Genomic DNA, 88627 nt, shown 5'->3' with positions numbered 1-88627 from the left:
TTTGGCGTTCTCCGATCCGGCAAACCTTTCGACCCAACCGCTCACGGGGTTTGACTCGGATAACAGTATCTACAGGGGTGGTGCGCCCTATCCACGGCCCTGAGCGCGGGACGGGGTTCTGTGGGAGAGGTCTTCTGACCCCGACAGCGGCCTGGATCGGAGCCCGCTGTCTGTAGCGACCGCCTCGCGCGCGAAGTGAGCGCGACGCCGGTCAGCCGCCCGCCGGCCCCTTGCCTGCCAGCAGTGCTTTCATCGCCTCCAGCCGCGCGACGTTGGTGGCGCGGTCTTCGGCGGTCGGGGCGGCACCGTCCTTCTTCGGCCGCTGCACGTCCTCGCCCATTTCGGCGATGAAGCGCGATGGCTCGCAGTCGCGCGATTCGCGGCCGCTTTTGCGCCGTTCGCAGTGACTCAGCGTCAGCGTGCGCTGGGCGCGGGTGATGCCGACGTACATGAGCCGTCGCTCTTCCTCGATCTTGCCGCCGTCGATGGACTCGCGGTGCGGCAGGATGCCTTCCTCCAGGCCGATCAGGAACACGTGCTTGTACTCCAGGCCCTTCGACGCGTGCAGCGTCGATAGCTGCACCGCGTCGCGTTCCTCGCCGTCGTCGCGCTTGTCCAGCATGGTGATCAGCGCGACGGTCTGCGTCAGCTCCATCAGCGTCTTGCCGTCCTCCTCGCCCTTGCGGCCCATCCAGTCGACGAACTCGCGCACATTGTTCCAGCGCGTTTCCGCCTCCTTCGGCTCGAACTGTTCGAACAGCCAGGTTTCGTAGCCGATGCCGCGCAGCAGGTCTTCAAGCAGGAGGCGCGGCGCCTCGGTGCGGGCGCGCCACTCCAGCCGGTTGATGAAGTCGCCGAATTCGCGCAGCGGGGTCAGCGCCCGTGCCGGCAGCGCCTGCTCGGCACCGGTTTCGAACATCGCCGCGAACAGGCCGATGTGGCGCTCGCCGGCGTAACGGCCGAGCGCTTCGAGACTCATGCCGCCGATGCCGCGCTTGGGCGTCGTCACCGCGCGGATGAAGGCCGGGTCGTCGTCGCCGTTGGCGATCAACCGCAGATAGGCCATCACGTCCTTGATCTCGGCGCGATCGAAGAAGGACTGGCCGCCGCTGATGACGTAGGGAATCTTCTGCTCGCGCAGCGCCGTCTCGATCACCCGCGCCTGGTGGTTGCCGCGGTAGAGCACCGCGTAGTCGCTGAACTTGCCGCGGTGTTCGAACTTGTGCGAGGCGATGCGCATGGCCACGCACTCGCCCTCGTGCTCGGCGTCGCGCGCCACCATCAGCGTGATCGGGTCGCCGCGGCCCATGTCGGACCACAGCTTCTTGTCGAACAGCTTTTCGTTGCGCGCGATCAGCGTGTTGGCGGCCGACAGGATGCGCTGCATCGAACGGTAGTTCTGTTCGAGCTTGATCACTTTGAGCTTCGGGTAGTCGGTCTGCAGATTGCGCAGATTCTCGACATCGGCGCCGCGCCACGCATAGATGGCCTGGTCGTCGTCGCCGACCGCGGTGAAGGCGCCGCGATGGCCGGCCAGCAGCTTGACGATCTGGTACTGGCAGCTGTTGGTGTCCTGGTACTCATCGATCAGCAGATAGCGCAGCCGGCGCTGCCAGCGTTCGAGCAGTTCTTCGTCGCTGGCGAGCAGGCGCGCCGGGATGCCGATCAGGTCGTCGAAATCGACCGCCTGGTAGGCGCGCAGCGTGCGCTCGTATTCCTCGTAGACGCGGGCGGCCAGCGCCTCCATCTCGTCGGCGGCGTGCGAAGCGGCGGCCGACGGCGGCAGCATGGCGTTCTTCCAGCCGGATATGCGCGACACCAGCGCGCGCAGCCGCGACTTCTCGGTTTCCTTCGAAATGTCGGACACGATGGCGGTCGCATCCGACGAATCGAGTATCGAGAAGGCGGGCTTCAGCCCGGCCGCCTTCGCTTCGGTGCGCAGCATCTTCACGCCCAGTGCGTGAAAGGTGGAAATGTTGAGCTGCTTGCCGGCACGGCCTTCCAGCAGGTGCGAGGCGCGCTCCTGCATTTCCTTGGCCGCTTTGTTGGTGAAGGTGATGGCCGCGATGTTGCGCGGATCGAAGCCGCACTCCTGCACCAGATAGGCGATCTTGCGCGTGATGACGCGGGTCTTGCCCGAGCCGGCACCGGCCAGCACCAGAAGCGGGCCGTCGAGATACTTCACCGCCTCGCGCTGAGGCGCGTTCATGTCGGACAGCATGGGATGCAGTCACCGCCCGGACGGGCAGCGCACCAATCGATGGAGTGCCGGGATTGTACCGGCTTGCGGCATGCGCCCCGCGTGGGTATGGTTCGCGCCTTCGCCAGCCGTTCCTGCCTGTCTCACATGCTCCCACCGATCGAACAGCGGCTCGCCGCAGAACTGGGCGCACGCCCGCAACAGATCAACGCCGCCGTCGCCCTGCTGGACGAAGGCGCGACCGTGCCCTTCATTTCGCGCTACCGCAAGGAAGCCACCGGCGGTCTCGACGACACCCAGCTGCGCCTGCTCGAAGAGCGCCTCGGCTATCTGCGCGAGTTGGAAGAGCGCCGCGTCGCGGTGATCGCCAGCATCGACGAACAGGGCAAGCTCACGCCGGCGCTGCGCGCCGAGATCGAGAACGCCGACAGCAAGCAGCGGCTGGAGGATCTGTACCTGCCTTACAAGCAGAAGCGCCGCACCAAGGCGCAGATCGCGCGCGAAGCCGGCATCGAGCCGCTGGCCGACGCGCTGCTCGCCGATCCGACGCTGACCCCGGACGTCGAAGCCGCGAAGTTCCTGAACGCCGAAGCCGGCTTCGCGGACGCCAAGGCGGTGCTCGATGGCGCGCGGCAGATCCTGATGGAGCGCTTCGCCGAGAGCGCCGAGCTGGTCGGCGCGCTGCGCGACTACGTGACCGAACACGGCGTGGTCGTCGCCACCGTGGCCGACGGCAAGGACAACGACGCCGAGGCGGCCAAGTTCCGCGACTACTTCGCCTACCGCGAAAAGCTGGCCGACATTCCGTCGCACCGCGCGCTGGCGCTGTTCCGCGGTCGCAACGAAGAGGCGCTGCGGGTGAAGCTGGCGCTGGACACCGCCCCGGAAGACGGCAGCCGCTCGCCCGAACCCAATCCCTGCGAACGTCGCGTCATGACGCACGCCGGCATCCGCGACCAGGGCCGTGCCGCCGACCGCTGGCTGATCGATACCGCGCGCTGGACCTGGAGCGTCAAGCTGTCGGTGCATATCGAACTCGACCTGATGGGCGAGCTGCGCAGCCGTGCCGAACTGGAGGCGATCCGCGTGTTCGCCAAGAACCTGAAGGACTTGCTGCTGGCCGCACCGGCCGGCCCGCGCGTCACCATGGGCCTGGACCCCGGCATCCGCACCGGCGTGAAAGTGGCCGTGGTCGACGCCACCGGCAAGCTGGTCGACACCGCCACCATCTACCCGCACGAACCGCGTCGCGACTGGGACGGCTCGCTGCACACGCTGTCCGCACTGGCGCAGAAGCACGGCGTGCAGCTGATCGCCATCGGCAACGGCACGGCCAGCCGTGAAACCGACAAGCTGGCGGCTGACCTGATCAAGCTGAAGCCGGAACTGGCGATGACCAAGATCGTCGTGTCGGAAGCGGGTGCTTCGGTGTATTCGGCGTCGGAACTGGCGGCGAAGGAATTCCCGGGCCTCGACGTGAGCCTGCGCGGCGCGGTGTCGATCGCCCGCCGGCTGCAGGACCCGCTGGCCGAACTGGTAAAGATAGACCCCAAGGCCATCGGCGTCGGCCAGTACCAGCACGACGTGAGCCAGACCAAGCTGGCGCGCTCGCTTGACGCGGTGGTCGAGGACTGCGTGAACGCCGTCGGCGTGGACGTGAATACTGCGTCCGCCCCGCTGCTGGCGCGCATTTCCGGTCTGAACTCGACGCTGGCGCAGAACATCGTCGCCCATCGCGACGCGCACGGCGCCTTCCCGTCGCGCAAGGCCCTGCTGTCGGTGCCGCGCCTCGGCGACAAGACTTTCGAACAGTGCGCCGGCTTCCTGCGCATCATGAATGGCGACAATCCGCTGGATGCTTCGGCGGTACACCCGGAAGCCTATCCGGTGGTCGAGCGCATCCTGGCCGACGTGCAGAAGAAGGCGCGCGAACTGATCGGCGACGCCGCCACGGTGAAGAAGCTGTCCGCGCAGAAATACACCGACGAACGCTTCGGCCTGCCAACGGTGCAGGACATCCTGCGCGAGCTCGAAAAGCCGGGCCGCGACCCGCGGCCGGAGTTCAGGACGGCGAGTTTCCGCGACGGCGTCGAGGACATGAAGGACCTCGAACCCGGCATGCAGCTCGAAGGCGTGGTGACCAACGTGACCAACTTCGGCGCCTTCGTCGACATCGGCGTGCACCAGGACGGGCTGGTGCATGTGTCGGCCATCGCGAATCGCTTCGTCAAGGACCCCGCCGAGGTGGTGAAGGCGGGCGACATCGTCAAGGTGAAGGTGGTCGAGGTCGACCTGGCACGCAAACGCATCGCGCTGACCATGCGGCTGGGCGACGAAGTGGTGAGGAAGCCGGCTGGCGGAAGCCGTGACAGCCGCGGCGCCCGCCCCGACCCGCGGGCAATGGCGAAGGCCAAGGAAGCGCCGGCTGCCAACAACGCGCTGGCCGCGGCATTCGCGAAGGCCGCGAAGCGCTGAGGGTGGCGCAGGCGCGAGACATCCGCGAGCGCCGACTGGATCGAAGCCGGCGACTCGCAGCAGCCGCGTCGCGGCCAAAGCCGCTCCCACTGGGACGGCGCTCATCGCTCGCGGGGCGGGGGGCTTGTGGGAGGGGTCTTCTGACCCCGACAGCGGCCTGGATCGAAGCCGCCGGACTGCAACCGCCGCGTCGCGGCCAAAGCCGCTCCCACAGGGATAGTGCCGGACCTTTAGCTGGAGCCGGGGTTGTGTGGGAGCGAGCTTGCTCGCGATTGCGGCGCCGAACAGGGCCGCTATCGCAAGAGACTGCGCAGACCGCGCCTAGCGCAGCGCGCCGAACACCTTCTTCGCCAGGCTGCCGGCAGCGCCGACCGGGTTCTTGCGGATTGCCTTCTCCTCTTCGGCCACCATCGTGAACAGGCCGTCCAGCGTCTTCTGCGTGACGTAGTTGTCGAGGTCGGCGTCTTCTTTGCTGATCACGCCGTACTGCGCGCCCTTGGACGCGAACTTCTCGTAGGTCTTGGCCAGGCCCACCTTGTCCATCGCCTTCTGCACGATGGGCTTGAAGCGCTCCTTCAGCTGGGCCGAGGTCTTGCCCTTGAAGTATTCGGTGCCCGCCGTGTCGCCGCCGGTCAGAATCTTCTTCGCGTCCTCGACGCTCATCTCCTTGACCGCGCCGACCAGCAGGTCCTTCGCTTCCGGTACCGCCGCCTCGGCGGCACGGTTCATCGCGGTGATCAGTTCGTCGGCCTGCTTCTTCATGCCGAAGGTGCGCATCAGCTTTTCCGCCTGACGCAGGCCGTCCGGCATCGGAATCTTCACCTTGGCGTTCTTCAGGAAGCCGTCCTGCTTGCCCAGCAGGTCGACAGCCTTCGACGCCCCCTGGGTCAGCGCCTCCTTCAGGCCACCACCGGCGTCCTTGTCCGACAGGTCGGACAGTGACAGTGCCCACACCTGGGTGCACATGACAAGACACGCCACAAAACCGACAATCGCACGCATGGTCGAAGCCCTCTGTGTTTGAACGAATGAAGATTATGGATCGCAAATGGGTATCACCGTTAGTGTTGCTGGCGCTGATTGCAGTGGTGTGGCTGCTGCGCGGCGCCGGTCATCCGGAGCAGGTGCCGGCACTGCAGGTCGCGCTGCTCGACGGTGGCCAGATCGACCTCGGTCACGCCGATGGAAAAGTGCGTCTGGTGAACTTCTGGTCCACCTCCTGCGGCCCCTGCATCAAGGGCATGCCTGGTCTGGCGGACACCCATCGCCGGCATGCCGCGCGCGGTTTCGAAGTGGTGGCGGTCGCCATGTCCTACGACGCGCCGAGCCATGTGCAGGATTTCGCGCAGCGCGAAAAGCTGCCGTTTCGCGTAGGCTTCGACCCGGTCGGCGCCCTTGATCGCGGCTTCGGCGGCATCCGCGCGACGCCGACCAGCTTCCTCGTCGACCGCGATGGCCGCATCGTCAAACGCATCATCGGTAACCCGGATCACAGACAGCTCGACGCGCTGATCGACACACTGCTCCCGCCCGCTTCCTGACCCCTTCAATGAAAACCCGTCACCTGATCGCACTGCTGCTGGCCGCAGCGGTGCTCGTCGCATGGCTGTTCTGGCCGCGCGGCATCGCCGTCGATGTCGTCAAGGTCGAGCGTTCGCCACTGACCCAGAGCGTGGTCGCCACCGGCCGCATCGCCACACCGTCGCGCATCGAACTGGGCACGCAGATCACTGCCATCATCGACGAGGTGACCGTGCGCGAGGGCGCGGCGGTCAAGGCGGGTGATCTGCTTGTGCGGCTGCGGGCGACCGACGCCGACGCGGCGGTCGAACAGGCGCGCTCGCAGATCGCCGAAGCGCAGGCGCGTTTCACCCAGCTCGACGCGGTCGGCCTGCCGGTGGCCGAACAGGCGGTGAAGCAGGCGGAAGCGAATCTGCGCGTGGCCGAGGCCGAGTATCAGCGCGCGCAGGCGCTGGTGGCGCAGCAGTTCTTCTCGCCGTCGAAACTCGATGAGGCGGCGCGCCAGCTCGACACCGCGCGCGCCCAGCTGCGCACCGCGCAGGCGCAGCGCGACGCCAACACGCCGCGCGGTGCCGAGCGCGTCAGCGCCCAGGCGCGGCTGGCGCAGGCGCATGCGGCGCTCGAATCTGCACAGGCACGGCGCGACCTGCTGACGCTGCGCGCGCCGGTCGATGCGCTGGTGATCGCGCGCGACGCCGAGCCGGGCGACGTCGCCCAGGCCGGCCGCGCGCTGCTGACGCTGGCCGAGAATGGCGAAACGCGCATCTACGCGACGCTGGACGAAAAGAACCTGCGCTATCTGCGGCTCGACGCGCGCGCCCAGGCGGTGGCCGACGCCTTCCCCGGCCAGCCCTTCGATGCCGTCGTCTATTACCTGTCGCCGGCCATCGACGCCCAGCGCGGCACGGTCGAAGTGCGGCTGCGCGTGACTGAGCCGCCCGCCTTCCTGCGGCCGGACATGACGGTGTCGGTCGAGGTGGTGATCGGTCGCAAGGAGCAGGCGCTGTCGCTGCCGCTGGAGGCGGTGCGCGAGGTCGACAGCGCGGCGCCCTGGGTGCTGGTCGCGCGCGACGGCACGGCGGCGAAGCTGCCGGTGAAGATCGGCCTGCGCGGCGTCGGTCGCGTCGAAATCACCGACGGACTGGCCGAAGGCGACGTCGCCATCATGCCGGCCGGCGGTGCGCTCGATGGCGATCGCATCCGCATCAAGCCGGCGCGCGGCGCGCCGGGCCCGACGCCCAATCTCGGCCGCTGACGATGGCGCGGCCCAAGCTTCCGTTCGAGTTCCTGGTCGCGCTGCGCTTCCTGCGCGAGGGGCGCATGCAGACCGCGCTCATCCTGCTCGGCGTGACCGGCGGCGTCGCCGTCATCGTGTTCCTGTCGCAGCTGATATCGCAGCTGCAGGCCACCATCATCGACCGCGTGCTGGGCAGTCAGGCGCACGTCGTGATGCGGCCGCTGGAGGAAGTGAATCTGCGTGCTTCGACCGACCCGGCCAGCTCCGTGCTGATCGAGCCGCGCGCGCAGCGCCTGCGTTCGATCGACCAGTGGGAAGCGATGGTGAAGCTGGCCGAAGCACAGCCGCGGGTGGTCGCGGTGTCGCCAGTGGTGAGCGGGCCGGCCTTCGCGCTGCGCGGACGCGCCAGCAAGTCGGTCGCGCTGGTCGGCGTCGAGCCCGACCGCTATCGCCGCATCGTCAAGATGGACACGTATATGACGCGCGGGCAGTTTCAGGTCGACGGCACGAACGCCATCATCGGCATCGAACTGGCGAAGGATCTCGGCGTCACGGTGGGCGACAAGATGTTCCTGCGCGCTGCCGGCGGTCGCGACGAACTGCTGCAGATCACCGGCCTGTTCGACATCGGCAACAAGGACCTGAACCGGCGCTGGGTGTTCACGACGATGAAGCTGGCGCAGTCGCTGCTCGACCTGCCGGGTGGCGTGTCGAACATCGACATCACGGTGGCCGACATCTTCGACGCGCAGGAGGTGAGCGAACGGCTGCAGGCCGGCAGCGGCCTGACGGTCGAAAGCTGGATGACCACCAACTCGCAGCTGCTGGCCGCGCTGCGCAACCAGACCGTATCGAACAACCTGATCCGCGGCTTCGTCATCGTCATCGTGGCGCTCGGCATATCGAGCGTGCTGGTGGTGAGCGTGGTGCAGAAGCAGAAGGAGATCGGCATCCTGCGCGCGATGGGCACCAGTTCTAACCGCGTGATGGGCATCTTCCTGCTGCAGGGCGGGCTGGTCGGTTTCGTCGGCGCGTTGTCCGGCGTCGGCCTTGCCTGGGGGCTGCTGCAGTTCTTCTCCAGCGTCTATCGCACCGGCGATGGCGCGCCGCTGTTCCAGCCGCAGCTCGATACCGGCATCGCGCTGTCGGCGGCGCTGATCGCGCTGGTGGTCGGCGTGCTGGCGGCGCTGATTCCGGCGCGGCGCGCGGCCAAGATGGACCCGGTGCAGGCGATTCGTGCATGAGGCGCGGCGCATGAACGCCATCGTATCGCTGCGGGGTCTGCGCAAGTCCTATGGCATCGGCACGCCGGTGGAAACCGAAGTGCTGCACGGACTCGATTTCGAACTGGCCGAAGGCGAGTTCTGTGCGCTGATCGGCCCCAGCGGCTCCGGCAAGAGCACGCTGCTCAACCTGATCGGTCTGCTCGAACGCCCGACCTCGGGCGATCTCGCGATTGCCGGCACCGAGACGCGCGGCCTGAGCGAACAGGCGCTGACCGTGCTCCGCGGCCGTCATATCGGCTTCGTATTCCAGTTCCATCATCTGCTGCCGGCCTTCAGCGCGCTGGAAAATGTCATGATGCCGTCCATCATCGAGCACGGCATTGCCACCGCGCAGGCGGAGGCGGTGGCCTTCGACCTGCTGGATCGCGTCGGCCTGAAGGGGCACGAGCACAAGAAGGCCAATCAGATGTCGGGCGGGCAGCAGCAGCGGGTGGCGATCGCGCGCGCTTTGTCACTGTCGCCGCGGCTGATACTGGCCGATGAACCGACCGGAAATCTGGACACTCACACGGCGGATGATATTTTTGCGCTGCTGCGCGAATTCAATCGCGAACGCGGCAGCGCCTGCCTCATCGTGACGCACGACCCGCGGCTGGCGGCGCGCTGCGACCGCCGCATCGAACTGGTCGATGGCCGCATCGCCCGCGGCGACTGAACGCCGCGCGGGGCGACGCGCCGACCCCGATCCACATTCCGCTATTCCGCTTCGATCATGACGACACACAGCACTGCCTACGTCGCCGAACTGACTGCGCTGCTCGAAGAGGTGGCGCGCCACACCAACGACACCACCGGCGAGCGGCTTGCCCGGTTGATCACGCTGATGCGCCCCGGACGACGCGACGGCGTCGAGGTTGCCGAGTCGCGTTTCCGCGCGCTGCTGCGCCTGCTCGGTGCGCGAGCGGAACTGGCGAGCGCGCTGTCAGCCCATCTGAACGCGGTGCTTGCCGCGCGCATGCATCGCACGCTGTACGCCGAATCCGGCGTGCTCGCCAACCAGGGTTTCTTCAGCGGACTGAGCAGTCGCCTGCTCGGCCGCATGCTGCCGCCAGCGGTCGATGCCGACTTCCTGCGCGACCTGTTCAGCGAGGTGTTCGACGACGCCGGCGATGGCGAATGGATGAGCGCCATTCCGCGCGAGGACTGGCAGATGCTGTTCGATCTGTTGCAGGTGACCGGCGACGCCTTCGCGCCGGCGCGTCGCCAGATCCGGCACGAGCTGTTCGAAGCGATGCGCATGGCGTCGCACCGGCTGGCGGCGCTCGGCATGGAGCCGGCGTTGCTGCGCTATCTGCCGGCGCTGGCGCGGCACGAGTCGCCCTTCCTCGCGCAGAGCGACGAGGTGCGCGCTTTCATCGCCCGCCACACCGACAGCGACGAGGTGCTGCCGCACGACGGCCACCTCGAAGTGCTGCTTGACCAGTGCGTGAGCTATGTCGATACGATCCGGCGCCGTTCGCGCGAGGCGGGCGTCGGCGTGAACCTGGTGTTCGTGCTGGCGCGCATCGAACAGATCGTCGCCCGGCTGCGTCTGCTGCGCATGCTGGTGCTGCCCGATCCGGCCGTCGATGCGCCGACCCTGCGCGCCCGCGCGATCGATTTCTTCCTCTGCCTGGTGCGCCAGGAAACCCGCCGCAACAGCGTGCGCGACCTGTTCTCGGGTACCACCGAACTGCTGGCGCGGCGCGTGACCGAACAGGCGAGCAAGTCGGGCGAGCACTACGTGACCGAAAGTCGCAGCGAGTTCTTCGGCATGTTCCGCGCCGCCGCCGGCGCCGGCCTGATCATCGCCTGCATGGCGCTGATCAAGATACTGACCGGCAAGCTGGGTCTGCCGCCGGTGTGGCTGGCGGTTGTCCATAGCCTGGACTACGGCCTCGGCTTCGTGCTGATCCACATCCTGCACCTGACCGTTGCCACCAAGCAGCCGGCGATGACGGCCGCCACGCTGGCCGCCGCGCTCGACGGCAAGCAGAACCGCGACGCGCGCCTTGGCGTGCTGGCGGATCTGGCCGCCCAGGTCAGCCGCACGCAGTGGATATCGATCGCCGGCAATGTGTCGATCGGCTTCCTGACCGCGATGTCGATTGCGATGGTCGGCGGCACCTTCCTCGACTGGCACCCGGTCGATCCGGTCAAGGGCGCGCACCTGCTGCACGACCTGAATCCGCTGCTCAGCCTGGCTATTCCGCACGCGGCGATCGCCGGCGTCTTCCTCTTCCTCAGCGGTCTGATTTCCGGCTACTACGACAACCAGTCGCTGTATCACCGGGTGCCGGAGCGGCTGCGGCGCGTGAAATGGCTGCGCGCGCTGCTGGGTGAAGCGCGACTGAACCGGCTGGCCAACTATGTCGAACACAACCTCGGTGCGCTGATGGGGAATTTCCTGTTCGGCTGCATGCTGGGCAGCACACCCATCATCGGGCAGTTGCTGGGGCTGCCGCTGGACATCCGCCACGTCGCCTTCGCGTCGGCCAATCTCGCCTACGGTACGCATGCGCTCGGCTTCGATCTCGACTGGCACACCATCGCGGTCGGTGCGCTCGGCGTGATGCTGATCGGCCTGACCAACCTCATCGTCAGCTTCAGCCTGGCGATGAAGGTGGCGCTGCGCTCGCGCGGCATCGAGCCCGAAGATACGCGCGGCCTGTCGGTCAAGCTGGCCCGTCGCTTCCTGACGCGGCCGCGCGACTTCTTCTGGCCGCCGCGGCAGGACTCGACCGCCGCCGACGAAGTGCGCAGCTGAGGCCGGCGCTCAGGACTGCGGCGCTTCGCCTTCCGGCTTGCGGGTCCGGCTGCGGCGCGGCGCGCGCGGCTTCGCCGGTTTGGCTTCGGTCGACTCGACCGTCGCTTGCGCGGCTGCGGCGGGCGCTTCGGTCGGCGCGGGCGTCACCGTCTCGGCGGCCGGCTTGGCCTTGCGTTGCGGGCGGCTGCGGCGCGACTTCGCCGGCGCCTCGGTCGCGGCCTCCGGTGCGGCGTCCGGCGCCGGTTCCGGCAACAGTTCGAGCTGCTTGTCGGCCGCACGTTCGATCAGCTGCACCTGTGCCTGACCGTTGTCGCCCTTGCGCAGGCGGAACAGTTCCGGATGGCTTTCCAGCAGGCCGGACAGGCTGGCGTGGCCGTAATCCTTGTGACTGAAGCCGGGTTCGTACTGGCGCACGATCTGGCCGACGCGGCCGATGCCAGCCCAGCCGCTGTCCTCGTCGGTGGCCGACCGGATGCCCTGCGACAGCAGTTCGAGGATCTGCGCGTCCGGCTGCGCGTTGCGCGGCCTGCGCGGTGCCTGTTCGGGGCGCGCGGCGCTGCTGCCGGACGATGCCGCAGGTTTCTTCTTCTGCGCCGAAGCCGGCGGCGACGCGCGCATGTCGTCGGTGAACACGAACTCCTCGCAGGCGCGCTGGAAGGCGACCGGCGTCGTACGGCGGCCGACACCCATCACGAACAGGCCGCTTTCCTGGATGCGGCGGGCAAGCGAAGTGAAGTCCGAATCGCTGGACACGATGCAGAAGCCATCGACCAGGCCGGAGTGCAGCAGGTCCATCGCGTCGATGATCATCGCGCTGTCGGTCGCGTTCTTGCCGCCAACGATGCGGAACTGCTGGATAGGCCGGATCGAGTGGTCCAGCAGATGGGCTTTCCAGCTGGTCATGTTGGGCGAGGTCCAGTCGCCGTAGATGCGGCGCACGGTGACGCGGCCACGCGAGGCGGCGGCAAGCAGGACGGGCTGGATCAGCGAAGGCTGCGCGTTGTCGGCGTCGATGACGAGGGCGAGGCGGCGCGGCTGGGAGGAGGAGTCGTTCATGCGGAATGCGATGCGGGGCGGGAAAGCGGCATGCTACGCCAATCGGCGCCGACCGCGGATCGGTCGAGGGTTCTGTGGGAGGGGTCTTGACCCCGACGGCGCCCTTAATCGAAGTGCAGCTGCCGCGTCGCGGCCGAGGCCGCTTGTATGTTCTGCCCTGGCAAGCGTAGGAATAGCTTGTCGGGCGGAGGGACCGAGCTCGGATCTGACGGCAAGCACGTACAGACAGTGGGAGAGATGTCCCGCCCTCACCCCAAGCACCCATCAGGAATCCATCGGACCGCGTTACCGCGCGGTACCGTCCATACCCTGCAAGCCAGTGCTGTGGTGAATCCCGACAAGCCTTTTGAACCTTAGTCGGGAGGGCCCCATCGTGACAAGTCAGAACGAGGCAGTGTGCTTTGGCATCGATATCTCCAAGCATTGGCTGGACATCGCCGAGCACCCCAGCGCGCAGGTGACGCGCATCGACAACACCGCTGCGGCCGTCCGCGGCTGGTTGCGCACGCTGCCGAGTGGTGCCCAGCGCATCGCCTGCGAATCGACCGGCAGCTATCACTGCACGCTCGTCGAGTTGCTCATCAAGGCCGGACATCAGGTGTTTCTGATCGACGGCTTCAAGCTGTCCAGGTACCGCGACACCGTGGGTCAGCGCGCCAAGACCGATCGGCACGACGCACGCCTGATCGCCCGCTACCTCGCGCACGAGGGCACGGATCTGCGCCCCTTCTCGCTCCCGGCCCCCGCGGTCACCGAACTGCGCAGCCTGCTGCGTCGGCGCGCCACCGTGGTGCGCAGCCTGGGTCGCATCCGTCAGAGCATGGAAGATCTGCCCGGCTTTGGTCGCGAAGTGCGTGTGGCTCTCGCGCGGCTCACCGCCTTGATCAAACGGTTCGAACAGCGCATCGCCTCGCTGATCAACGAGAGCAGATGGACTGAACCGTACCGGCGCATCCTGAAGATCGAAGGCGTCGGCGCGCTCACCGCCGCTGGCCTGTGCGCGGCGTTCCATCGCGCTCCCTTCAGCGGTGCGGACGCCTTCATCGCCTTCCTTGGCATGGACGTCAGCGTGCGCGACTCGGGCAAGAAGACCGGACGCCGTGCGCTGAGCAAGAAGGGTGACTCGGAGATGCGCCGCCTGCTCTACAACGCCGCCATGGCGGCCAGCAGATCCACGACCTGGCAGCCGTTCTACCAGCGCATGCTCCAGCGCGGATTCAGCCGCACCCAGGCGCTGGTTGCGCTGGCAAGAAAACTCGCTCGCGTTGCCTTCTCTCTGATGAAGAACGCGGCCGACTATGTCCCGAAACAACACGAAAACGCTTGCGGCGGAACATAGAATCTCCCACAGGAGGTGCCTCCGGCCCGCAGCCCGCACGCGGACAACGGTTCTGTGGGAGGGGTCTCGACCCCGACGGCGGTCTCAATCGAAGCCCGCTTTCTGCGGCGGCCGCGCCGCTGCCAAGGCCGCTCCCACAAGAGCGCTCTCAGCCCTCGATGGTCAGGTAGACCAGCGTCTGGTTCAGCAGTTGGTAAGCCACTTCGCCGAAGGTCATCGGGCCGAGCATAGCCGGCACGCGCTTGCCTTCGAGCTCGCTGTACAGATAGTTCAGCACGCAGTTGCAGCTGAAGCCTATCGGGCCGGTCTGCCCGGGCAGCGCGGTGTGGAAGGCGCTCACGTAGTCCGGCACCGGCGCCGCGAAGCGGTATTCGATGTCGTCGAACACCGGCGCGTAGAAATCGACCGTGCCCTTGTTGGCATCGACCGACTTGATGCTCACGTTGATCATCGCGCCGCTGTAGTCGGCCACCAGCGGCAGCTTGGTGTCGATCGCGCGCGAACTCACGTACTGCGCGAAGTTACCCGGCTGGCCGTTGATCAGGCAGTCGGTTGCGCTGAATCCCTTGGCCGGGAAGCGGATGCGGTCGCCTTCGCCCTGTGTGAACAGGTTGATGATGTCGATCTGTGCGTACTTGTTCTCGGGCAGCGGGACGTGCATGACCAGTGCGCGCTCGCCATCGAATTCCAGTGTCTCGCCGTTGACCACCAGCGGGCTGGCGCGACCGAGATCCGACAGGTGAATGCCGGAGATCCAGCCGACCAGCGGCTTCAGGTACATGTCCTCGTAGCCCGGCGCGTTGCGTGCGAACAGCGAATGCACGGCCGAAAACGCCGGCATCACGATGATGGAAAAGCCGTTCTCCGGCGCGTCGGCGCAGACGCGTTCGAGGCTGATCTGGTCGTAGAAGCGGATCATCGGCAGGCCGTTGATCACCGGCACCTGCGCGACGTAGAGCTGGTCGCGCGTGGTGACGCCGCCGTCCTGGCCCATGAAGTAGGGAATGGTGCCGCCTATCCAGTGGCCGCGCGGCAGTTGGCGCAGCAGCGCCTCGTCGCCGGCGACGCTGAAATGACCGCCGCCGCGGATCAGGGCCGTCGCCTCGGACAGCCCCATCATGCGTCCGCTCACGGCGGACGTGTTCTGAGTGGTCATGTAGGTCCGTCCGGGAATCAGTGCGTGCGCAGTTGCGCCAGTTCGTGGCCGAGCATGCGGGCGTTCTTGACGAAATAGCGGTGCAGTTCGCGCAGCTTCAGCATGCGCACCTCGTCGTCGGTGATCACCTCCATCTGGCTGCGCAGTCGCGTCATCAGCAGCTTCAGGCTGAGGGCGCGGATGTCGATGTCGCGCTGGCCCTCGATCAGCTGCAGCCAGACCGGATCGGCAACGTCGGGAATATCGTCGTCGGACGCAGCGGCCGGCGGCGCACCGGGATCAGCCGCGGGCTGTATCGCTGCCGCGGCGGATGCCTTCGACGGCTCGGCGATCGCCGCCTTGCCCTGGTCGAGCGCGAACTTGAATTTCCACAGTTCCTGCAGCGGAATGCCGGTGATGGCACAGATGCCGTTCAGCGAAACACCCTCGTTGAACAGTGCGAACACCTGTTTGGACAGCGCCTGCGAGAAGGGCATGTCGGCCGGGCCGGCCCACGGCAGCGAGCTGAGATCGGCGTTGGGCGGGGCCAGCACGCGCAGATGACAGCGCCAGCCGGCGAGATCGATGTGACGCCAGACGCGCTCGGCCGCTTCCGGCTCCTGCTTGCGCGCCAGGCCGAACCAGCCGCGCTGAACTTCAAGGCCTATCCATGCGTCGATGCGGCGGGCACCCGGATCGAAACGGAAATCGCGTACCGTCCACGGTTCGTTCAACTGCAGCAAGCGTCCCAGCAGGACCTTGTCCAACGCCATCGCTGTCTCCTTCTCCGACCTCGTCCGCCTCCCGCTCGTAGTCAGGAAGTCTTGATTTGGGTTGATTGGCTCGGAATTGCGACGCGCATAGTAACAAAGCGCGCGAACAGGCAGCAGCGCACTGCAGCACGGTAAGCTGCGGCCACTTCGATGACATGGAGTTTTCCCGATCCTGACGGTTCGGGATGAGCACCGGAAGGTGCCCATTCCTCAGCACGCACCCAATCGCACCCGTGAGCATAAGCTGGGGATGAGAAACGCATAGTTGTGATTCTCGATCCAGGCGATGAATCTTGGCTAAACTCAATTTTGACTGAGGCCGCAAGGTGGATGAATCCTTACGCAGCGGAGCTACTTATTGCAGAACCTGCACCTCGGAACGGTGTGCCCAGCTGGGACATTTATGATTGGCCTGTAGGCCCAAGTGCACAACAACCATCGGGGGCGGCTCGCGTTTGTATTCGCTAAAAGAGTTTATTAATCGCAAGTGGGCATGGGCAAATCAAAAGAAGCTCCCGTGGGTTCATTTGGTGCTGCTTGCGGGTACGGTGCTCAGCATTGCTTACCCAGGCCCGTCGGATTTCCGCTTAAGGGCATGGGGCGGCGCCCTTCAGCTCATTGGTCTTGTCACTGTTTGGTATGACCTAAGCTCCGTAAGACGAGCGTACGGGCAGCCGGGGTGGGTGAAGGGAACCTTGGATTGGCTAAAGGCGGGACTTTTCGGTGCGTCGGTAACGCTCGTTGTCGGGAGCGCGAAGATCCGCTGGAGTACCTCAGCGCCAAGAGTAACCCAGCGTGTCAGGGCGCCGGATGGTGCAACGCTAGATCGGCGGATCGTTGCGCTTGAGGCCAATTTCCAAAAACTAGATCAAGAATTGGGCGATGCGCTTAGTTTGATCGGAAAGGCGCGCCGCGATGCTCAATCAAACCTTGAAAGAGAACGCGAAGATTGGAAGGCGGCTGACGCAGCCGTGGCTAAGCAGCTAAGTGATGCAGTTGTCGGGAATCACGCCGTGCTCTCGGCCGGTGTGGTCTGGCTGGCGTTCGGTGTTGTATTCGCAACATTCGCCCCGGAGATCGTGAAGGTACTGGCAGGTAATTGGCGCGCTGTATGGGCTGCGGTGTAGGGGCACCCTCGCGCGGTCGTGCGCAAGTCTTCCTCGGAGTATGTTTAAGCCTCTCCCCTTTCTCCCGCACAGTCGAAACCCTTGCCTCGTCGCTCAGGCGCGGCGCCGTTTCATGGGATGCGATACGCCCGATAGCTTTCGGACGTGCGGATCGAGTCCCGGAGCTTGTTAGCGGGGAACGCGGATTGAACGTCTTTGGGAACTGTGTGGTGACGCGATAGCTCGCGCCGTGCCGCTCAATGGTCGGCTTAGGCATGTCAGACTTCATCCTGAAATCATAGCTGGTCTTCCCAGCTAACTTCCCGGACGACTTCCGAAAACGTTTAAGGGATCAAAGCCTTAGGAGCATCAAAGGCTTAAGATGGTGCGCGGAGAGAGACTCGAACTCTCACGCCTTGCGGCACTGCCCCCTCAAGACAGCGCGTCTACCAATTTCGCCACCCGCGCACTTGGGTAGGGGCGCGAATATACAACAAAAAGGATGATTCTGCGTGAGTGATTTACGTCGTGCCCGGCAGGTGATGTGGGAACTGGTGAAGCCGCACCGCGGCCGTCTGGCGCTGGCGGCGCTCGGTCTGGTGCTGGCCGCCAGTTCGGCGCTGGCGCTCGGCCAGGGTCTGCGCAGCGTGATCGACCAGGGCTTCGCCGCCGGCGATCCGCAGTGGCTGGACCGCGCGCTGGCCGGCACGCTGGGGCTGGTCGTGCTGCTGGCCGGCGCGACCTGGCTGCGCTTCTACAATGTTTCGTGGCTGGGCGAACGGGTCGCGGCCGACCTGCGCACGCGGGTGTACGCCCACCTGCTTACGCTGCCGCCCTCCTTCTTCGAAGCCGGGCGTACCGGCGAGGTCATTTCCAGACTGACCAACGATACCGCGCAGATCGAGAACGTTGTCGGCTCGACCCTGTCGATCGCGCTGCGCAACACGCTGATGCTGGCCGGCGGCCTGGTCATGCTGGGGCTCACCAGCGGCCGGCTGACGCTGCTGGTGCTGGCCGGCGTGCCGGTGGTGGTGGCGCCCATCGTCATCTTCGGCCGTCGCGTGCGTGGGCTGTCGCGCGAGCGACAGGCACGGGTGGCTGACCTCGGTACCCATGTGGATGAGAGCGTGCACGCCATCCGCATCGTGCAGGCCTGCGGTCACGAGGCGGCCGACCGCACGCATTTTGCGGCGCTGGTCGAGCGCAGCTTCGACACTGGCGTGCGCCGCTACCGCCACACGGCGGTGATGATCGTCATGGTCATCCTGCTGGTGTTCGGCTCGGTTGCCCTCATCCTGTGGGTGGGCGGCCATGACGTGCTGGCCGGGCGCCTCAGCGCCGGCGAACTGTCGGCCTTCGTGTTCTACGCCGCGATCGTCGCCAGTTCGGTCGGTGCGCTGTCCGAGGTATGGGGCGAACTGCAGCGCGCCGCCGGCGCTACCGAGCGCCTGATCGAACTGCTGGACACGCAGCCGGACATCGCCGCGCCGGCCGACCCGCAGCCGCTGCCGCAGCCACCGCGAGGCGACATCGCCTTCCGCGGCGTGCGCTTCTGCTATCCGAGCCGACCGGACATTCCGGCGCTGGACCGCTTCGATCTGACGGTACGCGCCGGCGAGACGGTGGCGCTGGTCGGGCCGTCGGGCGCCGGCAAGTCCACGCTGTTCCAGCTGCTGCTGCGCTTCTACGATCCTCAGGCCGGCAGCGTCGAGATCGACGGCGTGCCGCTGGCGCAGGCCGACCCGGCCGCCGTGCGCGCGCGCATCGCGCTGGTGCCGCAGGAAGCGGTCATCTTCGCCGCCAGCGTGGCCGACAACGTGCGCTACGCGCGACCCGAGGCGAGCGACGACGAGGTCCGCGCCGCCTGCGAGGCGGCCTTTGCCGACGCCTTCATCCGTCAGCTGCCCGGCGGCTATGACAGCCCGCTCGGCGAACGCGGCGTGCGGCTATCCGGCGGCCAGCGTCAGCGGCTCGCGATCGCGCGTGCCATCCTCGCCGACAGGCCCATCCTGCTGCTGGACGAAGCCACCTCGGCGCTCGACGCGGAGAGCGAGCGCATGGTGCAGGCCGCACTGGCGCCGTTGATGGCCAGCCGTACCACGCTGGTGGTGGCGCACCGCCTGGCTACCGTTCAGCGCGCCGACCGCATCATCGTGCTCGACCACGGCCACGCCATCGAATCCGGCACCCACGCAGAACTGCTGGCGCGCAACGGCCTGTACGCGCAGCTGGCGCGGCTGCAGTTCATCGACGACGGCGCTTGAGAAAAAAATGGAGCGCACGCGGCGCTCCATCAAGCACCCGGCCGCGCCCGGGTCAGCGGGGCACTTGGGCGTGGCCGGCACGAAGACGTCCGGTGTTCAGCCGCTGGCGGTTGCCGGCTTCATGTAATGCTCTGCCTCTCGATATCGCGCCAGGCGGCTCAGGTGCGGCACCAATGCGTCGGCCGACAGCGGCGGCGTCGCCGGCGCAGCGCCGGGCAGGGAACGGTAGGCGGTCTGCATCGCCTCCAGCGCGGCGAGCATGCCGTGATGTCCGTCGAGATGCAGGCGTGCGCCGCGGCTCGCCAGCGTGTCGAGTCTTGTTAGATCGCAGCCGGTGTAGCCGATCGACATCCACGGCAGGCGGATGTGCGCGGACATCTTGGTCAGCAGTCCGTCACTGTCGGCGCCGACGATGCACAGCGCGTCGACACCGGTGTCGGCGTATCGCGTCAGGCGCTCGATCAGTTCGTGGTCCGATCTGCAGGCGCGCGCAGAGGTGCGCGCGAACAGCACGAAGGACGGGTCGCGCCGCGCGGCCACCGCTGCGCGCAGCTTGTCGGCCGCCTCGTCTATCGGTATCAGCGGGTCGGTGTGCCGGCCGTAAGCCTGCGGCAGCCAGCTGTCCTCGATCGACAGGCCAGCGGCACCTGCCGCTTCCAGATCGCCCACCGTGCGCATCACGTTGAGCGCATTGCCGTAGCCGCCGTCGGCATCCACGATCAGCGCGATGTCGCTGGCGTCGGCGATGCGGCGCGTCAGCCCGCACAGTTCGGTCAGCGTGATCAGGTTCAGGTCGGGTAGACCGAGCAGGGTCAGCGCTGCCGTCGAGCCGCCGAGGATGCCTATTCCGAAGCCGGCTGCCTCGGCCAGCCGTGCCGACATCGGATCGAATACCGACGGGCAGTTCAGACATCGCGTCCCGGCGAGCGCATTGCGCAGCCGCATGCGCCGGGCGCTCATACCGGAAACAGCCACGGTTCAAGCGTGCGCCGCCGCCGCTCGTAGGCGCGGATGTCGTCCGCCTGCTGCAGCGTCAATGCGATGTCGTCCAGACCACGCAGCAGACAGTGCTTGCGATAGGCGTCCACCTCGAAGCCCAGCAGTTCGCCATCCGGCAGACGCAGCGTCTGTTCCGCCAGATCGACCGTCACCCGGTAGTTCTCCCGTCCGTCGCCGATGTCGGCGAACAGGCGGTCGATCTGAGGGGGCGGCAGCACGACGGGCAGCACGCCGTTCTTGAAGCAGTTGTTGAAGAAGATGTCGGCGAAGCTCGGCGCCACGATGACGCGAAAGCCGTAGTCGGCGAGTGCCCACAGCGCGTGTTCGCGGCTGGAGCCGCAGCCGAAGTTGTCGCGTGCGAGCAGAATCTGCGCGCTGCGGCAGGACGGGCGATTGAGCACGAAATCCGGTTCGGGCTCGCGCGCCGATTGCGGCTTGCCGGGATAGCCCGGGTCGCGGTAACGCCAGGCGTCGAACAGGTTGTCGCCGAAGCCGGTGCGCGCGATCGACTTCATGAACTGCTTCGGAATCAGCGCGTCGGTATCGACGTCGGCGCGGTCCAGTGGTGCGACGTGTGAGGTGAGTGCGGTGAAAGGCTGCATGTCAGGCCTCCGCGCCGATATCGACGAAGTGGCCGGCCAGTGCGGCGGCGGCGGCCATCGCGGGGCTGACAAGATGGGTGCGGCCGCCGGCACCCTGACGACCTTCGAAATTGCGGTTTGAGGTCGAGGCGCAGCGTTCGCCAGGCCTCAGGCTGTCGTCATTCATGCCCAGGCACATCGAACAGCCGGGCTCTCGCCACTCGAAGCCGGCCTCGATGAAGACGCGATCAAGTCCTTCCGCTTCCGCCTGTGCCTTGACCAGACCGGAGCCGGGCACCACCAGCGCCTGGCTGACCGAGGCTGCGACGCGGCCACCGCGCACGATGGCGGCTGCAGCGCGCAGATCTTCGATGCGCGCATTGGTGCAGGAACCGATGAACACGCGGTCGGGACGGATGTCGGCAATCGCGGTACCCGGTTCGAGCGCCATGTAATCGAGTGCGCGCTGCATCTGCGCGCGGCGCACGGGGTCGGTTTCGTCGCGCGGGTCCGGCACGTGGCCGTCGACCGGCACCGTCTGCGTCGGCGACGTGCCCCAGCTCACCATCGGACGCAGCGTGCAGGCGTCGATCTGCAGCCGCGCGTCGAACACCGCGCCATCGTCACTGACCAGCGTGCGCCAGTACTTGCATGCGGCGTCCCACTCGGCGCCGCGAGGTGCCAGCGGCCGGCCTTCGAGGTAATCCAGCGTCACCGCGTCGACCGCCACCAGCGCGACGCGCGCGCCGGCCTCGATCGCCATGTTGCACAGGGTCATCCGGCCTTCCATCGACAGCCCACGCACGGTGTCGCCGCCGAACTCGATGGCGCAGCCTACGCCGCCCGCCGCGCCGAGGCGGCGGATCAGATCGAGCACCAGGTCCTTTGCGGTCACGCCGCGCGGCAGCGTGCCGCTGATGTCGACGTACAACGTTTTCATGCGGTCGACCGGCAGGCACTGCGTGGCCAGCACGTGCTCGACCTCGGACGTGCCAACGCCGAAGGCCAGCGCAGCGAAGGCGCCGTGCGTGCTGGTGTGCGAATCGCCGGCCACCACCGTCATGCCGGGCAGCGTGGCGCCCTGTTCCGGCCCGATCACGTGGATGATGCCCTGCCGGCGGTCGCCGAGCGGGAACAGCGTGATACCGAACTCACGACAGTTGTGACCGAGCCGCTCGACCTGCATGCGCGACAACGGATCGCGGATATCGCCGGCGTGTGAGGTGGTTGGCACGTTGTGGTCGGCCGTCGCCAGTACCGTGTCGCGACGCCAGGGCGCGCGCCCGGCAATCCGCAGACCCTCGAAGGCCTGCGGGCTGGTCACTTCATAGACCAGATGGCGGTCGACGTAGAGCAGCGCCGTGTTCTCGCCGCGCATGGCGACGACGTGACGCGCCCACAGCTTGTCGAACAGCGTACGCGGCTGCATCAGCGCATCGCCGCCGGGGCGGCTTCCATGTCGCGGGCACGGGCGATCAGCGCCGCATCCTTCTTCAGCAGATGCTTGGTCACGCGCTGCGTCGGCGTCTTCGGCAAGGCATCGGCAAACACCAGGTAACGTGGCACCTTGATCGCCGCCATGTGGGCGCGGCACCAGTCGATTACGGCCTCGTGCGTCGGTGCGGCGCCGTCCCGCGCAACCAGCACCGCCAGGATGTCGTCCTCGCCCAGTTCGGACGGCACCGCGATGGTCGCGGCCTCCGCCAGATCCGGGTGACGGCCCAGTACGGCGTCGAGTTCGGCGCCGGATATGTTCTCGCCGCGCTTGCGGATGATGTCCTTCTTGCGCGCGACGAAGTAGAAGTAGCCGTCGGTGTCCATACGCACCAGATCACCGGTGGCGAACCAGCCGTCGCGGAAGGCGTCGGCGGTCTGCTGCGGGTCGTTCAGGTAGGCGACGAACATCGTCGGTGTCTTCACCAGCAGTTCGCCGGTTTCACCCGCCGCGACGTCACGGCCGTCGTCGTCGACTACGCGCAGCTGCGCGAAAGGTCCGTCGAAGCGCGGATGCACGCCAGCGCGGCCTATGCTGCCGATCTTGTGCGGACCTTCGTACGGGTTGCTGCAGGTCGACGGAATCTCCGACATGCCGTAGCCCTCGATCAGCAGCGGCACGCCGAACTCCTGCCGGAACAGGCGGAACATGTCGGCACTGATGGGGCCGCCGTAGATCTTGCGGATGCGGTGGGCCGGATTGAATTCCGAGCGCGGCCGCAAGCCGAGTATCGTGCCCAGCGCGGCCAGGATGTTGAGCTGCGTGGCGCCGGTATCGGCCGCGGTCTGCCAGAAGGTCGAGGCGCTGAACTTCGCTGCCGTGATGAAGGTCCCGCCGCAGGCCAGCGCGCCGGCGAAGGAGTAGAACAGCGCGTTGACGTGGAACAGCGGGAACACCGTGAGCATGCGCTCGCGTGGCTGCAGCCGCAGCCGACCGACGAATACCTCGGCCGACCACACCACCGTGCGCTGGCTGTGCACGACGCCCTTCGGAAAGCCGGTGGTACCCGAGGTGTAGATGACCACTGCCGGATGGTCCGGCGAGGGCATAGGCAGCGGCGCCGGGCTGGTCGGCGATTCGCCGGCAATGCACGCCAGCGCGGCAGCGCTGTCGGCTGCGTCGAGTCCGAACGGTTCCAGCGGCGCCACGCGAGCAGGACACGCACAGCGCGCCGCGATCTGCTCTACGCGCGCGCACAGCGACTGCGGCGCATAGGCGGCGACCGCCTGCGAGTGCTGCAGCTGGTAGTGCAGCTCGTCGTCGGTCAGCGCCGGATTGAGTGGTACGAACACCGCACCGACGCGCGCCAGCGCCAGGAAAAGCAGGACCGCTACATCGCTGTTCGGCGCTACGTGCGCAACCGGGTCGCCGGCGCGGATGCCCCGCTCGACCAGCGCGGCGGCCAGCGTCTCCACCGCCTCACTCATCAGGTGGTAAGTCCAGCTGCGTGACTGGAAAAGAACGGCTTCAGCATCCGGCATGACTGCCGCGCGCGATGCCAGCAGCGAGGGCAGGGTGTCGCCGTGCGGCGGGAAGAGTGCGAACACCTGCGCCGGCGTCAGCTCGGCCGCGGGTTCCGCGGGCAGTTCGTCAGGAATCATCGTGTGCGGCATTCAGAGATCGATCACCAGCAGCGGGCTCAGCGAGCGCGAGCAGCAGGGCGTGAACTGGTCGTTCTTCGCCTGTTCGGCCGGGGTCATGTACATGTCGCGGTGGTCGGGCGTGCCGTCGATGACGCGCGTCAGGCAGGTGCCGCACACGCCCTGTTCGCACGACACGGGCAGCTCCACGCCGGCGGCGGCCAGCGCCTGGGCGACCGTCTGTTCGCGGCGCACCGGAATCACCCGACCGGACTTCGCCAGCTTCACCTCGAAGTCGGTATCGGCATCGGTCTGTACAGGCGCGCCGGCGAAGAACTCGTAGTGGATCTGCGCCTCCGGCCAGCCCTGCTCGCGCGCTGTCGCCAGCACCGCGTCCATGAAGCCCTTGGGGCCGCATACGTACAGATGGACATCCGCTTCCGGCCGTGCCAGTACCTGTTTCATGTCGAAGGCCTGCGCCGCGTCGCCGTCGTCGTGGTGGAGGTTCACGCGCCCGGCCCACGCGGCATTCGCCAGGCGGCCCCGGAATGCGGTGCGGGCCGGCGAGCGGGTGCAGTAGTGCATCGTGAAATCGGCGCCGTCCGCCGCCAGCTGCTCGGCCATGCACAGCAGCGGCGTCACGCCGATGCCGCCCGCCAGCAGCAGATGGCGGCGCGCGTCGGCGGCCAGTTCGAAATGGTTGCGCGGTGTGCTGATGGTGAGCGTCGCGCCCTCGGCCAGTGCGTGCATCGCGCGCGATCCGCCACGAGAGGCCGGGTCGAGCAGTACGCCCAGCCGGTAGCGGCTGCGGTCGGCCGGATGGCCGCACAGCGAGTACTGGCGGATCAGTCCGTCGCCGAGCATCACGTCGATGTGGGCGCCAGCAGTGAAGGCAGGCAAGGGCGTGCCGCCGGCGCTCGCCAGTTCAAAACCGGCGATGCCTTCGGCCTCCGTTTCGCGGCGCGCGATGCGCACCTGCAGCGTGTCGACGGTCGCCATCAGACCGCCTGTTCCTTGCGGATGAGGCTCTCGAACAGCCGCCTGCCACGCACGCAGGTGGCGTCCGCCTTCAGCAGCACCTCTGGCGGCGTCGTGCCCAGCGTGGTGAGCATGGATTCGATCTCGCGGGTGGCCAGCATGTCCTCTTCGATCACCGCATTGAAGCTGGCCAGCATGGCCTTGCCGAAGGCGTCGTCGTCCTGCTTGAAGGTGCGGCCGTAAGCGAAGAAATAGTGCGCGGTGTTCTTCGTCGCTGGCGTGATCGCGTGATAGACGCGCACCTTGCCGAGCACGGCACCCGGCTCGTCGCTGTCGGTCTTCGACTTGGACAGGAAGTCGTAGCCGGCATGCAGCGAGGGCAGGAAGAGCTTCATGCCGAACGCACGGTCCACCCTGCCCTGGTAACCGAACACCTGCGCATACAGCGGCGGACACTGGATGTTCAGGAACTCGCGCTGGCTGCTGATCCAGTTGTCGCCGTTGTCCCGCTTTTCCTCCACCACGCTGTAGTCGCCCGCGCCGATGCTGGTCTGGTGCAGGAAGCCGAGGTGGGTCAGATCGAACAGGTTGTCGTGCATCAGCATGTAGCGGCCGGGCACCGCGTGGTAGGTGCCGGATTCGACCGTAAATGCCGGATCGGTAAGGCCGATCTCGTGGTGATCCGGAATCAGCGATTCGTCGGCCAGCGCCGGGTCGCCCATCCAGATCCACAGCCATTTCCAGCGCTCGACCAGCGGATAGGCCTTCACCTTGCAGCTGGCCGGCACCATGCCCTGCGACGGAATGCGCACGCAGTCGCCTTTGGGCGAGAAGGTGATGCCGTGGTACATGCACTCGATGTTGTCGCCGACCAGCCGGCTCTTGCCGAGCGGAAAGTGGCGGTGCGGGCAGCGGCCTTCGAGCGCGACCGCGCGGCCGTCTTCGGTGCGGTAGAAGGCGACCGGCTCGTTCAGGATCCAGCGCTCCATCGGCTCGCGCCTGATCTCATCGGCCCAGGCGGCGATATACCACTGGTTGCGGGGGGCGAAGCAGCCTTCGGGTAGCGGGTACATGGTGTCTCCTCTGATGTTCTGTATGGCCTCGCTCAGCCGTGCCGCGCGACCGCGCGAGCGGCGCGCCGGCAGGGCGGCGGATCGGTGATGAAATCCAGCAGTTCGCGGGCGAAGCGCGCCGGATCGTCGCGGAAGGGCGCGTGGCGTGCACCGGCATGGATCGATGTGCGGGTATCGGGCAGCAGTGCTCGGAACACGTCGGCGCGCGACGGCAGCACGATGCCGTCGTGCGCGCCGTTCACCCACATCAGCGGCAGGTCGAGACCGCCGATCAGCGCGTCGTAATCCAGCCCGCGCTGGCGCATCCAGCGCCGGTGCTCGACCGGACAGCGCGCCGCGACCGCGGTCAGTGCGGCAAAGTCGGCGCTGTCGCGCGGCACGCCCAGCACGTCGCCGATGAAGCGCGCTGTCGCGTCGGCAACCGTGGCTTCGTCCTCCGCGCAAAGCGCTTCGAGAACGACGTGATCCGGTCCTGCCGAGGCGAAATGCGCGAGGCTGGCAGCTGCCACGAACTGGATGCCGTGCAGCCCGTCGGTGCCGTAGCGGCGCGCATGGTCGAGCACGCTGCGACCACCGAAGGACCAGGCGACCACGGTCGGCCGCACCACGCCCGAGGCGCGGATGACGGCGTCCAGGTCGGCCGCCCAGGCGTCGCCCGAGGTGTAGTGGGCCGCTGTCGGCATGCGGTCCGATGCGCCGTGACCGCGCAGGTCGGGCATGACCAGACGGCAGCGTTCGAGCAATGCTACTTGTGCGTAAAGCGGCGCCCACACCGTGTGGTCGAGCGCGAAGCCGTGCAGCAGCACGACCGGAAATCCGTCGGGATTGCCGGCCGACCACCAGGCGATACGGCAGCCGTCCTCGGACACGCAGTCGTGGCGCAAGAAGGCCGGGCGCGGAATGTGTTGCGTCATGTCATCCACCGTCGGCGCTTCAGGCCTTCGCGCCCTCGCCGAAGTGCTGCGCACGGATCTTCTTCCACTGCGCCATGTCGGCATCGACCGACTGGTACTTGTCGGCGAAGAAGCGCTCGGTCACCGTCACGTTGGTGGCGAATTCGACCCGCATGCCGTTCGGGTCGTAGAAGTAGATCGAGCGGCAGTAGCCGTGATCGATTTCCAGCACGTCGATGCCTGCGTCCTGCAGCTTCTTCTTGTAGCCGTCTATGGTTTCGTGGCCGCCGCTCACTTCCATCGCGATGTGATGGCCGAACTGGTCCACCTCCGGGAAGTCCGCCGGCGTGAAGTGCGCCGGGTAATCGAAAAAGGCCAGCGCGCTGCCGTCGGCCAGTTCGAAGTAGAGGTGCATGTAGGGCTTGGGTTCGTTGGTCAGCGGATCGATGGGCTCGATGCAGGCGGCGACCAGCGGAAAGCCGAGAATGCCCTCGTAGAAGGCGCGCGTCTCTTCCGCGCTGCGGCAGCGGAAGGCGTGGTGGTGCAGCATCTTCACCTTGTTGGTGGCGCGACGTTGGGCGGCGACCTCGCGTGCGCGGTCCAGGTCGATGTCGCTGGGGGTCCAGTTCTGAAGACTCATGGTGTGCTCCTCCTTGATGTGGGATGGCCGGTTCAGGCGGCGAGGCCGTGCTCGACCGCGACGGGTTTCGACACAGCATCCTGCTGCACGTCGCGGCGCAGCAGGAAGTAGGCGAGTGCGGGCAGCAGGATGAGCGCGCCCAGCATGTTCCAGACGAACATGAAGGCGAGCAGGATGCCCATGTCGCCCTGGAACTTGATCGGCGAGAAGGCCCAGGTAGCGACCGCGATGCCCAGCGTGACGCCGGTCAGCACGACCACCTTGCCGGTGAACAGCAGGGCGCCGTAATAGGCCTGCGACAGCGTGCGTCCCGCCTTCAGATTGGCCAGCGTCACGCTCAGCACATACAGCGCGTAATCCACGCCTATGCCCACGCCCAGCGCCACCACCGGCAGCGTCGCCACCTTGACGCCTATGCCCAGCCAGACCATCAGCGCCTCGCACAGGATGGAGGTGAGTACCAGCGGCACCACCGCGCACACCACGGCGCGCCAGGAGCGGAAGGTGACGAAGCACAGCACCACCACGGCGACGTACACCAGCGCGAGCATTTCGCGGTTGGCCTGACGCACGACGATATTGGTCGCCGCCTCGATGCCTGCATTGCCGGCGGCCGACAGGAACTGCGCGTCGGGCCCGTTGTACTCGGCGCCGAAGGCATCGACGACCGACGCGACCGCCTCCAGCGTGTCCGCCTTGTGATCCTTCAGGAAGGTCTGGATGGTGAGGAAGCTGCACTGTGCGTCCAGCGTCTCGCGCGGGGCGTACTGGGTCACCGAGTTGATGCTGGCCTGGTCGCGCGACAGTTCGTACCACTTCGGATTGCCTTCGGCGAAACCCACCATGCCGCTCTTCGCGGTGCCGACGAAGGACACCGTGGATTCGACGCCCGGCAGCGCGCGCAGGCGCGACTCCAGCTCGTTCACCCGCAGCAGCGTGCCGTACTTCGAGCAGCTGTCCTTGGGCGTCGGGATCATGACCGTATAGACGTCGCTGCTGGCGGCGTAGTGGCCGATCACGTAGGCGTTGTCCAGGTTGTAGCGTGAATCAGCGCGCAGTTCCGGCGCCCCCGGATCGAGATCGCCGATCTTCAGGTTCAGACTCACCACGAATCCGGCGATGCCCAGCACCGCCGCACCGATGACGGCCCGCGTCGCCCAGCGACGTTGCGTGAACAGATCGAGGAAGGCCCAGAACGCGTGTTTGTTGCCGTCCTCGCCGGCCTGTTCGGCGCGCAGGCTGCGCGCTGCGGCAACCGGACTGACGCCGGTGTAGGACAGCAGCACTGGCAGCAGCACGAGATTGGTGAAGATGAGCACCGCTACGCCCAGGCTGGCGGCCAGCGCCAGATCCTGGATGACCGGGATGCGGATGATCATCAGCACGGCGAATCCCACCGCGTCGGCCAGCAGCGCGGTCAGACCGGCGAGGAAGAGCCGGCGGAAGGTGAGCCGCGCGGCCACCCACTTCGGCGCCCCGCGACCGATGTCCTGCATAATGCCGTTCATCTTCTGCGCGCCGTGGCTCATGCCGATGGCGAACACCAGGAAGGGCACCAGTATCGAGTACGGGTTCAGTTCGAAGCCGAGCAGTGGCAGCAGGCCGAGCAGCCACACCACCGCCACCAGCGAACAGGCCATCACCAGTCCGGTGCTGCGCACGCAGCGGGTGTAGCCGTACAGCACCGCGCTGCAGATGCCGATGGCCACGGCGAAGAACACGAGGATCTGCCGCATGCCGTCGATCAGGTCGCCCGCCACCTTGGCGAAGCCGGTGATGTGGATGTGAATGCCGTCGGATGCGTACTTCGCACGCAGATCCTCCAGCTTCGCGTTCAGCGCCTGGTAATCCAGCGGCCGTCCGCTGTTGAAGTCACGATCGATCAGCGGCACCTGCAGCACGCTGGAGCGGAAGTCCGCCGCCACAAGCTGACCGATCTGTCCTGACCGCTCGATGTTGCTGCGCAGCTCCGCCAGCTTGTCCGGAGATCCGTCGAATCCGTCCGGCATGACCGGCCCGCCTTCCAGTCCCTGGTCGGTTACCGCCACCCAGCGTACCGCCGACATGTACAGCGACTTCATGTAGGCGCGATCGACACCGGGCAGCAGATAGACCTCGTCGTTGATCCGGCGCAGCGTGTCCATATAGGCCGGATCGAAAATGCTGTCGCCTTCGGTGGCCACCACGATGCGCAGCACGTTGCCGGAGCCGGCGAGCTGCTTCTCGTGGGCGCGGAAGTTCTGCACATACGGATGATCCGTCGGCAGCATGCGCTCGAAACTCGCTGCCAGCTGCAGGCGCGTGGCCTGATCGCCGAGCAGCAGCGTGGCCAGTGCGCACAGGGCGATCACCAACAGCCGGTTGTTGAAGAACAGGCGCTCGGCCCAGCTGCCGGACTGCGCATCGAAGCCTTGCCCGGTCGCGTCGAAGACGACCGCATCTTGCGGAGGCGTCGGAATCACGGTTGTTCACTCCCCTGTGTGGCCGCAGCCATTTCGATCACATGCACGCCACGCGGCCCCACCGCCACCAGTCGCCCGTCCGGGCCGGCCGCCACCGCTGACAGCGGCGGCTGTTTGCCCGTCCATCCGTCAAAGCGTCCGCCTGCCGCCTGCTGCAACCGAACGTCGCCCGCCTGGCCGACCAGCACCATCCGGCCATCGTCCAGCGTGGCGCCACCGGTCCAGGCGCTGCTGCCGTCGCCGCCCACGTCGTTCCAGTGCACACCGTGATCGGTCGACACGAAAGCCCGCCCCTGCAGACCGAACACCACGACGGCGCCGTCGGCATTGCCGGTAAGGCCGAAGAAGCTGCCTTCATACGGCGTCTTCAGCGCCTCGAAGTGCGCACCGCGGTCAGACGACACGAATACCGCGCCGCGTTCGCCCACCACATACAGGCGGTCGCCGATCAGGCGGATGCCGTACAGGTGGTTGCCATCCGGATTGGGCAGACGTGCGGATGCCCGCGTCCAGTGCGCACCGCCGTCGGCGGTGTGCAGGAACAGTCCGAACGCACCGATGGCGAAACCTTCGTTCGCATCGAGGAACAGCACGTCGAGCAGCGGATCGCCCGCATTGGGCAGCGGTGGCGGATCGCCATCGTCCGCGCCTGCGGCTGCTTCTTCCGGCAGGCCGGCGATGGCACGACCATCGAGCTGACGCGTCCAGGTCCGGCCGCCATCGGTGGTGGCCAGCACCACACCACTGTGGCCGACAGCCCAGCCCCGTTCCGCATCCGCGAAACTCATTGCGGTCAGCGTGACGCTCACCGGCACCGCAGCCTGCTGCCAGTGCGCAGCGGCGTCGTCGCTGAACAGAACGATGCCGTTCTCACCGGCGACGATCACACGCTGATCGGCACGCGTTGCGGCAATCAATACGGAGGCCGGCGCATTCGGCACCACGGCCGCCTTTCGCGACAGCGGATCAAGCGGATCGAGCGAACCGGCCGCGTTTCCCGCCGTTGCCTGGATCGCCGCACCCGCGCCGGCAATAAGCGCCAGCAGCGCGCAGCCGCCTGCGCCGCGTCGCACTGCCGTGCGGAGAAAACTTCCGTTCATCGATGCTCTCCTGAACCGGCGGTCCGCACGGCATCGAGATGCTCCACATACTCGACCACCAGGCCGTCCGGATGCTTCATCACCATCACCTTGCCGGTGACCACATCCGTCAGCGCTTCGAGCGTTTCGCACCCCTGTGCGCTCAGGGCTGTCCGGAAGGATTCGATATCCCGAACCAGATAGACGGCGCCTGCCATGGAGATCGCAGACGCGATTTGCGGGTGATAGCCCACCAGGACCATCTTTCCGACCTGCACGACGCGCAGCCGGCCGTCCAGCAGATCCAGATCCAGCTCGACCGGCGCGGCAAGCAGACCGCAGTAGAAGTCGACGGCCGCCGCCAACCGGTCAAGGGTCATGTTGTGTCTGACCAGAATGTCCAGAACCTTCATGTGCTCTCCCGCGCACTGAACGCGTACCGTGCGGAACCGGTGCTCATGCCGCGCATCCGCTGATCGGCCGGAACCACTGTTCGAGGTAGCCAAGCATGGCCGCCGCCTCCTCCGGCACGCAGCTCATGCCGACATACAGGTCCGGGCGAACCAGGATGAGCCGGCCCTCGGGACCGATGCCATAACGCGCCAGGATTTCGCCCGTTTCGTCACATACCCGATGGTCGAAATCGAATCCCGTGTCATCGCCACGGCCTTCCGGCGAGGCCGTCGCCTTGGTCGCCCGGTCGGGGTCCGGATGCTCGGACATCCGTGTGTTCCCCTGCGGAACCAGGCAGGCCACGACCTGGGACGGATAGCGCCGCTCCAGTTCGTCGCGCAAGGCACGCCCGGCGGACAGATGGCTGTCCACATCAGCGCCCGGCACCACGAGCAGGGTGAATCGCGGATGTCTGAACACGTCGTAAAGGCGCTTCCGGGGTTCGCGCACCAGCAGTGCGTCCGGTGCCCGCTCGCCTGCCCGCGGGCCTGCCACGGCATGAATCACCGGCGGCACGAGCGCCACGTCGCGGTAGTTGTGCGACAGCCCGGACACGAGCTGTATCGTGCGGGCCTCCCAGCCGGGCTCCTGCGTGTAGTGCAGGCGCTCCTCCGGTGCGATGCCGAAACCCATCACGATTTCGTGCGTCGCCATCGCCCCTTCGGTGATCTGCTCACCGATCGGTTTGCGCTCGCGCTCGTAACTGTCGAGCACGGTTTCGGCCGCCAGCCCCTTGAAGACGGCCGCAAGCTTCCAGCCGAGGTTGAAGGCGTCCTGCATGCACCCGTTCATGCCCTGGCCACCCGAAGGCGAGTGCACATGCGATGCATCACCGCAGATGAGCATGCGACCGTTTCGATAGCGGTCGGCGATGTTGTTCCGGATCGCCCAGGCCGTCGCCCACTCGGGCTCTCCGATCTTCATGCCGATGCCCAGCCGGTCCGCCACGGTCTGAAAGGCGGCGCGTGCATCATCGGCATGGACCAGCGCACCTGTCGGCTCGCTCATGTAGATGCGCCAGCACCGGCCCGGCAGCTTGGTGCAGTTCATGAACAACTCCTCGTCAAAGAAGTAGTTCATCCAGTGGTCGTCAAAGTTCACGTCGGTGAGCTCGACGTCCATCATGGCCATTGCGGCCACTTCTTCGCCGGGGAAATCGATGCCGGCGGCGCCGCGTACGAAACTGCGTACGCCGTCGCAACCGACAACCCATGAATGCCGGCGGGTATCGACCGTTCCGTCCGGCCGCATGATCCGGGCTTCAACCGACCCAGCATCCTGGCTCAGCCCCACCAGCTCCGTCCTGTACTCCGGCTTCAGGCTGTACTGGGAGAACAGGTGCTCGCGCAGGACCTGTTCGAAGTCGTTCTGGTTGATCTTGTAGTAGAACGCGAAGCGCGTCGGCAGCACGCGGTAGTCGGTGCGCGGCTGCTCGCTCTCCGGCAGATGGGGAAAGTGATAGATGTTGCCCGGGCACTGGAGACAGACCTCCTCGAGTCGGTGCGCAATGCCCATGTGCTCGAACATTTCCATCGAGCGCGCGTGCACCGTCATCGCCCTCGTCGTGTGCGAAGGCCCCTTTCTCTTTTCGATCAGGCGTACCGGCACGTTTCGGCGCAAAAGTTCATGCGCAAGGATCAGGCCGGTCGGTCCTGCCCCGACGATCAGAACGGATTCTTCAATGCTGCTCATGTTGCACTCCCCGGGTCATCACTTGTTGTCCTGTTCCACAGCCGCCCGGCGACCGTACCCCTCCTGCAGACGGGCCGACCGGTCGCGGGCATGGCCGGCTCGCCTCACCGCACTCCGCGGCGAGACAGCGATTCCGGCGTGTAGTAGCTGGGAGGAAGTGGATCGATGACCTGGATCTGGTTGTGCTGATCGCTCATCGTCGTGTAGGAGTACGTGCCCTTGATAAGGTCCAGCGTCGTGTAGGTTTCCTGGCCGACAGCCGGTATCTCGTACTGCATCCACGGGAAACCATAGCTGGTGTGCCACAGGGTTCCCTGTGCATCCCAGGTGTTGCCGATCGCGGCGATGTACGTGTCCTCGTCGAGGTAGAGCCGGCGCTTCGGACGCACGTCACGCTTGCCGGGACGGACGGTCCCTTCGAGCACCCAGACGCGGTGAACCTCCCAACGGACGAGCTCGGGATTCACGAAGTGCTTGCTCATCGCGTCCTCCGGCTTCGATGCAACGAGCCGGTTGTTGTTGTAGGGAATGATGAGTTCCTTCTTGCCGGCGATCTTCCAGTCATAGTTGGTCGCAGGGCCGAACCAGACGAACACCTGATCGAAGAAGTCGACACCGGAGGCCACGAAGTTCGGTGTGTCGCAGCAGATGGTCGGCGCGCGACGGACACGGCGCTGACCGACGAGGTACTGCCAGGCCGGTCGCGTGTTGTCCAGCTGGTCGTAGTACATAAGCATTTCCCCTGCGCGGATCGAAGGCGATTCGACCGACTGAAGGTTCTGGTAGTACGCGCCACCGTTGTTCTTGATGTGCTCCGGGGACAGACCTTTCGTGTAGTACGGAATCGTCACCTCGTTCACCGCGCCGCTGGCCAGCGAAGAAGTGCCGTTCGTATCGATGGTGTAGGTACGGAAGGCCTGGCGATAGCCCTGCGAACGCACGCGCAATGAGTGATTCCAGAGCAGTTCCGCACCGGTTTTCGGAATCGGGAAAGGAATGCCGCCGTATGCATCGATGACCGAATCGCCATCCATCTTTGCGCGCGTGGCGTTCTTGAACGTTTCGTCATACACCCATTGCGGCGCGGCCGCGCTCCGGTGCGTGGGGTAGACGTTGATCTTGTAGTCCGGATACTTTTTGAGCAGGTACTGCTGCCCTTCGTCCAGCTTGTCCGCGTACTGCGCCATATTGGCCGCCGTCACGGTGTACAGCGGCTTCTCGTCGGCGAACGGATCGGGCCGCGGCTGGCCGCTCTTGTAGCCGGCCGGAACCTTGGTGTAGCCACCGTTCCACGCAGGAATGCTGCCGTCCTTGTTGCCCGCCTTCTCGCCGCCCAGCGGTGTCAGTTCCGACTTGAGCTTTGCGGCTTCATCGGCGGTCACGGCCGCCCAGCCCGTACTTGCCAGCGATGCGGCCACCAGCGCGGCCGCGAGGGTTTTCATCGAAATCATGTGCCGTCTCCGGTGTTTTTAGAAAGTGCGCTGCAGCGAAACCGAGATGAAATCGCGGTCCGCGTAGTTCTGTCGGAAGGTGAGGTTGGCGTCGGTGCCCAGTGCGTTGCCGGCACGGCCGATGTAATGCGTGTAGTTGATGCCGCCGCGCCACACCTGCTGATAGACACCCTTGACGCCGATGGACAGGTCACCGCCGTGCTCGACGCCGCCGTTGAACAGTTGCACCACGGACGAATTGCCCTTCGGGTTGTAGCCAAGGCCGATGGGCATCGACAGATCGAGCCCGGGTGCGGCTTGGAACCACTGCGGTTCGAACACGAAGCGCAGACCCCAGGCGTCACGCGAGGTGTTCGGATCCAGCTCTGCCGCGTTCTTCGTGATGCTGGTACGCCGGTTCCAGGCGATTTCGCCCACCAGCGAGGCGTTGTCCCAGAACTTCGACCGGTTCAGGAAGAAGATGGCCGACAGGTTGGCGTGTGCGGAATTGCCGATTGCATAGAGCGCATTGCTGTCGTTGTCGGCCACACCGGTGGGGCTCATGTCGACCACCGGCCCGCTGACCAGCGGCGTGTTGCGGCGGACTGAAAACTCACCTGCAAGATTGAAGTCAGCGATCTCTGTACTGAAGCTCACACCATAGGCGCGCACGTCCTCCGGATAGACCATCTGCAGTTCGCCCGCCACCGGCCGCAGATAGACCTGGAAGTTCTTGTCGTGATAACGCACGGCGTAGAAACCGAATTCGATGTCCGTGCCTTCCGGGCGCCAGCGCAGCTGCACGCCGCCCTGTCCGGAATCCGGCGCATTGCCGTCTTCGACACGCGGCACACCGACGCCCGGTGCAAACAGGAAGCGCTCCGTACCCGAGCCGAGCACGTCGGCGCCGGAGAAATAGCTGCCGACACCCGGAATGCGGTTCTTGCGGAACTCGAACTGGTAGTAGGCGCCGAGCGAAACCGTGTCGGTCAGCTGGATCTGGCCCGACACCTGGTTCACCGGCAGGATGATTTCCTTGAACTGCGAGTTCGGCACCGACAGCAGTTTCACGATGTCGGTCGGCGACTGCGCAGCGGCGATACCGTTGGCGCCGAAGAACAGCGTTTCGCCGTACAGGATGGAGTGGCGGCCGAGGCGGACGTTGCCGCGCTCGCCGTTGGCATAGACGAACGCATCCAGCCATTCCGCGCGTCCGCCGTGCAGGTCGCGGGTCGCGTCGACGAACTCGTCCGACGGGCGCGACAGCTGGTTGATCGTGGTCGGCGAGTTGTTGTCGTTCGAGCGCTGGTACTCCGTGTCGTACCAGCCGGCGCCGCTCAGCCGCAGGCCATAGCTGCCCTTGTAGCTCAGGTCGAACTCGGACAGCAGGTCGATTCGATTGGAAATCAGGCCGCGGCCGAAATTGCGGTTGCCGTCGTCCTGGTTGATGTCGCTGGTCAGCGTGCGTGAGCGGTCTTCGAGGCGCCAGGCGTTCGAGTACTTCACCGTGTTGTCCCAGCGCATCTTCACGTCCGGATTGCCGGACTCGATTTCGAACGCCATGGCCGGCGCCGAGCCGCCCAGTCCGGCCATGGCGGCGATGGCCAGCGGCAACGCCTTGCGGCATGAGCGCCTGTTCCTGCCCGGCTGCGGTGCGTGTTTCTTTTTCATGTCTCCTCCTTCTTGGTATGTGCGGCTCCGGACGAGCGGGGCCTTGCGTCGTGTGTCTGCCTTCCTTCAGTCGCTGCCCTTGTGCGACGGGCCGTCGTCGTTCTGCTGCAAGCTCTTGCGGATGTCGTCGGCGTGCTCGTCGAGCAGCGGCGGCGGCTGCACGTCGAAGGCGCGCCGGCCGTCGAAGGACACCGGGAAGCGGATGGTCCGGAACGGGCCCATCTGCGGATGGCGCGCGCTGACCTCGAGTTCGAGATGGCGCACCTGCGGGTCGGTCAGCACTTCGTCCGTGTCGTACATCGGCGCGTGCGGCACGTCGCGTTCGGCCAGCCGTATGCACCAGGCGGCACGCGTGTCGGTCGCGAAGATGTCGCGCATCAGCGCGATCAGTTCTTCGTAGTGATCGATGCGCGCCTCGCGCGAGCAGAAGCGCGGGTCGCTGAAGATGTCCGGCCGGCCCATGGCGTCGGCCAGTCCCTGCCAGAACTTTTCCGGCGAAGACATGTGCAGCGCCAGCCACTTGCCGTCGCTGCAGCGCATGACGTAGGACTGGGAGACGCTGGGGCGGCTGAACGGTCCCATCACCTCGCCTTCCGACAGCAGGTGGGTAAAGGCATCGAGATTGAAGTGGCACATCGCCTCCAGCATCGACACCTCGACCGTGCGGCCGACGCCGGTGCGTGCGCGCTCGTACAGCGCGCCGAGGATGCCGAAGGCCGCGTAGTAGCCGGTCATCGCGTCGGCGACGGCTGGCCCCACGACGCGCGGATCCGCCGGGTTCACCAGCAGCTTCAGATATCCGCTCGCAGCCTGTGCGACCGTGTCGTAACTCGGCCGTTGTGCAGCCGGGCCGGTCTGCCCGAAGCCACTGATGGCGCAATAGATCAGTCGCGGGTTCAGCGCACGCAATCGCGCCTCGCCCGCCCCGAGGCGTTCCGCCGCGCCCGGACGGAAGTTCTGGATGTAGACGTCGGCGCTGCGTATCAGGTCGTCGAATACCGCCAGGTCGTCGGCGTTCTTCGGATTCAGCGCGATGCTGCGCTTGTTGCGGTTGTAGGTCTGGAAGTGCGGGCTGTAGAGGCCACCTTTGAAGGCGCGGAAGGGGTCCCCCGATTCCGGCTGCTCGACCTTGATCACGTCCGCGCCCAGATCGCCAAGAATCATCCCGGCTGCCGGGCCGGTGATGAAGGTGCCCTGTTCGATCACACGCACGCCGTCGAGCACGCCGCTCATTCCGCTGCTCCGTCGCGTGCCGGTTCGCCGTCGTACTGCGCTTCGCGTGTCGCCTGGTAGGACAGCGCGAAGCCGATGGAACGCTGCAGCTCTTCTGTCAGGTGGGCGATCAGGCCAGCGGTGCGCGCCAGTATCGGTACGCCCTTCAGCGCTTCCAGCGGAAAGCCCACGCCCAGCAGCAGCGCCGGAATGGCGGCCGACACATTGAGCTTGAGGTCCTTGCCGATGACGTCGGGAATCGCCCGTTCGACCGCTTCGGCAATCGCCACGTAGCGCAGGTCGATGGCCTGCTCGCGCGCCACCGCGAACAGTGCATCGACGCGCGGGTCGCGCGCCTTGTGCTGCGGATGTCCGTAACCCGGAATGGCCTTCTTCGCGGCGCGCCAGGCCTGCACCACCTCGCGTGCCGCGGCGTCGATGTCGCCACTGGCGGCGCGCTGTTCGACTTCGTGGAACAGCCGGCCGGCTGTTTCCGACGCGCCGAGGATGACCGAGCCGCAACCCAGAATGCCGGCCGCCACCGCACCCTGCAGCGCGTCGGGCGCCGCGGCCAGCGTCATGCGGCTGGCCTGCACGCTGGGCACCAGCCCATGTTCGGCGATGGCGACCAGCGTCGCGTCAATGATGGCGGTCGCTGCCGGTGTGGCGCGGCGACCGGTCACCAGCAGATGGAAATACTCGGTGAAACCGATGCGACCGATCAGGTCCGCGCACAGATCGGCACCGCGCACGGTGATGGAGTGCTCGTCCGAGGTCGAGATCGCCGTTCTCGGAATCACTTCCTTGCCTATCTTCATTGTTCTGTCCTCGTGAGGCCGCACCGAAGTGCGGCGTACGCCTATCGCGCGAACGGGGCGAGGCGGAAGTCGTAGTGGGCCGACCAGTAGGGCCGGTCGAGCAGGCGGCCGTCCGGTGCTTCGCCCGGCCCGTGCGCGTCGAAATCGACGATCAGGCTGTCGCGCACACCAAACACGGCGTCGGAATCGAGATAGAGGCTGTCGGCGACGAAGAGATGGGTGGTCACCGGCACGAAGCCGGTCGCCGACACCTTCATGTGGATGTGGCCAGGGCGGTTCGGATGGCTGCCCATGCGTTCGAGCATGCGGCCGACCGGGCCGTCCGTCGGTACCGGGTAGTGACCCGGACGGATGGACCAGAACCAGTAGCGGCCCTGGTCGTCGGTGCGGAAGCGGCCGCGCGCCGGCATGCCGCGCCGTCCTCCAGCCGCCATGTCGCACACCCCTTCGCCGTCGCCGGACCAGGCGTCGAGCAGTGCACCGGCGACCGGATTGCCCTCGGTATCTGTGACGCGGCCGGCGTAGAAGGTCGGCTCGCCCGGAACACCCTCGCCGATGTCGGCGCCCAGGGGGCGATCGGGTGCGCCGTCCAGATAGTAGGGGCCCTGCACCGTCGCTTCGGTCGCCTCCGTCGCGCCCTGGCCACTGCCGAGGGCGCGTGCCTGCTGCAGTGCCACCACGAGCATGGACGCGCCGAGGGTGTCCGACAGCAGAATGAACTCCTGACGCTGCGCGTCGCACGTCCGTCCGGTCTCGGTCAGGAATTCGATGCCGGCCATCCATTCGTCGGGCGTAAGGTCGACCTCGCGCATGAAGGCGTGCAGGTGCGCCACCAGCGCGCTCATCACTGCCTTGAAGCGCGGGTCGCTGCAGCTGTCCAGTCGGGCCAGCACGGCCTGTGTCAGGTCCGCGCCCACGGGGTGGGTCATCTCTTCTCCTCCGGTTCCTGTGCGTCATCCGCCTCGATTGCGGGTCGGTGACGCTTTGTTGAGTGGAGGATAGAGAGCGCTTACAAGATGTAGAAATGATGAATTTTCATCGTTACCATCTATGGCATCGATAGTTGAGTCTGAGGTACCCGAGCATGGAGCTGAGACATCTGCGCTACTTTGTCACCCTCGCCGAATGCCTCAACTTCACCCGGGCGGCCGAGCGGGTTCATGTCACGCAATCGACGCTGTCTCACCAGATCCGCCAGCTGGAGGAGGAACTGGACAAGACGCTGTTCGAGCGCGTCGGCAAGAAGGTGCTGCTCACCGACGCCGGCGAACTGTTCCTCGAATACGCCAGCCAGGCGCTGGGTGCGGTCGACCAGGGCATCGGCGCGCTGAAGGAAGCGTCGGGTGACCTTGCCGGCGAGGTGAGAGTGGGCGCGACGCACACCTTCAACCTCGGTTTCATACCGGAGTGCGTCGCCATCTTCCTGACCCGTCATCCGACCGCGCGCGTCATCGTCGAGGAACTGTCGGCCGACGACATCAGTGCCAAGGTGAAGTCGGGCGAGCTGGACCTCGGCATTGCCTACCGGCCCGCAGCGCCGGACGATCTGTGGTTCGAGCCGCTGTACAATGAGGAAATGGTGCTGGTGGTGGCCGACGACCACCCGCTGGCCAACCGCAAGAAGGTACGGTTGGTCGAACTGCACCGTCAGCAGCTGGTGCTGCTGCCCAAGGAATTCGCTACCCGCGTCATGCTCGACGAGTGCTTCCGCGCCTGTGGCGCCGAACCTCAGGTGGTGGCGGAGATGAACACGATCGCTCCGATGCTGGGACTGGTGGCGCGCACGCAGATCGGCTCGGTCGTCGCGGCGAACGCGGTGACGCCGCAGTCAGGGCTGAAGCGTGTGCTGCTGGAAAGTCCGACACCGATCCGCACGCCGGGCATCCTGTGGAAGCGCGGCAGCCGGCAGCAGGCAAGCCAGATGCGCTCCTTCTCGTCCATCGTGCGCAAGCTGGCGCTGAGCCGCAGCCTGAAACCGCAGCTGACCGCGCGCTGAGTGCGCTCAGCGCCGCCGCTTGGCCGCGTACATCGCGGCGTCGGCGATCAGCAGCAGATCCTTCGCGCTGTCGCCGTTCTCCGGCCAGCGGGCGATGCCGATGCTGGCGCCAACCGTGAGTTCGTGGCCGTCCATCGTCACCGGACTGGCCAGCACGTCGCGGATCTTGTCGGCCACCGTTTCGGCGTCCTCCATGCGGCGCACGTCGGCCAGCAGCACGACGAATTCGTCGCCGCCGATGCGCGCCACCGTGTCGGCGTCGCGCACGCACTGGCGCAGGCGCTGCGCCACGTCGTGCAGCAGCACGTCGCCGGCGGCGTGACCCAGCGTGTCGTTCACTTCCTTGAAGCGGTCGAGGTCGAGATAGAGCAGGGCGAGCCGACCCTTGGCGCGCCGCGCGGCGGCGATTGCCGTTTCGATGCGGTCGTGCAGCAGTGCGCGGTTCGGCAGGCCGGTCAGACCGTCGTACTGCGCCATGCGGCGCAGCCGCGTCTGCAGTTGCATGCGTTCCAGTGCGGTGGCGATCTGGGTGGCGACGAAGTTGAGCAGTTCGCGATCGCGTTCGGTGAACACCGGCGCGCCGGGGGCGCGCTTCAACGCCAGCGCGCCGAGGCAGCCGTCGGCCGACACCAGCGGTGCGCCGAGCCAGGTTTCGCCGCGTTCGCCGGCCATCAGTCGGGTTTCGCCGCGCGCCACCACGTCGGCACAGAAATCGATGCAGCGCGACGGCAGGCCATCGACCGGATCGCCGTGCGCGTCGGCCGCGTAGGCGATGTTGAGCGCGCCGTCGATCTCGTTGCGCACACCCACCATCATGCGCTCGGCCGGCAGCAGGTCGGCGACGATGCGATGCGCGCGCGCCAGCAGATCGAACAGGTCGGTCGCCACGTGCGCGGCCTCGGACATCGCGTACATCGCCGCCTGCATGTCGCCGGCGCGCCGGCGCGCGGTGATGTCGTGCGCGATCGCCACGCGCAGCCGCTCGCTTTCCGACCAGCGCGCCGACCACAGGATGTGCACGATGGCGCCGTCCTTGCGCACGTAGCGGTTCTCGAAGCTGAGCTTGGGTTCGCCCGACATGATTTCGGCCGCCGCACGCAGCGTGCGCTCGCGGTCCTCAGGCAGCACCAGGTCGATCATGCGGCGCCCGATCACCTCGTCACAGCTGTAGCCGAAGATGCGTTCGAAGGCGGCGCTGACGAATACGAAGTGCCCGAACTCGTCCACGACGCAGACGGCGTCGAGCAGGAGGTCAATTACGGCTTCGAGTGGGGCGGTGCGTCTTCTGTCCATGACCGGGAAAGTACCGCGGGTGGGCGATGCGGCGAGCAATTTTCGGTCAATTTGCGCAAACGGCGAAATTTCTGAAGAAACAGCCCGTCTCCCGTCCGCATGCGGCCGCCTCCTTCACGCCTTTTCAGACCTTCTTCACGAACTCCGACTTCAGCTGCATCGCGCCGAAGCCGTCGATGCGGCAGTCGATGTCGTGGTCGCCTTCGACCAGGCGGATGGACTTCACCTTGGTGCCCACCTTCAGCACCGACGACGAGCCCTTCACCTTCAGGTCCTTGATCAGCGTGACGCTGTCGCCGTCGGTCAGCACGTTGCCGTAGGCGTCCTTCACGACGCGCGCCTGATCGGCGGCTTCGGCGGCCTGCTGCGGCCACTCGTGCGCGCATTCCGGACAGACGTACATGCTGCCGTCCTCGTAGGTGTATTCGGAACTGCACTGCGGACATTTCGGAAGTGAACTCACGGCCTACCCATTCATGATCGGTTTCTCGCCCGCGGACCGCGGGGGCCGCCATTGTGCACTGCCGCTGCGTCAGGCCCGTTGCGCCAGCGCAAACCGACCGGTCACGCTCAGCCGCCGCGCACCATCGCCATGATCTGCCCGGCGTCCAGGCCGGATGCGCGCTGGCGCATCTGCGGCAGGTAGTCCGCCTGCAGCTTCTTCGCCGGTTCAAGCATCTGCTGGAAGCCTTGTTGCAGCGCCGCTGCGCTCATCTGCCGGCCGCCGGCGTAATAGCGTTTGGCGATGTGACCGAGCGCGTAGGTGCTGGCGAACGAGAAGGCCATGCCGGTGGCGGCGCGGCCGAGACCGCCGACCGTCTTGCCGGCCATCTTGCCAAGCAGGCCGCCGAGCAGCTTGCGGCCGAACTGTTCGAGGTATTGCGAGGTGAGGCCGACGCCGACCGTGGCGAGGAATTCCTTGATGTGGCCCTGGTCGAGTTCGTAGCCGTGCGCGCGGCCGATGCGATAGACCATCTTGATCTGCAGCGGAATGATGGCGACCGATGCCCAGGTCTGCGGCAGCAGTTCAAGCGCGCCATTCAGGATGGCGTAGTTCAGGATGGTCTTGTCGAGTTCGGCGTCTGATGGCGCCGGCTGCGCGGCCGCGACAGATGCGGTGACGGCTGCGGGTGCGGTGACCGCGGCAGGTGCGTACTCGTCGAGATTGGCCAGCGCGTCCGCCTTGCTTTCGGCGTCGGCCACCTGGGCGTCGCCGTCGAGGCAGAGCTGGCGCTTCAGGTCGGCGAGGAAGGCGCGTTCGGTGTCGCACTGGCGACCGTCGGCGTCGCAGATGCACAGTGCCATTTCGTAGGCGAACTGGCGCTGGCCGAGATCGCCCAGCGCCGAGGTCGCGTCGCGCAGCGTGACGCGCTTGAGCAGCACGTCCTGGTAGAGGCGCGGCAGGTCGGGCGCCTGCGCGCCGAGCGATTCGGCAAAGCGGCGCACGTGTTCGCGCTCGCGGTCGTCCTTGACGCCGTCGGCGAAGGCGGCGAACAGGGCAATGGTGAGCAGGGCGTTGTCGGGATTCATCGGCACTCCGTCGGTTGGCGGCAATGCTGCTCCGATCCGGCGCCGCGCATGCAGTTCCGCCGTCTGCCCGTGAGGCAAACCCCGCTTACAAAGCGGTCTCCAGTGTGCGCACCGGCACGCCCATGTCGCGCCACTTGTCCGGATGACAGGTGAACAGCAATACCTGGTGGCGCCGCGCGGCATCGAACAGCACGCGCTTCATGCGCTCCAGGCGTGCGTCGTCGCTGTGCACCAGCGCGTCGTCGAGGATGATGAGCGTCGGCTTGCCGGCCGCCTTCAGCAGATCGGCATAGGCGAGGCGGGCGATCACGCCCATCTGTTCGCGCGCGCCGAAGCTCAGTTCGTCGACCTCGCCGCTTTCGCTGCCGGCGGCGCTGTCGCGCGTCAGCGGGCCGGGGCTCAGGCTGTCGTCGAGGGCGATGCGCGCACCCGGGAAGAGCAGACCGAGATAGTGGTTCAGATGTGCCTGCAGCGGCGCCTGCAGCCGCTGCGTCAGCGCGTGCCGCTTGTCGCGCAACTTGCGCAGCAGCAGGTCGAGTGCGCGGGCACGGCGCGCCAGCTGGCCGGCGCGGCGCTCGGCGGCAGCGTGGTCGCGCGCCAGCGCGGCGCGGCGTTCGTCCAGGCCCTGCGCGCCGGCCGCCTGCAGTTCGACTTCGAGCACGGTGAGCGCGTCGCGCCGCTGCGCGAAGCTGCGCTCGATCTGCTCGGCGCTGCGCGTGTAGCGCTCGACGTCCTGCGCCAGCGCCTGCGGGCGGGCGGCGTCGAGCTGGCGCGCGAGTTCGTCGATGCGCAGCGCGGCCGCTTCCTGCTGCGCCAGTGCGTCGGTCAGCGCGACGCGGGTGTCGGCCAGTTGTTGCGCGCGCGCCGGGTCGTCGAGCCGGGCGCGGGCTGCGGTCAGCTCGCGTTGCGCGGCTTCCAGCGCTGCCTGCGCCGCCGTGCAGCCATTGCGTGCGTCGGCCAGGCGACGCGTTGCCTCGGCCAGCGCGCGGCGCGCGGTGTCTTCGGCCGCCTCGGCTTCGGCGACCGGCGGCAGCGCGTCGTCGCCTTCGTCCGCCTGCGCCGTCAGTCGCTGCCTCAGTTCGGCCGCACGGCCGGCGAGCGCGGCGCCTTCGGCGCGCAGCGCATCGACGCCCTGTGGCGCCAGCGCCTTCAGCGTCGCCTGCGCCGCCTTCAGGTCGGACAGCTTGTGCGCGTGCTGCTGCTGGCGCGCCTCGGCGGCGTCGAGCGAGGCGAGGCCGAGCCGGGCCAGCGCACTGGCGTGGCGGTCCTGCAGTTCGGCCGCTTCGCGCGCCAGCGCGGCGAGGTCGCCGCCGCCCGGTTCGATGCGCAGCCGGCCGTAGCCGGGCAGCGTCAGCGTGGTGGCGTCGAGCAGCAGGCGCTCGCCGTCGCCGCTGAGCACGGCGTCGCCGATGCGCAGTTCGCGCCCGGCGTCGAGTGCGAAGCGCAGCCGGGTGGCGATCGCCGTGCGCCGGATGTCCAGTTCGCGCAGCTGCCGCGCCTGATCGCGCAGTGCGTTCAGATCGCCGGCCCTGATTTCGAGGGCCGCCACTTCGGCCTGCAGGGCAAGCTGGCGCGCCTGTTCGGCTTCGGCCTGCGCCAGCGTGGCGGCCAGTGCTTCGCCCTTGTGGCGGAGTTCGTCCAGATCGCGCACCAGCGCGCGCCGGTTGTCGCGTGCGCGCGTCAGCGCCAGCGTACGGCGGGCCGCGTCGTGTTGCGTCTGCGCATCGCGTTCGCGCTGCTGCCAGGGCGTGGCGAGCGCGAGTGCGTCGTCGAGCGCGCGCTGCGCGGTTGTCACCGCCTCGGCACGCGACTGTGCGTCGCTCGCCTCGGTCGCCCAGCGATCGAGCTGCTGACGCAACAGATCGGCGCGTTCCTGCAGTGATTGCGCCGAGCGCTTCTCGACGTGCAGACGTTCCTGCAGCGACTGCGCTTCGCGCAGTGCGGTTGCTGCTGCGGCAGCCCGCGCGCGCAGGTCCTCCCATGGCCGCTGTGCGGCGTCGGCGTCGTGCTCGCGGCGCAGTTGTGCCAGCCGGTCCACCTTCTGGCGGAAGGCGAGCAGATCGTCGTCTACTTTCGCCAGCGCTTCGCGCAGCGACTGCTCTGCCTGCAGCGCTTCGGCATAGGCGCCGCGCGGACGATCGGACGACGGCGTCAGCAACTCGTTGCGCAGCCGCTCCACCTCGTTCGTCACGTCGTCGCCGTCGCCACCGGCGATTTCGCCGAGCGAGGCGTTCAGCGCGGTGCGCAGGTGATCGGTGGCGTGCGTGACGGCGGCGCGGATGTCCTGCGCGCTGCCCTGTTCCATCCACAGCAGGCCGGGAATGCCCCAGTGCTCGGCCTTGCTCGACCCTTTGGCGGCGAAGGCGAAGCCGAGCTGTTCGGCGATGAAGTCCTCGGCTTCGGCGCCGTCGTAGGTTCGCGTGCCGAACTGCAGCGTGCAGCGCTTCTTGCCGAGGAAGCGCTTGCTCAGGCGGCAGGGCGTGCCGTTGAGTTCGAAATCCAGTTCGACTTCGGGCGCAGCACTGGCATCGCCCCAGGGACGGAGATGCTCGACCGTGCCGGAGCGGTGGCGCTCGAAGAAGGCGGCGCGCAGCGCGGCGACCAGCGTGCTCTTGCCGGCTTCGTTGGGGCCGACGAACAGATTGAGGCCGGGGTCGAGGTCGCGCAGTTCGAAGGGCTGGCGGAAGCGACGGAACTGGTCAACGCGCAGGCGGCTGATCTTCATCGCACCACTCCCGCGCGGCGCGCGTCGAGCAGGCCGGCCAGCAGCACCAGCGCGTCGCGCGCGGTGTCGCCGTCGGCGCCGTCCTGCGCGGCGCGCAGATCGGCAATCACCTCGCCCAGATAGCCTTCGGCGGCCAGTTGTTCGAGGTCGTCGGCGGTCGGTTCGATGCGCACGCGGTCGAGCTCGGCCAGCACGGCGCGCGCGCGGCCGCGCGCCTGCGTGATCGCGTCGCGGATGCGCTTCAGGCCGTCGAGGTCGGTGCGGCCATCGATGTCGAGCTGCAGCACGTCATCCGCTGCGAGCGCGCCGAGCAGCGCACACAGCGCATCGACGTCGCTCGCCACCTGCAGCGTCGCGGTGTCGCTGCGCCAGCGGTAGCGGCCGGTATCCACCGGCGTTACCCGTGGCACCTCGCCCGGCGCGTCGATGTCGACGATGAGTGCGCGGCCGGAATCGTTGTTGCGGAAGCGGTCGGTTTCTGGCGTGCCGCTGTACCAGCAGCGCGGATCGACCTGACGGCAGCCGTGCCAGTCGCCGAGCGCGAGATAGTCCAGCCTTGCCTGGGCGGCGCGGTCAGCGGCAATCGGGTTGGCGGAATCGATGCCTTCGGCGAGCAGGCCCTGCACCGCCCCGTGCGCGATGCCGATGCGGAACGCGCCGGTCGGCGTGTCGGCGGCGGCAAACCAGTCGGTCAGGTCGTTGTAGGTGTGGCGCTGGGTCAGCGGCGCCGGCAGCACGACGGCGTTCAGCCCGTCGAACTGCAACGGCTCGGCGCGCAGGCACAGGTGCACGTTGTCGGGCACCGCGTTGAGCCGCTGCGCGCGCGTCCACACCGATTCGCTGAGTGCGGCGTCGTGATTGCCCGGAATCATGACCCACGGGCCGGCATGCGCGCGCGTCGCGTTGAACAGCCGCAGCACCGTCTTGTCGGCGATGCCCTGGGCGTCGAACACGTCGCCGGCGACCAGCACCAGATCGACGCGCTGCTCGGTCGCCAGTGCGGCCAGCCGCTCGACCGCGGCGATGCGGGCTTCGGCCAGCAGTGCCGCCTCGTCGGCGTCGAATTGTCCGTACTGTCGGCCGATCTGCCAGTCGGCGGTGTGGAGAAGTCTGAGCACAGGTGTGGGCGGGGCATCGCGGGGCGCATACCTTGCGTCGGCGACGCCGGACCTGTCAATCGCTGCCGGGCGCGGGCGGGCAGTATTCGCCGGCTGCGGGAAAAGTTGTGCGCACCGCCGTCATCCGGGACGTGTATCTTTAGCGCACCGGATCGCCGATTCCTGCGGCGGCCGGCGGGCACGCACCGTTGCGTGCGCCCATCCACCGCTCACCCGGAAGGCCCGTACCATGAGCGCTACCCTCCTTGCCGAGGCGGACGCCGAAGCCCGCCTGCTCGCATCCCCACCGTCGGAGTACATGTCGCCGGAGCAACTCGCCTTCTTCCGGCAGCGATTGCTCGCCGAGCGCGATGCGCTGCTGCAGTCGGCGCATGAAACGACGCAGCACCTGCACGAATTCGAGCGCACGCCCGACCCGTCGGACCGCGCGTCGCTGGAGGAGGATCATTCGCTGGAACTGCGCGTGCGCGATCGCGAACGCAAGCACCTGCACACGATAGACGAGGCGCTGGCGCGCATCGACGACGGCAGTTACGGCTGGTGCGAATTTACCGGCGAGCCGATAGGGCTCGCCCGGCTGCTGGCGCGGCCGACCGCAACGATGTCGGTCGAAGCGCAGGAACTGCACGAAAAGCGCCGCAAGATGCGCGGACGCTGACCGCGCAGCAGGGACTCAATGCGTGCGGCGTACCGGTGCGGACGCGGCACCGCGGCCTTCGATGTGACGGAAAGTGATGCGTCCCTTGCTGAAGTCGTAGGGCGACATTTCCAACGACACCTTGTCGCCGGCGATGATGCGGATGTGGTGCTTGCGCATCTTGCCGCAGGTGTAGGCGACCACCATGTGGCCGTTCTCCAGCGTGACGCGGTAGCGCGAATCGGGCAGGACTTCCGTCACTACGCCGTTCATGTCGATCAGTTCTTCCTTGGCCATTGCGGCTCTCCCGGGGTGGGCGTGAAAAGTGGACGCCGGGCCGCAGGCGCGCGGGCCGTGGAACGTCAGCAGGACTGACTGCGGGATCGCTTTGGGATGCGACTGGATTCGGGTCGCCGACGACGGGGTCTGCGCGAGAAGGAAACCGGAAAACTGCAGTGACGACGCGGCCGGAATCGGTGAAAACCATGCGGCGCCGGCCGACACTATGCACCGAAAACGGCCTTTCTGTCGGTATATCTGCTGAAGGCGATCACAATGAGGACCGTTTCATGCCGCCGAACCCGATGATAGAACCCATCCTGCTCGCCGCCGCGCGCATCTGCACCTTCGACGGCGCACGCGCGCTCACCAACGCCAGCGGCTTCTTCTTCGAACGCGACGGGCGGCTCTATCTGGTTACCAGCCGCCACGTGCTGGTCGATCAGCCAAGCCGTCACTTTCCCGACCGCATCGAAATCGAACTGCACACCGACGCCGCCAACATGGCGCGCTCGACCGGCTTCTCGATCCCGCTCTATCGCAACGGCAAGAGCCTGTGGCGCCAGGGTGCCGACCGTGCCGGCGCCATCGACGTCGCGCTGATCGAACTGGATCGCGCCGCGCTGCCGCCGACCGCCGTCTGGCGCGCCTTCACGCCGGCTCACCTGTCGGCTGATCTCGACCGCATCGAAGTCGGCAGTTCGCTGTTGGTGGTCGGTTTCCCGCTCGGCTTCCACGACACGCTGCACCACATGCCGGTGGTACGTCAGGCCGGCATCGCCTCGTCCTTCGGTCTGCGCTTCCAGGGCGAAGGCTATTTCCTGACCGACGCCCGCACCCACCGCGGCATCAGCGGCGCTCCGGTCGTGATGCGCGTGCCCGACGATCCCGCCACGCTGGGCGACCTGCCGTGGATGCTGCTCGGCGTGCACTCCGCACGGCTCGACGTCGGTACGCGCGACCTCAAGATGGACGAGGCGCTGGGGCTGAACTGCGCCTGGTATGCGGACATCCTGATGACGCTGACCCAGTCCGCCTGAGGGCATCGGCGGGAACACTGGACGGGCACGCGCCTCTCAGCTTCGTGGCCGCCGGCTGGCGGCGTCGTGCATATATATATGGCATTCCGTGAACTTTCCCGGGCGCTGACCCTGCTCGCGTTCGTCGCACTGCTGTGCCTGCCGCTGCCCAGCCGCGCCGCCGACCCCGCCTGGCAGGGTGCGGCCTTCGAGGGCGACCGCGTGGCGCTGCAGAAGCTGGCCGATGCCGGCGCGCGCGTGGTGCGCGTCTATCGCGAGAGCGACGCCTGGGTGCTGGATGCGGCGCAGACGATGGGCATGAAGGTGGTGATGGGGCTGTGGCTCGGCCATCCGCGCCATGGCTTCAACTACCGCGACGCTCGGCTCGTCGCCGCGCAGGACGCGCGGATCGCGGATTTCGTGCGGCGCTACCGCGAGCACCCGGCGCTGCTCGCCTGGGCGATCGGCAACGAGATCGAGACCGGCGTCGGCGATCCGCGACCGCTGTGGAACGAAGTTAACCGCGTCGCCGCGCTGGTGAAGGCGCTCGACGCGAAGCACCCGACCGTCATGGTGGTTGCCGACAACAGCGACGCGTGGCTCGCGCCGCTTGCCGGCTGCTGCCCCCACGTCGATATGCTGGGGCTGAACCTGTATGGCGGTTCCATCTTCGAACTGCCGGCCCGACTGCAGCGGCTGGGCATCGCGAAGCCGGTGCTGGTGACCGAACTGGGTCCGCTCGGTCAGTGGCAGGCCGGGCGCAAACCCTGGGGCGCGCCGGTGGAGCTGACCAGCACGCAGAAGGCGGATTTCTTCCGTGACGCGCTGGCCTTCGTCGCCAGGCAGCCGCAGATCGTCGCCGCCTTCCCCTTCCTGTGGGGCGAGAAGCAGGAACAGACCGCGACCTGGCACAGTCTGCTCGACGTCGGCAGGCCGACCGCGATGACCGACGCGTTGTCGGCAGCGTGGGGCCGCCCGCCGGCTGACGCAGCGCCGCGCATCGCCGGCATCGGTATCGCGGCCGATGAGTTTCCGGCCGGAGGGGAGGTGTCGGCGGGCGTCGATGCGCAGTCGTCCGATGGTTCGGCATTGAAGACCGAATGGACGGTGTGGGCCGAAGCCACCGATCTGCGCCTCGGCGGTGACGAGGAGGTCGTGCCGCCCCACATCCCGGTGCGCCTGCTGCATGCCGACGCGCGCAGCGTGCGCTTCGTCGCCCCGGCCGTGCCGGGCGCCTACCGGCTGTTCATCACGGTGACGGACCGGACCGGCAAGGTAGCGACCGCCAATCTGCCGTTTCTGGTGCGGTAAGGTCCAGTTTTGGCGGAGGACTGGCCGTGGAATTCTTTGGAATGGGCCCTCTGATCCCAACATCGACCTGAGCCCAAGGCCAGGCTTCTGTGGGAGGGGTCTTCTGACCCCGACAGCGGCCCGGATCGAAGCCGGCGGAGCGCAGCGGCCGTGTCGCGGCCAAGGGCGCTCCCACAAGGGGGCGCGACTCGCGGCCGCGGCGGCCCGGCTGACTCAGGTCTTCGCGGCGCGGATTGCCGATTTCGGGCGGAAGGCCTTCACCACGCTGTCGTCGGTTTCGATGTAGGGCCCGCCGATCAGGTCGATGCAGTAGGGCACGGCGGCGAAGATGCCGGGAACGAGCTGGCTGCCGTCGGCGTCCTTGACGCCTTCCAGCGTTTCCTTGATCGACTTGGGCTGGCCCGGCAGGTTGAGGATGAGCGTCTTGCCACGGATTACGCCGGTCTGGCGCGACAGGATGGCGGTCGGCACGAAGCGCAGGCTGATCTGGCGCATCTGTTCGCCGAAGCCGGGCATCACCCGGTGCGCCACCGCGACGGTGGCGTCTGGCGTCACATCGCGCGGCGCGGGGCCGGTGCCGCCGGTGGTCAGCACCAGATCGCAGCCGGCGCTGTCGCACAGCTCGATCAGCGTCGCCTCGATCTGCGGCTGTTCGTCCGGGATCAGCCGCGTTTCGAACATGACCGGGTTCTTCAGCGCGGCCGACAGCCAGTCTTTCAGCGCCGGGATGCCCCGGTCCTGGTAGACGCCGCTCGATGCGCGGTCGGAGACGGAAACCAGGCCGACCGTCAGCAGATCCTGTGTGTCACTCATCGTCGTTCTCGTCCTGTTCGGGTTCGATGTCGTCTTCGCCGCTCTGCGCGTTGTCGAGCTGGCGCAGCACGCGGAAGATTTCGCGGAAGGCGCGCGGGGGCTTGTTCAGTTCGCGTTCGCGCAGCACGTTGCGACGCAGCGTGCGCAGATGCGTGAGGTCGGCGCCCGGCCACTGGGCGGCGATGTCGCCCAGTACCTGTTCGTCGGCGATCAGCCGCTCGCGCATGCGTTCCAGCATCTGTTCGCGCGCAACGGCGCGGGCGGACCGGCCGTGGATGGCGTCCAGCGCCTCCAGCAGCGGCGCCGTGTCGACGCCGCGCATCACCTTGCCGACGTACTGTATCTGCCGACGCAGGCCTTCGTGGCTGCGCGTGCGCTGGGCCTCGGTAATCGCGATGCGCAGGTTTTCCGGCATGTCGATGCGCTTGATCTGTTCGGCCGACAGCGCGACCAGCTGCGTACCGATGTCCTGCAGCACATGGGCGTCGCGCTTCCGCTGGCTCTTGCTGGGACGGTCCGGCAGATCCTGATCGTCGGGGTTTTCGGTGGTGGAAATCGATTTGGGGCGCATTGGGATACAGAGGACGGGGCAGAGCGTGGCAAGCGGCTATTATTGCAGCCTTTGCCCGACCACGAATCCGCCATGTCCCGACAGGGTTTCAGCTATACCGACGCCAGCATGCGCGACATCGCGCAACAGCTCATCGATCATGCCCGCGCCGGTGGCGCGACTGCCGCCGAAGTCGACGTGTCCGAAGGCTTCGGCCAGTCGGTCACCGTGCGCCGCGGCGAGGTCGAAACCATCGAGTACAACCGCGACAAGGGCATAGGCGTCACCGTCTATGTCGGCCAGCGCCGCGGCTATGCCAGTTCGAGCGACTTTTCGCTGGACGCGATGCGCGCCACCGTCGATGCGGCGCTGTCGATCGCCCGCTTCACCGCCGAGGACGACGCGGCCGGCCTGCCGGACAAGTCGCTGCTGGCCACCGAATTCCGCGACCTCGACCTGTTCCACCCGTGGGAACTGCCGGTCGAGCAGGCGATCGATCTGGCCCGCCGCTGCGAGGACGCCGCCTTCGGCGTGTCGCCCGACATCCGCAATTCGGAAGGCGCCTCGGTGTCGGCCCAGCAGTCGCAGTTCATTTCCGCCAACAGCCTGGGTTTCATGGCCGGTTACGCCAGCACGCGGCAATACATCAGCTGCTCGGTCATCGCTGGCGAAGGTGACGGCATGCAGCGCGAGGACTGGTACGCCAGCCGCCGCAATGCGCACGACCTGCCGGCGCCGGAGGCGATCGGCGATTACGCCGCGCGCCGTGCGCTGTCGCGTCTGGGTGCCCGTCGCGTCAAGACGACGCGAGTGCCGGTGCTGTTCGAGGCGCCGCTGGCCATCGGCCTGCTCGGTCATTTCGTGCAGGCGACCAGCGGCGGCGCGCTGTACCGCAAGTCCTCCTTCCTGCTCGACAGCCTGGGCAAGCAGATCTTCCCGAAGCACATCAACATTTCCGAGCGGCCGCACCTGCCGGGTGCGATGGGCTCCGGCATGTTCGACGACGATGGCGTCGCCACGCGCGACCGCGAGGTGGTGCAGGGCGGCGTGCTGAACGGCTATTTCCTGAGCACCTATTCGGCGCGCAAGCTGGGCATGGAAACCACCGGCAACGCCGGCGGCTCGCACAACCTCATCCTGCAGTCGGGCAAGAAGAGCCTGGAAGAGCTGATCCGCGGCATCAAGCGCGGTCTGCTGGTGACCGAACTGCTGGGCCACGGCGTCAATTACGTGACCGGCGACTATTCGCGTGGTGCTGCCGGCTACTGGATCGAGAACGGCGAAATCGCCTACCCGGTGCAGGAAATCACCATCGCCGGCAATCTGCGTGACATGTTCATGGGCATACAGGAGGTCGGCGCCGACGCGCTGGTGCGCGGCTCGAAGCAGAGCGGCTCGGTGCTGATCGACCGCATGCGCATCGCGGGTGCCTGAGTGACCGACCGGCGCAGCTTCCTGAAAGCGGCGCCGTTTGCCGCTCTGGCCGGCGCACCGGCGGTCGTCGGCGCCCAGCCGGCCCTTCGCTGGCGGCTGGCGTCCAGCTTCCCGAAGGCGCTCGATGCGCTGTATGCCGCCGCCGAACAGGTGGCGCAGCAGGTCAGTGCCGCCACCGGCGGCCGCTTCCAGATCCAGGTGTTCGCCGCCAACGAACTGGTGCCGCCCTTCGGCGTGCTCGACGCGGTGCGCGAAGGCACGGTCGAATGCGGCCACTCGGCGTCCTACTACTACATCGGCAAGGACCCCACCTTCGCCTTCGACTGCGCCATGCCCTTCGGCCTGAACAGCCGGCAGCAGGCGGCCTGGCTGGTCGATGGCGGCGGCATGGCGCTGATGCGCGAGTTGTTCGCCGGCTACAACATCGTCAATTTCCCCTGCGGCAACACCGGTGCGCAGATGGGCGGCTGGTTCCGCCGCGAGATCCGCAGCGTGGCCGACCTCAAGGGCCTGAAGATGCGCATCGGCGGCTACGCGGGCCAGGTGGTGTCGCGGCTGGGCGTGGTGCCGCAGCAGATTCCGGGTGCGGACGTCTATCCGGCACTGGAAAAAGGGGCGATCGATGCCGCCGAGTGGGTCGGTCCGTACGACGACCTCAAGCTCGGCTTCTACAAGGTCGCGCCCTACTACTACTACCCGGGCTGGGCCGAAGCCGGCCCGCAGCTGACGATCTACGTCAATCGGCAGGCGTACGAGGCCTTGCCGGCCGAGTACCGGCAGATCCTCGAATCCGCCTGCGCGGCGGCGCACGTCGGCATGCAGGCGCGCTACGACGCGCGCAACCCGGCGGCGATGAAGAAGCTGATCGAAGGCGGTGCCCAGTTGCGCATGTTCTCGCGTGACATCCTGCTCGCGCTGCAGAAGGAGGCGTTCGCCCTCTATCGCGAAACGGCGAGCGTCAATCCGAACTTTCGCAAGGTGTTCGAACCGTGGAACCGCTTCCGCTCGGAACAGCACCTGTGGACGCGCATCGCCGAGAATTCGGTGGATGCGTTCGCGGGGCGGCATCCGGTCGAGTGAGCGTCGCCAGTCACGCGGCCAAATGACAAAGGCCGCAATGCGGCCCTTGTCGTTGTGCGACGCGCAGACTGACCGGTTATAGGCCCGCGTCGGCCCGCAGCGCGGCAGCCTTGTCGATCGCTTCCCAGCTGAATTCCGGCTCGTCGCGGCCGAAGTGGCCGTAGGCGGCGGTCTTCTGGTAGATGGGGCGCAGCAGGTCGAGCATCTGCACGATGCCCTTCGGCCGCAGGTCGAAGTGGCGCTTCACCAGTTCGGTCAGCTTCTCGTTCGAAACCTTGCCGGTGCCGAAGGTTTCGACCATGACCGAGGTCGGCTGGGCGACGCCGATGGCGTAGCTCACCTGCACCTGGCACTTCGACGCGAGGCCGGCGGCGACGATGTTCTTCGCCACGTAACGGCCGGCGTAGGCGGCCGAGCGGTCGACCTTGGACGGATCCTTGCCGGAGAAGGCGCCACCGCCGTGCGGTGCGGCACCGCCGTAGGTGTCGACGATGATCTTGCGACCGGTCAGGCCGCAGTCGCCCTGCGGGCCGCCGATGACGAAGCGGCCGGTCGGGTTCACCAGATACTTGATTTCGCCCCTCACCAGTTCCGGCGGCAGCACCGGCTTGATGATGTCCTCGATCACCGCTTCGCGGATCGCTTCGAGCGACATGTCCGGTGCGTGCTGGGTGGACAGCACCACGGTGTCGATGCGCTCCGGCTTGCCGTCGACGTAGCGGATGGTGACCTGGCTCTTGGCGTCCGGGCGCAGCCAGGGCAGGCGGCCGTCCTTGCGCAGGTGAGCCTGGCGTTCGACCAGACGGTGCGACAGGTGCAGCGCCAGCGGCATCAGCACCGGCGTCTCGTCGCAGGCGTAGCCGAACATCAGGCCCTGGTCGCCGGCGCCCTGGTTCAGGTAGTCGTCGCTGGCGCGGTCCACGCCCTGGGCGATGTCCGGGCTCTGCTTGTCGTAGGCCACCAGCACGGCGCAGCCCTTGTAGTCGATGCCGTACTCGGTGTTGTCGTAGCCGATGCGCTTGATGGTGTCCCGCGCGACGTGGATGTAGTCGACGTTGGCGGTGGTGGTGATTTCACCGGCCAGCACGACGAGGCCGGTATTGCACAGCGTTTCGGCGGCGACACGGGCGGTCGGGTCCTGCGCCAGGATGGCGTCGAGGATGGCGTCGGAAATCTGGTCGGACACCTTGTCCGGGTGGCCTTCGGACACCGACTCCGAAGTGAAGAAATACTCTGACATGCACCTGCTCCTTGTAACTTCCCTGTTGCGGTTCGTCGAACCAGCCCCGGGAAGCGAGCAGGCGACGCTTTAGCAGTATTTTTAATCCGCCCTGCAAGTTGTCTCGTTTAACTCGGCGGAAACAGTAGTCTACCGCGTCCTGTCGTTTTCGCGAATCCAGCTTTTTTCCATGTCAGACCTCGCGAGCCGGGTGGCCATGGGGGCCTTCCGGCTGCTTTCCCACCTTCCGCTGCGCACGCTGCAGGCGATCGGCGCCATCGCCGGCCGTCTGATCCACGCGCGCTCCGCCCGCTTCCAGCGCGAGTTCGACCGCAATCTGACGTCGGCGATACCCGGCGCCGACGCCGCGCTGATCCGCGAGGCGGCCGCCCATTCCGGGCGCGCCATGCTCGAACTGCCGTGGATCTGGATGCGGCCGCGCCCCGCCGTAGTGGCCGGCGTGGTCGGGGTCAGCGGCTGGGAACACGTCGAGCGGCTGCACGCCAGCGGCCGCGGTGTAGTGCTGCTGACGCCGCACATGGGCGCTTTCGAGATCGCCGCCCGGCTGATCGGTTCGCGCATCCCGATCACCGTGCTCTACCGCGCACCGCGCCAGGACTGGCTGCGCCCGCTGATGGAGCAGGGGCGCGACGGCGACGGTGTGTCGCTGGCGGCAGCCGACGGCACCGGCGTGCGCCGGCTGCTGCGCACCATCAAGGACGGCGGTCTGGTCGGCATCCTGCCGGACCAGGTGCCGGCCAACGGCGAAGGCATGTGGGCCGACTTCTTCGGCCGCCCCGCCTACACGATGACGCTGGCCGCCCGGCTCACGGCGATGGCGGCCGGCACGGTGATGGTGTTCGCCGAGCGGCTGCCGGCCGGGCGCGGTTTCCACCTGCATTTCATCGAGCCTGAAGTGCCGGTCGAAGGCGATACCGCGCAGCGGGTCGAGGCGATCAACCGCAATGTCGAAGCGCTGGTGCGCCGGTATCCGGCGCAGTACATCTGGGGCTACAAGCGCTACAAGTGCCCGCGGGGTGTGCAGCGGCCCGCCCCTGTAGAATGACGGCCATGTTTACGAATCCTGCGCCGCAGGCCATCGCAGACCTGTTGCGCCGCGTGCGCACGGTTGCCGTGGTCGGCCTGTCGCCGAACGAATCCCGCCCCAGTCATCGCGTCGCCCGCGGCATGCAGCGCTTCGGCTGGCGCATCGTGCCGGTGCGCCCGGCGGTCGCCGAAGTGCTGGGTGAGAAGGCTTACGCCTCGCTGGCCGACATTCCGGAAGAACTGCGCCGGCAGATCGATCTGGTCGATCTGTTCATCGCCGCCGACCGCGTCGGTACTTTCGTCGACCAGGCGATCGCGCTCGGCCTGCCCGCCGTGTGGCTGCAGGACGGTGTGATCGACGAGGCGGCGGCGCTGCGCGCGCAGGCGGCCGGTCTGACCGTCGTGATGGACCGCTGCGTCTGGCGCGACTACAGCTCGATGGTGACTGAATGAAGCTCCGTTTTTCCAAGATGCACGGGCTGGGCAACGATTTCGTCGTGATCGACGCGATCCGCCAGCGGGTCGATCTGACGCCCGATCAGGTGCGCTTCCTGGCTGACCGCCATTTCGGCGTCGGCTGTGACCAGCTGCTGGTGGTCGAGCGCGCGCAGCAGCCGGGCGTCGATTTCCGCTACCGCATCTTCAATGCCGACGGCGGCGAGGTCGAACAGTGCGGCAATGGCGCGCGCTGCTTCGTGCGCTTCGTGCGCGAGCAGGGCCTGACCGACAAGCGGGAAATCCGCGTCGAAACGAAGAGTGGCGTGATCACGCTGACCGCCGCCGACGACATCAACGTGACGGTGAACATGGGCGTTCCGGTATTCGAGCCGGCGCTCATTCCGTTCCAGTCCGCTTCCGACGCCTTCGTGCAGCCGCTCGACGTGGCCGGCAGCGCGGTGCCGATCACCGCCGTGTCGATGGGCAACCCGCACGCGGTGCAGGTGGTGGCCGACGTCGACCGTGCGCCGGTTGGCCAGCAGGGCCCGCTGATCGAATCGCACCCGCGTTTTCCGGCGCGCGTGAACGCCGGCTTCATGCAGGTGGTCGACGCCCACCACATCCGGCTGCGCGTGTACGAGCGCGGCGCCGGCGAAACGCTGGCCTGCGGCACCGGCGCCTGCGCCGCCGTGGTGGCCGGCATCGTCCGCAATCTGCTGGAGAGCCCGGTGCGCGTGAGCACGCGCGGCGGCGAACTGAACATCGCCTGGGCCGGCGAGGGCCAGCCGGTCCTGATGACCGGCCCCGCCGTCACCGTATTCGAAGCCGAAATCCATCTGGAGTAGTACCCCCATGAAAGCCGACGACGTCGCGCGTTACCTGCAGGACCATCCGCAGTTCTTCGAGGACTATCACGACCTGCTCGCCCATCTGTACGTGCCGCACCCGCATGGCGGTCGCGCGATCTCGATCACCGAGCGGCAGATCCTGACGCTGCGCGAGAAGGCCAAGCTGCTGGAGCTGAAACTGGCCGAGCTGCTGCGTTTCGGCGAGGACAACGACGTCATTTCGACGCGCGTGCATGCGCTGTCCATCGCATTGATGACGGCCGGCAGCTTCGATGCGGTGATGACCGCGCTGCGCGAACAGCTGTCCGAGGGCTTTTCGGTGCCGCACACCGCGCTGCGCCTGTGGAACAGCGTGCTTACCCGCGACGGCGACGTATTCGAGCCGGTCGAGGAGCGCATCCGCGTGTTCGCCAACGAGGCGCGCCAGCCCTACTGCGGCCCGGTGAACGACCTCGGCGTCGTCGCCTGGTTCGGCGAGTCGGCCCCGGCCGTGCAGTCGATGGCGCTGGTGCCGCTGCGCCGCGAATCGCGCGTGGTCGGTCTGCTGGCGCTGGGCGCCAACGACGCAGCGCGTTTCGTGCCGGACATGGGCACGCTCTACCTGGAACGCATCGGCGAACTGCTCGGTGCCGCGCTGATCCGCGAGCTGGGCTGAGAGTGTTGGCCCCCACGCTCACTTTGTTCGCTCAGGAGGGTCGGCTTTGCACAGCCGACCGGTTGCGCGGGCGGCGAGCAGTGCTCGCCGAAACCCCCGCTACACCCTTCGGATGGCGCGTTGGCTTCTATGCCCCGACTGTTCGTGCAGGTCGCCGCTGCACAGCCGGCCTGTTCGGCAGGCGCAGCGTAATGACTGACAGAGCATGAGTGCCACCCTGATTCTCGCACCGGGCCGCGAGCGCTCGGTCATGCGCCGCCACCCGTGGATATTCGCCGGTTCGGTCGACCGTCTCGACGGTCGCGCCCGGCCGGGCGACACCGTGCTGGTGCAGGCGGCCAATGGGCGTGCGCTCGGCCGCGCCGCGTTCTCGCCGGCGTCGCAGATCCGCGCCCGCATGTGGACCTTCGGTGACGAATCGATCGACGACGCCTTCTTCCGCCGCACCGTCGCGCGCGCGGTCGAGCAGCGGCGAGACCTGCCGGAACTGGCGGGCGAATTCGGTCCGCGCGGCGGCGTGCGCCTGCTGCACGGCGAGTCCGACGGCCTGCCCGGCGTCATCGCCGACCGCTACGCCGACGTGGTCGTGCTGCAGATCACCAGCGCCGGTGGCGAGAAGTGGCGCGCCACCATCGCCGACGCGCTGGTGCGCGCGACGGGCATCGCACGCGTCTATGAGCGCTCCGATTCGGACGTGCGCGCGCTCGAAGGCCTGGAGCCGCGCAGCGGCTGGCTGATCGGCGACGGAGATGCGCCTTTCCCGGTGATTGCCGAACCCGGCGTGACCGGCGACGTGAACATCGAAATCGACGTGGCCAGCGGCCACAAGACCGGCTTCTATCTCGACCAGCGCGAAAACCGACGGCTGTGCGGCGCGCTGGCCGCCGGTCGCCGCGTGCTGAACTGCTTCTGCTACACCGGCGGCTTTTCGCTGCACGCGCTGGCCGGCGGTGCCGGATCGGTGCTGTCCATCGATTCCTCCGGCCCGGCGCTGGCGACCGCGCAGCGCAATGTCGGCCACAACCCGCAGATCGACGCCGCGCGCGCCGAATGGCTGGAGGCGGACGTGTTCCAGGCGCTGCGCACCTTCCGTGCCGAAGGCCGCAAGTTCGACCTGATCGTGCTCGACCCGCCGAAATTCGCGCCGTCGGCTGCGCATGCGAAGTCGGCCGCGCGCGCCTACAAGGACATCAATCTGCTCGGTTTCCGGCTGCTGGCGCCGGGCGGCCTGCTGATGACCTATTCCTGTTCGGGCGGTGTCGATGTCGACTTCTTCCAGAAGATCGTCGCCGACGCGGCAGCCGACGCCGGCGTGTCGGCGCGCGTGCTGAAGCGCCTGTCAGCCGGGGCGGATCACCCGGTGGGGCTGGCTTTTCCCGAGGGCGAGTACCTGAAGGGGCTGCTGCTCAGGATCGAGTGAAGCGTTACGCAGTTTTTTGCCAAAACATTGGTATCCTCTTCGCCTTTCCAATCCCCGGGAGTTCATGCGGATGGCCACCAAGAACGCCAGCAAGGCCGACAAGCCGCTGACCGAAGCCGACATCCTGAAGATGCCGGAAAAGGACTACATGAACGAGGCGCAGCTCGCCTTCTTCCGCGACCTGCTCGCCCGCATGCGCGACGACATCCTGCGCAAGGCCGATGAAACCGTGGAGCACATGCGCGAGGTCGACAACGTGTCCGACCCCGCCGACCGCGCCACGGTTGAAGAGGAACACACGCTGGAACTGCGCACGCGCGACCGCGAGCGCAAGCTGCTGAAGAAGATCGAACAGGCGATCGACCGCATCGATGCCGGCGAGTACGGCTATTGCGACGAAACCGGCGAGCCGATCGGCATCGGCCGCCTGCTCGCCCGCCCGACCGCGACGCTGACCATCGAGGCGCAGGAGCGCCGCGAACGTCTGCAGAAGCTGTACGGCGACTGAGGCCGGGCCCGGACGCGCGATGTTCCGACGCCTGTCCGCGCTGCGGCTCGTCATGTTGCTGCTGTGCCTGATCGGGGCACAGCACGTCACGCTCGTCCACGCCTTTGAACACGTCCCGACGGCCGGCATCGCGCTGGCTGCCGAGGACGACGGCGGCCCTGCGCACGCGCCGGTCTGTCCGGACTGCCTGTCGGCCCATTCCCTGACCCAGCTGTCTGTCGGCGCCGCGCCCGACCCGGCTGTTCCCGATCTGTCGCACGTACTGCGTGCCGCTTCGCTGCGCGTCGCGGTCCATGGTGCGGCGCCCGAGCCCTGCGCGCACGGGCCGCCCGCCGTCTCCCCGCTCTGATCCGTCGCCCCCTCCGGGGCGTGCACTTCATAGATTCAGACTGACCCGCGTGATCACGCGCGGGCGCGCGTCCATATCCGGGCGCGGGGAGAACTTCATGCAGATCCATCGTTTTGTCGGCGGCGCCCTCGCGGCGGCCGCTTCCGTGTCCTTTTCCGTTCCGGTCTTCGCCCAGGCCATCCAGAACCTTCCGGCCATCGTTGTCACCGGCAATCCGCTGGGCAGCGACCTGTCCGACCTCGTCAGCCCGGTGTCGGTAATGGACGACCACGACCTCACGCTGCGCGGTGCCAGCACGCTGGGCGAGACCGTCGGCAACCTGCCGGGCGTCAGTTCGACCTGGTTTGGCCCGAATTCCAGCCGGCCGGTCATCCGCGGTCTCGACGGCGACCGCGTGCGCATTCTCGGCAACGGAGGGGCGACGGTCGATGCGTCCTCGCTGTCCTTCGATCACGCGACGACGGTGGATCCGCTGGTGATCGAGCGGGTCGAGGTGGTGCGTGGCCCGGCAGCGCTGATGTATGGCGGCAACGCGGTCGGCGGCGTCGTGAACGCGCTCGACAACCGCATTCCGCAGTCGCCGATGAACGGCGCCAGCGGCCGCGTCGATGGCATCGTCGGCGGCGCCGACTCGACCCGCGCGCTGGCCGGCCGCGTCGAATTCGGCAAGAACGGCCTCAACCTGCACGCCGACGGCTTCACCCGCTCGACGTCCGATCTGCGCATCCCCGACGGCCGGCTGCGCAATTCGGCCGCCGACACCGAGGGCGGCGGCTTCGGCGCTTCCTTCGCCGGTGAGCGCGGCTACGTCGGCGCCTCCTACGGCGTATTCGATTCGACCTACGGCACCGTGGCCGAAGAGAACATCACGATAGACATGCGCAGCGAGCGCTGGGACCTCGCCGGCGAACTGCGCGAAATCGACGGCTTCATCACCGGCGTCAAGTTCCGCGCCGGCCATACCGACTACAAGCACGTCGAACTGGCGGACGGGTCGCCCGAAACGCGCTTCTTCAGCAAGGGCACCGACCTGCGGGTCGAGGCAGCCCATGCGCAGCTGGGCCCCTTCCGTGGCGTGGTCGGCGTGCAGCTCGACAGCAGCGAGTTCTCGGCGCTGGGCGACGAAGCCTTCGTGCCCTCGACCAACACCGATACGCGCGCACTCTTCCTGTTCGAGGAAACCCGCGTCGGTGACCTCAAGCTCACCTTCGGCGGTCGCGTCGAGCGGGTCGAGGTGGGCAGCGACGGCGGCGGCCCGGACGATGCGAACAATCCGGGTACGCCGCGCTTCGATCCGGCGCAGGAGCGGCGTTTCACTGCGCGCAGCGCCGCCTTCGGCGCGGTCTATCCGCTGAACGACACCTTCTCGGTCGCCACCCAGCTGGCGCACACCGAGCGCGCGCCCACCTTCTACGAGCTGTTCGCCAACGGCCCGCACGCAGCGACTGGCAACTACGAGGTCGGCAACGCGGCGCTGGACAAGGAACAGTCGAACTCGATCGACGCCCAGTTGCGCGTCAAGCGCGGCGAGCACAGCGGCAGCATCGGCGTGTTCCACAGCCGCTTCCGCAATTTCATCGCGCTCGCCGATACCGGCATCCGGCGCGAGGAGGACGGCCTGATCGATCCGGCCGGCGAACTGCCCGAGTTCGCCTACCAGGCGGTGCCGGCAAAGTTCTACGGTCTGGAGGCGCAGGCCCATCTGCTGCTGTGCCGCTGCGCCGGCGAACTGCACCTCGACCTGCAGGCCGACATGGTGCGTGCCGCCAACCGCGACACCGGCGAGCCGCTGCCGCGCATTTCGCCGATGCGCGGCATGGCGGCGCTGAACTGGCACCGCGAGGCGCTGAACCTGCGGCTGGAAGTGCAGGGCGCCCGCCGCCAGGACCGGGTCGACGACCTCGGCACGCCGACTGCCGGCTACGCGCTGGTCAATGCCTTCGCCAGCTACGGTTTCCAAGCGGCCGGCGTGAACTGGGAAGCCTGGCTGCGCGGCAACAACCTGTTCGACACCGAGGCGCGCAACCACGTGTCCTTCCTGAAGGGCATCGCACCGATGCCGGGCCGCAGCATCATGGCCGGCCTGCGCGCCACCTTCTGACCGTTGTCTTGTGCATGGCGGGCGCGGCGAATGCCGCGCCCGGCGCGCCTGGGCGCCGATTTGTGCCCTTGCAGCACCTTGTCACGTCTTCTTACGCCTTCGGGGGTGCCGCCAGCCGCGGTTGAAAGGTAAAGTTACCGATCGTTGCAGTTGTGAATCGATGCGCCGTTAATTACGGTTCGCGCCCCGATCCGGACCCATCCGTGGCTTTCTCCTTCTTCAAGAAAACACCTGCGCCGCAGGTCGAAACCCGCAAGCCGGTGCGACCGACCGCACCGGCGGCGGGGACGGCCACCGCGTCGCGCCCGCCCGATAGCATGCCGGCAAGCGATCCGCCGTCGTCTGCCGGCCTGATGTCGCTCGACTTCGTGTCGCGCGATCCGCTGGAGGGCGCCCGCCGCGCCGGCAAGGGCGAGTTGCAGGTGCAGGACGTGTCCAGCGGGCTGCACCCGGTGGTCGAGGAGGCGGCCATGCTGTTCGCCAATGGCGACGACGAGGCCGCGCTGTCCACGCTGGAGCGCGCCACCTTCGGCGACCTCGGCAGTTCGACCGAACAGGTGTGGGCCATGCTGTTCGACCTCTGTCACGCGCTCGGCCGTGTGGACGCCTTCGAGGCGCACGCGCTGGCCTACGCCGAGCGCTTCGAGCGTTCGGCGCCGGCCTGGCCGGCGTCTCCGTCGCGCGGCGCGACCTCGGGTCCGCCCACACTGACGCTGGCGGGCAAGCTGACCGCGGCCAGCCGCGCCTCCATAGACCAGATCGACCGGCTGTGCTCAAAGGCCCACGTGGTGCGGGTTGACGTCGCCCGTCTGCACGACGTGGACGAGGACGGCGCGCGCATGCTGCTCGACGTGCTGGTTGCGCTGCGCCGCTGCGGCCACGGCGTGGCCATGCTCAGTGCCACCGTGCTGCGCGACCTGCTGGCGCCGCGCATCGTGCCGGGCAAGGCCGAAGGGCCGGCGCAGTGGCTGCTCTATCTGGAAGCGCTGCAGCAGCTGGGCGACGAAGCCAATTTCGAGGAATTCGCAATCCAGTACGCGGTCACTTTCGAACTGTCGCCGCCGTCCTGGGACGCGCGCTGGGTGTCGTCGGTGCTCGCGCCTGCCGCGGCCGAAGCGGCGCCAGTCGAGAAGAATGCGCGCATCGCGCTGCGCGGCGAGATCGTCGGCGCCCGTCAGGACGCCTTCGCCGTGCTGCAGGCGGCTGACCTGCCGCAGGGCGTCATGAAGGTTGATTGTTCCGAGCTCTGCCGGATGGACTTCATCAGCGCCGGCCTGCTGTTCAACGTGATTACCGCGGTGCAGGCGACCGGCCGCCAGCCCCGCCTGGTCGATGTGCGACCGATGGTGGCGGCGCTGCTGCTGCTGATCGGTGTCGCCGCCGTGGCGGAAATCCAGCAACGCCGCTTCTAGCGCCACCGGCGCCCCGCCGCGCATGGTTTAAAGTGCGCAGCCTCCGCGGCATTTTTCGGGAATTGCGATGGAACAGTATCACGGCACCACCATACTTTCGGTGCGTCGCCCGGGTCAGGTCGCCCTCGGTGGCGATGGCCAGGTGACGCTCGGCAACATCGTCGTCAAGGCCACCGCGCGCAAGGTGCGGCGGCTTTATCAGGGCCGGATCCTGGCCGGCTTCGCTGGCGGCACGGCCGACGCCTTCACGCTGTTCGAACGCTTCGAATCCAAGCTGGAAAAGCACCAGGGCAACCTGCTGCGCAGCGCGGTCGAACTGGCCAAGGACTGGCGTACCGACCGCATGCTGCGCCGGCTGGAGGCGATGCTGGCCGTGGCTGATCGCGAGTCCTCGCTGATCATCACCGGAAACGGCGACGTGCTCGAACCCGAGGGCGGCATCGTCGCCATCGGCTCCGGCGGTGCCTACGCCCAGTCGGCGGCCCGTGCGCTGGTCGAGAATACCGAGCTGTCGGCGCGCGACGTGGTGTCGAAGTCGCTCGGCATCGCGGGCGATCTGTGCATCTACACCAACCAGAGTCACACCATAGAAAGCATCGAGTGGTGAGCGCCGTGACCACTGCGGATCAAGTCATGACCCCTTCCGAAATCGTGTCCGAACTGGACAAGCACATCGTCGGCCAGACGCGCGCCAAGCGCTCGGTGGCTGTCGCGCTGCGCAACCGCTGGCGTCGCGCCCAGGTGGCCGAGCCGCTGCGCAGCGAAATCACGCCGAAGAACATCCTGATGATCGGCCCGACCGGCGTCGGCAAGACCGAGATCGCGCGCCGGCTGGCGCGTCTGGCGAATGCGCCCTTCATCAAGGTCGAGGCGACCAAGTTCACCGAAGTGGGCTATGTCGGCCGCGATGTCGACACCATCATCCGCGATCTGGTCGAGATCGCCATCAAGGACCTGCGCGAGCGCGCGATGAAGGCGGTGCGCACGCGCGCCGAAGACGCCGCCGAGGACCGCATCCTCGATGTGCTGCTGCCGCCGGCGCGGCCGGTCGGTTTCGGCGTCGATGCGCCGGCCGCCGACGAGAGCGGCACGCGGCAGAAATTCCGCAAGAAGCTGCGCGAGGGCGAACTGGACGACAAGGAGATCGACATCGAGGTGGCGGTGGCGCCCGCCGCGATGGAAATCCTGACGCCGCCCGGCATGGAAGAACTGACCGGCCAGCTGCAGTCGATGTTCCAGAACATCGGCGCGCAACGCCGGCGCAGCCGCAAGATGCCGATCCGCGAGGCGCTGCGCGTGCTGACCGATGAAGAGGCGGCGCGCCTGATCAACGAGGACGAAGTGAAGCAGCAGGCGCTGGTCGCGGTCGAGCAGAATGGCATCGTGTTCCTCGACGAGATCGACAAGGTGGCGTCACGTTCGGACCACGGCGGCGCCGATGTTTCGCGCCAGGGCGTGCAACGCGACCTACTGCCGCTGGTCGAAGGCACGACGATCACGACCAAGTACGGCATGGTGAAGACCGACCACATCCTGTTCATCGCCAGCGGCGCCTTCCATCTGTCGCGGCCGAGTGACCTGATTCCCGAGCTGCAGGGCCGTTTTCCGATCCGCGTCGAGCTGGAGTCGCTGTCGGTCGACGACTTCGAACGCATCCTGACCGCCACCGACGCTTGCCTCACCCGCCAGTACGCGGCGCTGCTGGAGACCGACGGCGTGACGCTGGATTTCGCGCCGGACGGCATCCGCCGGCTGGCCGAGGTGGCGTGGTCGGTGAACGAACGCACCGAGAACATCGGCGCACGCCGGCTGCACACGGTGATGGAAAAGCTGCTGGAAGAGGTGTCCTTCGACGCCGGCCAGCACGCCCGCTCGCTCACCATAGACGCCGCCTACGTGGATGCCCGGCTGGGCGAACTTGCACAGAGCGAGGATCTCGCGCGCTACGTGCTCTGACGCACCGGCTGTCCCAACAACGAGAACGAGTCCCCGATGACCCCGATTGCCCGTACGCGCATCTACTTCCTGCTGTCCTACTTCTGTTTCGGCCTGCTCGCCTTCGCGCTGTGGCTGCAGCACGTCGAGCGTCTGGCGCCCTGCCCGCTGTGCATCCTGCAGCGTTACGCCTTCTTCGGCGCCGGCGTGTTCTTCCTGCTGAGCGGCCTGTTCGGCGGCGCGCTGGCGCGCAGCGGACTGTGGGTGTCGGCGCTGATCGCCGCCGCTGGCGCGGCGGTGGCCGGGCGTCACGTCTATGTGCTGTACAACCCGTCGGTCAGCTGCGGCCTCGATCCGGTCGAGGATTTCGTCAACAGCCTGCCGCCGGCGCAGTGGTTCCCGCAGGCCTTCTTCGCCGACGGCGCGTGTGGCGCCAAGCTGCCGCCGATATTCGGCCTCGACATTCCGGAGTGGTCCCTGCTGTGGCTGTGCGTGCTCGCCGTCGTTGCTGTACTGCTCTCGTTGCGCCGCGGCTGAACACACTGGGCGGTCGACTGTTCCGCCGCCATGACACCCGGAGCCCTGCCCTGCACAAGCAGCGGGGGCTGTAGCAGAATGCGCCGTCCGCTCCCGTGCAGGGCGGGCTTCGCTCCGAGGAGATCATGAATAATTCCAAGAAACCCGTCATCGTGGTGGTCGGCGGCGGCGCCGGCGGCCTCGAACTGGTCACCCAGCTCGGCGACCGCTACGGCGCCAAAGGGCAGGCCGACATCGTGCTGGTCGATGCTTCGCCCATCCACATCTGGAAACCGCATCTGCACGAAGTCGCCGCCGGGCGCATGGATATGCACATGCACCGTCTGGAGTACGTTGCGCAGGCGCGCTGGCACAACTTCGAGTTCCAGATGGGCCGCATGACGGCCATCGATCGCGCGCGCAAGACCATCCACATCGAGGCGGTGGCCGACTTCGACGGCGAACCGATGCTGCCCGAGCGCGAGCTGCATTACGACTATCTGGTGATCGCCATCGGCAGCACGGTGAACACCTTCGGCATTCCCGGTGCCGACGAACACACGATGGCGCTCGATACCACGCACGACGCCGAGCGCTTCCGGCAGAAGCTGGTCGCCGCCTGCATGCGCGCGGACGCGCGTGCCGAGCGCGGCGAACCGCACGAAGTGTCGATTGCCATCATCGGCGCCGGTGCGACCGGCGTCGAACTGTCGGCCGAACTGCGCCATACCAGCAAGGTGCTGCGCGCCTTCGGCGTGCACAGCATGGACCCGCGCCAGGACGTGCGCATCACGCTGATCGAGGCGGCCGACCGCGTGCTGCCGGCTTTGCCGGCGCGCATTTCGGCGTCGGCCGAAGAACTGTTGCGCGGCATGGGTATCGACGTGCTGAAGTCGGAGCGTGTCAGCGAAGTGCGCCATGACGGACTGGCCACCGCCAGCGGCCATTTCATCCGCGGCGACCTGATGGTGTGGGCGGCCGGCATCAAGGCGCCCAACATGCTGTCCGGCTTCGGCGGGCTGGAGTCGAACCGCATCAACCAGCTGGTGGTGGATGACCACCTGGTCACCACGCACGATCCGGACATCTACGCCTTCGGCGACTGTGCGGCCTGTCAGTGGCTGGGCGGTGAGGGCACGATTCCGCCGCGCGCCCAGGCGGCGCACCAGCAGGCCAGCTATCTGGTGAAGATCTTCGCCATGCGGCTCGAAGGCAAGGGCGACCCCGGCCCCTTCCGCTACAAGGATTTCGGCTCGCTGGTGTCGCTCGGCAAGAGCGGCGCAACCGGCAACCTGATGGGTGGTGTGGTCGGCGGCAGCATGTTCATCGAAGGTCTGGTCGCGCGCATGATGTACCGCTCGCTGTACCAGATGCACCAGATCGCGCTGCACGGCTGGATCAAGAGCTCGCTCGACGCGGTGGCCCGCTTCATCAAGCAGAGCACCGAGCCGCACGTGAAGCTGCACTAGCCTTTTTAGGGGCTAGGGGCTAGGGGCTAGGGGCTAGGGGCTAGGGGCTAGGGGCTAGGGGCTAGGGGCTAGGGGCTTCGGCCCTCGCCGCAGACGGCGCAACCGGGGTCGCGCGGCAGCGTGATGCTGCGCCACTCCATGCCGAGTGAGTCGAGCAGCAGCAGACGGCCGGCCAGCGTGCGGCCGGTCTGCGCCAGTATCTTCAGCGCCTCGGCCGCCTGCATGGTGCCGATGATGCCGGTCAGCGGCGCGAACACGCCCATCACCGCGCAGCGCACCTCCTCGACCTCGCCGCCCTCCGGGAACAGGCAGTGGTAGCAGGGCGCGTCCGGCTCACGGCTGTCGAATACCGACACCTGGCCGTCGAAGCGGATGGCCGCGCCCGATACCAGCGGCGTGCGGGTGGCCACGCAGGCGCGGTTGATCGCGTGGCGGGTGGCGAAGTTGTCGCTGCAATCGAGCACGACGTCGGCGGCGGCAACCTGTTCCAGCAGTTCGTCGCCGGCCAGTCGCTTCTTCAGCGCGATCACCTCGGTGCCCGGATTGATGTCGCGCAGCGTTTCGCGCGCCGATTCGACCTTGGCGCGGCCGACCGAGTGTTCGCGATGCAGGATCTGCCGCTGCAGATTGGTCAGGTCGACGTCGTCGTCGTCGGCGATCACCAGCGTGCCGACACCGGCCGCCGCGAGGTAGAGCGCCGACGGGCAGCCTAGGCCGCCGGCGCCGACGATGAGGGCGCGCGAGGCGAGCAGCCTGTCCTGTCCTTCGATGCCTATCGGATCGAGCAGGATGTGGCGGCTGTAGCGCAGCAGTTGCTGGTCATTCATGGAGAAGTGACCGCCGGCGGATGCGGCGGCGTGTAGCGGTGGGGAAGTGGGCGGTCAGCGGTATTCGCGCAGTTCGCTCGGCGTGTCGTCGTGATCGCCGTGCGGGTGGTGCTGCCAGGCCTTGACGTAGATTTCGTTCGACTTCTTGATCAGTCGCTCCGGCTGCTTCAGGTTGCGCAGCTGCGTGTCCTCGCAGAAATAGAGCATGGTGCGGATCAGTCGCATCTTCAGCGAACCGTCGAGCACGAAGCCGTGTGCGCGCAGTGCCCGCTCTATGCTGCGGAAGCTGTGGTCGGTCAGGCTGTACTCGATGGCGACCACGCGATCGCCCTGCGCGGTCACCGAAATGCCGCCGACCGCGGCGAGCAGCGCGAGCGCTTCATCGACGCGGCGCGGACAGCGGCGACAGAAGCGCAGTTCGCGGTGCTTCATCAGACCCGCCTGGGGGCCGTATCCGGGCTTGCGCGGCGCGCGGTGTTCGCGGCCGAAACGACGCTGGCTGGCATGTGCGACCATGATTCAGCTCCTGCATCCGGCGGCGATCCGGAGATCGCCGCACGGCCCACCGCGGACGGCGAGCCTCAGTTTTTCTGGATGATCTGCAATCCCTTCAGCAGATTCAAGGCCTGGGTGAACTGGTAATCCGATGCGGTGGCGAACTCGAACGGCGCAGCCGGCTTGGCTTCCTCGTCCTCGTCCTTCGCCGGCTTGCCCTTGGCGCCTGCGGCAGGTTTCGGCGCGGCCTCCTCGGGTTCCTTGTCGTTGCCGAGGTGACGGTCGAGGTCGGCTTCGCGCAGGCGGATGCCGCCACCGCTGCCATTCGGCGTCTCTTCGACGATGATGTCCGGCACGATGCCCTTGGCCTGGATCGAGCGGCCGTTCGGCGTGTAGTAACGCGCCGTCGTCAGCTTGATCGCGGTGTTGTTGGCCAGCGGCATGATGGTCTGCACCGAACCCTTGCCGAAGGTCTGGGTGCCCATTATGACTGCGCGCTTGTGGTCCTGCAGCGCGCCGGCGACGATTTCCGACGCCGAAGCCGAACCCGAGTTGACCAGCACCACCATGGGCACCGACTTGGCGCCGGCGGGCAGCGTGGCGAGATAGTCCTCGCGCGATCCGCGCAGGTAATCTTCCGGCGCGGCAATGAAGCGGCGCTTGGCGTCTTCGGTGCGGCCGTCGGTCGACACCACGGTCGCCTTCGGCGGCAGGAAGGCGGCGGATACGCCAACGGCGCCGTGCAGCAGGCCGCCCGGGTCGTTGCGCAGGTCGAGCACCAGACCTTTCAGCTCACCTTCCTTGTACAGCTTGCCGATGTGCTTGGCGAGATCCTCGGCACTGGCCTCCTGGAACTGCGTCAGGCGCAGGTAACCGTAGCCGGGTTCGACCAGCTTCGACTTCACCGACTGCACCTTGATGATTTCGCGCGTCAGCGTCACCTCGATCGGCTTCGCCTCGCCCTTGCGCGCAATGGTCAGGCGGATGCTGGTGTCCGGCTTGCCGCGCATGCGCTTGACCGCGTCGCTCAGCGTCAGCCCCTTGGTCGAGGTGTCGTCCAGCTTGATGATCAGGTCGCCCGCCTTGACGCCGGCGCGGAAGGCAGGTGTGTCTTCGATCGGCGAAACCACCTTGACGAAGCCGTCTTCCATGCCGACCTCGATACCGAGACCACCGAATTCGCCCTGGGTACCGGCCTGCAGATCCTTGAACGCGTCCTGGTCGAGGTAGGCCGAGTGCGGGTCGAGACCGGACAGCATGCCGCTGATCGCGTGGGTAATCAGCTTCTTGTCATCGACCGGCTCGACATAGCCCGACTTCACCGCATTCAGCACGTCGGCGAACTGGCGCAGTTCCTCGACCGGCAGCGTGCTGCCGACCGGCTTGTTCGCGTTGGCGGAGAAATTGAGACTGAGCAGTACCCCGGCACACAGTCCGATCATGACCAGCCCGGTTTGCTGCAGCTTCTTTTGCATCGATTGCACTCCGCGTATTTTTCGGCCGGAACGGATGCCGCACCGTCATCGGTGCAGCCTAGCGGGCGACCCATTTCAGCGGGTCCAGCGCCTGTCCCTGATGCCGCAATTCAAAGTATAAACCCGATTCCGAAGCCCCACCGCTGGCGCCTATCGAGGCGATCACCTCGCCGGCGCGCACCGCTGCGCCGACCGACTTCAGCACCGCTTCGTTGTTGCCATAGACGCTCAGATAGTTGTCGCCGTGGTCGACGATGACCAGGTTGCCGAAACCGCGCAGCCAGTCGGCGAACACCACGGTACCGGCAGCCACCGCCTTGACGTCGCCTGCCGCTGCGCGGATGAAGATGCCGCGCAGCGGTGTTCCGCCATCCGCGCCTTGGGCACCGAAGCGGCGCGCAAGTTCGCCACTGGCCGGCCACGGCAGGCGGCCGCGCAATTTCGGGAAGGCGATGCCGCCGTGATCGACCGGCGCTGACTGCACGACCGGGCCGCGGCTTTCGCGGCCCGCTGGCGCCAGCGAGTCCTCGGTCGGGCCTGCCGCGGGCGTCTTCGGCGGCGCGCTGCGGGCGCTGCGCCGCGACAGCGATTCGATCAGCCGGCTCAGCCGTGCCTCGTCGCGCTTGAGCTGGGCCAGTTCCTTGCGTTCGGTGCGCAACTGGGTGGCGATGCGGTCGAGCACCTTGCGCCGTACATCGTGCTCGGCCTGCAGCTTGCCGCGTTCGCGCTCGCGTTCGGCCTCCAGCGTGCGGATTTCGTCCAGCTGGGCGTCCTGCTGCGCCAGCAACTCGCGCTGGCGCGTCAGCGTCGCACGATGGTCGTCCATCAGCCTGAGCTGGCTTTTCGACAGGCTGCGCAGGTAATGCAGGTCGCGTGCGCTCTGGTTGGGGTCGGTGCCGGACAGCAGGTGGCGCAGTGCGTCGGCCTCACCGGCGCGCTGGTGGCCGCGCAGCAGTTGCGCCAGTTGCGATTGCTGGGTACGCAGGCGTTCCTCGCCGGCGGCCACGTCCTTGCGCGTCTGCGTCAGTGCGCTTTCGACCGCCTTGCGGCGGCCGGCGATGTCGCGCAGCGCACGGCTGGCGTCGGAAATGGCTTTTTCGGAGCTGCGCAGCTCGTCGCGGGCTTCTCGGTGGGCGCTTTCCGACTGGTTCAGTTCATCGCGCAGCGCTTCCATGCGCTGCTGCAGCGCGCGCAGCTGTTCCGGGCTGGACTGGACTGCGCGCTCGGCGAAGGCGGCTCCGGGCAATGCGCACAGCAGCGCCCGGATCAGCCAGCGCTTCACTCCATCCACGGTGCGCGCTGTTCGGCCGTCTGCGGCTCTTCGGTTTCGGGGATGGGCGGACGCTGGCGCTGCGGCACGGCGCGGCTCTGGTTGGCCACGGCGTCGATGGCGGCGCGGATGGCTTCCTGGTCGCCGAGGTAGTAGTGGCGGATCGGCTTCAGGTTCTCGTCCAGCTCATACACCAGCGGCTGGGCGGTCGGGATGTTCAGGCCGAGGATGTCCTGTTCCGACACGTTGTCGAGGTACTTGATCAGCGCGCGCAGGCTGTTGCCGTGGGCAACGATGAGCACGTTCTTGCCGGCCTTGATCTGCGGCGCGATCTCGGCGTCCCAGAACGGGATGACGCGGGCCACGGTGTCCTTCAGGCATTCGGTGCGCGGGAACTGCTCGTCCGGCACTTCGGCGTAGCGCGGGTTCTTGCGATCGAGACGCGGATCGTCCTCTTCCAGCGCCGGCGGCGGCGTGTCGTAGGAGCGGCGCCACACCAGCACCTGTTCCTCGCCGAACTTCTGCGCCGTCTGCGCCTTGTTCAGGCCCTGCAGCGCGCCGTAGTGACGCTCGTTGAGGCGCCAGGTCGGACGGATCGGAATCCACATCAGGTTCAGTTGTTCGAGCGCGACGTAGAGTGTCTTGTTGGCGCGCTTGAGCACCGAAGTGAAGGCCATGTCGAAGCGATAGCCTTCGCGGTTGAGCAGGCGGCCGGCTTCGCGGGCCTCGATTTCGCCTTTGTCGGTCAGACCGACGTCGGTCCATCCGGTGAAACGGTTTTCCTTGTTCCAGACGGATTCGCCGTGGCGCAGCAGAACGAGCTTGTACATATCGGGTGGGCTATGTGTGAAGGGCGCGGCGCCCCGGTGAGACGTGCTGCACTGCGGACTCGTGGTCTGCAGGTGGACTGACCGCGCTTGGGCTAAAATGCGCATTTTCCCAGAAAACGCAGCGCGCGGCCCCGTAAAAATTCGACAGAAGATGACATGTCGAAACATCCGCGTTGCCGGATGACACGATCCCGGCGATGATGCGGACCCCGTTACAGCGGACCGCCTGCCGCGAGCCCCACAGCCTGCAAGCACCTCTCTCCCATGGAATTCCTGACTCAGAACAACAACTACCTCTGGGCCATTTCGGCCCTGATCAGCGGCGTCGCGCTGCTCGTCATGACGGTGCGCACGAAGACCTCCGGACCGCGGCTGACGCCGGCGCAGGCGACGCAACTGATCAACCGCGAGGACGCGCAGGTGATCGACGTGCGCGAACAGCCCGAATGGGCCAAGGGCCGCATCGCCGGTTCGCGCCACATTCCGGTCGGCCAGCTCGACCAGCGCATTGGTGACCTGGAAAAGTTCAAGGAGCGCCCGCTCATCGTCGTCTGCGCCAGCGGCATGCGTTCCGCCAGCGCCTGCTCGACGCTGCGCAAGGCCGGTTTCGAAAAGGTGTTTGCACTCGACGGCGGCATCGGCGCCTGGGAACAGGCCGGTCTGCCCCTGACCAAGAAGTGATGCGATGGCACACGTACTGATGTACACCAGCGGTTACTGCCCCTACTGCGTGCAGGCGGAGCGCCTGCTCGTGTCCAAGGGCGTGACCGACATCGAGAAAGTGCGGGTCGACACCGATCCGGCACGGCGTACTGAAATGATGGAGAAAACCGGCAGGCGTACCGTGCCGCAGATCTACATCGACGACTTCCATGTGGGCGGGTGCGACGATCTGCACGCACTCGACCGCGAAGGCAAGCTGGACCCGCTGCTGCAGGCCTGACCTGCGGCGTTCATCACCAACCGAGAAGCGAAAAATGGCCGACGAAGCAGTGCAACCCCAACAGCCCCAGGGCCCGGTGTTCTCCATCGAGAAGGTCTACGTGAAGGACCTGTCGCTCGAAGTCCCGAACGCCCCGGAAATCTTCCTGACCCGCGAAAACCCGAACGTGCAGATCCAGCTGCAGACGGAAGGCAAGGCGGTGCAGGACGGCGTGTTTGACGTGACGCTGACCGTCACCGTCACCGCCAAGATCGGCGAGAAGACGATGTTCCTGGTCGAAGTGCGCCAGGCCGGCATCTTCCAGATCCGCAACGTGCCGCAGGAAGACCTGCAGCCCATCCTCGGTATCGCCTGCCCGAACATCCTGTTCCCGTACGCCCGCGAAAGCGTGTCGGACGCGGTGAATCGCGCCGGCTTCCCGCCGGTCGTGCTGGCGCCGGTCAACTTCGAAGCGCTCTACCAGCAGCGCGCGCAGCAGGCCGCAGCCGGCCAGGACGGCGCGCCGACGGTTCAGTGATGAAGCGCATCGCGCTGGCGGCGCTGGCCGCCTTCGCCATCGCCCCGGCCGCCCAGGCGGCGGGGCTCGAATATCGCTCGCTTGCCGACGTCGCCGTCATGTACGACGCGCCGTCGAAGCAGGCGCGCCAGCAGTACGTGATCGCGCGCCAGACGCCGGTCGAGGTCGTGCGCACGCAAGCCGGCTGGGTCAAGGTACGCGAGCCGGGCGGCATGCTCGCCTGGGTCGAATCGTCGGCGCTGTCACCGCAGCGCACCGTCATCGTCAGCGTCGACAAGGCGCGCATTCTGGCCAAGCCGGAAGACAACGCAGCGCTGGTGTTCGAGGCCGAACGCCGCGTGCTGCTCGAACCGGTGTCGGAACCGGCGCCGGCCGGCTGGGCGCGCGTGAAGCACCGCGACGGCCAGAGCGGCTTTGTCCGCATCGGCCAGGTGTGGGGCCTGTGAGCCCCGCCCGCCGCGCATGAAAATCGCCGTCCTCGGGGCCGGTGCCTGGGGCACCGCGCTGGCCGTCGCCTACGCGGCCGATCACGATGTCACCCTGTGGACGCGCGTCGCGTCGCACGCGCAGGCGCTGCGCGCGTCGCGTCGCAACGAGCGCTACCTGCCCGAGATCGCGCTGCCGGACGGCATCCGCATCGACGCCGACATCGCGCACGCGCTGGCCGGCTGCGAACTCGCGCTGATCGCCACGCCGATCGCCGGTCTGCGCGAGGCGCTGCATGCCGTCGCCGCGTCCGGCGTGCCGGCCGTGCTGTGGGCGTGCAAGGGCTTCGAAGCCGGCACCGGCCTGCTGCCGCATGCGGTGGCGGACGAGGTGTTGCCCGCGGCGGTCAGCCGCGGCGCACTGAGCGGCCCCAGCTTCGCGGTCGAGGTGGCGCGCGGCCAGCCGACCGCGATCACCATCGCCAGCAACGACCTCGCTTTTGCCACCCGCGTCGCCGCCGAACTGCACAGCCCGCGGCTGCGCCTGTACGCGCAGGACGATCTGACCGGCGTCGAGGTCGGCGGTGCGGTCAAGAACGTGCTCGCCATCGCCACCGGCGTCTGCGACGGACTGGGCTTCGGGCTCAACGCACGCGCTGCGCTGATCACCCGCGGTCTGGCCGAAATCGCCCGCCTCGGCGAAGCACTGGGCGGCCACGGCATCACCTTCATGGGTCTGGCCGGCATGGGCGACCTGATACTGACCTGTACCGGTGATCTGTCGCGCAATCGTCGCGTCGGCCTGATGCTGGCCGAAGGCCTGTCGCTCGACGCGGTGCTGCAGAAGCTGGGCCACGTCGCCGAAGGGGTGTCGACGGCGCGCGAAGCCGCTGCGCTGGCGCGCCGCATGGGCGTCGACATGCCGATCACGCGCGCCGTCGCCGACGTGCTCGATGGCCGCCTCAGCGCGGCACAGGCGGCCGAAAGACTGCTGGCGCGCGACCCCAAGGTGGAACAGGAAGCGGTGCTCGAACGCGCCGACGAGGCCGACCTCGGCGCCCTGCAGCCGGGTGCTCAGTCCGGCTGAAGCGCGCCGTCGAAGCCGTGCTGTCGCCACGCTTCGTAGGCGACGATGGCGACCGAATTGCTCAGGTTCAGGCTGCGACAGTCCGGACGCATCGGAATGCGCAGCCGCTGTGCCGCCGGCACCGTGTCGAGCAGGCTGCCCGGCAGTCCGGCGGTTTCCTGACCGAACAGGAAGATGTCGCCGGCACGGTAGTGCGGCGTCGTGTGCGCCACCCGCCCGCGCGTGCTCAGCGCGTACAGCCGGCTGTCCTCCGGCTGCAGCGCAAGGGCTGCCGACAGCGCCGCCCAGTCCTCATGCACCGTCACATTGATCAGATCGCGGTAATCCATGCCGGCGCGCTTCAGCTGCTTGTCGCTGATGTCGAAGCCGAGCGGCTTCACCAGGTGCAGGCGGAAGCCGCCGTTGGCGCACAGGCGCATCACGTTGCCGGTGTTCGGTGGAATTTCGGGCTGGTACAGGACGATGTGGAACATGGGCGTGCGCGATCGGGCAGAGGCGCGATTGTGCCAGCGGACGCGGTGGCGGGTCAGCTGCGCCGCAGGCCGGACAGCAGCGAATCGACGATGTGCCGCGGATCGACGGCAACACAGCGGCCGGCGGCGAAGGCATGGCGCAGCGCCGACGGCGCGGCCGTGCCGACGTGCAAGCACTGCACCGTCACGCCGGCGCGGCGCGCTTCGCCGACCGCCTTTTTCACATCCTCAAGCAGATAGCGCGGGTCGTGCACGTCGATATCGTGCGGCTCGCCGTCGGTCAGCAGCACGATCAACGGACGCTCGCCCCGCGCATGCGCGGCGGCGTGACGCAGCGCGGCGCCGATGCGTGTCGAGCCGTGACTGCGCAGCCCGGCAGCGCGGGCGCAGACGCGCGCATCCAGCGCGCCGTCGTGCTCGTCCTTCAGGTGCTGCACGCGCACGCGATGTCGCGTATCCGACGCGAAAGCCCACACGCGGACAATGTGAGCTTCGCGTTCGAGTGCGTGCGCGGCCAGCAAGGCGGCGTCACGCAGGTGTTCGAGCAGCGGTCGGCCGTCGGCGCAGAGGTGCGCGGTGGAGGCGGACGCGTCGATCAGCAGCAGCACGTCGCGGCCGCCGTCCGTCGCATGCGCTGCGCGATACAGCCGGGACGGCGGCCGCGTACGTGTGCGCAGCGCGACGCCCGCCTCGATCAGCGCGTCGGTGTGCAGCACTTCGCCGTCGCGTTCGCGGCCGCTGCCCGGACGCCCCGCTGAGCGACGGTGCGCAGTGGGCAGCCGGCGGATCTGCGCTCGCAGTCGTGCGCGCAGCGCCGTGGCGTCGACTTCGAGCGGGCGGCTTTCGATCACCGTGCACCAGTCCGGCCGCAGTCGCGCGATCAGGCGATCCCACTCCGGATACTTCAGCATGCGCAGCGGCGCTTCCGACCACAGCGCGGTGGTGCCGCCTTCGCCCTGGTCTGCGCCGCCGGTCGCCTGCGGCGGTGGGCGTTCCGCCGTGACATCCTTGTCGTCGTCACCGCTGCCGTGGCTGTCGGCGTCCTCGCGTTCGAGCGGCGTGGCGGACGGCGGCAGGCTGTCGTCGGCGATCCACAGGTGGTGGTTGTCGTCGCGATAGGCCGGTTCAACCCGCCAGCCGGCGGCATTGAAATTCAGGCGCATCTGCCCGATGTCGTTGCCGAGCAGCGATGCCGCCGCGCGCAGCCGCTGCGGCGTATCGAGCGCGAGCATGCCGTCGGCCGCGAAGAACAGCCGCCGCACCTTGGCGATCCAGGCGTGGCCGTCGGCATGCGCCGGGTCGAACAGCGCATGCGCCAGCCGCACCAGCAGCGCGTCGAAGCCGTTGCCGTCGTCCGGACCGGCGACATGGAAGGGCGCCCACAGCGTGCGCAGGCCCGGCAGGTCCCGCATCGCCAGCCATTCAACGCGGGCGTCCTCCAGCGTTTCCAGCAGCACGCGCTGTATCGGCTTCAGTTTCGCGCGCGGTTGCGGCGTGCCGCCGAATGCGAGGTGGGAAGCCGCGTGGGCAGCGCGGGCGCGGGTGAGCAGCGCGCCGTCTGCTGGCAGATGCAGCACCGGCCGCGTGCCGGCGCGCGACAGGACCGCGCGCGGCCGGTCGTCCGGCGTGGCGAGCGTCGCCAGCCGCGGCTGCACCGACCACAGCGCATCCAGATAGATGCCCAGCGGACGTCCGCCGGGCAGCGCTGATTCAGGCGACGCAGGCATCGACCATGGCGGCCAGCGCCTGACCGACTTCCGGGTCGTCGGACAGCGGCACCGCGATGGCCTGCAGGCAGGCGGCGCGGGGTGCCAGGCCCTCGGCGATCAGCAGGCCGGCGTGGATGAGCATGCGGGTGGAGGCGCCTTCGTCCAGTTCGTCGCCGGCCAGCCGGCGCGTGCGCTCGGCCAGCGTCACCAGTTGCTTCGCGATGGCCTCGTCAACGCCGGACTCGTGCATCACGATGGCCGCCTCGCGTGCCGCGTCCGGGTAGCCGAATTCGAGCGCGGTGAAGCGCTGCCGGGTCGATGCTTTCAGCGTCTTGTGCACGCCGTGATAGCCCGGGTTGTAGGACACGACCAGGCGGAAATCCGGGTGCGCGTGCAGCAGTTCGCCGGTGGCGGCCAGCGGCAGCTGGCGGCGCGCGTCGGTCAGCGGGTGGATGAGCACCGTGGTGTCGGCGCGCGCTTCCACCAGCTCGTCCAGATAGCAGATCGCGCCGAAGCGCACCGCGCGCGTCAGCGGGCCGTCCTGCCAGCGGGTGCCGCTGGCGTCGAGCAGGAAGCGCCCGATCAGGTCACCGGCCGACAGGTCTTCGTGACAGGCGACGGTGATCAGCGGCAGACCGAGCCGCCAGGCCATGTGCTCGACGAAGCGCGTCTTGCCGCAGCCGGTCGGGCCCTTCAGCATCAGCGGCAGGCCGCGCGCGTGCGCGGCCTCGAAGGCAGCGATTTCGCCGCCGACCGGCGCGTACCAGGGTTCGCCCCGGATGCGCCAGTCGTGCAGCGGATCGGCCAGTTCGGCTGTTTCCTGCACCTTCACTTGTGACCGACGGTAGAGGGATTGGGCAGACCTTCGATCGGGCATTCCTCGGTGCCGACGGTGTCGCGCGTGAAGGCTTCGACCGCCTTGCGCGTGCCTTCCGGGTCGTTGATCCACTTCGAGTAGAAGTCGTAGGGGCAGGTCGCCACGCCCTTGTCACCCTCGCGCGAATTGATGAGGCCGGTGTAGCCACGGTGCAGCAGCTTGAACAGGTGGTTCTCCGACTGGCCGTTCTTGCGGAAATCGCGGATCAGGCTCTTGGACAACGCCGCGTACTGCATGCCCATTTCCTCCTCGCCGCATTCGCCCAGCGTGCGGCCGTCGAAGCCGACGATGGCCGAGTGGCCGAAGTAGGTGTAGACGCCGTCGAAGCCGGCCGCGTTGGCGACCGCGACATAGCAGTTGTTGGCGAAGGCCATGGCTTTCGCCATCGTCACCTGCTGCTCCTTGGCCGGGTACATATAGCCCTGACAGCGCACGATCAGTTCGGCGCCCTTCATTGCGCAGTCGCGCCAGATTTCCGGGTAGTTGCCGTCGTCGCAGATGATGAGACTCACCTTCAGGCCCTTGGGACCGTCCGACACGTAAGTGCAGTCGCCCGGATACCAGCCTTCGATCGGCACCCAGGGCATGATCTTGCGGTACTTCTGGACGATTTCGCCCTGGTCGTTCATCAGGATGAGCGTGTTGTACGGCGCCTTGTTCGGGTGCTCCTCGTGCCGTTCGCCGGTCAGCGAGAACACGCCCCACACCTTGGCCTTCCTGCAGGCGGCCGCGAAGATGTCGGTTTCCTCACCAGGGATGGCGGAGGCCGTGTCGTACATCTCCTTCGAGTCGTACATGATCCCGTGCGTGCTGTACTCCGGGAAGATGACCAGATCGAGCCCGGGCAGGCCGGACTTCATGCCGACGATCATGTCGGCGATCTTGCGCGCGTTGTCCAGCACCTCGGCCTTCGTGTGCAGGCGCGGCATCTTGTAGTTGACGACGGCGACGCCGACCGTGTCCTTGCTGCTCGAAATGTCCCCGTGGTGCATGAGTGGCCTCCGCTGCGGAATGGGTGGAAAAGAAGTTCAAGACTTCCCATTCTGCGAATGCGGCCGGCGCGGCCAATACGGTGAACGACGTATCGGCCGGCCGGAACTCTCAAGAAAACGCTGGGCCGTTCCCGAGTTTTCTTGACCCACTCGGGGGGGCTGACGCGAAGCGGCAGGTCTGGGGGGCTCAGGTGTAGCTGACGGCTGGCGTTTTCGGGCGCACTGCCTGCGCGCGCAGCAGGGCGTCCGTCAGATTGCCGGCGATGTTGTCCTCCCCCAGACGCGCGGCAAAGCCGGAGCGGCGGATCAGCGAGGCCGGCTGGTCGTTCAGGTCGCACAGGATGAGCGTGGCGCCGCGCCGCGCGAGGTTGCGCTGCAGCGACTGCAGGATGTCGAGGCCGGTGGTGTCGATGCTGATCACCTTTTCCAGGTCGAGGATGACTGCGTCCGGATGGCCGTCCTGCATCAGCAGCAGGTTCTCCAGCTTGTTGGCGGCGCCGAAGAACAGCGAACCGGTCAGCCGGTAGGCCAGTATGCGCGGCGTGCCGTCGGCGCGCGCGAGTGCTTCGATGCCGTAGTGCTCTTCCAGCGGCAGGCGATCGATGCGCGTCAGGTCGGACATGCGGTAGATGAAGAACAGGCTGGCCAGCACCATGCCCAGTTCCACCGCCAGAGTCAGGTCGAACACCACGGTGACGAAGAAGGTGGCGAGCAGGATGGTGCGGTAGGGCGCCGAATAGCGGCGCAGCTCCGACGGTGCGAAGGCGTGCCACTCACCCATGTTGATCGACACGACGACGACGATGGCCGACAGCGTCGCCAGCGGGATGTGCGCGGCCAGCGGTGCGGCTGCCAGCACGATGGCGAGCAGCACGCCGGCGTGCAGCATGCCGGCCACCGGGGTGCGGCCGCCGGTACGCACATTGGTGGCGGTGCGGGCGATGGCGCCGGTGGCCGCGAAGCCGCCGAACAGCGGTGCGGCGACATTGGCGATGCCCTGCGCCATCAGTTCCTGGTTCGGGTCGTGCCGGTCGTCGATCTGGCTGTCCGCCACGCGCGCCGACAGCAGCGACTCGATGGCGCCGAGCAGCGCGATCGCCAGCGCCGGTGCGATCAGTTTACCGAGCAGGCCGAGCGACAGTGCCGGCAGACCGACGTCCGGCAGTTCGCGCGGAATGCCGCCGAAGCGGCTGCCTATGGTGTCGACCGGAAGCTGCAGCAGCGCGTTGGCTGCGGTGGCGATCAGCAGTACCGCCAGCGGTCCGGGCAGCCGGCGCATCCAGGCGATGTCCTTCGCCACGCGGTTCCAGCCCAGCAGCACGGCCAGTGAGGCGAGCGACAGCGACAGCGTCGGCAGGTCCAGCGTCGGCAGCGCGTCGAACAGCGCGCGCATCTTGCCGAAGAACTCGCCCGGCAGCGCGTCGATCTTCAGCCCGAGGAAATCCTTGATCTGCGAAATGAAGATGACGACGGCAATGCCGTTGGTGAAGCCGATCACCACCGACAGCGGGATGAAGCGGATCATGCTGCCGAGCCGGAAGGCGCCCATGGCCAGCAGCATGACGCCGGACATCATCGTTGCGATCAGCAGGTTCTGCACGCCGTAGTCGGCGACGATCGCGTAGATGATGGGAATGAAGGCGCCGGTCGGGCCACCGATCTGCACCCGTGATCCGCCGAGCGCGGAAATCAGGAAGCCGGCGACGATGGCGGTCCAGATGCCGGCGGTCGGCGACATGCCGCTGGCGATGGCGAAGGCCATGGCCAGCGGCAGCGCCAGTACGCCGACGGTCAGGCCGGCCGACAGGTCGCCGGAAAACCGGCCGCGGTCATAGCCGGGCAGCGTGTCGAGAAGCTTGGGTCGGAAGCTGAAGTTCATGGTGTCTCCGCAATGAGAAGTGGCGCGAAACGCGTCGCAAGAGGCGGTGCGGAGACGGGTGCCCGTGGCCGGTGTGGCGCAGCACGACCCAGCGCTTGGTCGGGGTCAGCGGCATGGTGGACGGCCACGGGTGTTCATGCCGGCATTGTGTTCGCGGCCGGCGCCGCGTGTCCAGCGCCTCAGCGGCGACGGCGCAGCCGGGCTGCGATCAGGCCGAGGCCGGCTGCCAGCGTCGCCCAGGCGGAAGGCTCCGGCACCGCGGCCACGGCGGCGGTCTGGGCCGCCCAGTAGGACGGCAGCGTGTCCCACGGGTTGCTGATGTCGTCGTCGGTGACATAGACGTGGCCGACGTTCATTGCGCGCGCGCGGGCGATCACCGCCTGCATCGCGGCGGCGTCCGGCACTTCGTAGACCAGGTGGGCGAAGCGGTTGGCGTCCTGCGACTGTGTCCAGGCGTCCGCTTCGTAGCCAGCGTATTCGGCGGCCGGGCTCTCGAAGGTGACCAGCACGTCGGCGGTCGCGAGGTAGTCCGGAGCGGTCTGCGTGCCCGGATTGCCGACGATGAAGCCGCTGCCATCGAGCCCGCGGATGTAGTCGTGCAGCGACTGGTAGTAGCCGAGGTGGGCCGTGTCGTTCGACATTTCGTCGATGAAGATGCCGTCGACGCCATACAGCGTGTAGTAGCGGTCGATTTCCGCGCGCACCGTGGCGGCGCTGCGCGTGCCGTAGCTGGTGTGCACATAGCCGATCACGCGACCACCGGCTGCCTGCAGGCTGCCCACCACGGCGGTGTAATTCGTGTCGAGCGTGCTGCCCGGCCCGCTGTCCGGATTCAGGATGGCGGTGATGCCGACCTCGGGCGCCGAGTCGGTCAGCGTCTGCCAGTAGCTCGCGCCCTCGTCGGCCGGATAGAAGTAGGCGGGAACCAGCAGTTCGAGGGCATGCGCGGTGGGCATGAACAGGGCGAGCAGGGCGGTGGCGACAGCGGATTTCACGGCGACTCCCGGATAAGGTCAAGGCGGATGCATCCTGCGCCGGTGCCGGCGAGGAGGCAATCGCCTTTACGGCCGGCGCTGCCACGACTGTAGGCGCAACCCTTTGATCGCGACGCGCGTTCCGGCGGCTGTCGGGTTCGGAAGCCACCTCCCACAGAACCCCGGCTCCGGCCACGACGCGGCCGGGGGCGAGACCTCCTGCAGACGTCAGCTGCTCAGCGCCTTGCGGCTGCTTTCGATGTGTTCCTGCATCGCCCGGCGGGCCGCTTCGGTGTCGTGCGCCTGCAGTGCGGCGAGCAGCACGCGGTGCTCCTCCAGCGACGCGACGAGGCGCCCTTCGAGGTAGAGCGAATCGTGCCGCTGCAGCTTCAGCACCGCGCGCAGTTCGTCGATCATCTGCGCCATGCGGCGGTTGCCGGCGATGTGATGGATGAGCAGGTGGAAGCGCTGATTGGCGTCGAAGAAGCGGTCGATGTCGCGCGCGGCTGCGCTGTCTTCCAGTGCCTGGTGCAGCGCGGCCAGTTCGGCCAGGTCGGCGTCGGACGCGCGGCGGGCGGCGCCGGCGGCGCACTCGCCTTCCAGCAGCGCCATGATGGGATAGATCTCTTCCAGGTCGCCGCCGCTGATCTGCGCGACGTAGCAGCCGCGGCGCGGCTTCAGCACCACCATGCCCTCGGTGGCGAGCACCTTCAGCGCCTCGCGCAGCGGCGTGCGCGAAATACCGTACTGGGTGGCGAGCGCCTGTTCGTCTATCCACTCGCCGGGCGCCATCGCGTGGCTCTGGATCAGCCGGCGCAGACGGTCCGCGACCTCTATATATAGAGCGCGCGGAGCGATTGCTTCGGCGGCGGGGTTCAGGGTTTCACTGTTCATGTGTGTTTCGAGTCTGGCGCGGAGGTAGGGCGAAAAAGCCGGTTGCAGCCGGACGCCAGAGATCGTCACCGGCTGCGTTTTCTGCAACGCAACATCCGCTTGCATTCATAATTATGGATAAAGTATTCTCCGTTGCGCGCTGAGTCAAGCCGGTATCCGACCGATGCCGTGCCGGCAGCGCCGACCCGCAATCCGCAAGGACAGAACCATGGCCGACACGACGGGCAGCGCCCACCCTGATTACGCAGCGTGGCTGAAGGCTGCCGCCAAATCCGCTCCCGGCGGCGACCCGGCCAATCTGGACTGGAAGACGCCAGAAGGTCTGACGGTGAAGGCGCTATATACCCGCGCCGACGTCGAAGGCCTGCCCAACGCCGACACGCTGCCCGGCTTCGCGCCTTTCGTGCGCGGCCCGCAGGCCACGATGTACGCGGCCCGTCCGTGGACCATCCGCCAGTACGCCGGCTTCTCGACCGCCGAAGAATCGAACAACTTCTACCGCAAGGCGCTGGCCGCCGGCGCCCAGGGCGTGTCGGTCGCTTTCGATCTGGCCACCCATCGCGGCTACGACTCGGACAACCCGCGCGTGGTCGGCGACGTCGGCAAGGCCGGCGTCGCGATCGACAGCGTCGAGGACATGAAGCGGCTGTTCGACGGCATTCCGCTCGACAAGATCAGCGTGTCGATGACGATGAATGGCGCCGTGCTGCCGGTGCTGGCCGGCTTCATCGTCGCCGGCGAGGAACAGGGTGTGCCGCAGGCCCAGCTGTCGGGCACCATCCAGAACGACATCCTCAAAGAGTTTATGGTGCGGAACACCTACATCTATCCGCCCCAGCCGTCGATGCGCATCGTTGCCGACATCATCGAGTACACCGCGCGCAACATGCCGCGCTTCAACTCGATCTCGATTTCCGGCTACCACATGCAGGAAGCGGGCGCGACCCAGGGCCTGGAGCTGGCGCTGACGCTGGCCGACGGCATGGAGTACGTGCGCACTGCAATGGCGCGCGGCATGGACGTCGATGATTTCGCCGGGCGACTGAGCTTCTTCTTCGCCATCGGCATGAACTTCTATCTGGAAGTGGCCAAGCTCCGCGCGGCACGACTGCTGTGGAGCCGCATCATGGATGGCTTCGGCGCCAAAAGCGCCAAGTCGAAGATGCTGCGCACCCATTGCCAGACCTCGGGCTGGTCGCTGACCGAACAGGACCCGTACAACAACGTCGTGCGCACCACGGTCGAGGCGATGGCCGCGGTGTTCGGTGGTACGCAGTCGCTGCACACCAACAGCTTCGACGAAGCGATCGCGCTGCCGACCGAATTCTCGGCCCGCATCGCGCGCAACACACAGCTCATCCTGCAGGAAGAGACGCACATCACCAACGTGATCGACCCGTGGGCCGGCAGCTACATGATGGAAAAGCTGACCCAGGACATGGCCGACCACGCCTGGGCCATCATCGAGGAAGTCGAGCAGATGGGCGGCATGACCAAGGCGGTCGAATCCGGCTGGGCCAAGCTGCAGGTCGAGAAGTGCGCGACCGAGAAGCAGGCGCGCATCGACTCCGGCCGCGACGTCATCGTCGGTGTGAACAAGTACAGGCTGGACAAGGAAGACGCGCTCGACGTGCTGGTGATCGACAATGTCGCGGTGCGTGAGTCGCAGGTGGCGCAGCTCGCGCGCATCCGCGCCAGCCGCGACGCCGCGGCGGTGAATGCGGCGCTGGCGGCACTGACCACCGCCGCCGAATCCGGCCAGGGCAATCTGCTCGAACTGACGGTCGCCGCGATGCGCGCACGCGCCACGGTGGGCGAGGTGTCGGATGCGCTGGAAAAGGTGTGGGGCCGTCACCGCGCGAGCACGCAGGCGGTGAGTGGCGTATATCAGTCCGTGGTGGCCGATGACGAAGGGTGGGGTGCGATGAAGGAGGAGGTCAGCCAGTTTGCCGAAGAGCAAGGTCGTCGCCCGCGCATCCTGATCGCCAAGCTGGGCCAGGACGGCCACGACCGCGGTGCCAAGGTGATCGCCACCGCCTTCGCCGACCTCGGCTTCGACGTGGACATCGCGCCGCTGTTCCAGACGCCGGAAGAGGCGGCGCGCCAGGCGATCGAGAACGACGTGCATGCGGTCGGCGTGTCGACGCTGGCGGCCGGTCACAAGACGCTGGTGCCGCAGCTGATTGCGGCGCTGCGCGCCCAGGGCGCGGACGACATCGTGGTGGTGGTCGGCGGCGTCATTCCGGCGCAGGACTACGACGAGCTGTACGGCCACGGCGTGTCCTGCGTGTTCGGCCCGGGCACCCCGATCCCGAAGGCGGCGAAGGACACGCTGGACGCGATCCGGACGAAGGTCGCGTGATCGAAGCGTCCGATCAGACCCTGATCGATGGCGTTCTGGCCGGCCAGCGCCGCGCGCTGGCCAAGACCATCACGCTGATCGAATCGACGCGCGACGATCACCAGCGGCGCGCGGGCGAGGTGCTGCGCACGCTGCTGCCGCGCACCGGTCGTTCGATCCGCGTCGGCATTTCCGGCGTGCCCGGCGTCGGCAAGTCCACCTTCATCGAGGCGCTCGGTCTGGCCTTGATCGCGAAGGGGCACAAGGTGGCGGTGCTGGCGATCGATCCGTCGTCGACGGTCACCGGCGGTTCCATCCTCGGCGACAAGACCCGCATGGAGCACCTGACGCAGAGCCTGGATGCCTTCATCCGTCCGTCACCGTCGGCCGGCAGTCTGGGCGGCGTGGCGGCGCGTACGCGCGAAGCCATGCTGGTGTGCGAGGCGGCCGGTTTCGACGTGGTCATTGTCGAAACCGTCGGCGTCGGGCAGTCGGAAACCGCGGTGGCCGGCATGACCGACGTGTTCGTGCTGCTGCAGCTGCCCAATGCCGGTGACGACCTGCAGGCGATCAAGAAGGGCATCGTCGAACTGGCCGATGTGGTCGTGTTCAACAAGGCCGACCTCGACGAAACCGCGGCCGAACGCGCAATGCAGCAGATGAAGGGCGCGCTGCACCTGCTGCGCGCGGCCTCGCCTGACTGGACGGTGCCGGTACTCAAGGTGTCGGCGGTGAAGCATGCCGGGCTGGATGATTTCTGGTCGGCCATCCTGCGCTATCGCGATGCCATGCAGGCCAGTGGCGCCTGGGAGGCGCGGCGCAGCCGGCAGGCGCTGGACTGGATGTGGGCACTGGTCGACCAGGGCCTGCGTCATCGTTTTGAACATCATCCGGCGGTGCGTGCCGCGCTGCCGGACATTCGCGCGGCGGTGGCCGCCGGCACCCTGCCCGCATCGGCGGCCGCACTGCGGCTGCTGCAGGCGATGGACTGAATTCACGGAGGACTGACGATGCAAGACATCATCCGCAAGCTCGACGAAAAGCGCGAGAAGGCCCGGCTCGGTGGCGGCCAGCGCCGCATCGACGCGCAGCATGCGCGCGGCAAGCTGACCGCGCGCGAACGCCTCGAAGTGCTGCTCGACGAAGGCAGTTTCGAAGAGTGGGACATGTTCAAGGAGCACCGCTGCACCGATTTCGGCATGGCCGACGACTCGGTGCCGGGAGACGGCGTGGTGACCGGCTACGGCACCATCAATGGCCGGCTGGTGTTCGTGTTCTCGCAGGACTTCACCGTGTTTGGCGGCTCGCTGTCCGAGTCGCACGCGGAAAAGATCTGCAAGGTGATGGACCAGGCAATGAAGGTGGGTGCACCGGTGATCGGTCTCAACGATTCGGGCGGCGCCCGCATCCAGGAAGGCGTCGCCTCGCTCGGCGGCTATGCCGAGGTGTTCCAGCGTAATGTGATGGCGTCCGGCGTCATTCCGCAGATTTCGCTGGTGATGGGCCCGTGTGCGGGGGGCGCCGTTTACTCGCCCTCGATGACCGACTTCATCTTCATGGTGCGCGATTCGAGCTACATGTTCGTGACCGGCCCGGAAGTCGTGAAGACGGTGACGCACGAAGAAGTGACCGCCGAGGACCTCGGCGGTGCCACGACGCATACCACCAAGTCCGGCGTCGCCGATCTCGCGTTCGAGAACGACGTCGATGCGCTGATGTACACGCGCCGCCTGTTCAACTACCTGCCGCTGTCCAACCGCGAAAAGCCGCCGGTACGCCCGAGCACCGATCCGACCGACCGCCTCGACCCCAGCCTCGACACGCTGGTACCGGCCAATGCGAACCAGCCCTACGACATGAAGGAGCTGATTCTGAAGATCGTCGACGACGGCGACTTCTTCGAGATCCAGCCTGACTACGCGAAGAACATCGTCGTCGGCTTCGCACGCATGGAAGGCAGCACGGTCGGCATCGTCGCCAACCAGCCGCTGGTGCTGGCCGGCTGTCTGGACATCAAGAGCTCGATCAAGGCGGCGCGCTTCGTGCGCTTCTGCGACGCTTTCAACATTCCGGTCATCACGCTGGTCGACGTGCCGGGCTTCATGCCGGGCACGGCGCAGGAATACGGCGGCATCATCAAGCACGGCGCCAAGCTGCTCTATGCCTACGCCGAGTGCACGGTGCCCAAGGTGACGGTGATCACGCGCAAGGCCTACGGCGGCGCCTACGACGTGATGAGTTCCAAGCATCTGCGCGGCGACGTGAACTTCGCCTGGCCGAGTGCGGAAATCGCGGTGATGGGGCCGAAGGGTGCGGTGGAAATCATCTTCCGCGAAGAGAAGAACGATCCGGCCAAGATCACCGCGCGTGAAGCCGAGTACCGCGAGAAGTTCGCCAACCCCTTCATCGCTGGCAAGCGCGGCTTCATCGACGACGTGATCATGCCGAGCGAAACGCGCAAGCGCATCTGCCGCTCGCTGGCCATGTTGCGCGACAAGCAGATCGAGAATCCGTGGCGCAAGCACGGCAACATTCCGCTGTGATGGTGCGAGAGGAACACTGAACATGATTACGAAAATCCTGATCGCGAACCGCGGCGACTCGCAGCGCGGTCGCGCTGCGATCCCTACTTCCCGCTTCACACGCGCAGCGTGTGGCAGCGATCTCGCAGCGGAGACTTCCCATGTTTGAAAAGATCCTGATCGCGAACCGCGGCGACTCGC

General features: G+C 67.3%; 79 protein-coding genes and 1 tRNA gene. 36 read left to right on the top strand and 44 right to left on the bottom strand.

All coding sequences use genetic code 11. The annotated features are described in order from the left end of the window. Positions 1–211 precede the first annotated feature (211 nt). On the bottom strand, positions 212–2221 hold the full coding sequence (locus WJU27_RS15750; protein WP_020162992.1) for a UvrD-helicase domain-containing protein: 2010 nt from the start codon (positions 2219–2221) through the stop codon (positions 212–214). Between the two features lie 126 nt (positions 2222–2347). On the opposite strand from WJU27_RS15750, the gene WJU27_RS15745 reads away from it, so the two are divergent. Further along, on the top strand, positions 2348–4675 hold the full coding sequence (locus WJU27_RS15745) for a Tex family protein (RefSeq protein ID WP_341422682.1): 2328 nt from the start codon (positions 2348–2350) through the stop codon (positions 4673–4675). 321 nt (positions 4676–4996) lie between these two features. Here the strand turns inward: WJU27_RS15745 and WJU27_RS15740 are convergent, their stop codons facing one another. Further along, a complete protein-coding gene (locus tag WJU27_RS15740) occupies positions 4997–5677 on the bottom strand; it encodes a DUF4197 domain-containing protein (RefSeq protein ID WP_341422681.1) in 681 nt (226 codons plus the stop codon). A 35-nt stretch (positions 5678–5712) separates the two neighbouring features. On the opposite strand from WJU27_RS15740, the gene WJU27_RS15735 reads away from it, so the two are divergent. The 5 genes from WJU27_RS15735 to WJU27_RS15715 are packed head-to-tail and all read left to right on the top strand — an operon-like array spanning position 5713 to position 11465. After that, the gene (locus tag WJU27_RS15735; RefSeq protein WP_341422680.1) at positions 5713–6216 is read left to right on the top strand and encodes a TlpA disulfide reductase family protein; all 504 of its coding nucleotides are present in this window, start codon (positions 5713–5715) and stop codon (positions 6214–6216) included. An 8-nt stretch (positions 6217–6224) separates the two neighbouring features. Further along, positions 6225–7451 (top strand): efflux RND transporter periplasmic adaptor subunit, encoded by a 1227-nt coding sequence (locus tag WJU27_RS15730; RefSeq protein ID WP_020162996.1) that lies wholly within the window; start codon positions 6225–6227, stop codon positions 7449–7451. A 2-nt stretch (positions 7452–7453) separates the two neighbouring features. Beyond that, entirely contained in the window at positions 7454–8677 is a 1224-nt protein-coding gene (locus tag WJU27_RS15725; RefSeq protein WP_304028668.1) for an ABC transporter permease, read from the top strand. Between the two features lie 10 nt (positions 8678–8687). Continuing rightward, entirely contained in the window at positions 8688–9374 is a 687-nt protein-coding gene (locus WJU27_RS15720; protein WP_341422679.1) for an ABC transporter ATP-binding protein, read from the top strand. 57 nt (positions 9375–9431) lie between these two features. Further along, the gene (locus WJU27_RS15715; protein ID WP_341422678.1) at positions 9432–11465 is read left to right on the top strand and encodes a site-specific recombinase; all 2034 of its coding nucleotides are present in this window, start codon (positions 9432–9434) and stop codon (positions 11463–11465) included. A 9-nt stretch (positions 11466–11474) separates the two neighbouring features. On the opposite strand, the gene WJU27_RS15710 is transcribed toward WJU27_RS15715, so the two are convergent. Continuing rightward, positions 11475–12521, bottom strand: coding sequence for an NYN domain-containing protein (locus tag WJU27_RS15710; RefSeq protein ID WP_341422677.1), 1047 nt, complete (start codon positions 12519–12521; stop codon positions 11475–11477). Between the two features lie 394 nt (positions 12522–12915). Between WJU27_RS15710 and WJU27_RS15705 the strand changes: the two genes are divergently transcribed. Then, positions 12916–13860, top strand: a complete 945-nt coding sequence (locus WJU27_RS15705; RefSeq protein WP_341422684.1) for an IS110 family transposase — start codon at positions 12916–12918, stop codon at positions 13858–13860. A 148-nt stretch (positions 13861–14008) separates the two neighbouring features. Here the strand turns inward: WJU27_RS15705 and WJU27_RS15700 are convergent, their stop codons facing one another. Both WJU27_RS15700 and WJU27_RS15695 read right to left on the bottom strand, forming a co-directional pair. Further along, positions 14009–15016, bottom strand: a complete 1008-nt coding sequence (locus tag WJU27_RS15700; RefSeq protein ID WP_020163001.1) for a DUF6976 family protein — start codon at positions 15014–15016, stop codon at positions 14009–14011. A gap of 17 nt (positions 15017–15033) precedes the next feature. Continuing rightward, positions 15034–15768 (bottom strand): hypothetical protein, encoded by a 735-nt coding sequence (locus tag WJU27_RS15695; protein ID WP_296807861.1) that lies wholly within the window; start codon positions 15766–15768, stop codon positions 15034–15036. 683 nt (positions 15769–16451) lie between these two features. On the opposite strand from WJU27_RS15695, the gene WJU27_RS15690 reads away from it, so the two are divergent. After that, positions 16452–16895: a hypothetical protein gene (locus WJU27_RS15690; protein WP_341422676.1), complete on the top strand. Its 444-nt coding sequence runs from the start codon at positions 16452–16454 to the stop codon at positions 16893–16895. Positions 16896–17257: 362 nt separating this feature from the next. On the opposite strand, the gene WJU27_RS15685 is transcribed toward WJU27_RS15690, so the two are convergent. Continuing rightward, positions 17258–17342, bottom strand: a tRNA-Leu gene (locus WJU27_RS15685). Between the two features lie 74 nt (positions 17343–17416). On the opposite strand from WJU27_RS15685, the gene WJU27_RS15680 reads away from it, so the two are divergent. Beyond that, a complete protein-coding gene (locus WJU27_RS15680) occupies positions 17417–19138 on the top strand; it encodes an ABC transporter transmembrane domain-containing protein (protein WP_341422683.1) in 1722 nt (573 codons plus the stop codon). Between the two features lie 96 nt (positions 19139–19234). On the opposite strand, the gene WJU27_RS15675 is transcribed toward WJU27_RS15680, so the two are convergent. The 17 genes from WJU27_RS15675 to WJU27_RS15595 all read right to left on the bottom strand — a co-directional run bounded on the left by WJU27_RS15675 (position 19235) and on the right by WJU27_RS15595 (position 39123). Further along, entirely contained in the window at positions 19235–20098 is an 864-nt protein-coding gene (locus WJU27_RS15675) for an isocitrate lyase/PEP mutase family protein (protein ID WP_341422675.1), read from the bottom strand. After that, a complete protein-coding gene (gene leuD, locus WJU27_RS15670) occupies positions 20095–20739 on the bottom strand; it encodes a 3-isopropylmalate dehydratase small subunit (RefSeq protein ID WP_341422674.1) in 645 nt (214 codons plus the stop codon). Before leuD ends, WJU27_RS15675 begins: the two co-directional genes overlap by 4 nt. A gap of 1 nt (position 20740) precedes the next feature. Next, a complete protein-coding gene (gene leuC / locus WJU27_RS15665) occupies positions 20741–22147 on the bottom strand; it encodes a 3-isopropylmalate dehydratase large subunit (protein ID WP_341422673.1) in 1407 nt (468 codons plus the stop codon). Next, on the bottom strand, positions 22147–23826 hold the full coding sequence (locus WJU27_RS15660; protein WP_341422672.1) for an AMP-binding protein: 1680 nt from the start codon (positions 23824–23826) through the stop codon (positions 22147–22149). The genes leuC and WJU27_RS15660 overlap by 1 nt, the downstream gene beginning before the upstream one ends. Then, on the bottom strand, positions 23827–24792 hold the full coding sequence (locus WJU27_RS15655; RefSeq protein WP_341422671.1) for a PDR/VanB family oxidoreductase: 966 nt from the start codon (positions 24790–24792) through the stop codon (positions 23827–23829). Next, complete coding sequence (locus WJU27_RS15650; RefSeq protein ID WP_341422670.1) at positions 24792–25844, bottom strand: aromatic ring-hydroxylating dioxygenase subunit alpha; 1053 nt, start codon at positions 25842–25844, stop codon at positions 24792–24794. Before WJU27_RS15650 ends, WJU27_RS15655 begins: the two co-directional genes overlap by 1 nt. A gap of 32 nt (positions 25845–25876) precedes the next feature. Beyond that, the gene (locus tag WJU27_RS15645; RefSeq protein WP_341422669.1) at positions 25877–26758 is read right to left on the bottom strand and encodes an alpha/beta fold hydrolase; all 882 of its coding nucleotides are present in this window, start codon (positions 26756–26758) and stop codon (positions 25877–25879) included. Between the two features lie 19 nt (positions 26759–26777). Further along, complete coding sequence (locus WJU27_RS15640) at positions 26778–27377, bottom strand: VOC family protein (protein ID WP_341422668.1); 600 nt, start codon at positions 27375–27377, stop codon at positions 26778–26780. A gap of 32 nt (positions 27378–27409) precedes the next feature. Further along, positions 27410–29839: an efflux RND transporter permease subunit gene (locus WJU27_RS15635; protein ID WP_341422667.1), complete on the bottom strand. Its 2430-nt coding sequence runs from the start codon at positions 29837–29839 to the stop codon at positions 27410–27412. Next, positions 29836–30939, bottom strand: coding sequence for a YCF48-related protein (locus WJU27_RS15630; protein WP_341422666.1), 1104 nt, complete (start codon positions 30937–30939; stop codon positions 29836–29838). Before WJU27_RS15630 ends, WJU27_RS15635 begins: the two co-directional genes overlap by 4 nt. Continuing rightward, entirely contained in the window at positions 30936–31331 is a 396-nt protein-coding gene (locus WJU27_RS15625; RefSeq protein WP_019915797.1) for a VOC family protein, read from the bottom strand. Before WJU27_RS15625 ends, WJU27_RS15630 begins: the two co-directional genes overlap by 4 nt. 43 nt (positions 31332–31374) lie before the next feature. Further along, positions 31375–33063 (bottom strand): FAD-dependent monooxygenase, encoded by a 1689-nt coding sequence (locus WJU27_RS15620; protein ID WP_341422665.1) that lies wholly within the window; start codon positions 33061–33063, stop codon positions 31375–31377. A gap of 104 nt (positions 33064–33167) precedes the next feature. Then, a complete protein-coding gene (locus WJU27_RS15615; protein WP_019915795.1) occupies positions 33168–34514 on the bottom strand; it encodes a DUF1329 domain-containing protein in 1347 nt (448 codons plus the stop codon). 18 nt (positions 34515–34532) lie between these two features. Further along, positions 34533–36164, bottom strand: coding sequence for a DUF1302 domain-containing protein (locus tag WJU27_RS15610; RefSeq protein ID WP_341422664.1), 1632 nt, complete (start codon positions 36162–36164; stop codon positions 34533–34535). Between the two features lie 66 nt (positions 36165–36230). Beyond that, the gene (locus WJU27_RS15605; protein ID WP_341422663.1) at positions 36231–37397 is read right to left on the bottom strand and encodes a CaiB/BaiF CoA transferase family protein; all 1167 of its coding nucleotides are present in this window, start codon (positions 37395–37397) and stop codon (positions 36231–36233) included. Further along, a complete protein-coding gene (locus tag WJU27_RS15600; protein ID WP_341422662.1) occupies positions 37394–38194 on the bottom strand; it encodes a citryl-CoA lyase in 801 nt (266 codons plus the stop codon). Before WJU27_RS15600 ends, WJU27_RS15605 begins: the two co-directional genes overlap by 4 nt. 41 nt (positions 38195–38235) lie before the next feature. Beyond that, positions 38236–39123 carry a dioxygenase family protein gene (locus tag WJU27_RS15595; RefSeq protein WP_341422661.1) on the bottom strand — a complete coding sequence of 296 codons (888 nt, stop codon included), beginning with the start codon at positions 39121–39123 and terminating at the stop codon, positions 38236–38238. A 155-nt stretch (positions 39124–39278) separates the two neighbouring features. Here WJU27_RS15595 and WJU27_RS15590 point away from each other — a divergent pair, with 155 nt between their 5' ends. Beyond that, positions 39279–40190: a LysR substrate-binding domain-containing protein gene (locus tag WJU27_RS15590; RefSeq protein ID WP_019915790.1), complete on the top strand. Its 912-nt coding sequence runs from the start codon at positions 39279–39281 to the stop codon at positions 40188–40190. Positions 40191–40196: 6 nt separating this feature from the next. On the opposite strand, the gene WJU27_RS15585 is transcribed toward WJU27_RS15590, so the two are convergent. The 5 genes from WJU27_RS15585 to WJU27_RS15565 form a co-directional block, all read right to left on the bottom strand. Beyond that, positions 40197–41483 carry a sensor domain-containing protein gene (locus tag WJU27_RS15585; protein WP_341422660.1) on the bottom strand — a complete coding sequence of 429 codons (1287 nt, stop codon included), beginning with the start codon at positions 41481–41483 and terminating at the stop codon, positions 40197–40199. 124 nt (positions 41484–41607) lie between these two features. After that, complete coding sequence (locus WJU27_RS15580; RefSeq protein WP_020163005.1) at positions 41608–41946, bottom strand: zinc ribbon domain-containing protein YjdM; 339 nt, start codon at positions 41944–41946, stop codon at positions 41608–41610. A 107-nt stretch (positions 41947–42053) separates the two neighbouring features. After that, positions 42054–43013: a YcjF family protein gene (locus WJU27_RS15575; RefSeq protein ID WP_020163006.1), complete on the bottom strand. Its 960-nt coding sequence runs from the start codon at positions 43011–43013 to the stop codon at positions 42054–42056. Positions 43014–43098: 85 nt separating this feature from the next. Further along, positions 43099–45738, bottom strand: coding sequence for an AAA family ATPase (locus tag WJU27_RS15570; protein ID WP_341422659.1), 2640 nt, complete (start codon positions 45736–45738; stop codon positions 43099–43101). After that, on the bottom strand, positions 45735–46856 hold the full coding sequence (locus WJU27_RS15565) for a metallophosphoesterase family protein (RefSeq protein WP_341422658.1): 1122 nt from the start codon (positions 46854–46856) through the stop codon (positions 45735–45737). Before WJU27_RS15565 ends, WJU27_RS15570 begins: the two co-directional genes overlap by 4 nt. A gap of 229 nt (positions 46857–47085) precedes the next feature. On the opposite strand from WJU27_RS15565, the gene dksA (WJU27_RS15560) reads away from it, so the two are divergent. Beyond that, on the top strand, positions 47086–47514 hold the full coding sequence (gene dksA / locus WJU27_RS15560) for an RNA polymerase-binding protein DksA (protein WP_019915780.1): 429 nt from the start codon (positions 47086–47088) through the stop codon (positions 47512–47514). Between the two features lie 15 nt (positions 47515–47529). On the opposite strand, the gene infA is transcribed toward dksA (WJU27_RS15560), so the two are convergent. Further along, positions 47530–47790, bottom strand: coding sequence for a translation initiation factor IF-1 (gene infA / locus WJU27_RS15555; protein WP_020163009.1), 261 nt, complete (start codon positions 47788–47790; stop codon positions 47530–47532). A 272-nt stretch (positions 47791–48062) separates the two neighbouring features. On the opposite strand from infA, the gene WJU27_RS15550 reads away from it, so the two are divergent. Beyond that, positions 48063–48812: a serine protease gene (locus WJU27_RS15550; protein ID WP_341422657.1), complete on the top strand. Its 750-nt coding sequence runs from the start codon at positions 48063–48065 to the stop codon at positions 48810–48812. A 78-nt stretch (positions 48813–48890) separates the two neighbouring features. After that, positions 48891–50102, top strand: a complete 1212-nt coding sequence (locus WJU27_RS15545; RefSeq protein ID WP_341422656.1) for a hypothetical protein — start codon at positions 48891–48893, stop codon at positions 50100–50102. Positions 50103–50315: 213 nt separating this feature from the next. On the opposite strand, the gene mog is transcribed toward WJU27_RS15545, so the two are convergent. Beyond that, on the bottom strand, positions 50316–50915 hold the full coding sequence (gene mog / locus WJU27_RS15540; RefSeq protein ID WP_341422655.1) for a molybdopterin adenylyltransferase: 600 nt from the start codon (positions 50913–50915) through the stop codon (positions 50316–50318). Beyond that, entirely contained in the window at positions 50908–51486 is a 579-nt protein-coding gene (yjgA, locus tag WJU27_RS15535) for a ribosome biogenesis factor YjgA (protein WP_341422654.1), read from the bottom strand. Before yjgA ends, mog begins: the two co-directional genes overlap by 8 nt. Positions 51487–51558: 72 nt before the next feature. Here yjgA and pmbA point away from each other — a divergent pair, with 72 nt between their 5' ends. Together pmbA and WJU27_RS15525 are read left to right on the top strand one after the other, a co-directional pair. Continuing rightward, a complete protein-coding gene (gene pmbA, locus WJU27_RS15530) occupies positions 51559–52899 on the top strand; it encodes a metalloprotease PmbA (RefSeq protein ID WP_341422653.1) in 1341 nt (446 codons plus the stop codon). Beyond that, on the top strand, positions 52900–53979 hold the full coding sequence (locus tag WJU27_RS15525; protein WP_341422652.1) for a TRAP transporter substrate-binding protein: 1080 nt from the start codon (positions 52900–52902) through the stop codon (positions 53977–53979). Positions 53980–54055: 76 nt separating this feature from the next. Here WJU27_RS15525 and metK read toward each other — a convergent pair whose 3' ends face one another. Next, a complete protein-coding gene (gene metK / locus WJU27_RS15520) occupies positions 54056–55219 on the bottom strand; it encodes a methionine adenosyltransferase (protein WP_341422651.1) in 1164 nt (387 codons plus the stop codon). 169 nt (positions 55220–55388) lie between these two features. On the opposite strand from metK, the gene WJU27_RS15515 reads away from it, so the two are divergent. The 13 genes from WJU27_RS15515 (at position 55389) to WJU27_RS15455 (ending at position 67896) form a co-directional block, all read left to right on the top strand. Then, positions 55389–56264 carry a lysophospholipid acyltransferase family protein gene (locus tag WJU27_RS15515; protein ID WP_341422650.1) on the top strand — a complete coding sequence of 292 codons (876 nt, stop codon included), beginning with the start codon at positions 55389–55391 and terminating at the stop codon, positions 56262–56264. 5 nt (positions 56265–56269) lie between these two features. Further along, positions 56270–56698 carry a CoA-binding protein gene (locus WJU27_RS15510; protein ID WP_341422649.1) on the top strand — a complete coding sequence of 143 codons (429 nt, stop codon included), beginning with the start codon at positions 56270–56272 and terminating at the stop codon, positions 56696–56698. After that, positions 56695–57528, top strand: coding sequence for a diaminopimelate epimerase (gene dapF / locus WJU27_RS15505; RefSeq protein WP_341422648.1), 834 nt, complete (start codon positions 56695–56697; stop codon positions 57526–57528). The genes WJU27_RS15510 and dapF overlap by 4 nt, the downstream gene beginning before the upstream one ends. Positions 57529–57535: 7 nt before the next feature. Further along, positions 57536–58186, top strand: a complete 651-nt coding sequence (locus WJU27_RS15500) for a DUF484 family protein (protein WP_020163020.1) — start codon at positions 57536–57538, stop codon at positions 58184–58186. A gap of 205 nt (positions 58187–58391) precedes the next feature. Next, the gene (locus tag WJU27_RS15495; protein ID WP_341422647.1) at positions 58392–59606 is read left to right on the top strand and encodes a class I SAM-dependent rRNA methyltransferase; all 1215 of its coding nucleotides are present in this window, start codon (positions 58392–58394) and stop codon (positions 59604–59606) included. 70 nt (positions 59607–59676) lie between these two features. Then, complete coding sequence (gene dksA / locus WJU27_RS15490; protein WP_019915761.1) at positions 59677–60114, top strand: RNA polymerase-binding protein DksA; 438 nt, start codon at positions 59677–59679, stop codon at positions 60112–60114. A 19-nt stretch (positions 60115–60133) separates the two neighbouring features. Beyond that, on the top strand, positions 60134–60463 hold the full coding sequence (locus tag WJU27_RS15485) for a hypothetical protein (protein WP_341422646.1): 330 nt from the start codon (positions 60134–60136) through the stop codon (positions 60461–60463). A gap of 97 nt (positions 60464–60560) precedes the next feature. Then, positions 60561–62564, top strand: coding sequence for a TonB-dependent receptor (locus WJU27_RS15480; RefSeq protein WP_020163023.1), 2004 nt, complete (start codon positions 60561–60563; stop codon positions 62562–62564). A gap of 203 nt (positions 62565–62767) precedes the next feature. Next, a complete protein-coding gene (locus WJU27_RS15475; RefSeq protein WP_296807911.1) occupies positions 62768–63976 on the top strand; it encodes an STAS domain-containing protein in 1209 nt (402 codons plus the stop codon). 67 nt (positions 63977–64043) lie between these two features. After that, positions 64044–64583 (top strand): ATP-dependent protease subunit HslV, encoded by a 540-nt coding sequence (gene hslV, locus WJU27_RS15470; RefSeq protein ID WP_019915756.1) that lies wholly within the window; start codon positions 64044–64046, stop codon positions 64581–64583. A gap of 26 nt (positions 64584–64609) precedes the next feature. Next, positions 64610–65932: an ATP-dependent protease ATPase subunit HslU gene (gene hslU, locus WJU27_RS15465; protein ID WP_304001647.1), complete on the top strand. Its 1323-nt coding sequence runs from the start codon at positions 64610–64612 to the stop codon at positions 65930–65932. 36 nt (positions 65933–65968) lie between these two features. Continuing rightward, complete coding sequence (locus tag WJU27_RS15460) at positions 65969–66448, top strand: disulfide bond formation protein B (protein WP_020163026.1); 480 nt, start codon at positions 65969–65971, stop codon at positions 66446–66448. Between the two features lie 125 nt (positions 66449–66573). Beyond that, on the top strand, positions 66574–67896 hold the full coding sequence (locus tag WJU27_RS15455; protein WP_296807922.1) for an NAD(P)/FAD-dependent oxidoreductase: 1323 nt from the start codon (positions 66574–66576) through the stop codon (positions 67894–67896). A 68-nt stretch (positions 67897–67964) separates the two neighbouring features. On the opposite strand, the gene WJU27_RS15450 is transcribed toward WJU27_RS15455, so the two are convergent. The 5 genes from WJU27_RS15450 to gpmA form a co-directional block, all read right to left on the bottom strand. After that, the gene (locus WJU27_RS15450) at positions 67965–68723 is read right to left on the bottom strand and encodes a HesA/MoeB/ThiF family protein (RefSeq protein WP_341422644.1); all 759 of its coding nucleotides are present in this window, start codon (positions 68721–68723) and stop codon (positions 67965–67967) included. Positions 68724–68777: 54 nt separating this feature from the next. Next, complete coding sequence (locus tag WJU27_RS15445; RefSeq protein WP_020163029.1) at positions 68778–69239, bottom strand: hypothetical protein; 462 nt, start codon at positions 69237–69239, stop codon at positions 68778–68780. 65 nt (positions 69240–69304) lie between these two features. Further along, the gene (locus tag WJU27_RS15440; protein ID WP_020163030.1) at positions 69305–70693 is read right to left on the bottom strand and encodes a S41 family peptidase; all 1389 of its coding nucleotides are present in this window, start codon (positions 70691–70693) and stop codon (positions 69305–69307) included. Between the two features lie 58 nt (positions 70694–70751). Beyond that, positions 70752–71975, bottom strand: a complete 1224-nt coding sequence (locus WJU27_RS15435) for a murein hydrolase activator EnvC family protein (protein WP_341422643.1) — start codon at positions 71973–71975, stop codon at positions 70752–70754. Then, a complete protein-coding gene (gene gpmA / locus WJU27_RS15430) occupies positions 71972–72793 on the bottom strand; it encodes a 2,3-diphosphoglycerate-dependent phosphoglycerate mutase (RefSeq protein ID WP_020163032.1) in 822 nt (273 codons plus the stop codon). Before gpmA ends, WJU27_RS15435 begins: the two co-directional genes overlap by 4 nt. Before the next feature lie 264 nt (positions 72794–73057). Between gpmA and WJU27_RS15425 the strand changes: the two genes are divergently transcribed. Genes WJU27_RS15425 through WJU27_RS15405 form a run of 5 tightly spaced genes read left to right on the top strand, consistent with a single transcriptional unit; the run spans position 73058 to position 75765 of the window. Beyond that, positions 73058–73474: a rhodanese-like domain-containing protein gene (locus WJU27_RS15425; protein WP_020163033.1), complete on the top strand. Its 417-nt coding sequence runs from the start codon at positions 73058–73060 to the stop codon at positions 73472–73474. Between the two features lie 4 nt (positions 73475–73478). After that, on the top strand, positions 73479–73736 hold the full coding sequence (grxC, locus tag WJU27_RS15420; protein ID WP_019915745.1) for a glutaredoxin 3: 258 nt from the start codon (positions 73479–73481) through the stop codon (positions 73734–73736). A gap of 34 nt (positions 73737–73770) precedes the next feature. Further along, positions 73771–74253, top strand: coding sequence for a protein-export chaperone SecB (secB, locus tag WJU27_RS15415; RefSeq protein WP_019915744.1), 483 nt, complete (start codon positions 73771–73773; stop codon positions 74251–74253). After that, positions 74253–74699 carry an SH3 domain-containing protein gene (locus WJU27_RS15410; protein ID WP_020163034.1) on the top strand — a complete coding sequence of 149 codons (447 nt, stop codon included), beginning with the start codon at positions 74253–74255 and terminating at the stop codon, positions 74697–74699. Before secB ends, WJU27_RS15410 begins: the two co-directional genes overlap by 1 nt. After that, positions 74668–75765: an NAD(P)H-dependent glycerol-3-phosphate dehydrogenase gene (locus WJU27_RS15405; protein WP_341422642.1), complete on the top strand. Its 1098-nt coding sequence runs from the start codon at positions 74668–74670 to the stop codon at positions 75763–75765. The genes WJU27_RS15410 and WJU27_RS15405 overlap by 32 nt, the downstream gene beginning before the upstream one ends. Here the strand turns inward: WJU27_RS15405 and WJU27_RS15400 are convergent. From WJU27_RS15400 to WJU27_RS15370, 7 genes are all read right to left on the bottom strand, one after another. Then, positions 75753–76238: a tRNA (cytidine(34)-2'-O)-methyltransferase gene (locus WJU27_RS15400; RefSeq protein ID WP_020163036.1), complete on the bottom strand. Its 486-nt coding sequence runs from the start codon at positions 76236–76238 to the stop codon at positions 75753–75755. The genes WJU27_RS15405 and WJU27_RS15400 overlap by 13 nt on opposite strands. A gap of 53 nt (positions 76239–76291) precedes the next feature. After that, a complete protein-coding gene (locus WJU27_RS15395; protein WP_341422641.1) occupies positions 76292–77965 on the bottom strand; it encodes a nitric oxide reductase activation protein NorD in 1674 nt (557 codons plus the stop codon). Next, entirely contained in the window at positions 77949–78755 is an 807-nt protein-coding gene (locus WJU27_RS15390; RefSeq protein WP_445928441.1) for a CbbQ/NirQ/NorQ/GpvN family protein, read from the bottom strand. Before WJU27_RS15390 ends, WJU27_RS15395 begins: the two co-directional genes overlap by 17 nt. Before the next feature lie 20 nt (positions 78756–78775). Beyond that, a complete protein-coding gene (locus tag WJU27_RS15385) occupies positions 78776–79816 on the bottom strand; it encodes an aliphatic amidase (protein ID WP_020163039.1) in 1041 nt (346 codons plus the stop codon). 187 nt (positions 79817–80003) lie between these two features. Continuing rightward, positions 80004–81695, bottom strand: coding sequence for a SulP family inorganic anion transporter (locus WJU27_RS15380; RefSeq protein WP_341422639.1), 1692 nt, complete (start codon positions 81693–81695; stop codon positions 80004–80006). 179 nt (positions 81696–81874) lie between these two features. Further along, positions 81875–82690 carry a spherulation-specific family 4 protein gene (locus tag WJU27_RS15375; protein WP_341422638.1) on the bottom strand — a complete coding sequence of 272 codons (816 nt, stop codon included), beginning with the start codon at positions 82688–82690 and terminating at the stop codon, positions 81875–81877. A 207-nt stretch (positions 82691–82897) separates the two neighbouring features. Continuing rightward, on the bottom strand, positions 82898–83563 hold the full coding sequence (locus tag WJU27_RS15370; RefSeq protein WP_341422637.1) for a GntR family transcriptional regulator: 666 nt from the start codon (positions 83561–83563) through the stop codon (positions 82898–82900). 208 nt (positions 83564–83771) lie between these two features. On the opposite strand from WJU27_RS15370, the gene scpA reads away from it, so the two are divergent. Genes scpA through WJU27_RS15355 form a run of 3 tightly spaced genes read left to right on the top strand, consistent with a single transcriptional unit; the run spans position 83772 to position 88447 of the window. Continuing rightward, complete coding sequence (gene scpA / locus WJU27_RS15365) at positions 83772–85925, top strand: methylmalonyl-CoA mutase (protein WP_341422636.1); 2154 nt, start codon at positions 83772–83774, stop codon at positions 85923–85925. Continuing rightward, a complete protein-coding gene (gene meaB / locus WJU27_RS15360; protein WP_341422635.1) occupies positions 85922–86896 on the top strand; it encodes a methylmalonyl Co-A mutase-associated GTPase MeaB in 975 nt (324 codons plus the stop codon). The genes scpA and meaB overlap by 4 nt, the downstream gene beginning before the upstream one ends. Before the next feature lie 18 nt (positions 86897–86914). Continuing rightward, positions 86915–88447 (top strand): acyl-CoA carboxylase subunit beta, encoded by a 1533-nt coding sequence (locus tag WJU27_RS15355; protein WP_020163045.1) that lies wholly within the window; start codon positions 86915–86917, stop codon positions 88445–88447. Positions 88448–88627 lie beyond the last annotated feature (180 nt).

Origin of the sequence: Methyloversatilis sp. NSM2 (assembly GCF_038066675.1) — a bacterium.
Lineage (GTDB): Bacteria > Pseudomonadota > Gammaproteobacteria > Burkholderiales > Rhodocyclaceae > Methyloversatilis > Methyloversatilis discipulorum_A.
The sequence above is the reverse complement of the archived record's forward strand: the minus strand, read 5'-3'. Positions and strand labels throughout refer to the sequence as shown.

Excerpts from the sequence above, each read along its gene's own strand:
- hslU (WP_304001647.1), top strand. The coding sequence starts at position 64,610 with ATGACCCCTTCCGAAATCGTGTCCGAACTGGACAAGCACATCGTCGGC.
- WJU27_RS15550 (WP_341422657.1), top strand. The coding sequence starts at position 48,063 with ATGCCGCCGAACCCGATGATAGAACCCATCCTGCTCGCCGCCGCGCGC.
- WJU27_RS15695 (WP_296807861.1), bottom strand. The coding sequence starts at position 15,768 with ATGGCGTTGGACAAGGTCCTGCTGGGACGCTTGCTGCAGTTGAACGAA.
- WJU27_RS15610 (WP_341422664.1), bottom strand. The coding sequence starts at position 36,164 with ATGAAAAAGAAACACGCACCGCAGCCGGGCAGGAACAGGCGCTCATGC.
- gpmA (WP_020163032.1), bottom strand. The coding sequence starts at position 72,793 with ATGTACAAGCTCGTTCTGCTGCGCCACGGCGAATCCGTCTGGAACAAG.
- WJU27_RS15510 (WP_341422649.1), top strand. The coding sequence starts at position 56,270 with ATGTTTACGAATCCTGCGCCGCAGGCCATCGCAGACCTGTTGCGCCGC.
- WJU27_RS15385 (WP_020163039.1), bottom strand. The coding sequence starts at position 79,816 with ATGCACCACGGGGACATTTCGAGCAGCAAGGACACGGTCGGCGTCGCC.
- WJU27_RS15410 (WP_020163034.1), top strand. The coding sequence starts at position 74,253 with ATGAAGCGCATCGCGCTGGCGGCGCTGGCCGCCTTCGCCATCGCCCCG.
- WJU27_RS15480 (WP_020163023.1), top strand. The coding sequence starts at position 60,561 with ATGCAGATCCATCGTTTTGTCGGCGGCGCCCTCGCGGCGGCCGCTTCC.
- WJU27_RS15675 (WP_341422675.1), bottom strand. The coding sequence starts at position 20,098 with ATGAGCGCCCGGCGCATGCGGCTGCGCAATGCGCTCGCCGGGACGCGA.
- WJU27_RS15355 (WP_020163045.1), top strand. The coding sequence starts at position 86,915 with ATGCAAGACATCATCCGCAAGCTCGACGAAAAGCGCGAGAAGGCCCGG.
- WJU27_RS15740 (WP_341422681.1), bottom strand. The coding sequence starts at position 5,677 with ATGCGTGCGATTGTCGGTTTTGTGGCGTGTCTTGTCATGTGCACCCAG.
- dksA (WP_019915761.1), top strand. The coding sequence starts at position 59,677 with ATGGCCACCAAGAACGCCAGCAAGGCCGACAAGCCGCTGACCGAAGCC.
- WJU27_RS15615 (WP_019915795.1), bottom strand. The coding sequence starts at position 34,514 with ATGATTTCGATGAAAACCCTCGCGGCCGCGCTGGTGGCCGCATCGCTG.
- WJU27_RS15515 (WP_341422650.1), top strand. The coding sequence starts at position 55,389 with ATGTCAGACCTCGCGAGCCGGGTGGCCATGGGGGCCTTCCGGCTGCTT.
- WJU27_RS15450 (WP_341422644.1), bottom strand. The coding sequence starts at position 68,723 with ATGAATGACCAGCAACTGCTGCGCTACAGCCGCCACATCCTGCTCGAT.
- WJU27_RS15680 (WP_341422683.1), top strand. The coding sequence starts at position 17,417 with ATGTGGGAACTGGTGAAGCCGCACCGCGGCCGTCTGGCGCTGGCGGCG.
- WJU27_RS15725 (WP_304028668.1), top strand. The coding sequence starts at position 7,454 with ATGGCGCGGCCCAAGCTTCCGTTCGAGTTCCTGGTCGCGCTGCGCTTC.
- WJU27_RS15625 (WP_019915797.1), bottom strand. The coding sequence starts at position 31,331 with ATGAAGGTTCTGGACATTCTGGTCAGACACAACATGACCCTTGACCGG.
- WJU27_RS15545 (WP_341422656.1), top strand. The coding sequence starts at position 48,891 with ATGGCATTCCGTGAACTTTCCCGGGCGCTGACCCTGCTCGCGTTCGTC.
- WJU27_RS15710 (WP_341422677.1), bottom strand. The coding sequence starts at position 12,521 with ATGAACGACTCCTCCTCCCAGCCGCGCCGCCTCGCCCTCGTCATCGAC.
- WJU27_RS15660 (WP_341422672.1), bottom strand. The coding sequence starts at position 23,826 with ATGCCGCACACGATGATTCCTGACGAACTGCCCGCGGAACCCGCGGCC.
- hslV (WP_019915756.1), top strand. The coding sequence starts at position 64,044 with ATGGAACAGTATCACGGCACCACCATACTTTCGGTGCGTCGCCCGGGT.
- dapF (WP_341422648.1), top strand. The coding sequence starts at position 56,695 with ATGAAGCTCCGTTTTTCCAAGATGCACGGGCTGGGCAACGATTTCGTC.
- yjgA (WP_341422654.1), bottom strand. The coding sequence starts at position 51,486 with ATGCGCCCCAAATCGATTTCCACCACCGAAAACCCCGACGATCAGGAT.
- WJU27_RS15590 (WP_019915790.1), top strand. The coding sequence starts at position 39,279 with ATGGAGCTGAGACATCTGCGCTACTTTGTCACCCTCGCCGAATGCCTC.
- WJU27_RS15495 (WP_341422647.1), top strand. The coding sequence starts at position 58,392 with ATGAGTGCCACCCTGATTCTCGCACCGGGCCGCGAGCGCTCGGTCATG.
- WJU27_RS15400 (WP_020163036.1), bottom strand. The coding sequence starts at position 76,238 with ATGTTCCACATCGTCCTGTACCAGCCCGAAATTCCACCGAACACCGGC.
- WJU27_RS15460 (WP_020163026.1), top strand. The coding sequence starts at position 65,969 with ATGACCCCGATTGCCCGTACGCGCATCTACTTCCTGCTGTCCTACTTC.
- WJU27_RS15640 (WP_341422668.1), bottom strand. The coding sequence starts at position 27,377 with ATGAGTCTTCAGAACTGGACCCCCAGCGACATCGACCTGGACCGCGCA.
- metK (WP_341422651.1), bottom strand. The coding sequence starts at position 55,219 with ATGTCAGAGTATTTCTTCACTTCGGAGTCGGTGTCCGAAGGCCACCCG.
- WJU27_RS15645 (WP_341422669.1), bottom strand. The coding sequence starts at position 26,758 with ATGACGCAACACATTCCGCGCCCGGCCTTCTTGCGCCACGACTGCGTG.
- dksA (WP_019915780.1), top strand. The coding sequence starts at position 47,086 with ATGAGCGCTACCCTCCTTGCCGAGGCGGACGCCGAAGCCCGCCTGCTC.
- WJU27_RS15485 (WP_341422646.1), top strand. The coding sequence starts at position 60,134 with ATGTTCCGACGCCTGTCCGCGCTGCGGCTCGTCATGTTGCTGCTGTGC.
- WJU27_RS15455 (WP_296807922.1), top strand. The coding sequence starts at position 66,574 with ATGAATAATTCCAAGAAACCCGTCATCGTGGTGGTCGGCGGCGGCGCC.
- leuC (WP_341422673.1), bottom strand. The coding sequence starts at position 22,147 with ATGCAGCCGCGTACGCTGTTCGACAAGCTGTGGGCGCGTCACGTCGTC.
- WJU27_RS15720 (WP_341422679.1), top strand. The coding sequence starts at position 8,688 with ATGAACGCCATCGTATCGCTGCGGGGTCTGCGCAAGTCCTATGGCATC.
- WJU27_RS15715 (WP_341422678.1), top strand. The coding sequence starts at position 9,432 with ATGACGACACACAGCACTGCCTACGTCGCCGAACTGACTGCGCTGCTC.
- WJU27_RS15425 (WP_020163033.1), top strand. The coding sequence starts at position 73,058 with ATGGAATTCCTGACTCAGAACAACAACTACCTCTGGGCCATTTCGGCC.
- WJU27_RS15595 (WP_341422661.1), bottom strand. The coding sequence starts at position 39,123 with ATGACCCACCCCGTGGGCGCGGACCTGACACAGGCCGTGCTGGCCCGA.
- WJU27_RS15445 (WP_020163029.1), bottom strand. The coding sequence starts at position 69,239 with ATGGTCGCACATGCCAGCCAGCGTCGTTTCGGCCGCGAACACCGCGCG.
- WJU27_RS15745 (WP_341422682.1), top strand. The coding sequence starts at position 2,348 with ATGCTCCCACCGATCGAACAGCGGCTCGCCGCAGAACTGGGCGCACGC.
- WJU27_RS15600 (WP_341422662.1), bottom strand. The coding sequence starts at position 38,194 with ATGAAGATAGGCAAGGAAGTGATTCCGAGAACGGCGATCTCGACCTCG.
- WJU27_RS15655 (WP_341422671.1), bottom strand. The coding sequence starts at position 24,792 with ATGGCGACCGTCGACACGCTGCAGGTGCGCATCGCGCGCCGCGAAACG.
- WJU27_RS15395 (WP_341422641.1), bottom strand. The coding sequence starts at position 77,965 with ATGCCTGCGTCGCCTGAATCAGCGCTGCCCGGCGGACGTCCGCTGGGC.
- WJU27_RS15730 (WP_020162996.1), top strand. The coding sequence starts at position 6,225 with ATGAAAACCCGTCACCTGATCGCACTGCTGCTGGCCGCAGCGGTGCTC.
- leuD (WP_341422674.1), bottom strand. The coding sequence starts at position 20,739 with ATGCAGCCTTTCACCGCACTCACCTCACACGTCGCACCACTGGACCGC.
- WJU27_RS15370 (WP_341422637.1), bottom strand. The coding sequence starts at position 83,563 with ATGAACAGTGAAACCCTGAACCCCGCCGCCGAAGCAATCGCTCCGCGC.
- WJU27_RS15440 (WP_020163030.1), bottom strand. The coding sequence starts at position 70,693 with ATGCAAAAGAAGCTGCAGCAAACCGGGCTGGTCATGATCGGACTGTGT.
- WJU27_RS15575 (WP_020163006.1), bottom strand. The coding sequence starts at position 43,013 with ATGAATCCCGACAACGCCCTGCTCACCATTGCCCTGTTCGCCGCCTTC.
- WJU27_RS15650 (WP_341422670.1), bottom strand. The coding sequence starts at position 25,844 with ATGTACCCGCTACCCGAAGGCTGCTTCGCCCCCCGCAACCAGTGGTAT.
- WJU27_RS15380 (WP_341422639.1), bottom strand. The coding sequence starts at position 81,695 with ATGAACTTCAGCTTCCGACCCAAGCTTCTCGACACGCTGCCCGGCTAT.
- grxC (WP_019915745.1), top strand. The coding sequence starts at position 73,479 with ATGGCACACGTACTGATGTACACCAGCGGTTACTGCCCCTACTGCGTG.
- infA (WP_020163009.1), bottom strand. The coding sequence starts at position 47,790 with ATGGCCAAGGAAGAACTGATCGACATGAACGGCGTAGTGACGGAAGTC.
- WJU27_RS15585 (WP_341422660.1), bottom strand. The coding sequence starts at position 41,483 with ATGGACAGAAGACGCACCGCCCCACTCGAAGCCGTAATTGACCTCCTG.
- WJU27_RS15750 (WP_020162992.1), bottom strand. The coding sequence starts at position 2,221 with ATGCTGTCCGACATGAACGCGCCTCAGCGCGAGGCGGTGAAGTATCTC.
- WJU27_RS15500 (WP_020163020.1), top strand. The coding sequence starts at position 57,536 with ATGAAAGCCGACGACGTCGCGCGTTACCTGCAGGACCATCCGCAGTTC.
- WJU27_RS15570 (WP_341422659.1), bottom strand. The coding sequence starts at position 45,738 with ATGAAGATCAGCCGCCTGCGCGTTGACCAGTTCCGTCGCTTCCGCCAG.
- WJU27_RS15700 (WP_020163001.1), bottom strand. The coding sequence starts at position 15,016 with ATGACCACTCAGAACACGTCCGCCGTGAGCGGACGCATGATGGGGCTG.
- WJU27_RS15620 (WP_341422665.1), bottom strand. The coding sequence starts at position 33,063 with ATGAGCAGCATTGAAGAATCCGTTCTGATCGTCGGGGCAGGACCGACC.
- WJU27_RS15605 (WP_341422663.1), bottom strand. The coding sequence starts at position 37,397 with ATGAGCGGCGTGCTCGACGGCGTGCGTGTGATCGAACAGGGCACCTTC.
- WJU27_RS15735 (WP_341422680.1), top strand. The coding sequence starts at position 5,713 with ATGGATCGCAAATGGGTATCACCGTTAGTGTTGCTGGCGCTGATTGCA.
- secB (WP_019915744.1), top strand. The coding sequence starts at position 73,771 with ATGGCCGACGAAGCAGTGCAACCCCAACAGCCCCAGGGCCCGGTGTTC.
- mog (WP_341422655.1), bottom strand. The coding sequence starts at position 50,915 with ATGAGTGACACACAGGATCTGCTGACGGTCGGCCTGGTTTCCGTCTCC.
- WJU27_RS15630 (WP_341422666.1), bottom strand. The coding sequence starts at position 30,939 with ATGAACGGAAGTTTTCTCCGCACGGCAGTGCGACGCGGCGCAGGCGGC.
- scpA (WP_341422636.1), top strand. The coding sequence starts at position 83,772 with ATGGCCGACACGACGGGCAGCGCCCACCCTGATTACGCAGCGTGGCTG.
- pmbA (WP_341422653.1), top strand. The coding sequence starts at position 51,559 with ATGTCCCGACAGGGTTTCAGCTATACCGACGCCAGCATGCGCGACATC.